Raw genomic sequence first — 115,343 nt, 5'->3', positions numbered from 1 at the left:
AGGTCACACGCAACCGCGAACTGGCTCAACAAGACAGGCTGGTCGTGGACCAATTGCGCGTTGCCCCGGAATGACAGGTAGTTCCTGCCTCGCCGGGAAGGACATAATCGAAGCTCACGAAGCGTCGAACGTTTCCGCCATCAATGGGATCGTCAGCCTTGCCAACATTCTCAAGAAGCGAGGCCTCCTGACCAAGGCAGAGGCGGGGGCCATTTACGAAAGCATGAGCTTGCCGCTCGGCTTACCGAAATATGCCAAAAATCCAGCTGTCCAGGACCTTCAATCGAACCTTGACCGTCTGTTTGCGGTGGTCGTGGCACCAAAGTAACGGGATGCATATCCGGAAGCTCATCCAACATTGCAGGGCGTTTCTAACAGTTGTGATGGCAAGTATAAATTCTGATGTTAGAAGCGCCTGGCGCAGCGGGACTTAAAAGAGCCCCCGCGTCAGTGCTGGCAGTTTGAGCGCGGCGCGCTGCTGGTTGACGATTTCATTGGCCTTCTCCCGGAAGGCGATTGGACTTCCGATTGCCGGCAGGAAGCGTTCGCCACGGGGAATTACCCTCTCATCGGTGATGTCGCGCAGAAATGACGCTGCCTGATCAAGATCTCCGAGAATGCCGCAGGCTACCCCGGCGTAGTAGCCGAACCAGCTGGGCCGCATCCTCTCGGAACCGTTCGCTTCTGCGATCACATGGTCAGCGATCGCCTCGAATGACGCGAATTTGGCATCGATCTCCTTGGCCCGTGAGGCAGCGGTGCTTGCGATGTCGGCGACTGCCGCGCCGAACTGATCTTCGTCCCGGTATTCTGTGTAGGGACCATCCGGATCGTAATAGTTCAAACTCATGAAGCCGCAGCCGCCCCAGAGCCAGTGGGCCGCATTGCCCAGATCGACCGCGATCGACCACTGACTGGGTTTGAACTCGACGACATTGAGCCAGAAGCCGTGATCCTTCAGCCAAAGCCGGGATTGCCCTCGTCGTTTGAAGCCGAGAGGGGCGAGTTCGGCTTTGGCGGCTGCGGCTATGATTTTGCTGTGGGGTCCGCTCATGTGACAGATGACTATCTGTGATGTGCTTCACTTGTCATCAAAATCCTTGATTTCAGATACGCGGGATGGATTCCGTTCGGGAGGTTGGTTCGGCTGGCCGCCCCGTGCTTGCGCACGGCCGCGCTCTACCCTCGCTGACGCTCGGGCCGAGCCGCCTCCCGGCGTCTCGTCGGCATAGCCGTAACGATCGCTGGCGGGGCGGGACGCTATCCGCGTCCCGTCAGCGGTCGCCGCGCCTTTGGCGCGTCGGCGTGTGCCTCGGCTCCAGGGTGACGGGGGGCGTCACGGCCCCTTAGCCCCGCCATGGCGAGCCGCAACCTGGGCGGGGCCCAGGTCCTCCATTTCATTTCGGCCCTTCGGGTGCACCCCGCCATTTCAGGCGAGGCTTTTGGTCCGCTCCTGCCGCCCCCCGCCACCCCGGCGCCGGTCAATGGCGGTTGAGGAAAGGAACAGGAGAAATGGAAAGGACCAATCGCCAGAGCCTCTATGGGGAGGTCACTTCCCGCATCATTGCCGAGCTGGAGGAGGGCCGGCTTCCCTGGGTGCAGCCCTGGGACAGTGCGCGGTGCCCGTGCCTGATGCCGCACAATGCGGTTTCCGGAAGGGTCTATTCCGGGATCAATGTCCTGATCCTGTGGTGCGAGGCGGTGGAGCGTCAGTTCGCATCGCAGCGCTGGCTGACGTACAAGCAGGCCTTGGCCGCAGGCGGGCATGTCCGACGCGGGGAGAAGGGCACGGTCATCTGCTATGCGGATCGCTTCACGCCGAGGAACGAGGCGGAGCAGGCGCGGTGCGAGGATCGCGAGGCGCGGACGGTTGCTTTCCTCAAGCGCTTTGTCGTGTTCAACCTCGATCAGATCGAGGGTTTGCCGGAGCGCTATGCCGAGGAGCCGGCCGTGCCCGATCCGGTCATGGCGATTACCGAGGTGGATCGGATCATCGCGGCTACGGGGGCGGACTTCCGGATCGGCGGCGACGAGGCATTCTATGCCCCCAGGCAGGACTATGTGCAGGTTCCCCCGCAGGCGGCTTTCCATGAGCCGGTGAACTGGTTCCGGACGGCACTGCATGAGCTGGGTCATTGGGTCGGCGGGAAGGGGCGGTTGGACCGCGATCAGACCGGTAAGTACGGCTCGGCATCGTATGCCAAGGAAGAGCTCATCGCCGAGATGACCTCGGCCTTTGCCTGTGCGTCGCTCGGCATCCAGCCCACCGTCCGGCATAGCGATTACATCGGATCATGGCTCGAAGTCCTCCGCGCGGACGAGAAGGCGATCTTCCGGGCGGCCAGTGCAGCCAGCAAGGGCGCCGATTTCCTCCTCGCATTCGGGGAGGACGCGGCATGATCTGGCACATCTATCTGCTGGAGCAGCGCATCCGCGAAGCCTTCCTGCGTGATGCCTTTCCCGAGTACGAACAGCCGGAACTGCGCCGGCTGGCACGGGCGGTACGTTCGCTTCCCTGGCTCCCGCGTGCCGTGTTCCATCTGATCCGGTTCGAGGGGAAGAGCTATGAAGAGATCGCCGAGCAACTTGGCATCAGCGTTCGTCGGGTGGAGATCGAATTCGGGCGAGCCATCGGCTTGATCATGCGGTCGCGGGACCGACAGGAGCGCAAGGGCTGGTAAGGGATCGGGGCGCGCCCGCTACGGCGGGCGCGCCCCGGCCTTGTCTTCCGCCGCGACGATTGCTTAGGCCTGCGGCGGATAATCTTCGACGAGGTACGAGATGGGATTGTCCATCCATTGCGTGATGGCGCTTTCGCGCCACCCGCAGCAGCGTTCGGCTATCCGGACCTGCTTCGGAAACGTTCCGGTCTGGATCTTGCGGTAGAGCGTCGCACGGGACAGGCCCGTGCGTTCGAGCACGGTGTTGAGGCGCAGAAAACGATCGAGAGGCTTCATATCCATGTGGCGTTGTCCTTTCCTATTCATGAGGTGGACTGGCCGGCCATGAGCAAGATTGGGCTAAACCGAGCCCGGCGCAAGGGCATCAAACAGTGCTAAACAGCCAAGAACGCGCGAGATTCCTCTCGGTGCACCGTAACGGACATTGGCGGCACTCTACGGACACCAAAAAAATTGGCCGCCGGGAGCTTGCGACCGGCGGTTCGTTCTCAAGCCATCTCTCCGCAGGCATCGGGCACGCGGCGTCGCCGTCATCGGCGCGCGAATCGCACGATGTGCTTGCGGCCCTGTCGCCGCTCGGCGGGCCCGCAGCACGGTTGCTGCGGGCGCCAGATCAGGATCGCATCGCGCGCTGCCGGGGCCGGGCATGGCCGGTCACATGGCGGACGTGTTCGACCAGCGCGGAAACCAGCGTGCGAACCTCGTCGGGCGTGAAGCCGCCATCGTCGAGCAGATTGCCGTCGCCGGGTCGGTTGCGGTTCCACTTCCAATAGGGCGAGAGTACCTGCAGTAGCCGCGCCGTCTCGGGGCAATCGTAACCGAAGCCGGTGACATTGGCATAGGCAAGCGACTTGTCGACGTGGAGGCTGATGTGGCGCGCGCACCAAGTATCCGGAAAGCCCACATCGAGCAGGTGCGAGGACAGCGCCAGCTGCACGACAATCCCAGACGTGTAGAGGAAATAGTGCCAGTGGAACGGCGCGTCAGGGGCGAGGCCGCCCATGAAGCCTTCCGCCCGTTTGACCCTTTCGCGGCTGAGGCTGCGGCCCTGCTGGGTGCGCAGCAATCGCACCGGCTCGGCGCCGTAGATTTTCCAGAGCGCAGCGAGCGCGGAATTGTCGTTGGGCAAAGAGTTGAGCGCCGCAGTGACAGCGGCGATCTGATCGGGTGAAGCAGCAGGAACTTGAACGTCCATTGGCACCTCCGGGTCCGCATCAAGGCGGGTTGGCGGAAGGCTCAGGACAACTTGCGGACCAGTCCCGAACTCCCGCACGCTAACGCGCGGGAGCCGCCGGAGCTGGTAACATGCAAACACATGCGTCGCCGTCTTTAACCCGAAGGTTTGGACATGCACGACGACACCCCGGAAAACCGTGTTTTCCGAGCTGTTTTGTTTGCAGGATTACCAGTCCCGGCGCTGCCCTTTGCGCAGCGCCTTGGCAGGATAACAGACGGGAATCCTTAGGCCAAGGTCTGACTGGATCGGTAGGTGAGGGGGCAGAGAGAGGTCGGCGCAGCAAAGCGCAAGGGTATTGGCGTATCCGTTATGTAGGCTTGTCCCCGACAGTTGATACTTGCCGGGCTCATCGTTTCCCGCTCAGAGACGAGGTCTTGGGCGCCCAAGACCTCGGCAGCCAATTCTTGACGCGAATTCAATGCGCGGTCATTGGGATCGTGACTGGGCAATGATGTTTCGGGGGTAATGATGAAGCTTGCACTTGCGGCCACCGCGTTGGTCTTCGCGGCTCTTTCTGCATCGCCCGCCATGGCCCAGACCGCGACTTGCTATCGCCTCGGTAACGTGACGAGTTGTGGGCTCCGTGACGGCGTGTCAGGCGACAATCCGGCGCAGCAGCGGTACTCGTCCTTCAACGAAGTCGAGCGTCTTCGCGACAAGAACGAGGAACGCGACGAAGCGCGCAAGGAGCAAGGCCTTCGCGAAGAAGTCGGCGTGCTCGTGGCCGATGGAAAGTGCGAAGAGGCCAAGAAGGCGGCGCTCAGGGCCGGCGATTTCGAGCTGGCTGATCGCGCAGCAGCAGCCTGTCAGCCGGTACGCTGATAACGGAGGCCAGCCGGAGCTAGCCGGCGCCGAATCATTCGGCCTTCGTCTCCGCTGCGAGACTTGGACCCTGACAATTCAGGGGAGCTTGGACGCTCTAGCCGTTGCCACGCCGGTCTCGATCGACACCGCGCAATTTGATTGAGCATTGCTGACACTGACGCTCTACTCGCCGAAATCTCACAACCTCGAGTTCCTGCGAAACAAGTCTGAAGACCTTGCGCGTGACCTAATCGAGGTATGGCCGCGCGATGGCAAGTTCGTGCGGCGCTGCTTCGAGCTTCTCCAGCAGGCCCACGTGAAGGCCCGCTATTCGCCATTTTATACCGTGCGAGAGGTTGAACTCGAGTGGCCGTCCCAGCGCGTTGAACTCTTGCAATCGCTCGTCAAGGAAGTCTGCGAAGCGCACATCAAGAAGCTGAGCGGCAGGCCCTAGGCGACTTCCTTCACCTCGATATCGAGCGTCAGCTGTAGCACGTCATCGTTACCGGCGACGTTTTCCGGCTGCAGCGTTTCCGTGCCGCAGGCGAGCGTGATCCAGTCGAAATGCCAGTCGAGGTCAAGCGCTTCACCAAGCCCCTGACGCACGAATTTGACCATCGCGGCGCCCTCGCTGGCGATGGCAAAACGGCATGCGGTTTGCCCAGGAATCCAGCAGCCGCGCACCAGCGTTCCATCCGAAAACGCCAGCGAAAACCCTTCCGCAATCCCGCGCGCCGGGACGTCGAGAAGCGTCTCGATCTCGCCGGTCAATTGCAGCCGGTTGTCGTCCGTGGCTTCGATCCGCAGGCCCATTCGTTCGCTCCTCTTCGCGACTCAGCTAGGGAAGTGGATATAGAACAAATAGCGAACACAAGGAAGGCCGGAGCGGTTCGCCTGGTCGACATCGGCCCCGTTTTTTGGAGTGAGAGGAGGAGGCGGAGAGGGGCATTGGGAGTGAGGAGGGTAGGGCAAGTTAAAAGGGGCTATCTCGCGGATGCGGACAACCCATTGTCTGCACATCGTTTTTTACGAGACTCTTGGGCTTTCGGGGCGTGGGCGTGCCTCCATGGCCAACAATCATGCCTGAAAAATGGCGGATTTCTGCGGTGTTTGGGCGCACTGCGATGGAGGCCCTTGAAGCCATGCGCGCGCGACCCCTCATTCCTGGCTTTGCCGGCGAGGTTTGCGCGATGGACGATGAATTCCAGGTGTGGCTGGGGCATGTCGGCAAGGAACGACCCATGCGTCAGGACCTGCATCGGGCGATCAACCAGGCGAGCGGCGGCCGGCGTTCTGCGGGGAAGGGGCGCAGCCAGTTCACCGGCAATCGGATCGGCCGCGGCGGCGCCCTTGGGCGGATGCTGGGTGGTTCTGGCTATGGCGATGCGGCGCGGGCTCGCCGGGTCATCGTCAAGGCCCGTTTCGTGAAGCTCGCTGGCAAAGGCATGAAGGCGGCTGTTGCCCACCTCAGCTACCTCCAGCGCGACGGCACCACGCGCGAAGGCGAGCGCGGCGCCCTTTACGGCCGGGACACCGATATCGCCGATGGCAAGGCGTTCCTGGAGCGGGGGGCTGGCGACCGTCACCAGTTCCGCTTCATCGTCGCCCCCGAGGACGGCGCACAATACGAGGACCTGAAGCCGCTCACTCGGCGGCTGATGCAGGATTTGGAAAAGGATCTCGGCACGAGCCTCGAATGGGTGGCGGTCGATCACTTCAACACCGGCCATCCGCATACCCACATCGCCATTCGCGGAATCGACGATCAGGGCAAGGATTTGATCATTGCCCGCGATTACATCAGCCGCGGTATTGCTGCACGGGCCTCAGACATTGTCACGCGCGATCTTGGCCCGCGCAGCGAATTGGAAATCCATGAGGCCCGGCGCGCCGAAATCACCGCCGAGCGTTTCACCAAAATCGACCGCACGCTGCTGCGGGATCTCGACGACAAAGGGCTCGCGCCGGCCTGGCATCGCGACCCCATGGAACAGAGCCTGCGCGCGGCGCGTCTCGGCACACTTTCGCGCATGGGATTGGCAGTGGAGGAAGAGAACGGGCGCTATCGCCTCGATCCCGATCTTGAGCAGAATTTGCGCGCCATGGGCCGGCGCGGCGACATCATCGCCACTATGCATGAAAAGCTGCGGAGCCGACCCGGCATCCTGCCCCAGGACTATGCAATCCATGATCCCGGCAAGGACGGCGCGATCGTGGGCCGCGTCGTGGGGCGCGGTCTTTCCGATGAGCACCGCGATCGGCATTACATGATCGTCGAGGCTACCGATGGCCGTTCGCATTACGTCGACCTCGGCCATGAGCTGGCCGATGGCGCGATGCGCGATCGGCTGGTGAGAGTCACCGAGATTGCCGTTGGAGTGCGCCAGGCGGATAGGACGATCGATGAGATCGCGCGGGTGAGTGACGGCGCCTACAGCAGTGTTCATCACGGTCTCTACGACCAGCGAGCCAGCCGAACCTTCATCGAGGCGCATGTCCGGCGTCTGGAGGCGCTCCGGCGCGGCGGTATCGCGATGGAGCGGCGTGCCGATGGCGCCTGGAAAATTCCCGGCGATTACATCGAGCAGGTTCGGGAATATGAGCAGAAGCAGGCCCGCCTGCATCCTGTGCAGGTACAGGTCCTCGCCGAGCAGCCGCTGGAATGGCTGGCGCGCCACGACGGTCCGACCTGGCTTGATGAGCAATGCCTCTCGCGCGAGCCCGAAAGCCTCAAGGGCCAGATGGGCGGCGAAGTCCGCACTGCTCTTCAACAGCGCCGGCAATGGCTGATCGAGCAGGGGCTTGCCGAGCAGGAGGGTAACACCATTCGCTACCAGGCCAACCTCATGGCGAACCTGCGGCAGCGCGAATTGCGCCGGGTCGCCGGGCAGCTCTCGGAGGAACTGGGACTCAATTACGTGCCGGGCAGGGACGGCCAGATCGAGGGAACCCTGCGTCGTGCCGTTCAGGTGGGCGGCGAGAAGTTCGCAGTGGTCGAGAAGTCGAAGGAGTTCACGTTGGTGCCTTGGCGACCGGTGCTGGAAAAGCAGATCGGCAGGTACATCTCGGGCATTCAGCGCGAGGGTTCGATCAACTGGACCTTCGGCCGCAGTCGCGGGCCGGAGATCGACTTCTGATCATGAGCTGCCGCGAAGGGGTACTGAGATTCCTCAGCGAGTACCTGTTGGCGGATCACATGGGCCGGTATTCTGGCCCGTATGCAAACGCGCAAGACCCGCCATCAGTTCTACCTGCCCGACCATCTGTCGGCGCGTCTCGATGCCTTGGCGGCAGAGCCGGACAATTCCAAGACCGCGATCCTGACCGCAGCGGTTGCCGCCTGGTTCGAACAGCGCGAGGCGGCCAGTGTGGATGCGCAGTTCGGTCGGAAGATCGATCAGCAAGCGCGCGCGGTCGACCGCATGGAGCGCAGGGTCGACTATCTCACCGAACTGGTCGGCCTTTTCGTGAAGTTCCACCTGACCCAGACGGCGCATCATCCGGCATTCGATGCCGAGACGCGGCGGCTTGGGGCTGTTCGGTACCAGGAGTTCATGCGGCTGGTGGGGGTGCAAGCTGCGAGGGGCAAGGCTGGTGGACCCGCCGAACGTTAGTTTCGGCGTCCGGGGCCGACCCTTCCAAGACATTCAGCCGCCGATTTCGCGTTCCCAGGTGCGGACGTTCCGCTTTTCCTGTCGGAGCGCGCACGCTGGGCCAATTTCGGGATGGCGGCTTATCGGCTCGTAATCCCGATTAGCTGCCTGTCCGCCCTGGAGCGGTGACAGATAGGATGGCGTAAAAAGCTTGTAGCGCGACAAACTGGATGATGATTCGCATTGCCTCGCCTGAATTGCTCCCGGCAAACCTGCCGTTGCCTCATCTAAACTGCTCCCGGCCAATGCCGGGAGGGAACGATGCGGAAGGTGAGCATGGCGACGCGAAGGGAATTGATTGAAGCAGTCGGCGAGCGGTATCGCTCGGCCGATCGCGCGAGCAAGAGCAAGGTTCTCGACGAATTCGTCGCGATCACAGGTTTCCACCGGAAGCATGCAATGCGACTATTGGGCTCGGAGCCGTTGGTCAGGGAAACGACGCGACCGGAGCGCAGGCTTTACAACGAGGCGGTGCGCGAAGCGTTGCTCGTGTTGTGGGAAGCTAGCGACCGCCTGTGCGGCAAGCGACTGCGGCCGCTTATTCCGGTTCTGGTCGAGGCGATGGAGGGTCATGGCCACCTTGATCTCGATCCGGCGATCAAGGCGAGGTTGTTGCAGATGAGCCCGGCAACGATCGACCGTGCTCTGCAGACTGCGAAAGGGAACAGTCAGAAGGTCCGGCGGCGCGGTGTCGGCGGATCGGAACTGCGGCGTAGCGTCCCGATCCGGACGTTCAATGACTGGGGCGATCCGGCGCCGGGGCATATGGAAGCAGACTTGGTGTCGCACAGCGGCCCGGTGGCGAAGGGGAGTTGGGCGTGGACGCTGACGCTGACCGACATTGCGACGGGCTGGACTGAATGCGCACCGTTGCTGGTGCGCGAGCAAACGTTGTTGGTGGAGGTCCTCAAGGAGCTGCGCAAGCTGATGCCGTTCCCGTTGCTGGGATTTGATTCCGACAATGACAGCGTGTTCATCAATGAAACCGTGCGCGATTACTGCGCGGCGACGGAAATCGCCTTTACCCGCTGCCGCCCCTATCGCAAGAACGATCAGGCCTGGGTCGAGCAGAAGAACGGTTCGGTTGTGCGCCGTCTGGTGGGCTATCGCCGGTTCGAAGGACTGGAAGCAGCTGGGCTGCTCGCCGAATTGTATGCGGCGGCGCGCCTGTTCGTGAACTTCTTCCAGCCCTCATTCAAGTTGGCGGAAAAGCGCCGCGACGGCGCCAAAGTCCACAAGCGCTATCACGCTCCCGCGACGCCGTTCCAGCGTTTGATGGATGACCCGCGGACCAGCGAGCAAACACGCGAACGGCTACGGGACCTCGCCGCCAGGCTGGATCCCGTTCGACTGCTGCGAGACATCCGCACCGCGCAGCAGAAACTGGTGGTCCTGGCCGACGCCGGCGTCGTGGCAGATTCCACCGAAACGTCCCCCCCACCGCTGGGGGCGTTCCTCTCGAGCCTGAAAGTTTTATGGCACAATGGTGAGGCGCGGCCCACGGCGGTTGATAAAGCGCCGCGCAAGCGAGAACGGCGTCGACCGGATCCACTGATTCAGGTTACCGACCAATTAAAGGCCTGGTTCGAAGACGAGCCTTGGCGTACCGGGCGGGAGTTACTGGAGAAATTGCAAGCCCAGCAGCCGAACATCTACCCGGACGGCCTCCTGCGGACTATCCAGCGCCGTCTGAAAGGCTGGCGCACCGAACACGCGCGAGCGCTGGTGTTCAGCCACTCTTCCGGGCTGGCCAGTGCCGCGCCAGGCGACACGGAAACCATCCTTACGGCCATGTGACGGATTACCGTTCCGCCTCGCCTACGGCTCAGCTGCACGGCAATCCGTCACATGCAATGGCATTGATGCGCGAGGACCTGTAAGGAACAATTACGTGAGGCAACGGTCGCGTCGTTCGGGAAGGTTCCTTCGTGAGGCAACACGTTTCTCATGCAGATCGCCGCGCAACACCGTCCGACCGTTTCAGGCATTAGCAGCGGCATTGGCATAGCGAACTGGCTGGGCTAACAATTCTGCGGGACAATCCTTCATTGAGCAACTGCGTGGGAGGCAGTGTGAGCCGATCCTATTATCGTGTCCGTCTGGGAGAGAAGGCGCGGCTCGCTGCCGAGTGTTTCGACGGTGGCTTCATCGGTGTCCATTGGGGCTTCAAGCAAGACCTGACCGGGCAATTTGGTGATAGCTGGAAGGACTTCAACGCGCGATTCAGGCCAGAATTTTTGGAACGGAACCCCGGAAAAACCATGGTCGCGGCGGGACTGGCCTGCGGGATGCTCTGGAATTTCGGCGCGGGCATGACCATCGGCGATGTGGTCATGTGCCCAGATGCCAACGGCGACATTATGTGGGGTGAGATTACCAGCGACTACTATTGCGTCCCGACTGCCAATCTGCCGCAGCAACGCAAGGTGAAGTGGTTCCCCGGTCGCTCGAAGCGGTCCGAACTGAGCGAGACGTTAAAGGGGTCTACCAATGGGCCGGGAACTATCGTTGAAATCGACCAGTATGCCGACGAAATTGAGCGCCTGATCGGACGCGAGGTCGTCCCAACTGTCGTGGCGACGAGCGAGATCATTGAGGACGCCAGCACGTTCGTGCTGGAAAAACACCTAGAGGACTTCCTTGTCGCCAATTGGGCGCAAACCGAACTCGGCAAAGCCTATGACATTTACAGCGAAGGGGATGAACTGATCGGCCAACAGTATCTCAGCGATACCGGCCCTATCGATATTCTCGCGATATCTAAGGACCGGAAGACACTGCTCGTCGTGGAATTGAAGCGTGGTCGGGCGAGCGACGTAGTTGTCGGCCAGATACAGCGATACATGGGTTATGTGCTGGGTGAACTGGCCACGGAAGAGCAGACTGTGAAGGGCGCAATCATTGCCCTAGAAGACGATTTGAAGTTGCGCCGCGCATTGTCGGTCACGACCAACATCGACTTCTTCCGGTATCAGGTCAGTTTCAAGCTGCTGCCTGGTTGATGGCACGACAGTCGCTAGCTTGATGGCGTTTGAGAATGACGCCACTTGCACCCCATTCTTTATAGGCCGACGCGATGGACTGGCAGGCTGCGTTTGGTTGAGGGCTGACCGACACCCTTTTGACAGCCCGTAGAGCAACTGAAATCTGAGCGGGCCACGGCTTCTGGGAAAGCGAAATCGGCGCTGGAGTGGCGAGAAGGGGGCAATGCCGCCGCTTCCGGCATCGACCCTTCCCGGTCGTTCAGCCGCCGATCTCGCGTTCCTAGGTCCGGACTGTCCGGTAACCGGCAGGTCGCGACCCAACTTAAGTCGTTCCCATCAGCGGGTGGGAACGACTGTTCGGGTCGAAAGCGGACATTGGCAGCCCTAATCGCTCCAGCGGCGGTAGCGCCCAGAAACCGTGGTTCCGCATTGTCGGCTCCTGCCCCAAAAGGCGTCATTTGTTCATCTGCCGAGCGACCGGAGAAAAGTAATCCTCGGAACGGAGCCAGACGTTCAGGGAGCGGCGGGGTGATCTCCCCACAATCCCTTCCATTATGGCCGGTTGCCGAGGTTCGTTGCATTATTCATCAGCACGAGTTTGGCCCGCTAAGTGGAGACCCCTTGGACGAGCGCGACGATTCCTGTAGCTGGATCACCTTCTGCTTGAGAACGTCCGGGGTCATTGACCCGAACACCTTCGGGACCCAGCTGTTGAAGAACGCGTTCGGCTCCGAGCGCGCAAACAGTTCCGTTGCTTGGCCCTCGCGTTTTAGGATGCTGTGCTTCATTCACCAAGCGGGTAGTTGCGGTCCCGGACCGCAGTCAGAGGGGGATCGTTCTTGATCGTCAGGGAGTATGTCAGGTGCACGGAGTGCGGCACTGCGCATGTCCTACGGATCGGATTGGGCGGCGAACCCGTGCAGGCGCACCAGTTCGCGTGCAACAGTTGCGGTCAGGAGATGGGGGTTCGCCTCGAACTCGGGGTCGGCTGGTCCTATGGGCCGAATACCGAGAAATCCGAGGAAGACAACGACGCGCCGATCGTGAACCTCCACCCGTCGTTCGTCTTCTCAAAATCGGAGATCGGCAGCGCGGACGCGTTCCCCAGCCTGGATTTCGGGAAGCGGATGATCGACGGGGTACTGGCGGCTCGGACGCGTGCTGGCCTGCCGGCGACGCTTGAGCTCCTGTCGGCAGAGCAGCCTCGACGGGCGCGCATTACAGAGGAGTGGGATCAACTGAGGGCGGCCTGGTCGCTGTATCGGAACGGTAAGGATGAGCTTGCGGGGAAGCGACTGGAGAAGTTCATCCCGGGCGCAGGATATTCCGATCCCCCCGACACGCTGGCCGACTGGGTATTCCAGTTCGCGGCGAACCTGATCCAGCCACGGTTCGAGGAGCATTTCGAGGGCCTGTTCCAGCAGCTGATGATCGCGAAGGACAAGCCGGACTTCGACCGCTTCGTTCGTCATTTCGGTGACACGATGAGCGTCGCGCATGCGCGGCGCGCCTTCGAGGTCTGTAAGGCCTATCTCGGCGCCTTCTCCGAATTCTCGCAGGTCCACCATTTGGTCGCGTCGGGCGTCGAGGTCGGCGATGATCATACGGCGGCATCGACCAATTTCGACGCGACGCGGATGTTCTACGGAAATGCCTTCGAGGCGTTCGGCGACAATGTCGAGTTCCTCACCTGCCTCAACAACCTGATCGAGGATCGGCCATTCGACCGACTGCGCAATATCGCGCTGGCTGATTACCAGCGCACCGACAAGGCCGGACGGTGCAGGGCGATCTCTGAGAATGCCGCAATGGCTGTGGTATGCGCGGAGTTTGACAACCAGGTGCGCAATGCCTCCCACCATGGTGGGATGGTCTTCGACAGGGCGACCGGCATCATCGAGTACCAATCGGGCAAAGGTGGGCGGGGCGACGTGCAGTCCATGGGATATGCATCATACCTTGCCCGGTGCTCGACCTTGTTCGCCCAGATACTCCTTGTCATGCGGCTCGAAATTTTGGTCGCGAACGAATTCAAGGTCCGGCTTCCGCTCTGACTCAAGTCCGGCGCCGTTCCGCTAGTCGTCGTACATGAGTTTGGTGTTCCCGTCGCAGGCGCTGCAACCACGGATGCCCGACATCTCGAGATCGCCATTGTTCGCTTCTCCGCACCATCCGCATTTGTCGAGCTCATCGGTGAAATCGATACATGCCAGACAGACGTAGCCGCCCTTCCAGGTGATGACGGTGTGGTATCCATCGCAGCTCGCGCAGTTGGCGGGGGTGAGCGCGTCGAAATAGTTGTCCATGGTGGCCACCTCTTCGTCGAGCTGCTGGACAAGCTGATCCACGGTGTACGATGCGTCGCAATAGTGGCAGGTGGCGCCATCATCTCCCTCGTTGGCGAGAGGTTCTCCGCACTGCTCGCAAGGCGTCACCATCCACCGACGGTAGCCGTTGCAGACATGGCATCTGCTCGAGAAGACGTCGTCTGCGTCCTCGTCACGCTCGGCGGCCACGAAGGAACACAACCCGCATTCGACGAGCACGCCGCCCTTGTCGGTTATGGCCTTCAACCGCTCGGCGATGCTCTCGAACTTCGCCTTCGCGTAGAGCCTGTGTTCCGCGAAGCCCTCATCGATCGCCGTTATGTCGAACGCCATGTTGGCGAACGTCGACTGCCACTGGTTCTCCATGAGCGCGACGAGCGCCCGCCAGCCGAGGAGTTGCTCGAGGGCGATGCTCTCCAGGGCGTTCTTGTCCGTCTCCCCGTCATGGTAGAAATGGACCATCTTGTTTCGGTGCTTGCGCAGGCTGTTAAAGATCGCCTTGGCTCCATCGGGGAGAGGGCTGCCGATGACGGACTGAAGGCGCGTGCAGGCCTCGTCGAAGCTGACCGACACGAAGTCGCCCTTGGTAAAGCTGCCTCGATCGGCATTCTTTGAGACGACTAGCGTCCAATGCTCCGCCATCAGGCGAGCTTTCAGAATCAGCTCGATCGCGGTGTAGAATGCGATCACCGAATGCTTGGGGCGTGCGGTCAGGTCCGCCGTGGCAGATTTGAGGAAATCCGTTGCGTTGGCGATCAGGTCCTCGACGGAGGGAAAGTTCGGGGCCTTCTGCTTTCCCTTGCTCACATGTCACCCATGAATCTTCATCGTCCGCACTTAGAGCTTGTTGGTGATGCTTATAAGTAAAGTCCCTGCGAAAACGAAGCCGTATCCGCCTATTCCCCGATGCTGGCCTAGAAGCTATCGGCCTCGAACCGACCAGCCTTGCCCATTCAATTAGCCAAGGCGAGAGCGGAAGGTCTGCTTTTTCTAGTGGCAAAAGCTTCCTCAGAGTTGCAACGCGCTCGATAAGGACGTGCATCCACCTTCCCATGACCATCAGCGGAGAACCTCGCGACCCATGTTTGGATTAATCGACCAGAAGACCGAGAAGGCCATTGATGATCTTACCCGCAAGCATGGCCTTGCGCTCGCGACAGCAGGAGAACTCAAGCAGCTTGGCGGGCTGTTTGACCGGAAATATCTGGCTGACCTTCATGCGCTTCTGAGGCAGGCCATTCCCAGTTCACCCGGCATCAAGCGCGAACTCACCATCCGACTTGCCTGGATCGACAAGATCCCGCTTGCGGATGTGAAAGGCGTGTCCTCCAAGACCGAGCTTGGCGATGCTGCTCTGTTCGCAGTTGAGCGGTTTGTCTCCCCCGCTGGCGCGCTGTATGGCCCCCCTAAGGCTAGAGCGGCTCTGCTGCAGGCCAAGGTTGCTCGATCGGGACAGCAGCAGGCTAATCCTTTCGTGCCGGTCCAGCCGATGCAGGGGAGCACGAAAAGAGAGTTCGATCTACTGTCCAAGTGGCCGACGTTCGACCTTTACAAGTCATCCCGCTCCCAGACGCCACTAGCAGAGAAGATCGACCTCAGGGGAAGCGCTCAGGGCACGCTTCCCTATGGATGGTATATTGCCGCGCCGCGCGTTTCTAGGCGGCCCGGCCCAAAGGCCCTGCCTTCTTGGTCATCATGGTGGATGGCAGCACCCTCGGATCAGCAACAGCGCTGCAACATCAGCTTTGGCACTCTCTTAGGCGCATTTCTTGCCGGACGGTCACCAAATCCTGGAGGGAAACTTGAAGTCGGCGCGCGCTTCGCCTGCACCAGCTATCCGCCCGCCAAGGCAAATGCGAAAGGCTGGGACAGGATATGCGCTGAAATCATCGACCTGGTTGAGAATTCCGATGCCCCCAAAACTATCTTCGGCGCGTCTCCGCCGAGGCGGATGGTGTCGCTACGGCCGATACAGCTAGGCTTTCAGTTAGAGCCACAAAGTGAGGAGCGAGGCGCGGGCTTCCTACGGATCCGTGAAATCGGACGCCACGTTGATGTGCAATCGCCTCGCTGGCGCATCAAGCGCCTTTTCGAGACGCTTTGGCGTCGCAGGCGCATGCCTGTGCTGATCTTCGACCTGCGTATCATCGAGGGTGGGTGATGGCCACAAAAGGAAAGGCTAGCGGTCGTCGATCGCCGCGCGGATGATCGAAAACAAACTGTCTTTCAAAGCAGCAATGCTCTCGTCATTCACTATGCCTAGTCAACAACCACCGAAGCAGGCACGAGCTACGGTCAGCGGCTGGCCCGTTTCTGTTGCCTTCGCCCACGGTCTGGCGAACGCTTAACGTCGGCTCCTGACAAAAGATGCCGTACAACGTGTCGCCTACGAACGTCGGGAATGTCCCACGATGCGGCTTTGGGCGCTCGGCAAAACCGACCCTTTCCGGTCACTCAGCGCCACAATTTCACTCCCCAGGTGCGGACCGGCAGTTATCCCGGCAGCTCGCGACCAGACCCGGTCGTTCGCCGCTCGGGTTTTGAACGACAGCTTCTAACGCAACATTCCATTCGTCCAGCGCGACGCCGCCCTTAGCGCAGGCCAGTGGTTCCACCTCCATGCCTCCCGCGCGAATGGCCGGACGAGCCATGCTCGCGCTCAGCTTTGGACGGCGCATATCAGCTTGAGTTACCGCCAGTTACCATCAGATAAACAGGCTCGATTGAGGGGCATAACCACGTTAGACCACCGTAGGCTGTTGAAACTGGGAGACGGCCGGGCGTGGAACCTGCAACTCCGGGGAGTGAGACTACTTGATAACGTTCGACGAGGCGATCGCGGATAGTGAGCAGTTCAGCAAGCGTCACCTGCTATTGGGCAACGGCTTTAGCATCGCGTGCCGGGCCGACATTTTCCACTATGGGTCACTATACGATCAGGCCGACTTCTCTGCGGCTCCCGAACTCGAGCAGGTTTTCGCGGCCTTGGGGACCAAGGACTTCGAGGCGGTGATCCGCACGCTGGAAAGTTCGGCGACTATCCTGCCAGCCTACGTGGCGGACGGCGGAGCGGCCCCGCAGAAGATGCTAGACCATGCGGCGATGCTGAAAGAAATCCTGGTCCAGACGATTGCCGGCAACCACCCGCATGTTCCGTCCGAGATTCCGGAGGATAAGTTCGACGCTTGCCGCCGATTCCTTTCTCATTTCCTGTCGGGCAACAGGGCAGGCTGCGTTTTCACGCTGAACTACGACCTGCTGCTGTACTGGACGCTGATGCACGAGGATCCGTTCTTCGGAACCACCGCCGATCTCGCGAAGAACGACGGCTTCGGGAACGACGAGGACGAGCCTGATGCTGAATATGTCGTATGGCAGGGGGAGACGAACGCGCACAGCGCCAGCGTTATGTTCCTCCACGGTGCGCTGCACCTGTTCGATTCCGGCAGGGATCTGCTCAAGTACACATGGGTGCGCAAGGGTGTGCCCCTGATCGACCAGGCCCGCACCGCTCTGGCCGGAAACAAGTTCCCGCTGTTCGTGGCCGAGGGCACCAGCGCCCAGAAGAAGGCCAAGATCCGGCATAATGCCTATCTCTATCAGGGCCTGAAGCAGTTCACCGCCAATGTGACCAAGGGACCTCATTGCTGGTTCATCTTTGGTCACTCGCTTGCGGCGAACGACGACCACATACTCACCCGCATTGGACGCGGCAGGTTCAAGAAGCTGTATGTCGGCCTCTACGGCGATCAGTTGGAAGCGTGGAACCAGGACATCATTGTGCGCGCGAACTGGCTGAAGGGCCTGCGCCACGATAAGTGGCCGCTGGAGGTTGAATTCTATGACGCCGTGACTGCTCATGTATGGGGGTGATCAGGGCGCATTTACACCGGAAGCCGGCCATGATCCTCGCCATAAAAGTTTCAGTGCCACCGTGGTCGAGGCAGTCGTGCGATTTCCCCTTCGCGGGAGCGGGAATGGCTCTGGGACATACTTGAGCCTGACACCAGCTATCGAGTGAGCGAAGCCACGAAACGGTGATTTAGGCCAGGTTTACCTGTCGCTGGCCTTTCATCGCCCGTCGGCAAGCCCTATCCGGTTGGACACGCGCGATATGAGGCTGGATCACAGCCCCGACCGTGCGACGATGTCACGAAACAGTTCTTCAATGGAGACTTAGACTGGCCCTCAATCTCGATGATCTTGGTCTGTGGCTCCATCAGCGGGCGGCCGTCGATCAAACTGAACTCTTTTTCGCGCAAATTGCGGATGGGCATTCCGCACTCGTGCATCATCCCACCGGGGCCGGTAAAACGGGGATTATGGCGACACTCGCACGGCGACGTGCCGAGCATAAGCCAGTCCTCATCGTGTGCCCGTCCGCCGCTTTGGTGACACAGCTCGAGCGCCAGTTCGCATCGACGTTCTGGAACAAGATCGAGGCGCCTGCAGAGTGGCAGTTCCCACATACCCTGCGGCTCACGATCTCCAAAATCGACGACGTCGTCGCCCGGGTTGCCGCGGTAGGAACCGAGCCGTTAGCAATCTTTGCGACGATCCAGGCGCTTCAGCAAATTCACGCCAGCGCCGACGATTACCGCAAGCTCGCGGACATCTTTGGCACGGTCTTTTTCGACGAAGGCCACCGTGAACCCGCTCCGCAGTGGGCTAAAGCCGCTCGCGGTCTTGGCGCTCCGACCGTTCTTTTCAGTGCGACGCCGTACCGGAACGACCTCAAGATCTTTGGGGTCGACCAGACCTTCACCAGCTTCCTCTCGTTTACCGATGCGATCGCCAGGGGGCTCATCCGCCCCATCACCGTTAGCGAAGTCGCTCTACCCCTCGATCCCGCCGCATTCGCCGAGCAGGCTATTGCGCTGCGGGACGGCCTGGTCGCGGCGGGGACAATCGCGGACACCGACAAAGTCATCATCCGGGCTGACGAGGAGTCCGAAGTCGAATCCCTGTTCATAGCCTTTACGAACGCGCTCGGCGAACGCCCCGAAGGTGTCCTGGCGGTGCACACCAATTTCCAGGATGAAGGCGAGGAACGCAGCTGGAGATCCGGCGAAGTTCCTGATGAGCTCTCCACCCGATCGGAGAGGTTCCTGATCCATCAGCATATGCTGACAGAAGGCATCGATGATCCAGCCTGCCGGGTCTTGTTCCTTTTTTCGAATTTCACGAACGAGCGCCAGCTCGTGCAACAGGTTGGACGCCTGACCCGACACCCCGGGCCTGCGGGAGTCGTGGCTGATCCAGCCTATGTGTTCGGTCGTTCAGGCGATGGCGTTGATGCGATGTGGAACCGCTTCCTTGCATATGATGCGTACTGCGTAGCGAACGGGGGCCGTCCACCGTTGCGAGACCAGGCCATGGTAGACAGGATTCTCGCTTCGCTGCCCCAGGTCGATTATGTCGATGGCCAGTTCCGGCGCTGCAACGACCTGACCGATATGGCGATCGCAGATGATATTCGAGTCCCGCTCTCGTCTGTAATTTTCACCACATCGGAAAGCTTCAAGCTCGAGGAATTCGCCGAGGCGGTCACCGCCGCGCTCGATGACGACGACCGGATTGAGATGGCCGGTGGATACCTTCCGGGTGCACGGGTCAGTTTTCACCTCTCGATTTCCCTGCGCCAGTCACCTCTGCTTGCCGAAACTCTCTTCCAGACCGCATCGATCGAGGTAACAGCCTACGCCCAGCGGGGAAACCGGCTCTACTTCTACGACACTCGTGGCCTTTGGATGGATGACTTCGACGGCCTGAACTCCCGCCTGGGACCTCGTGCATTGGGATCGCTGCTGCCTCAGAAAGGAAGGGCGATCACCGGTGTTACCTTGCGCAATACCGACCTTGGCCCGTTGACCCTGCGTGGCCGCTCATTCCAGGCTCCGTCCGTCGCACGGTCAGGCGTCTTCCTCGGAGAGCAAACTCACGTGGTGACCCGCGCGACGGGTCGACCGACAGATCGTGTCCGTCGTAGCCTTGGCTTCACCAGCGCACGGATCCGCGAGGGAGAAGGTCCAAACTCAACTTTGGGTGAATTTGCCGATTGGTGCAGCAAGCTTGACGAGGAGCTAAATGCCGCGGCTCCTCCTGCCGACCTGTTCAACCGCTTTGCGACCGCGATCGAGGCGCCGGTCGACACAACGCCCCGTAACATCCTCATCGATATGGATGCTTACGATGGACAATTTCTGAATGGTGCAGGCGAACCCATAAAGGTAGACCTCGAAAGTGCATGCGCGGACATCCGTGTGCAGGCTGGCGGACCCAAACGGTTTGAGCACGCCTTCAACATCCGGATCAACGACAGCGAGATTGTTGTCTGGATCCGGTGGGATGCGTCCAAACAGAAATACTGGCTTTCATGCCGGGAGCTTTCGGCATTTCATGACAGCGCTAACCCGAAGGTTACACTGCTGCACCGCCTCAACCGGCAGCAGCCGTTCCGGATCATCCTGTCCGCATCCGTAATCTACGCCTATCGCCATTTCTACTCCGTCGATCTCCAGTTCGGCCGCCCCGGAGGGGCCGCGAGCCTTGTAACCGGACTTCTGACTCCCGTCCCGGGCCTGCAAGAAATCACCTCCGAGAAAGGGACGCTTAGCGAAAGTGCATCGACCTGGCCTGAAGGGTCTCTGTTCGGATTGATCGACAGAGCGCTGGCAAAGACCGCGGTAAACAGACCATTCGGTGAGCCATTTGCCGCGCTGGTCTGTGATGATATTGGCAACACGGAAGTCGCCGATTTCATTGGGGTCGACGATCGGGGAAATCAGCGGGTCGTCTTCATTCCGGCGAAGTGGAAGACTGGGACGGCGGGTGCAGGCGCATCGGGCCTGTACGACGTCAGCGGTCAGGCGCTGAAGAACCTCGCCTATCTGAAGGCCGACGGCCAGGCCTTGCCGGGTGCAAAGACCCGGTACGACAAACCCTGGAAGCTGTCGGGAGGCGAAGTGCCACGAAAACGCATCGGACCCGGGTCGCAAGCCTTTCGGGCGCTGTTCGAGAAAGTCCGGGGAAATCCGGCTGCAAGCCGTGAGGTATGGCTAGTCGTAAGCGGCGGCATCCTGTCGAAAAAGGCGGTGGATGACGCCTTTGAAAACGCGAATCCTGCGTCTCATGTCCTGCAGCTTTTTCACCTCGTGTTGTCGCTTTATGCTGGATGTCAGTCGATAGGTGTCGAACTAAAGATTTTCTGCAACCCCTGACCACCGCTGCTCAAGCAGCGCCGCCGGATGTTAGCCCCCGACAACTGCCACGCCGCGAACTCAAGGATGAGATCAGCAATGAACGCTTCTGAATACATCGCTTCTCTCGATTTCTCGGACACCCATGAGGAGAGCGGTGAACCCTCCCACGACCTGCTGTCACACACGCCCCGGTTCGTCGCGGAACGGGAAACGGAAAGCCGAATTGGCAGGCTGCACATGGTCTGGGGTCACGCCCAGGCGACCGCTGCCAGCCTCAGCAATCATTACCAGCGGCATTGGAACGGGGCGATAGCCGAATTGGCGGACTACAAGGGCACTTTGTATGTTACGTGGCGTGACGAGATCAGCCGCGTCATGTTCGAGGGTATCATTCTCGGTGCCTGGGAAGCCAACGGCGAGCACATGCACGCGCACAGGCTCGCCTGAACCGACCTCATACCATGCCCTCAGACTGATCATTTGATCGCTCTGAGCGGCCAGTCATTGGGCACCAGCCCCTTGCCGGAAAGGCGAGTCCAGCGCTCTTTTGTCGCGGCGACATAGCGCGGATCGTCAGCAAAGTAGGCATGTTCGATAAGGATCACCTGAAGCCCCGCGAGCCGTTCAGTCTCGGTGAAAAGGAAATCGACGTGGCGTCGCATTGCGGCGATGTCCTCATCTTCCTCTTCCTCGTCTGTCCCCTCGATCATGCGTTCATCCAGGTTCTGTTCTCCCTTGGCAGGAAAATAGGGTCGACTGATCTGATCGAACACTAGGACACCGGGGACGGGTGAATCCGTTTCGCCGAGGAATTGCTGGAGCGCGAAAGCCAGCGCGATATGAATAGCCAGATAGTTCTGGTCCGATCCGACGTCGCTCATTTGCAGGACGATGCTGCTGTCGGCCTCGATAACGGCGACCTCTGGCTCCGCGGAGGAGAAGTCGAGTTCCGAGCCGACACACGGCTCGATGGTGGGGAGTTTAGCAAAGGCCTGCGTGGCATACTGCGAGACCCGGCGCTCGGCAAAGCGCAGCTTCACGAGCCGTGAGGCCTTGTCCACCAGCCCCTCCAGTTCCCTGATCTGGGATTTCAGTACGCTCAGGTCTCGCGTCTGTGGGAGCAGTTCGTCGTTCATGGTTTCAATGAAGAAGGATATGCGCCCCAGCAGGTGAGCCCGCAATTGCGCGAGGCTCGCAAACTTCCGGCTGTCCTCTGACTGGCGTAGCCATGTCCGGATCTGCTCGTCGACCAACTTGAGATCATTACTGATCACGGTCCGTTTGCCTTGGAGCGTTCCATCATAATCAATCAGGCGCGGCTTCACGCGATCAACGGCAGCGCTCTCCCCCGCGACCTTCGACACAGTTGCGCGAAGGGTCGCCACCGCGTTCGCGCCGGCGTCGGAGGGTTGGTCACAAACAGGGCAGATCGGACTGATGCTGTCCAGTTTGAGGTAATCGGCCAGCATCAGCTTCTCGCGCTGGCGCCGGACCGTTCCTTCGAATCCGGCGACCTCGTCAATCACCGTCTGCGCCGCTGCGGCCTGGCGCCGGATTTCACTGAGATCCGCGAGCAGCGCCTTCCTGCGTTTGTGAAGTTCAGCGAGTTGTCCCTCGTTGGGAACGACCTTGGCGCGGACGGGATCCTGCCCGAGACCCTGCAACCTCTCCAGCAAAGCCGCATCCGGCGTGTCCGCCGGCACATGCTCGATCATCTCGAGCCGCTCTGCTTCAGAAAGCAAACCGAAGGCGCGCGCACGAAAGGCGCTAACTGTTGTCGCGCGGGTGCGGGCGCGCCGTTCCTCCAGTTCCAGCGATCGCTGAAGCTGGCGCAAACGGCGTTCGTTCAACGCACTCGCTTCATCGGTGGCGCGCAGGAAGTAGGGCATCGACGCAATGATATCGGGCGCTTTTTCGGACTGCTCGAGACCGTGAAGCAGGACCTGTTCGCTGTAGATGACTTCTTTCGTGACGAACATGTACGACGTCACGTGCCGCACCGTAGCCCGCCCCCTTGTCCGACCCCAGGCGTCGGGTTCACCCGGCAGATCGCCGATGCCGAAGGCACGTTCGAGGAACGATTTCGCAGCGTCGATGGTAGTGGGGCCTTCGAACTGCTCCACGGTTCTGGGAATCGACAGGTTGCGGCCCGAACTCGCGAACATCTGATGGCTGGTCGCCCGGCCAACCTCCGGGATCAGTCGACCGACGATCATTTCGTCATCGCCAGCAACCCATTTGACACCAACGGCTATGCTACGCCGGCGGACATGGGCCGGCAGCTCGCATTTGCTCGACCCCAAACAGTAGTCGATCGCCTTGATCAGCGCCGACTTGCCAGTCCCGGACGCACCAGTGATAATATTCACCCCCGGTCCCAGATCCACCGGTCGATAGCGACCATCAAGACCCAGGAAAAAGATCGAGGCAATGTTCCAGCGCTTCAAAGGGTAAGTCCCATCGTATCGTAGATTGTTTTTGTCGATCCAGCGACGGCGCACCAGTACCCGAGCCGTTCCGCGTGACGGACGGATTGTGAAAGTTCATCTGACAGGCCGTTGGCAAGGCTCTTGCGGATACTTTGTTCGCCGATGTTCAGTCGCGCATCCGCGCCCAATTTCACGACTCTTGAGAAACATCCGAGCCGCAACGCCTCACGGACAAAGCCCATAGTGGCGTTCAGGCGCTCTGCCAGGCCGATCTGAATCTGGGGACTGCGCTCCAGCCATTCCTGAAGTCCGGTCCGCTTGTTCGTACTATCGAAGCTCGCCTTCAGATCACCAGAGATGGCGATGGGAAGCACAAGATAGGCAACCGGCAGCTCAGGCCCGCTTTCGTTCGCCTCCGCAAAGCCGCGGATGAAGGAGACAAGCAGGTAGGCACCGAAAGCCGGGTTTGTCTCGGCATAGATATCATGCGCGATCATGGCTGCTCTTCTACCAGGAGAGTAACGTAGTCAGGGTGCCACCCCACTTCACGGTCAATCGCAAGAACCTGGTAGCTGCCCCGCACATAATATGGTGCAGCAAAGCCGGGTTCGATCGGGCGTATGATGCTCGGGGCCTCGTTATGGACCCAGCGCAGCAAACCAAGCCCGCTACTGCGCCTCTCGGTTTCCTCGAGACCCTCGCAGGCATCCGCCATTTCAACATGCCTGTCCGACCAGTGCTCCTTCAGGACATGATCGTAATCCGCGATCCTTGCCGCCATGGCGGGTCGGTCGTTCACCCATTTCGAACGCTGCTGCCTGGCCTTCCACTCCTCGCGTATGGCCTTCGCAAGGTCATGCCCCTTCCCGTCGACGAGCTTGATCTGGCGCGTCAACATGCCATCAGGCTGATAGTCGGCGGGCTGCGCCAGCATCTCGAAATCCGCCGTCAGCCGATCCTGTTCGATATCCGCGATGAATTCCGTAATCTGCTCCTGGAACTCCATGCGCGAAATGAACTTCGCCCGCTTGCCACAAAGGGCATAAACGACCTGGCGATCCCACCACTCAATCAGACGCCTGGCTACCAAAGCCCGGTCATCGGGCTTGATCAACGTGAGAAGCCCGGCGATCTCCCCTTCGAGCTTGTCGATCGAAGAGCTTGCGTCCTCAACCCGCACCTGTCGCAACAAATTCAGCCGGCCCTGAGGTGTAAGCCCGAGAAAGGCGATGCAACCAGCTGCTCGATCCGCGTGCGGCAGCGGTTTTTTCGCAAGCTGTGCTTCCTTGCGCTCAGCAACGACGCGCTCGGCTTCCTTGACCATCGCTTGTAGAAGCGCGCTTCTGTCGGTCTCCGGGGACCTTAGAACTTCAAGCACGTTCCCGCTCGAAATCGGTGCGACAGTGACGAGATGGAAAACGGTTTCTGACAGGGACAGCCTTGGCAAGACGTCTATCCAGGCTTTCACCGTCCGCCAGAGACCACGGGAGCTGAGCGTGAGGGCACTGGGTGCGGCCTTCATAGTATGCTTGAGCTGGAAGAGCAAAACCTGCCCGTTGTCCTGCAGCTCGACGTCATCAGCAGTCTCGATGGCGACCGCCCCTTCATCTCCAGCAAGGGCCACAAGGGCCTTCAATGCGAAGAACGATTGGAAGTAAAAGCCAAGGGCAGAAGCTGAAGCCTCATGACTGGTATCTTTTGTCATTGAACACCAAGCGTAATTTATTTCTCACCATACACAGGCGATTGCGCAAGCCAACAGATAACACCTTCGCAGTTCACGCGCCTCCGGAACGAACCGGAGCCACCCATGGCCGACGGGCACGCACGGCGCTTCATTCAACATTGCTGACACCGCACCGCGTCTCGAATGGGGCGGAGGCCGACCGGCAGCTTCTTCTCGCGCCCGGTGGCCTCGTCCAACCTGAACGAATGTCCGCTCCCGGGCGATCAAACCGCACCGTTTGATGGCGACTATCGGCGCATCGCCGGCGTTCGGCAGGAGGATTCTGCAGTTCCGTGAACGACCGCTTTGCTGGGTCGGTTTCTCGGAAGCCGACCGTCGCAAAAGTCCCAAAGAGGGCCGCTTTGTACGACCTCCATGGGGCTTGGGGCGGAAGTTCTGCGGGAGGATCACGTCTTGACCTCGGGTGGAAGTGTCTCGCCGAGATCGAAGGCTTGAACGCGTACATGGTCCCAGCATTCTGAGCGCTTGGCGAATTCGGGGATCTGTTTGCCGGCGGCCTTTTCCGTCATGGCGCGGAAAACGATGTGAGACCAGTCGGCCAGCAACTTCTTGAACTCGTCCGAGAGCCCCTGACGATTCCAGATCCTTGCCAGATCCAGTCGATCACCCAGCCTTTCAGCAACCACGGCCACCAAGTAGGCGGCGACGTTCGCCTGGCCTTGAGGAAACATCCGCCTCACCATCGCGTGCACCGTCCTGAAGATGACGGCCTTGGCGATCATCTCCTTGTACCAACTCACTTCCAGCGGATTGGGGACAATATCGGGTGAGGTGTCGAGATCATCCATCAGAGCCTTGAAGTTCTTCTCGCTGCCCAGGCTGACGACGTGAGGAAGCAGGCGCCATGCCTGAACATATTTCGCCACGTCATTCTTCGACAGCTTTCGTGACGGCGGTATGGCTTCCTTCAGCTTGCGGAGCCGTGCTGGAGTCGTCCCCTTCAGCGAAAGCAGAACGTTGTAGCCGCCAGCTGCACGTTCGTAGAACCAGAGGCCTACTCCGTCCGGAAGATACGTGCTGTTCGCAAGCTTCTCTAGCTGGACATGGAAGGGTCGGTTTGCGGAAAGGTCCGAATTCTTCACCGCATTCTGGCTGTTGGCATAGCGGGAGATGTTCGAGATCAGCTTCTCGCGATCGACGTCGTCATGAAGCACCACGATTTTTGCCGGGACGCGAACATGCGACAGGTCGATTTCCGGATTCTTCCGCTTTGCGAAATAGATCGACGCAGTTGTCTGGCCGCCGTTCACGATCTGGAAGCCCTTCATCCATGCTATGCCGACCTCGCCATGCTCGTTCCGTTCGAAACGGGCTTCATCGGCAACGATCACGAGGCCATTGTTGAAGGCCATGAAATGCTCCGGTTCCTCCCGAAGCGTGGTGGCAATTCCCTTGTTGTGCTTGCCGGTCACACCGAGGAAGGAACGTACATTGGCTTCGAGAAGCTGCTGGCTGTATCGTTCGTACAATGCGCGCAAGACTTCGCCGGGCAAGGCGGTCAGCGCGAAATCATAATCGGCGGTCTGGTCCGGGACATACACGCAATGGAGGGGCATGCCGATGGTGCTGGTGAAGTCGAGCGCAATTTCGTCGCGTGGCTTGCCCGCGGCGATATGTCGATGAAGGCGGCCGATGTCCATCACCTCGATCGCGACCAGCTTTCCTTCGATCTCCGCTCCACTGAAACGGGACTTGTCGCATTGACCGTCCGTGATGACGAAGATCCGGACCTGATCCAGATCCTGCCAGGCCTCCTCCACCTGAGCAACGAATGGCTGAGCTTCATGGCTGGATTCCATGACCTTGCCAAGACGTCCCTTGGCGGCATTCATCAGGAACTGCATGCCCTGCTTCGCTATGGTCTGGATCGCGCTGCCCGCAACCTTCTGGAGCTCGTCGGAATCCAGATAGAGGCTGACGAAGAGGTCCAGTTGGGTGGCTTCGTCGTCCAGCGCGTAGCCGTTCATCCGGACGTTGGCGTTGCCGACCTTGGCGTCGTAGTTCAACACCTTGGCCTCTTCGCAAAGGCCGGAATCGGCAAGGTGTTCCATCACGATCTCGGCGAAGATCCGTTCGGTTCCCGCGTTGATGATGTCGCCGGATTCGATGCGCTCATTGACCCCGTCCTTGATGCGCGCCCGCATGCCGTGAAAAAAGTCGACCAGCTCCATCGTCATTCCAATCCAATGCCTTGAAACAGTTCGGCCTCTTCAACCAGGCCGGCATCACTGCCCTCGATGTCGAGCTCATAGCTCGCACGCCGGATGGTTGGAGCGACATTGCCTTTGAAAAGGCGAGGAAATTCGGAGTCGATTTTGTGAACGCGGGTCCGCGCCACCGAGAGGCACCGATCATAGCTTTCCGCATGATCATCATGGTAGCCGACTGCCAGCAACTTTCGATTGAACATGGTTTGGCCGCCGCTGGGTTCCAAGCGTTCGCGCAGTACTGCGACGAGTTCTGGCAGTGTGGATCCCCCGGTCGCCAGTTCGAGGCGAAGGGCCAGCAGGAACAGCGGGTTTGCCTCCCCGCCATCGAGTTGTTCCAGTGACTGGATCTTTGCGACGAAGCCCTCGGTGGCGGTGGAACTCTTCACCTCAACTCCGCCTCCGTTGATGCGGAAATCCTGTGCACCATGCATGGGGCCATCCCAGGCATCCACTGCAGACGGACCTGGCATGTCGCGGTCAAGCAGCTGACCAAGGAACCAGAGTTCCCCGAAGAGCCCGGTCTGCGCCTCCATGCTCAAGGGCCCGTTGCGGGGAGGCTGCATGAAAAGCTGCCATGCCACGACCCGCTCGAGAAACCTGTTCACGAGGAGGCCGGCCGACAGGTCGCGGCTTCGATCAAGAAGTGCCAGAATGTCCGTGGCCATGACCTTGAACATTTCCAGCGCTCCCGCGGGGTGCCGCACCAGCGCAATCGCCGAAACGTTGGGGGCGCCGTCCGTCTTGTCCGGGCGGACAACCTCGAACCCGCCGCCCTCCGGTAGCTTTCTGGTTTCTGAGAGCCTGCTACCCGGAAACTCGATCACCAGAGCCTCCAGGTCGCCGGGAAATTTCCGGGCGGCATGAGCCATGAAGAGGCCCGGCTGCATGATCGGAATCATCGCCCATTGGACATCGGAAGGTTGGCTGGCCAATGCCTTCCAGGCGATGTCGAGGTTGAAGTCAGTCAGCCCAGCCATTGATCTGCGTCCATAGTACGTTGTTCACTTCGTAAGGCACCTTGGTGCCGGAATTGCTGCCGGGGAAGCTGATCGCCCACGCCAGGACGGGATCCGCTCCCGCGATCTCGGGGACCTTGCTGCTGTCGGGATCGATCAGATAGAGCAGGAGCAGGCCCTTTTTGGGCTCGGCAAACGGACCGAAGCCTCGTACCTCGCGCAGCAGAGGGCCCGATGGTTCGTCCGGCAATTCCTTTGCTTGGCCCCGGCCCGAGTCTCCCTGCCAGCGATCGCGTGTCTTCTCGAGTGCTTCAGACCATTGTTCGGGGGTCACGTCGACCTGTTCGTCCCTGGGTGAGATCAGCGTCTTGATCGAGTAGCGATCGTCATGCTCGCGAATTCTGGTGCGCTTGAGCAACTCGACAGGAAGGTCGGCGAAGGTCCTTGGTTTGGGTTCCTCGCTTCCACTTCCGTCCTTTCCGACTAGGGCGACAGTCCAATCCGTCAGTTCTCCGTCCTGTGCCATGGCATCGATGAATTGTGCGATGACCGACGACACCACGCGCATGGAGGCCGCGTGTGTCTGATATTCGCGGAGAAATGCGGTAACGGCGGTGTGGGGCACGTCACGCCAGAGATGGCCATGCCACGACTGGCCGTTCACCTTGCGGCGCTGCTGCGAGAGAGGGGCAGGAGTTCCCATGGCCCTTGCCAGTCGTTCGCCTGCCTCGAAGTTCCGTGTGATCTCGGCGGGGTCGTTGGGGAACACGATCGTCTGCAGAAGGTCGCCGCTGAAGGAGAGCATGAGCTTCTTTGAGGCTCGCATCTTGGCGCGGGACGTGACGGTCATCACCGAGTGAGACTGCACCTTCAGGCCGTAATCCCTCGGAGTAGCGCCCACCGCGACCATCTGGTCGAATTCGCTGCGCATTTCCTCGGAAGCACTGGCGATATGCCCGAACCACTCGACGAGTTCACCGGTGGTGTAGAGCCGGCACACGTCAAGGTAGCCATCGCGGTAACCAAACCATCGGCCCATCTGCATCAGCGTGTCGTACATCTTGGCCGTACGCAGGAAATAGCTGGTGCAAAGCCCTTCCAGCGTGAGTCCGCGCGCCAGCTTGTCGCCGCCGATCGCGATAACCTTGAGGCCGGTGTTCTCGTTTTCGGCATAGTCGAGAGCATCCTTCGCGGTCCCGTTGATCTGGCGAACGCTGATGTCGGCCAGCACTTCGGGCAAGACCTCGCGCAGGTCTTCCCAGGAATGATTCACGGCAGGGGCCGAGTCCGGGAATGCCTCGCTGATCCTCCGGCTTGCCGGTCCGAAGTCGTCATTCCACTGGCGTTTGAACGTACCCTCGAGTTCAATGAGGTCCGTTCCACGCTGGAAACGCTGACGCATTTGCCGGACGTATGCCTCGACCTGCTCCGTCACCTCCTTCTGGACATTGGTGAAGCGGGTGACGTGCACCAGCATCGAGGCGTGCTTTCGGTATTGGCCACGCAGCTTGCGAACGGCGCAGGCAAGAACGAAAGCCCGGACCGCTTCCTCGAGCGAAGGCGGCAATCGCCTTTCTCCCTCGTGGGTCGGCACGTAACCGTTCTTGTGGCCAGGTTTCATCCAGGTGTCATACTCGCTCTCGCGCAGCTCCCGGATCAGGGGCAGGTCCTCGGGGCGCTCGTTTCCATACCCAAAGACCTTGGCCGGCCCGACATAGTTTGAGGGCGCGGCAAGATTGACTATGAAGGCCGAAGGGAAAAGGTCCGGCCCATGTTCCGGCGTCTCGTTCTGCTCATGGATGAAGATGTTGGCAAACGGGGTCGCCGTGTACCCGACATATGCGCTCCTCGTGAAGGAATGCAGGATCGAGCGGATCAGGCGATTGATGGTCTTGGGTTCGTATTCCGGGTCCGGTTGCCCTTCTTCGTTGTAGACCTGTTCGCCCGTGTCGACGGAACCATGATCGGCCTCGTCGTCGATCACCAGAAGAGGCAGCTTGGTCACGAGCTTGCGGCCCGTCCCCTCTTCCTGTGCGTCCCAGGCATGATTGTTGATCCAGTAGAGCAGCCGTTCGAGGATGGTTTTGTTCTTCTTGACCACGAACAGCCATGGCCGTTCTTCCGGCGTGACGCCGAGGGTCTTCGAGGCCTTGGTGTCGAAGTCGCCCTTTTCCGAACGATTCGTGGCGAAGTTCGGCTTGATCGAGTGGTCGCGATCGATTTCGCCCACGCCGATGACAGGCTTTTCGTCCATCTTCGGAATGGTGGCGAAGCCGAGGAAACCTTCATCCAGCCGGACTTGCGTCTGGGATCTCAGGTTGTTGTGCAGGCCGGCAAGCACGATGATGATCTTGTAGCCTGCATCGGCGGCCTTGCAGATGAGGCCAGTGTAGTTCCCGGTCTTGCCTGATTGGACATGGCCAACGACAAGGCCTCGCCGATCCCATGCGTCCGCCCGCTTGGGATCTTCCAACTGCCTGAGAATGTCGTCGGTGGCATCGTCGATGCCATCGACGGCCTTGATCGGCATCTTCCCTTCAAGCCAGGTCGCATATCTGCGCCAATAGCGCCAATCGACCTTTCGACCTGCATTCAACCAGTCGATGTGGCCTTGTTGCGAGGCGAGCGTGCTGCTCTTTCCCACGGTTGTTGCTTCTCTACGGATCAACTCCGACAGGACCTGGTCGCGATCGATTTCCACCTCGAGGTTGGGCATCATGATGGGCACCAGCGTCGTGAGTGCCCTGTCAAAGTTGCTTGCGATGATCTCCGGAGTCCTGACCTGACCTGCAGGCACCTGATCCATCAGCATCTGAACCAGCTTGATGATATCGAAGTGCGCCTTCTCTTGGGCGTCCAGCATCATTCTTTCTCCTGGGATTTGAGAGGAAGCTTCGCCACCAGTTCCGGAAAACGGTCAAATGGGGCGGTCAGCAAAAGCTTCGCTCGTGCCTCGTCCGGTGACAGCCGCCGCTGCTCGACGAGGTTGTTGAAGGCGATGTTCATCAGCTCGAGGACTTCCGCCCCTGGTGCATCGGCAAGGCCGTTGCGAGGGGTTTCTCGGTCTTCCGCGGTATCGAGCCAGATGCGCTGGATCGGCACGGTTTCTTCGATGATGCGAAGCACGGCGAGGATGTCCCTCTTGAGGGGGCCGGCACGTTCGAGAAGGGAGTGGATGACGGCGTGCTGACGGGAGATGCGATAGCGTGTCGCTCCGCCCGATCTTTCGGAAACCCACGCTTCGTCGACGGGCTTGGAGGTCGACGAAGGGCTCCATTGTCCTCGATGGGCGAAGACCTTGCGGGCCTTGTCACGTGTCTCTTGCGCCAAGCTCAGCAATTGCCGACGTAGCCGCACGGGGGAGCGGGCCGACGACTTGCGGATATCGATTTTCCAATCCGCGTCGGCCCAGTTGGGAATGTCCAGTCGAATCCGCGCAAGGCGATGTGGCTCGTCTCGCGTCAGTGCGCGGCCATTCTGCTCGAGCCCCATCCAGCCTCCAGCGACCAGCAGGCGCTTATTGCGATAGATGTAGAAGCCCTGTTGCATGGTCCAACCTGCTGGGCCGCTCGCGAGATCGACCTCTTTTGGTTTCAGCATTTCCTTGTGCGGCAGCACATGGCACTGCACGCGAACCTCGCCGCGGTCGCCCAAGCGGATCTCTCCCGAGTCCCATGCCTTGGCCGGATGGCCGGTCATGAAGGGGTCCCAGCCTGCGATCGCGAGCTCATTCAGGCAGATTTCCAGGCCATCATCGATCAGTCGGTGAAACGTCATGGCCAAATGGCGTTCGACCTCGTCCTGCAGATCAAGGAAATCCTGGACCGCAAAGCCGCGCCCGGTGATGCGATCCAGATTCTCCCAGAGCACAAGCGTGCCGTGTTCTTTACCGGACAAGGGCGAGAGCCGTTCCGCCGATGCTGGATCAGGCCCTTCGTAGAGATGCCATCCTTCGTCGCCGGGTCGGGACAGGAGATCGAGATCCCATCGCAGACATGCCTGTTCGCAACCCACTGCTCTGGAGGAAACGGTGAGGCGGCGACCTTGCGAGAAGGATGCCGTCTTGAGGCCCAGCCCGAACCGTCCAAGGTCATGGGCACTGCGTTCCTCGAGCGGATTCTTGGCGCCGAGTTGCATCGCGTCTTCGAGTTCGGCGTCACTCATGCCGCGGCCATTGTCCAGCACATGGATGTAAGGCGCGCCATCGTTCCACTCGAAACGGATGTCGATGCGGCTCGCGCCTGCCGAAATGCTGTTGTCGATGATGTCAGCAAGTGCGGTCGGAGTGCTGTAACCTAGCCCGCGAAGCGATTCCGCCATTGCACTTGCGCGCGGCGGCGCACTTCGCCGTTTCCCCGAATTTCCTTTCACATTCAACTCCTTGCCCGACATCTCGACTATTGGCATTTCACTCCTTTTCAATCAAAAAAATCATCCTCGAAGGACCACTCCGCTTCATTTTCCGAAAGAATGCGGGCCGACCTAACCTCCAGCGCGGAATAGTCGGTGAGAGTCTGGCCCGCATGTGGTCGGGACGGTGCCGAGGCGCCTTCTGCGGTAGCCCAGTCGAGAGCGCCGATTTCCGCCTCGATGGCCATTCCGACGAAATCTATCGTCCCGTCCCCGGAAGCCGTTGACGAAGACGCGAGCATGGTCGCCAGCAGTCGCATGTCCAACCAGCCTGACCATCTCCCGATCGTTTCGCCCGCCTCGGAGAGGAGCCGCGTGCCGAGTGGACTGTTCCAGTCCAGCGACCCGTGATCGTGCAGTTCGCCTGCGAGCAGTGCTGTGAGATCTTCGAGCTTGGATCCGGGCGAGTGTGGCAATTGCCAATGTCCACCCATCTCGATGCTCAGGGCGCCCAAGCTGCACATCAATGCCAGGAGCCCGGCGGACATGTGTGAATAGACCGGACGTTTCAGAATCCGATTGCCGATCATCCAGTTGAATTGCCCGCTCGCCCGCGCTTCGAGGCATGCCGCCAGAAGTCTGTCTATCCCCGGAAGAGCGTAGCCGACCTGGCTGCGAGGTTCGAAATGAAGAAGAAAATTGGCGGGGTGTTTTGTCGCGAATTCCTTCCACGCGTCTCTCGTCGAAGCATCCACAGGCCAGGCGTCAAACGTGGCCACCGACAGGAGGGACTGCAGGACGGATGGATCGGCATGATCAGGCGCCCAACTGCACATTGCCACCTCTGCGGCAGGCGACCAGAGCGGGAAGGCGCCCCAAGGCTCGCCAGCCCGCCGGCCCAATGCATAGAGGCGCACCTGCTCGTCGTTCAGAAGGTATGTCGGATTCTGCTGAAGGAGATCCGTGGCCGAAGGAACGCAATCTCGCAGGCCATACACTCCCGGGAGAACGCGAACGAAGCTTTCCGCATTCATGATCAGCGTTGGCCCGATGCTGGCAGGAGATCTTTCCGGCGGAAGCCTTTCCGTTGCGATTTCCACCAGGCGTGACAGTTTCGTGGGGCCGACCTCCTTCAGGATAGCCCTTAGCAAGTTCGTCATGGTGAAGCCGTCGTCATTCGACTCTTCATTCACCTCGATGGCGGTGGCGGGCGCAAGCTCCGCATCTGTCGCCACGACGTCATGTCCACCTATCCCGAACCACTGTCCGTCATCCGCTTCGAGGAACAGGTGAGGATACCGTTCCATCATCGCGGTGACATATCGACCCGAGACAGTGCCTCCGCCACGGGCTGAGCCGAGCTGCCTTGCCAGCTCTGCAGCGTCGCATGGGTTGGTGCGGTTACCGATCAGCCTGTGAAGTTCGATGATCCTGATCTGGGACCGTGCCGGGTTTTCCTGGCACAGCACGTAATCGGAGTGGACTCTCAATCCGAGACCCAGCACAGCAGCGATGCGGTGAATTTCGAAGGGCTCCGAGGCGTGGAGTGGAGGAAGCGGGCGAGGTAGCTCCTTGCCTTTCAGCAACAGACCCAGTTCTGCTCTGGCCTGATCGAGCTCGCCGATATCCATGTCCGAACGACACCACCCACCCCGCCATCGAGTGGCGACCTGATCCAGCAATTCGGATGTCGAGATTGCCTGAATGTCCATGAGCAGTCGGACATGCGGGCATATCGACAAGCCGTTGGAAATGTCCGAAAGTCCGAGGAAGTCACGGTCCTCGGCGATGGTCGCCCATATTGCCGTTCCATGGCCGATCAAGCTCTCCTGCAGGGGGAGCCGAGTCTTCATCAGCCGCATTTTCCCGAGGGCCTTGCTCTCCAGTTGCCTGATCCGTTCTCTCGTCAGATCATAGCTGGTGGCAATCTGCTCCAGGGTTTCCGGAACGGTACCTAGCAATCCGTATCGTCGAGTCACGATGTCGCACGCGCGTTCGTCGAGTTCCTGAAACAGGATTGCGGTCAGTGCTTGAGGCGGCTGGATATCGTTCGACCGCAACATGCTGAAGTGGAACTCGGGGAGGGCGACAAGCCTGCGGCAAAGGTGGTTGAACTCGTTGCCTTCCGCAGCTGCGCTCTCGAAGAGCAGGGATCGCAACGCTGCAACGGACTGATGATCCAGCCCGTTCATGCCGAAGTGGGTCTCGATCAGACCGATGCACGCTTCCTTCAATTCCAGGAGGCTCGTTCTTCCGAAGTTCTTGATTCCGAGCAGGGTGGCGCTGGTTTGCCCCCATTCCACAAGCAGCTCCCCCAACGACACGTCGCGGAGTGGAGATATCCCGACGCAATGTGCAAGGCGGACGGAAACGCCGATCGCCTCGATTGTGTCGTGCAGGGAAATCGCTGAAAACAGCCGGGTGACCTGCGTCATTAGGAGCTGCTTTAGGTCGCTCCTCTCCTGCCCGGTTGACGATCGGGCCTGCTGATCAATCTCGCCGGATAGGGGCAATTCGCTTCTTGTCGCAAAGCGAGAGAGAAGTTCGTGCAATTCGCGAACGGATTTTTGTCCCATTGCCGGTACGCTCAGGCACATCGTGTCGAGGGCTGGGCCCATCTGGAAAGCCTGGGATACCGTCAGTTCTCGAAGTGCGGATCGGCGGACACAGTTTGTCAGCCGGACCGATGCTCCCTCGCCAACAACGAGTGCGCCGAGCATGGGGTCTGGACCTAACTCATTCGGCATCAGCCCAACAAGGCTCGGTGGCATTGCATCCGATTCCGCATCCCGCTGTTCATGTGTCCCCATGAAGGCAACAATTCGACAATATTGGTAGAAAAATAATGAAATAATTTTGGAGGGTTGTGGAAAAAGAGATGCCGCTGAGGTGCATTCAAGTCATCTTTGAAGCACCGGAGGCATTTCCTTGATGCATCCGTGAACTTGGATACGAACTGCTCCAACGGGCGCGTGGGCTGGCAATCTAGTCTGGACGGTGATTGCTTCCCATGCCTTGACGGTGGTGGAGTGGAGGTTGTGCTCGCGGGCCGCGAGGAGAGGAAGTGTCTGCCGAGTTCACGTCGTAGCGCTGGTGCCGCCGATCAATGCCGCGACCACTTCGGCGATCTGCCTGGCAAGGAGTGGCGGCACGGCGTTGCCGACCTGCACATACTGCTGTGTCCTGTTGCCTTCGAAGAAATAGTTGTCCGGAAAGGTCTGGAGGCGTGCGGCTTCGCGAACGGTGAGGCTGCGGCATTGCCGCGGATCGGGATGGATGAAGTAGTGTCCATCCTTCGAGATGTGGCTGGTAACGGTCGTGGCGGGCGCTTTCCAGGTCTGGACTCGGAACCTGTCCGCGAACTTGCCGCTCTCCCAGTTGCCGTGATTGGGTGCCAGAGCCGCCGGGAATTCGCTCGCCTTCGGTGATCGGCCGAATTCCTCGGCGAAGGTTGCGGCAAATCCGTACCGTGCAAGGTCGCCTTCCATGTGACCTCGGGTCTGATGATTGGGCAGCGCGTGAAGATTTTCGTCGCCGAGCCACTCTGCCAGGCGTTCGTCGCTGATTTGCGCAGGCGTCGTGCTTTGGCGCGGGAGTACCTCATCTCCTTGCTCGATCGATCTTGCGTGATCAGCGAGTCGGGTGGCCACACCGCTCAGCCATGTGCCGTCGGAATGACATGCTGTGGCGGCATTTCTTAACGCGCGTGCGGCGGCGAGGCGCCACGCGGAAGGTGAGTCCTCGGCCTTGCTCAATCCGCTCCTGAGTCGGGCCATGCCTTGTAGCACGCCCTTGACCCGCGCGGGTTCCTCCGAGCGACGAAGCATCGGCATCGGTCTGCCGGTCGCCTTCCATGCGTCGGCGATGTCGCGTCTGAGACCAAGCAGGATCACGCGATGTCGGCACTGGGGGATGCCGTAATCCTCGCTGCGGATGAGATGTCCCGGGAGCTTGCCGCGATCATCCTCGACGATGGGGATCAATGTGTAGCTGTCCTCGTCGCCTCCCGCCGACTTGAGATCGGAGAGAACGCGCTCGATGATGTTCTCGCCTCCGACCTTGGATGACAGCATGCCCTTCACGTTTTCCATGATGAACGCCGCCGGACGCAGGCGCTCGAGAATACGGATGTACTCGCGGTAGAGGAAATGGCGGTTGTCCTCGGATGCGACATAGCCCTTGATGCCCTGGTTCCGGGCCCGGCCCACCAGCGAGTAGGCTTGGCACGGAGGTCCACCGATCAGCACGGTATCTTGGCCTGCCTCTTCGATGACCTTCTCCAGCCGGTCGTCGATCTCCATCCGGGCTTCCTCTGTCCCGAGTTCGAGCATGGCCGTCTCGCTGACCGCTCGGGCCCATTCGGCGGGGTAGGCCGAGACGAGGGCATCCTTCGAGATGGCTCCGCTGATGTAGTCGTAGTATTCAATCGGTGGAATGGCGAACTGACGGAAGAACGACCTCAGGCGCAGGGTCGAGAACGCGGAGGGCTCCTTTTCGACGGATAGTACGATGTCGAAGATCCTCTGGCCCTTCTCGTCACGGAGCGACGAGAAGCCCTCGGCAAGACCGCCCGGGCCGGCGAAGAGGTCAACTGTCTTGAAGTCAGGCATCGGACGTTCGATCTTTAGCAGTCATGAGGCTCCCTTACCAGGAACCTTGCATCATGCCAGGGGGCTCGCGTGGTCGATGTAGTGGATACCGGGACGCGGTCGCGGATGATGGCCGCAATCAAGGGAAAGGACACGAAACCAGAGCTTGCGCTCCGACGTGCTCTCCACGCCTGCGGGCTGCGCTATCGCCTGCATTCGGCAAAGCTTCCCGGTCGCCCCGACATCGTCCTTCCGAGGCATCGCGTAGTCGTGTTCGTGCATGGATGTTTCTGGCACCGACATGAAGGTTGCCGCTTCGCCTCTGATCCCGCGACGCGGCAGGATTTCTGGCAGGCAAAGTTCGCAGCCAATGTCGCCCGCGACCAGCGGAACCGGGCAGAACTGGAGGCCGCATCCTGGAGGGTCGCCACGGTCTGGGAATGTTCGATAAGGCGACTTGGTGCTCCATCGGTCGCCGGTCTTCTCGTGGACTGGCTCGAGCGGGATGATCTGCTGACCGAGATCTAACAGTGTTGTGGCTGCCTCGGCAGACATGCGCGATTTGAGGTGCGGATCGGAGGCTGATTGTGATCCGGAGGAAAAGCGAGCCTTGCGGCGGAGCATGCTTTTTCGTGGTGCTCTGTCGGCACCGTCGCGCGCACCGCTTTGTGGCATTTGATGGGATTTGGTGAGCTAAAATAAAACATCTAGACAGCACCGAAAAGATGCTTAAAGCACGCTATAGCGCCGGATGAATTATGGTATTTTGGTGCGAGTGGTTAGATGTGTGGGGGTGTATCCCGCGCGGGGTAATACAATAGATTTTTATCAATACGTTATTGTATGAAGTAAAAATCCCACCCTCTCCGCCAAGGGACCATCCCACCACATCACGATTCAGTCTCATAAACCCAAGGATTTCCTTGGTTTATGCCTTGAACTGTATTGCCGTTGAGCAGGTTGCTCATCACCGCGCGCGTCATGCACGGCTTAGTGGCTATTTGTATTCGATCAGCACTTTCTTGTGTGCGCTAAGAATGCTCCACCAAAAGCCGAGTTGCCCGGCACAGTGGGGCACTTTGCCCAATACGATATGCGTCGCGTAGATCGCGTCGAAGCGGCGATAGACCCGCCACCACAGCACGGGCCAAAGGAGCCAGAACGGCGGCAATCCCCATAGAAGATTGCTTAGTACGTGCTTGATGAGCGTCGGGTCCTCCCTGCCGCGGCGGTGCCATGCCTCTGCCCCGGCGTGGCCACTCCGCCGGTTTCTCTGCCACCATTGCCACCATGAGGTCATGGCCACATCGTGCAGGGTCATCTCATCGGCCAGGCGGGTGATCTGCCATTGGCGGCGCCGGATCCGGTGGCACAGGTCGTGATCCTCGGAGGCGATCAGCCCCGCGTCATAACCGCCGATCGCCTGCATGGCCTCGACCCGTATCAGCGCATCTCCGCCACATTGTTCGGCGGGCCCCGCGACACCGTCCCATTCGATATCGCATACGTAGTGGAAGAGTGTCTTGTCAGGATACCGTTCGCGCCGCCTGCCGAAAACGATGGCCGTGCGCGGGGCACCTGTAATTTCCGCCAATGCGGCCTCTATCCATCGGGGGGCGAGTTCGCAGTCGCCATCGATGAACTGGACGAACTGCGTATCGGGCCAAAGCGCCATTATGCGCTCAAACCCCGCATTGCGGCCACGTGCGGCTGTGAAGGGCAAGGTGGAATCGAGTTCGATCACTTCGATGCCGAAACTGCGTGCCAGATCGGCGCTGCCGTCTTTCGAGCCGGAATCGACGTAGACGACGCGGTGGCTGTCCCGTGATGCCGACTGCAGCGAAGGCCGCAATCTTTCGCCTTCATTGCGCCCGATCACGACAATGCCGACAGCCGCGTCCAGTGGGAGATCCCGATCGATGGCCGCAGTCTGAATGTTCGACATCGGGCAATCATCCAATTCTTTGGCATCCGGCTTATTGGCATCCCGTTCCTTGGCGCATGCACTTGTGCTCCCACGCCCGGAAAAGAAGAGGGTGCTTCAAACCGGAGCCGGCGGAATCAGCCGCAGCAAGGCCGGCAATCGCTGATACCACAGCGCGCTTGCACGCTGCCGTGGCGACAGGCCTTGCGCCAAACCAGCGATCTCGCGCCGCTTCAAACCCGATCGCTCGCAGAAATAGGGGTGCCGCGTTTGGTTGGCGAAATAGCCGTAGAACAACGCCGCACGGTCTTTGTCGTAAGCCGGTGCACCGCGATGAAAAAACCGGGCGGTATCGGCGAATACCACTGTGCCGGTAGGGCCCGTGCAGCTTACGATGTCACGCGAATACTCGGCGCCAAGACGTTTTTGCAGCACGTCATCGGTACCGAATTCGAAGCAATAGAGGTCATCCACGCCCTGCGATTTGTCTACCCGGCTGATCAGTTCGAACGGCCCGCCTTGGTCGGTCACGTCGTTGCAGTAGACGGCGATCTTGATCATCTTGCGATCTTCACGGTCGCGATGCCACTTGCGCGTGCCGAGTTCGTTTCCGTCCGCCACCGTGTAGAGCAGCGCCATGCCGTCATAGGCAGCCGGTAGGCCGATATAAGCCTCTGCAATGTCGAGCAGGCGCTCGTTCAGGCCCCAGTGGAATATCTCCGGATTGTCCACCGTTGCGGAGGCTGGCGCGCTGATGAATTCACGGCCCGCGCTCGCGTCGCGCCGGGCGCTTTCGGTGCATTCCTGCGCGACCTTTTGGGCCGCGCGCAGCATCTGCGCAGAGCCGGGCAGCCCCAACGCCTCCAGCGAGGTGACATAGACCCCGTCGCGTTCGAGGCCTGCGACGATTTCGCGGTCCAGGCCGTCGAGCAGCGGCAGCGAGGGCCGATGCCGGTCGAGAGCTTTGATGTAACGCCGCCCCATTCGACGACGGATCAGCGGAGTATTCGATAAATTAAATGCAAATTGTGCCGGTTTGTCACCCAAGCGGTTCAAGATTTTCTCAGACAGAGTCTTCGACATGCCGAATCCTTCTACAAGGCGGCCCTTGACGTGCACCCAATGACGATTTGATCCGATCTGGCGCTGCAATCAACTCGCAGATTTCTGTCCAGAATTCTTCCAGTTACAGTGGAAGATCAATAGGCTGTCCTTTTTTGCCTCTCTTTGATGCCCCGCTTCTGTCTGCGCAGGACTATGTCGCCGGGCAGAGCATCGCCGCTCTCGGCTGGCGGCCTTCCGGCGCCCGCCGCGCACTTGTCGAGCGCGGCATCACGCCGGGGAGTGGATGCGATTTTGTAGCGCGGCATCCGATCCCGAATGAGGGCGTTGGGCCTGCGGGGCAGGTCGATCTATCCGACAGCCCCGCAGCCGTTTTCGTCAGGCCGTCGCAGTTTCCTGCAGCGCCGCCACCTCTTCGGGGTCGCCCAGGATCAGGCCGATGCGCTGGTGCAGGCCGACCGGCTGCACGTCCATCACGCGGCTGTGGCCGTCGATCGAGACACCGCCAGCCTGTTCGATCAGGAAGCTCATCGGATTGGCTTCGTAGAGCAGGCGCAGGCGTGCCTTGCCTGTCGTGCGGCTGTCTGCCGGGTAGAGGAACACGCCGCCGCGCTTCAGGATGCGGTGGACGTCCGCCACCATCGATGCGGTCCAGCGCATGTTGTAGGGGCGGCCGCAGGGCCCTTCGCTGGCGGTCAGGCGCTCGTCGATATAGCGGGTGACGGCGGGGGACCACTGCGGGCGGCGCGCCATGTTGATTGCGATTTCGCACGTGCCCGTGGGGATCTGCATCGGCCCGTCGGTCATCACCCAGGCGCCCAGTTCACGGTCCAGCGTGAATTCGTAGACGCCCGAGCCGATCGTCAGCACCAGCAGCGTCTGCGGGCCATAGATCGCATAGCCGGCCGCGGCCTGCGCGGTGCCGGACTGAAGGAAGTCTTCCTCCCGTACTTCGCGGCCCGAGCTGTTCGCGGGCGCGCGCAGCACGGAGAAGATCGTGCCCACCGAAAGGTTCACGTCCACATTGCTGGATCCGTCGATCGGATCGTAGACCAGCAGGTATTCGCCCTTGGGATAGCGGTTGGGGATCGGATGGATCGTGTCCATTTCTTCCGACGCCATGCCGGCAAGGTGGCCGCCCCATTCATTGGCGTCCACCAGCAGTTCGTTGGCCAGCACGTCCAGCTTCTTCTGGACTTCGCCCTGGATGTTTTCCGTGTCGAGGCTGCCCAGCACATCGCCCAGCGCGCCCTTGCCGATGGCGTGGTTGATCGCCTTGCACGCGCGCGCCACCGTTTCGATCAGCAGGCGCAGTTCGGCGGGGCAGGTGGAGTTCGGTTCGCGTTGCTTTTCAAGGAGGAAGCGCGTGAGCGTGGTTCTTGTCATGACAGGGTCCTTACCGAAGAGCGGGCAACTATGGTGAAGCTGGATGGAGTTTCTGGGTCAGCCGGCTCAAACGGCATCGCGCAGGCGCGCAGCGACGTTGGGGCCGTGGGCAAAGGTGGCGGCATCCATGATGGCATCGGCGTCCGGGCGAATGCCGGTATAGAGCACGAATTGCTCCACCGCCTGAAGCACGATCACTTCCGCACCGGAGATGACGGTCTTGCCGGCGGCCAGCGCGGCCTTGATGAAGGGCGTTTCGGCGGGCTGGGCCACCACATCGAAGGCGATCTGGCAGGCGGCGATCTGATCGGCGGGGAAGGCCAGTTCGTCCGCCTGCGGGCCTTCCATGCCCAGCGGAGTCACGTTGATCAGCATCGGCGCGCCCTGTTCGGGCAGTTCGGCCAGCCAGCGGAAGCCGTATTGTTCGGCCAACGCGGGGCCGGCCGCGGCATTGCGGGCGACCACGGTCCCGTCGCGGAAGCCAAGGTCGCGCAGCGCGGCGATCACCGCCTTGGCCATGCCGCCGCTGCCGCGCAGCACGAAGGGCGTGGCGGGATTGATCGCGCGGCGGGCGACGAGATCGTGCACGGCGGTGTAATCGGTGTTGTAGCCGGTCAGCACGCCGTCGTCGTTGACGATGGTGTTCACGCTGTCGATCGCGCGGGCCGAACCCTCAAGACCGTCGAGCAGGGGGATTACCGCTTCCTTGAACGGCATGGAGATCGCGCAGCCGCGAATGCCCAGTGCGCGGATGCCGCCGATCGCGGCGGGCAGGTCGGTGGTGGCGAAGGACTTGTAGACATAGTCCAGCCCCAGCCGCCCATAGAGCGTGTTGTGCAGGCGCGATCCGGCATTGCCGGGCCGGCCGGAGAGCGACATGCACAGCTGGGTGTCCCGACCGATGGATTGCTTGCCGGCCAAGTTGCCAGTGGGGGCGGAAACGGGGGCGGTCATGGCGTCGGGCTCCGGTGTGTCGGCGAATACTGTCGGGTGGCGCTGTGGCGGAGGAACTGTGCATCGGCAAGCCGTGTCTCGGCAACCCGTGCGCCATTTCGCTTCCGCTTGACCATGGCCGGCGAAAATGATGGAACGGATGCGTGAGCGACAATACCCCCCGCCCGGAATCACCTTCTCAACCCAAACTCGGGGCCAAATCCGGGGCCAAAGCCGAGGCAAAGGCCGAAGCGCGCGCGGCGGAGGCGGCGGCGATCCGGCGCCGCTGGATCACGCTGGGCGAAGTCTTGGCGGTGGTCGCGGTGGTGATTTCCGCACTGACCCTGTGGAACAACTGGTCCGAACGCAGTGACAGCGATGCGGTGAAGCAGGCCGACGCGCGCCGGGCCTCCGCCCGCGCGGCAACGCTGGTGCTGGTGGCAAACAGTTCCGGGGACCGTACGCTGGTGCTGAAGCCGGCCTCTCCGGAACAATCCGTGCAGAGCCAGACGATCCTGTTTCCCTCTGCGCTGGGTGTTGAACCCACCGAAACCACCGGCGAACCCCGGATCGAGGCGCAGTGGTTCGAACGCGAGCTGGAAAAGGCGCGCCGCGAGGCAAAGCTGCCGGACGACAGCCGGGGTGACGAGCGGCTGCCCGTGGTCATCAAGACCCGCTTCGTGGTCGATGGCGAAGCGCACGAGGACGTCGCGCTCTACGATATCGGGTACAGCATTTCAGGTCGTTGGCTGGCAGGGCACAGCGTCACCTTGCGCGGCGTCTCGCTGGTGTCGCGCGTGAAGAGTACGGCGGCGCAGGCCGGGGTCGATGCGCGCTGGGCGAAAGCCCTTCCGAAGGGCGACGCGAAAGGCGCGTGAGATCGCGCCGCAATCGTTTGATCCATCGCAATTCCGCCAAAATACCCGGCCCGGGCGACTGGAAAGGCCTGATTTTATCCTAAGATAGCTCCCGTGGGGGAAATCATGATCGGCCCGAGCGGCCGCCCGCGAAGGAGATGAAGTTGACCATCAAGACCATCGAGGAACGGCTCGCGTTCCTTGAGTTCAGTGCTGCGCAGCGCCGTGTGCTCGCGTCTGCCCAGCCGCTCCTGCGCAAGTGCATCGGCCCCGCTCTCGACCGTTTTTATGCCCGTGTCCGCGCGACGCCCGAAATGGCGCGGATGTTCCGGGGTGACAGCCATATCGATTCCGCCAAGTCCGCGCAGGTGGGCCACTGGATGCGGATCGCCACCGGCAAGTTCGATCAGGATTACTACGACGCCGTCTCGCGCATCGGCAAAGTCCACGCGACCATCGGGCTGGAACCGCGCTGGTACATCGGCGGCTATGCGATGATCCTGGAAGAGATCATGGCCGCCGTGGAGCGCACCGCCAGCCCCTGGCGCCGCCTGTTCCGGCCCGGCGCCGATGTCGGCAAGATCAGCCGCGCGCTGGTGAAGGCGGCGATGCTGGACATGGACCTGTCGATCTCGATCTATTTCCGCGAGGCCGAGGCAGAGCGTACGCAGGCCATCGGGGCGCTGGACCGGGCGATGTCGCGGCTGGCGGCTGGCGATCTGGTGCATGACATCGACGATCTGCCGCACACCTACATTTCGCTCACCCAGTCCTACAACAAGAGCCTTGCCAACTTGCGCGGCACGATCGGTTCGGTGGTGCAGACTTCCAGCGCCATCCAGGGCGGTGCGGGCGAGATCGCACGCGCTTCCGAGGATCTGGCCCGCCGTACCGAGAGCAATGCTGCCAGTCTGGAGCAAGCGGCGGCGACGCTGCAGCAGGTGGAGGACCGCGTGAAGGTAACCGCCGGCGGCGCGCAGGAAACGCTGGAAATTGCCGGCGGCGCGTTGGAGGCGGTGACCGATGGGCGCAATGTCGCGGTGGATGCCGTGCAGGCCATGCGCACCGTGCTGGAAAGCGCGCGCGGGATCGACGGCGTGATCGAGGGGCTGGACAAGATCGCCTTCCAGACCCGGGTTCTGGCCATGAACGCCGCAGTGGAAGCCGGACGCGCGGGTGAGGCGGGGCGCGGTTTCGCGGTCGTGGCCGATCTCGTCAGTTCGCTGGCCATGCGGTCCGAGGAAGAGGCACGCCGCGCGCGAGACGGGCTTTCGGCCACCCGCAACGAGATCGAGGAAGCGGCTTCGGCCGTCATGCGCGTCGATCAGGAACTGGAACGGATCGCCGGAGAGGTGGACCGCGTGCACAAGCTGGTCGGCTCCATGGCGCGCGACAATGATGCGCAGGCCATCGCCATCAGCGAGATCAACACCACGGTCGGCATGATGGACCGTTCGACCCAGCAGAACGCGGCCATGGTGGAGCAGACTTCGGCAGCGACGCGCTCGCTCTCGTCCGATGCCACCGCGCTGGCGGCACAGGCGGGGCTGTTCCAGATCGAGGAAGGGCGCAAGCCGGGCCTTCGCGCGGCCTGAGGATTGTTTCAAGGTATGACTGCCGGCCAGTGATCCGGCACGGCGATTGCCTATCAATCAAACAATTCGTCGCCCCCGCGAAGGCGGGGGCCCCGCTTCCTTCCCGCCACGCCGCAGGAAAAGCGGGGTTCCCGCCTTCGCGGGAACGACGAGGTATTTGGGGGCAAGGGCGGTTGATAGCCGATCAAGGCCCAACCCTCACACGTTCCCCGTATCCTTCACCGTTTCCATCGCCACGTAAGTCGATGTGCTGGCAACGTGGGGCAGGTTGGACAGCTTTTCCCCCAGCACCTCGCGATAGCGGCGGATGTCGCGGGTGCGCACTTTCAGCAGATAGTCGAAGTGGCTGGCCAGCATGTGGCACTCCTCCACTTCGGGAATGCGGCGTACCGCCGCGTTGAATTCCTTCAGCGCCTGTTCGCGCGTATCGGATAGCTTCACTTCGGTGAAAGCCACGTGGTCCAGCCCCAGCGCGGCCGGATCGACCGCCGCGTGGAAGCCCCGGATCACCCCCGAATCGATCAGCCGCCGCAGCCGCACCTGGCAGGGCGTCTTGGACAGGCCGACCACGCGCGCCAGTTCGGTGACGCTCATTCGCCCGTCATTTCTGAGGGCTGCGATGATCTTGCGATCGTGTTCATCCAGATCGACTGATTTGATCGGTTTGGCCATGCGAATAGACTAAGTATGGCTTAAACATAAGTCCATATGGCCTGTTTCGATCACATGATAAGGCGGATCGCCAAGCGGGCCCGCGATATTGTGCGCGCATGACCCAGACCCCGCTATTTGCCGCCCCATTTGCCGCTTTCGCCCCCGCCGTCAGCGCGCCGACCGTGCTCCGCAGCGCCATCACCGACGCCTTCCGCCGCGACGAGGCCGAATGCATGGCCCCGCTGCTGGCCGCAGCGACGCTGCCCGATGCGACCCGCGCCGCCGTCCGCGCCACCGCCAGCAACCTCGTCACCACGCTGCGCGCCAACCACAAGGGCACCGGCGTCGAGGGTCTGGTGCAGGAATACTCGCTGTCGAGCGAGGAGGGCGTCGCGCTCATGTGTCTGGCCGAGGCGCTGTTGCGCATCCCTGACGATGCCACCCGCGATGCGCTGATCCGCGACAAGATCGCCGGCGGCGACTGGGGTGCGCACCTCGGCAACGGCAAGTCGCTGTTCGTCAATGCCGCCACCTGGGGCCTCGTGGTCACTGGCAAGCTGGTCGGCAGCGTCGATGACAAGGGCCTCGGCGCCGCGCTGACGCGCCTTGTCGCGCGCGCCGGTGAGCCGGTGATCCGCCGAGGCGTCGACATGGCGATGCGCCTGATGGGCGAACAGTTCGTCACCGGCGAAACCATCGACGAAGCGGTGAAGCGCGCCCGCGAACTGGAAGCGCAGGGCTTCCAGTACAGCTACGACATGCTGGGCGAGGCGGCCACCACCGCCGCCGACGCGGATCGCTACAACACCGATTACGTCAATGCCATCCACGCCATCGGCAAGGCCAGCGCCGGGCGCGGCGTCTATGGTGGGCCCGGCATCTCGATCAAGCTTTCCGCCCTCCACCCGCGCTATGTCCGCGCGCAGGCAAGCCGCGTGATGGGCGAACTGCTGCCGCGCGTGAAGGCGCTGGCGGTGATCGCCAAGGGCTACGACATCGGCCTGAACATCGATGCCGAGGAAGCGGATCGCCTCGAACTCTCGCTCGACCTGCTGGAGAGCCTGGCGCTCGATCCCGATCTGGCGGGCTGGGACGGCCTTGGCTTCGTCGTGCAGGCTTACGGCAAGCGCTGCCCCTATGTGCTGGACTGGATCATCGATCTGGCCCGCCGTGCCGGCCGCCGCATGATGGTGCGTCTGGTCAAGGGCGCCTACTGGGATGCCGAGATAAAGCGCGCGCAAGTCGATGGACTGGCCGATTTCCCGGTGTTCACGCGCAAGGTTCATACCGACGTGTCCTACGTCGCCTGCGCGCAGAAGCTGCTGGCCGCGCCGGACGCGGTGTTCCCGCAGTTCGCCACCCACAACGCGCAGACGCTGGCGACGATCTACCAGCTTGCCGGCCCGGACTTCGCCATCGGCAAGTATGAGTTCCAGTGCTTGCACGGCATGGGTGAGCCGCTCTATTCGCAGGTCGTCGGTGCCGACAAGCTGGACCGTCCCTGCCGCATCTACGCGCCGGTCGGCACGCATGAGACGCTGCTGGCCTACCTCGTGCGCCGCCTGCTGGAGAACGGCGCGAACTCCTCGTTCGTGAACCGCATTGCCGATCCGGCGGTGCCGGTGGACGAGATGGTTGCCGATCCCGTCGATATCGTCCGCGCCATGCCGCACCCTGGCGCGCGCCATAGCGAGATTGCCGCACCTGCCGGCCTCTACACCGGCCGCCGCAACTCCGCCGGTATCGATCTGGCCGACGAGACCGCGCTGACCGCGCTCACCGCCGCGCTGCAGGCCTCCGTGACGCGCGAATGGTTCGCCATGCCCGCCAATGCGCAGGGCAAGGTGCGCGACGTGTTGAACCCCGCCGACCACCGCGACGTGGTGGGCAAGGTGATGGAAGTGGCGCCCGAAGCCGCCGCCGTCATGGTCGCGCGCGCCGCGATCAGCCGCTGGGGCGGTACGCCGGTTGCCGACCGCGCCGCCATGCTTGATGCCGCCGCCGACATGATGCAGGCGCGGATCGGTGAGCTGATGGGTCTCGTCATCCGCGAAGCCGGCAAGTCCGCCGCCAACGCCATCGCCGAAGTGCGCGAGGCGATCGATTTCCTGCGCTATTACGCGCAGCAGGCCCGCGCGACGTTCGGTGCGGAGCAAGTCGCCCTCGGCCCGGTGGTCTGCATCAGCCCGTGGAATTTCCCGTTGGCGATCTTCGCCGGGCAAATCGCCGCCGCGCTCGTCGCCGGCAACACCGTGCTCGCCAAGCCCGCCGAAGAGACCCCGCTGATCGCCGCCGAAGCCGTGCGCATCCTGCACGAGGCTGGCATTCCGGCCGACGCGCTGCAACTGGTTCCGGGCGACGGCAAGGTCGGTGCCGCGCTTGTTGCCGCGCCGCAAGTGGCCGCCGTGATGTTCACCGGCTCCACCGAAGTCGCCCGCCTGATCCAGAAGCAGCTCGCCGGTCGCACTTCGGCGGATGGCCGCGCCATTCCGCTGATTGCCGAGACCGGCGGCCAGAACGCGATGATCGTCGACTCCTCCGCGCTCGCAGAGCAGGTGGTGGCGGACGTCATTGCCTCTGCCTTCGACTCCGCCGGCCAGCGCTGCTCGGCGCTGCGCGTGCTGTGCCTTCAGGAAGACGTAGCCGATCGCACGCTGAAGATGCTGAAGGGCGCGCTGGCCGAACTCAGCGTCGGTAACACCCAGACGCTGGCGACCGACATCGGCCCCGTCATCACCGCAGAGGCGCAGACCAACATCGCCGCGCATATCGAGACGATGAAGGCACGCGGCTGCAAGGTGGAGCAAGTGGCAATCCCCGCCGACTGCGCCAAGGGCACGTTCGTTGCCCCCACCATCGTCGAGATCGACAGCATCGCCCAGCTTGGCCGGGAGGTCTTCGGCCCCGTGCTCCATGTCGTCCGCTTCCGCCGCGACGATCTGCCGGGCCTGATCGATGCGATCAACGGCACCGGCTATGGCCTGACTTTCGGCCTGCACACCCGCCTCGACGCCACGGTGGAGCGCGTCACCTCGGCGGTGAAGGCGGGCAACCTCTACGTCAACCGCAACACCATCGGCGCCGTCGTCGGCGTGCAGCCGTTCGGCGGGCGCGGGCTTTCGGGCACCGGCCCCAAGGCGGGCGGGCCGCTCTACCTCGGCCGTCTGGTCACCAAGGCACCCGAAGTGCTGGGCCCGGCCGGGCACGGCGCGCCGCTGGTGGAAGCCTTCGCCGCATGGCTGGAGAGCGTGGGCGAGGCGAGCGCCGCAGCAGAAGCGCGCAAGATCGGCGCAGCATCCGCGCTCGGCACCGAAATGGAACTGACCGGCCCGGTGGGCGAGCGTAACCTCTACGCGCTGCATCCGCGCGGCCGCGTGCTGCTGCGCCCGGCGACCCGCGCCGGCCTCTTCGCGCAGATGGCGGCCGTGCTGGCCACCGGCAATACCGCGACTGTCGAGGGCATGGCAGTCCCCGGCGGCCTGCCTGCCGAGATCGAGGCGCGCTTCCACCCGCACGCGGGGGAGGCTTTCGCGGCCTGCCTCGTCGAGGGTGACGCCGCCGCCGTGCGTGCGGCTTGCGAGGCGGTGGCGGCAATGTCCGGCCCGATCGTGCCCGTGCATGTCAGCGCCGGGCCCAATGGCGCCTGGCTGCTGGAAGAGGTTTCCACCTCGATCAACACCACTGCGGCGGGCGGCAACGCCAGCCTGATGATGATCGGCTGACGCAGGCTTCATCATCGCGGCCGTCATCGCTGCGACTCGGGCGGGCCGTCCCCCTCGTGGGGGCGGCCCGCTGCCGTTTGCGCACAAGGTGACAGGTCGGTTGACACAGTTGACACGGTCCAGTGAAAAACGCGCGAGTGTCACCTTGTGGCGCCTCGTGAGGCCAAGTCGCTGATCCTGCCTGCATTTCGAGTCGCGCCCCCATTCATGGCGCAAGAGTCTCAAATCGCACGCTTGTAGGAAAACGAAACAGGCCGGAAACAGTCGCCGCGTCCCGGCAGAAGCCCGACTCGTCCGCTTTCGGGAAACTCCCTCATCGCGGTGTTCTTCACATCTTTGCGACCGAGCGGCACAGGTGTAAGTTGTCAGGTGGAGAAACACCCATGGGCAGGATGATCGTAGAGGCTGCCACGAGCATCGACGGATATTGGACCGATGCCGATGGCGTGACCGTTTTCCCGGTCGATGATGCGCGGCGCGCCAAGATGGTCGCGCGGCTGGCCGATACCTGCGGTGCCGTGGTGATGAGTGCCAAGGCCTTCGCGGCAGGCGGCGATCCGGACTGGTATGCCGACAATTACGAGCTTCAGGTGCCGATCTTCGTCGTCACCGATCATGCGCCCGTTCCCGCCCCGCGGGAGAATGCGCGGCTGCACTTCCACTTCCACGCCGATTTTGCCTCTGCCTTTTCCGCTGCCCAGAAAGTGGCGGGCGACAAGGCAGTGCTGGTGATTGGCGGGGCCCGGACGGTCAGCGCCGCGCTCAGCACCGGCAAGGCGGACGAGATCTGGCTGCGCGTCATGTCGCGCGCGCTGGGCAAGGGCGCGCCGCTGTTCGATGACGACATGCCCTTCGAGGACTATTTCGTCTCCGAGATGGAGAACACCCCCAGCGCCGTCCACATGCGGCTGGAGCGGCGGGACCAGAACTAGGCCGGTCGCGGGCCGTTTCTTCCCTATCGAAAAACCACTTCGTCGCCCCCGCGAAGGCGGGGGTCCCGCTTTTTGGGTTCACGCAGAGACGCGGAGACGCAGAGGGGGCGTGCCGAAGCTGCCCCCTCTGCGTCTCCGCGTGCTTAAAAAGGAAGCGGGATCCCCGCCTACGCGGGGATGACGGGGAATTTTGGGGGAAGGTAGTGTACCGAGCGCCTCAGGCGCAGGCCGGCACCGCTTCCAGTTCCACGCCGCGCTTGTGGTGCGCCAGGGTCAGCAGGAACACCGCCAGACCACCCAGCGAAAGCCCCGCGCCGATCCAGCCGGTGGAGGTCAGCCCCCAGCCGGCCGAGATGGCCAGACCGCCCAGCCACGGGCCCAGCGCATTGGCGAAGTTGAAGGCGCTGTGGTGCGCGGCAGCGGCCAGTGCCTGCGCCTCGCCCGCAACGTCCATCAGGCGGGTCTGCAGGATGGTGCCGAGGCCGCCCGAGAAGCCCACCATCAGGATCACCGGAACCAGCGTCCAGATATTGCCCGCAGCGAAGGGGAACAGCGCAAGCGAGAAGGCGCTGAACAGGAGTGCGCCGATCGCCGCGCGGCTCTGCGCGCGGTCGGCGGCCCAGGCCCAGAACAGGTTGCCCACCGTCATGCCCACGCCGAATACCGCCAGCACCACCGGCACCAGGCCTTCGGACACCTTGGTGACTTCGATCATCGTCGATGCGACGTAAGTATAGACCGCGAAGAGGCCGCCGAAGCCGATGGCGCCGGTCAGCAGCGTCAGCAGCACTTGCGGGCGGCGCAGGGCGCTCAGTTCCCGCGCGGCGCTGGCGCCTTCCGACGGCGGCTGGTGCGGCGCGAACAGCGCGACGGAGGCCATGGTCATCAGCGCCAGCACCGAAACCACCGCAAAGCCCGCACGCCAGCCCAGCGCCTGTCCCAGCCAGTTGGCGGCGGGTACGCCGATGATCGTGGCGACGGTCAGCCCCGACATCACCATGGCCACGGCCTGCGCGCGCCGGTTTTCCGGCACCATCGATGCCGCAACCAGCGCCGCCACGCCGAAATAGGCGCCATGCGGCAGGCCGGAAAGGAAGCGGAACAGGATCAGCAGCGGATAGCTGGGCGCCATGGCCGAAAGCCCGTTGCCCAGTGCGAACATTGCCATCAGCCCGATCAGCAGCGCTCGCCGCCCCACTTTCGCCGCCAGCACCGCGATCACCGGCGCGCCGACGAAGACGCCCAATGCATAGGCGCTGATGGCGTGGCCCGCCTGCGGCTCCGTCAGATGAAGGTCGCGCGCGAAATAGGGCACGAGGCTCATCGCCGCGAATTCGGTGGTGCCGATCGCGAAAGCGCCCATGGCCAGCGCAAGCGTGACGAGGGCAGGGTGGGTGTGTTTCTGGTTCGGGTTCATGTTGCACTGCAATATTGGGGGCATTTGGCACTTAGTACCCCACGGCGCAAAGCCAAGGCCTATGATGAGTGTGTTTTTTGCATGTGAAAATTCATGTCGCGCAACTTGCAGACATCGATGTCGGCCTAACTGACTGCCTTTTAACTTCGAATAAGCAGATTTCGGCTATTCACTCGCGCGGGGACGACAGTTGCGTCGTGAAGGGAATCGGCCTTGCGCCATGAAGCACCGATGGTGGAACGCGCCGCCGGGCCTGCTGGGCCCGCGTCGAACCGGCGCGCGCGCAGTCGGCAGCCGTCCGGAGACATAGCCGAAAGCGAGTGGCGCGATCTGGAATCGCAGGCGCGATTGCCGTCGCAGATGCTGGCGTTCCACGGTGCGCTGGCTGCAACGATGCTGGCCGGCCGGGTGCAGCGGCTGGTGGCGGTGCGGGAGATGGGGCGGGTCATCGCGCTGCTGCCGCTCTGTCGCCGCAAGGGCTGGCTGGGGCGCTGGCATGCCGCCGGGGAACGGCAGGTCTACGAACCGGTTGACGCCCTCTGCCGCGACGATGCGGCTGCCGCTGCGCTCGCGGGTGATCTGGCGCGGCTGAAGCGCCCCTTGCGGCTGGAGCGGATCCCGGCGGATTCGCCGCTGGTGCGCGGGCTGCGCAGGGCTATGCGGCGGCGGGGGCTGCTGGTCGTTCGGCCGGCTACGGGTTGCCCGACCATCGCCATCGACCCCGGCGCCACCGATCCCGAGGCACGCTTCAATTCCGGCCGCCGCTCGGACTTCCGCCGCGCCCGCCGCCGGGCCGAGGCCGAAGGCGCGGTGACGTTCGAGATGCACGCCCCGTGTCGGGAGGAATTCGACACCCTGTTCGACGAAGCGGTGGAGATCGAACGGCGCGGCTGGAAGGGAGAGACCGGCTCCGCACTCGGCTGCGATCCGGTAAAGGCCGCGTTCTTCCGCGATTTCCTCGGCCGCGCGAGCGGGGAGGGGGCCTGCCGCATCGCTTTCATGCGGATCGGCGGCAAGGCGGTGGCGATGCAACTGGCGGTGGAATTCCAGCGCCGCTACTGGCTGTTCAAGATCGGGTTCGACACGGCCTTTTCGCGGGTGTCTCCGGGCAATCTGCTGATGCTTCATGCGCTGGCCGATGCCACCGGGCGGGGGCTGCTGGGCATCGAATTGCTGGGCGAAGTGGAGCCGTGGATCATGGATGTCTGGACGCGCGAGGCGATGGCTTGCGTGCGGCTGCAGACCTATCCGTTCAACCTCCATGGCCTTGCCGCACTGGCGGTGGAGGCGGCCAACTGGCTGTGGCAGCGGCGACCGGGATGGATGGCGCAAGGGCGGGCGGCGCAGGCATGAGCGCAGGCGTCGGCACGAAGCTGCGCGTGGCCCTTTCGCGCACGGTCGAGGCTGTGGCCCCGGCGCCCGATGCGGCGGCGGCAGCACGGGCGGCGCGTTCTCTGCACGAACGGGGCATGGCGGCGACGCTTAGCTATTTTCCGGCATGGGATGGCGTGCCGGATGGCATCGTGGCTGCCTGCGAGGCCCTGTCTCGGGCCTTGAACGGCGCGGTTCCGGGCACTTGTCTGGCGATCAAGGCCTCCCCGCTGCACTTCGACAAGGACCTGCTGCGCGCCGTGGCCGGCCCGGCGCGCGGGGCGGGCATGACCGTGGTGTTCGACGCGCTGACCCACGCACAGGCAGGTCTGACGCTCGATCTGGTCGAGTGGCTGGCCGGCGAATACGGCACAAGCGGCACCGCGCTCCCCGCCCGTTGGCGGCGGAGCGTTGCCGACGCCGAACGCCTGCGCGACTCACCCGTGCGCATCCGTCTGGTCAAGGGTGAGTGGGCCGATCCGGATAGCGACGCGGGCGACCTTTCGGCGGCGTTTCTCGAACTGGTGCACCTGCTCGCCGGACGATCCGCGCCGGTGGGCGTGGCCACGCACGATCCGGCACTTGCCCGCGCGGCGCTGGAGATCCTGAAAACCTCGGGCACTCCCTGCGAACTGGAGCAGTTGCGCGGCCTTCCCATGAAGCGCAGCAGCCGGGTGGCCGGCGAACTCGGCGTGCCGGTGCGGCTCTACTGGCCCTTCGGTCCGGGTTGGTGGCCCTACGCCGCCGAGAAACTGGTGGAGCGGCCTTATCTGCCGAAGTGGTGGGTGGTGGATCGTTTCCGATAATATCGGATTCCGAAGCGGTGGGCGCGGCGTCGTTAGCGAAGGAGAAGTGTCATTAACCGATATCTTGCGCTGGTCTTATTGACTGCGATTTGTAATTTCACTGTCGAAGTCAACGCGCGAGATTCTGTATCTAATTTTCAAGCGCGGCGATCGAAAGTCGTGCGATTGCTGTTTGCCATCCAGCAGGGCAACAAATCGGCAATTGGACTGTGTCCCGGGGCGTGGTGTAGCTGAAGCCGAGGCGCCGCGCATTTCGGCATCCGTCTGGGCCGTTCATGCTCCTGGGACTGCTGAGAGCATGGTGATTGGATTGTCGCTGACCGGCGCCATGGTTTCAAGGGTCATATAGCGGGCACGCTGGACGGCCCATTCGTCTGACTGTTCCATGAGGATAGCGCCGATGAGTCGGGTGATGGCAGCCTCATTGGGGAAGATGCCGACGACATCCGTGCGGCGTTTGATTTCGCCGTTGAGGCGCTCGATGGGGTTTGTGCTGTGTAATTTGGCGCGATGCTCGCGCGGGAAGGTCATGTAGGCCAGCACATCGGGTTCGGCTTCATCCATCAGGTTTGCCAGTTTGGGCAGTTTGGGTCGCACCTGATCGGCCACGGCACGCCATTGCTGGCTGGCGGCCTCGGGTGTTTCCTGAGCGAAGGCGGTGGCGATGAAGGCGGAGACAACCCTGCGGCCGCTTTTACCGGCATGAGCCAGCGCATTGCGCATGAAGTGAACCCGGCAGCGCTGCCACGTGGCACAGAGCAGTTTGGAGACGGCTGCCTTGATGCCTTCGTGCGCGTCGGAGATGACCAGCTTGACGCCGCGCAGTCCTCGGCGCGTCAACTTGCGCAGGAAGGCGGTCCAGAAAGGCTCGGCTTCCGAGGCGCCGATGTCCATGCCCAGCACTTCGCGGCGACCGTCGCTGTTCACGCCTACCGCGACGATCACCGCCACCGAGACGATCCGCCCATTCTGCCGAACCTTCACGTAGGTTGCGTCGATCCAAAGGTACGGCCAATCCCCTTCGATCGGGCGGTCCAGGAAGGTATGCACGCGCTCGTCGAGCTCCTCACATAGGCGGCTCACTTGGCTCTTGGAGATGCCGTCCATGCCAAGCGCTTTGACCAGATCGTCCACTGAGCGGGTGGAAATGCCCTGGATGTAGGCCTCCTGGATCACCGCAGTCAGCGCCCGCTCCGCCATCCGACGTGGTTCGAGGAAAACGGGAAAGTAGCTGCCTTTGCGCAACTTTGGGATCCGCAGCTCGACAGTGCCGGCCCGCGTCTGCCAGTCGCGCTCGCGGTGCCCGTTGCGCTGAACAAGCCGGTCGGGAGACTTCTCGCCGTAGCCAGCGCCAGTCAGGTTGCCGACTTCCATCTCCATCAGCCGCTCGGCGGCAAACGAGATCATCTCGCGTAGAATATCCGCGTCCGGGGTCTTCTCTACCAGCGAACGCAGGTGCATCATCGGATCGGTCATCGTGATTCCTTCCGTCAGGTTCGAGTTTCGCAACCCAAACCTATCCGAAAATCACGGTGACCACCTCAACCCTCAGCTACACCACCTCCCGGGACACGATCGGCAATTGCCAAGGAAGGCGTGATCGGCGTTCCTTATTATCTGGGTTATGACCAGCCCAAGCCGCAAACTCCGGTGCCGTTTGCCGTTGAATCGTTGGCGGCCTTCGCGTCATGCACGGCTTTGGATGCAGAACCGTCAGCGACAAACTGGCTGAGTGTTCAGTGGGATTGCCCTGCTGGCGTGAAGCAGCCTTGGCGCAGCACGGAAACCGCATTCAAGTTCGACGGGATGAAAATCACGGAAATTCGAACCACGCCCGGTGCCACGATTTTGTTTTCTCGCGATGCCGGAGCCTCTTAATCGCCGGATATGGCGCACGATTTGTGGCTAGCTGAGGGCGGTTTAGTCTTTGACGATCCCGTCCACCGTGATCCGGTAGCCGGCCAACTGGTATTCGGAGATCGTCACCGTGAAGGAAGGCGCTTTACGATCGAAGCGTGAGGAAGTCCGCCCGAAGGCGAACTTCCGCGCAACCTTACAGATCCAGGCCGAACTCCGGCGCGTTCTGGTCGGTGTGGTCGGAGGTGGGATGGGCTACGTGGATGCCGCATTCGGTCTTGTCCCACCCGCGCCAGCGGCCGGAGCGGGGGTCTTCGCCTGCCGCCACCTTGCTGGTGCAGGGCATGCAGCCGATCGACGGATAGCCCTGCGCCACCAGTGGGTGCGGGGGCAGGTCGTGCTCGGCGATATAAGCGGCGATGCGGTCGGGGTTCCAGTCGATCAGCGGGTTGATCTTCAGGCGCCCTTGCGCGTCGGTCGTGTCGATCTCGAAGCGCGGCAGCGTGGCGCGGGTCGAGTTCTGGAACGCCTTGCGGCCGGTGAAGGAGGCGTCGTAGTTCAGCAGCGCCTTTTCCAGCGGCTTCACCTTGCGGATCTCGCAGCAGCCGTCCGGGTCGTAGGACCAGCGCAGCCCGCTTTCGTCCTTCTTCGCCAGTTCTTCCGCATCGGGCAGCAGGTTGATGAGGTTGGTCAGGCCCAGTCGATCGGCCAGCTGGTCGCGATAGGCCAGCGTTTCGGGGAAGTGCTTGCCCGTTTCCAGGAACAGCACCGCCACCGAAGGATCGACCGAGGCGACAAGATGCAGCAGCACCGCCGATTCCGCACCGAAGCTGGACACGATCGCGATATCGCCGGCCATGCCTTCCTTGAGCACCGTTTCGAGCATTTCGTTCGTGTCGGTGCCGCGGAACAGGCGGTTCAGGCGCACGGCATCGGCCTCGTCGAAACGAGGGCCGGTGTCGATCAGGTCGCGAATGCGAGTCACTTCGGTACGGGTCATCGGGTGGTCCCTTATGACGGCGATTTTCCGGTTATCGAGGCGGAAATCAGCCGTGGCGCTTGGCCCAGATCGCAGGGCGACCGTCGACGACGGTGGCCTGATAGACGTTTTCCCAACGGTCGAACGCGGTCTGCGCGTCCTGTTCGTTGAGGGCCTTGTCCGGCGCGAAGGCATCGAAACCGCAGCGCCGCAGGTGGTGGAGCATGTCGATCACCAGATCGCCCACCGCGCGCATCTCTCCGTCGTAGCCCGCTTCGCGCAGGATACGGGCGGAGGAGTAGCCACGCCCATCGGTCCAGGCCGGGAAGCTCACTTCCACCAGCGAGAGACGGTCGAGGTGCGGCAGCAGATCGCGGGCGTCGTCGCCCGGTTCGATGCGGACGGCGCTGGCATTGGTCTGCTCGCCGAAGGAATCGACGGTCACTGCCGGATCGTTGACCGCTTCGTCTTCACGAAAGCGGAATTGGACTTCAACCATAGATCGCTTCCTTGAACGGGGCCATGCCGATACGGCGATAGGTGTCGAGGAAGCGTTCCTCGCCCTGCTTGTTGGCGAGATAGACTTCGGTGGCCTTTTCGATGGCATCGACCACGCCGTCCTCGGTGAAACCGGGGCCGGTGATCTGGCCGAGCGAGGTATCCGCGCCCTCGCTGCCGCCCAGCAGAAGCTGGTAGTTTTCCAGCCCCTTCTTGTCGACGCCAAGGATGCCGATGTGGCCCGCGTGGTGGTGGCCGCAGGCATTGATGCAGCCAGAGATTTTCAGCTTCAGCTCACCGATCTCGGCCTGACGTTCGGCACTGCCGAAACGTTCGGAGATCTTCTGCGCCACCGGGATCGAGCGGGCATTGGCCAGCGCGCAATAGTCGAGGCCCGGGCAGGCGATGATGTCGCCCACGGTGTCGAGATTGGCGGTGGCAAGGCCCGCTTCGTCCAGCGCCTGCCACACGGTGTAGAGGTCTGCCTTCTTCACGTGCGGGAAGACGATGTTCTGGGCGTGGGTGACGCGCAGTTCGTCGAAGCTGTAGTCCTTCGCCAGCTGCGCCATCAGGCGGATCTGGTCTGCGGTGGCGTCACCGGGGATGCCGCCCACGGGCTTCAGAGAAACCGTGGCGATCACATAGCCCGCCTGCTTGTGGGCATGCGTGTTGCGCTCCACCCAGAGGCGGAAGTCGGGATCGCTCAGGTCTAGATCATCCGGGGCGCCGGCTTCGAAGCCGGGATCGACGAAGTGCGTCTTGATCCGTTCCAGCTCGGCCAGCGGCGGTTCGATCGGCTGAGTCAGCAGGTGCGCGAACTCTTCCTCCACCTGGCGGACGTATTCGTCGCGGCCCAGTTCGTGGACGAGGATCTTGATGCGCGCCTTGTACTTGTTGTCGCGGCGGCCATAGCGGTTGTAGACGCGCAGGCAGGCCTCGGCGTAGGTGATCAGCTGGTCCAGCGGCACGAAGTCGCGGATCAGCGGGGCAATCATCGGGGTGCGGCCCATGCCGCCACCGGCGTAGAACTGGGCGCCGATCTCGCCAGCGTCGTTGCGCACCATCTTGATGCCGATGTCGTGCAGGCGCATCGCCGCGCGGTCGGTTTCCGACGCGATGACGGCGATCTTGAACTTGCGCGGCAGCACCAGGAATTCCGGGTGGAAGCTGGACCACTGGCGCAGCAGTTCCGCATAGGGGCGCGGATCGACGATTTCTTCCGCAGCCGCGCCCGCATACTGGTCGGACGAGATGTTGCGGATGCAGTTGCCGCTGGTCTGGATGGCATGCATCTCCACCTTGGCCAGTTCGGCCAGGATGTCGGGCGTGTCTTCCAGCTTGATCCAGTTGTACTGGATGTTCTGGCGCGTGGTGAAGTGGCCGTAGCCGCGGTCGTACTTGTCCGCGATATCGCCCAGCAGCGTCATCTGCGCGGAATTCAGCGTGCCATAGGGCACCGCGACGCGCAGCATGTAGGCGTGGAGCTGGAGGTAGAGGCCGTTCTGCAGGCGCAGCGGCTTGAACTGATCCTCGGTAAGGTCGCCGGCAAGGCGGCGGCGCACCTGATCGCGGAATTCCGCGACGCGGGTATCGACCATCTGCTGGTCGTATTCGTCATACTTGTACATCAGATCACCCAGTCTACGGCTGCGGGGTCGGACGGCTTCAGCGTCAGGTCGAGGCGGACGGTCGGCCCAAGGGCGCGGATACGCTCCTTGATGTGGGCCGGGCGCACGCCTTCTTCGGTCTTCGCGCCATCGACGATATAGGCGCCGACGACATTGCGGGCGCCTTCCTCGCGCGCGGCAAGGGCGGCGCCATGGTCGCCGACGTCGGCGGAATCGTTGACATCCAGCGACCAGCTTACGCCGGTCCACCAGATGACCGCCCCGGTCTTGAGATCGTTGCCCGTCAGGATCTTCACTGTTGTACTGCCTCCAGCGCTGTTGCGCTTACGATGGTATCGGGCTGCGCGGTAACAGCGCCGATGACGATGAGCGCGGGGCTGGCCACCCGTTCCCGCTCAACAAGCTCTGCAAGTCCCGCAAGCGACGCGCGCAGCACGCGCATGTCGCTTCGCGTGGCCTTTTCGATCACCGCGACGGGAACGTCGGGCGTCAGGCCGTCCGCAATCAGCTTTTCGGTGATCTGGGCGGCGGTCGCAAGGCCCATGAAGATCACCAGGGTGCGGCCCTTGCCGGCAAGGCCGGACCAGTCTTGGTCGGTCAGGCCCTTGCACTGGCCGGCCACGAACGTGACGATCGAGGCATGGTCGCGGTGCGTCAGCGGGATTTGCGCGGCGGCGGCGGCGCCCAGCGCGGACGAGATGCCGGGCACCACTTCCACCGGAACCCCGGCGGCGCGGCAGGCTTCGGCTTCCTCGCCGCCGCGGCCGAACACGAAAGGATCGCCGCCCTTCAGGCGCACGACATCGTTGCCGGCCAGTGCCTCACGCACGAGCAGGGCGTTGATCTCCTCCTGCTTCATGGTGTGGCGCGAACGGGCCTTGGCCACCGAGATCAGACGCGCGGAGGGGCGCGCCATCGACAGGATCGCCGGATCGACTAGCCCGTCATGCACGATCAGCGCGGCATTCATCACCAGCCGCGCGGCGCGCAGGGTCAGCAGGTCCGGATCGCCGGGGCCGGCGCCGACCAGAAAGACTCGGCCAATGGAGGCGGAATTCGGTTGCATGGTGGCGCACATGATACCGCAGGACCGGGGATACCAGCCAGAATGGCTTTGCAGGGGGCAAGGGCGACTTTAGGGGGCGGAGGGCCGGTGCCGCAAAATTCGCATTTCGCGAATTTTCAAACGGTCTCTCAGGCCGATCCGCACGAAAATGTCCTGATTGGGGCATTCCCCATGCAAACGCTCAGGTCGTCGCAAATTCGACAAGAAATGCGCGCGCGCATGCCGAATGTCCCATAAAGGAAAAAGAGGTCGTTGCTGTTTAGGTGGCGTCCTGACGCGATTTAAGAGCGATGGCTTGCGCCATGGTTTTGAAATCGATGGATATTTTGGATGCGCGACGGGTTAACTCGTTGATATAGCGATGCAATTTCGAGTGATGGTAGATATATATTAGTAATAAAACAGGATGAGTGTCGCAAAGTAATCGTCAATTGATGTCAATTAATCTGGCGCAAGTGCCGTGCAAGTGGTCGCAAGACGCTGTTCCTGCTTATCTGTTCTGTCTATAAGTGAATTGTGGGTGTTAAAGCTGCGATCGCAGGTAGACGGGTGGGGTAAGTGGTTGCCGCAGTTGGGTGACGACTAACCGGTGCGCTAACCAAATCTTAACCCAAGGAGGTGACTTTTGATCCTCTTGGAGATCGCGCAATGCCCATCGAGGCACATTTCGAAGTAAACCCCGAAGCTGTCAGCTATGGCAGCGACCGTGTACGCGCACCGCGCCGCAAACTGATGTTCGAGACGCAGGGATCGAACGCTGGCGGGGTGGATCTGCCTGTACTGGTTCACAATTTTTCCGAATCCGGGCTGCTTCTGGAAAGCACGGCGCTGCTGACTATCGACGAAACGATCGAACTGGATCTACCGGAGGCCGGCCTGACGCCCGCGCGCGTGGTCTGGTCCAGCGGCAACCTTTACGGCTGCGCGTTCGACCGGATGTTGCCCAAGGCGGCGCTAAGTGCAGCGCAGCTGCGCGGTGTTTCGCAGCCGGGGATCGATCTGCCGTCAGCCAGCCGGAGTGCTTCGGATGCGCCTGCGGGTGGTAATGCGCCTGCCGCGATCGGCGGCGAAAGCCTGGGTGAACGCCTGCACCGGCTGCGCAAGGAGCGCGGGCTGACGCAGGGCGAACTGGCATCGCGTCTGGGTGTCAGCAAGCCGACCGTTTGGGCCTGGGAGCAGGGGCGTGCGCGGCCGATCGAGGACCGGCTTGAGGCGATTGCCCGCGAACTGGGTGTCGCCACGACGGAGCTTCGTCCGGGCCGCACGGTTGCCGGCCTGCCCGAACTGATCGCCCGCTGCCGGGAACAGATCGCATCGGCTGTCGAAACCACGCCGGACAAGATCAAGATCATGATCGAATTGTGATCCCTTTCGGGATCGCGAATTGCAAGATCGGCCGTTTTCGAGAATCGTCTTTGCGACTCGGTAATCAAATGGTAAATGCAGGAATAACAATTACTTAATACAAAGCAGGTTAGGTAACAGGGCTAACTTTCTTTGCGTTTGAATAATTGTTTGGGTCGCTTTGAGTGCGTTTGGTTGGTGGCTGCGTTTACTCATTTGCGTGGGTGCGCGTCTGCTAACCGGCAAGTTCGAGTGACCGCTTGTTCCTTGGGATCGTCTCGCGATCCATCGGCACCGGGGCACTATGAGCATGGGAATGGAATTCACATTCCGCGAATCCTGCACGTTGTACGGTCTTCTTGCGGAGACCACGTCGGACATCATCCTCAAGACGGATCTTGAGGGTGTGATCGTGCATGCCTCGCCCGCGATAGAGCGGCTGGGCGTGCGGATCGCGGCGGCGCCGCGCCTGCTCGATCTCGTGTCCGAAAGCGCCCGCGCCGCTGTGGCGGGCGAACTGGACGCAGCGCTTTCGGGCCGGGACGCGGAGGGGCAAACAGGACGCTGGGTGGAATTCCCCGCCGTCTCGACCGACGAGCGCGATACCTGGTTCGAACTGCAGGCGCGCGCGCTGCGCGATGAGCAGGGCAGGGTTTACGGCGCGCTGGCGGTGATGCGCAGCATCGATGAAAAGCGCGTGCTGAAAGACCAGCTTTTCGCCGCGACCTACACTGATCCGCTGACCCGCCTGACCAATCGCGCCGCTTTCATCTCCATGCTGGAACACATGGTCGATGCGCAGATGGACGGGTGCCTGGCGATGTTCTCGATCGACTTCTTCCGCACCATCAACATGAAATACGGCCAGAACACCGGCGACGATGTGCTGCGCGTTTTTGCCGACCTGCTGCGCGAAATGCTGCGGAGCGACGACCTGATCTCCCGCATCGGCTCCGAACGGTTCGCGGTGTTGCTGCCGCGTACCAGCCCGTCGCAGGCTCAGGCGATCTGCAGCCGGGTGGTGGCGACTTTGGCCGATTTGCGCCAGACCGTAGGCGAAAGCCGCATGGCGATCACCGCCAGCGGCAGCGTCGCCCAGATTGCCGACAGTCTGGACAGCACGATCGAGCGCGCGGAACTGGCGTTGTTCTTCGCCAAGGCCAAGGGCCGCAACCGTCTGGAAATGGAAAAGCCACGCCGCGTGGCGGCGTAGGTTTGTCGAAAATGCCTGAAGGGCATTTTCGGCGCGGCACCAGCCCTCTCCCCCACCCGACCACCCGATAGGGTACACTCGTGGATGGTCGGGTGGGGGAGAGGGCCGGTGCCGCGCAAAATCCGCTTGCTGCGGATATTCAGGCGGCTCTTACGCTGTCGTCATCGCCTCCAGCGCCTGTTCGATGTCCGCGATAAGGTCGCCCGCGTCTTCCAGGCCGATCGAGAAGCGCACGCCGTAGATATCGGCTGGGTTCTCGGCTTCCGGCGGCCAGGGCATGATCGAGCGATAGCCGGCCGGCGCGATCGGGATGCACAGGCTTTCGAAGCCGCCCCACGAATAGCCGATCCCGAACAGCTTCAGCGCATCGACGAAGCGATTGCGCTGGACCATCGTCACATCCTTGAACACCACGCTCATCAGCCCGCTGCCGCCGGTGAAATCGCGCTGCCACAAGTCATGGCCCGGCGCTTCCGGCAGCATCGGGCAGAGCACTTGCGCAACTTCCGGCCGATCGGAGAGGAAGCGGGCGATCTTCAGCGCCGTTTCGGTGCCCTGCTTCAAACGGACGCCCAGTGTACGCAGGCCGCGCAGCGCCAGCGCCGCGTCGTCGGGAGAGACGATATTGCCCAGCTGCTGCGCGCGGTTACGCAGCTTGGCGTAGAGGTCCGCCCCGGCACTGGCAGAGCCCATCATCAGGTCCGAATGGCCGCCGACATGCTTGGTCAGCGCCATCACCACCACGTCCGCGCCCTTGGTCAGCCCGTGGAAGCCGAGCGGGCTGGCCCAGGTATTGTCCAGAACCGAGATCGCGCCCTTTTCGCGGGCGATCCGGGTCAGCGCCGGCACATCGCAGACTTCCATCGAGAGGCTGCCCGGCACTTCCAGCATCACCGCGCGGGTGCGTTCGGTGAACAGCGCCTCATAGGCGGGAAGGTTGAGCGGGTCGAAGAACTTCGTGGTCACGCCGAAGTCGGTCAGCAGCCCAAGGCCCATCGATCGCGTGGGGTCGTAAGCGTTGTCGGTGATCAGCAGCTCGTCGCCGGGGCGCAGCAGTGTCAGCATGACGCCGACGATGGCGGCCACGCCGGACGGATAGATCACCGTGCCCGCCGCACCGGGTTCCAGCTGGGTGAGGGCATCGCAGAGCGCCCACTGCGTCGGCGCGCCACGGCGACCGTAGAAGAAGCGGCCGTCCTCGTTATGGCGCGGCCCTTCGGCCAGCGCGGCGGTGTTTTCGTAGAGATGCGTGCTGGCGCGCCAGACCGGCGGGTTGACGACCGCGCCGGTCCAGTCCTTGCGCCGCCCCCCGGCGACCAGCTTGGTGGCGGGGGAAAGGTCGTCGATATTTTCGAAATCGCTCAAGGGAATCTCCAGTTGTCCGTTTGGAAATCCGGCCGGAGGCCGAATTTCAGCGGCACCGGCCCGCTCCCCCACCCGACCTCCCAGAGTATATCCCGTTGGGAAGTCGGGTGGGGGAGCGGGCCGGTGCCGCTCGGTCTTGCGACGAACCCTAGTCGTGCGGCGATTGCCGGTCGAGAGGCAGTGTTACTCCGCAGCCTGCGGAACGTGCGGGCCGTTGTAGGAGCGGGCTCCGTCGATCTCGCGCGACTGGATCGGCGCATGATCGCGCGGGCCGGTGTCGATGCGGACCGGGGCAAGCCCGGCACCGTCGCCCGGCAGGCCGAGCGAGAACACGCGCCGCTCGATCGAGCCGTCTGGCAGCGCCAGGAACAGGCGCAGCAGCGGCACGAACAGCATGGCATTGCCCTGCCGCACCGGGCGGATGGCATTGAGCGGAAGCTGGATTTCGCCCTTCACCTCGCGCGTCTCCCCCGGCGCCATCGTTTCGAAACGGTGGCGCGGCGGCACCGAGGTCGGGTCGGGCGCAAGCTGTTCGGCCTGCGAGAGCGAGGCGTGGGCGGAGATCATGTCGGCCGCGATCACCGCGCCTTCGGGCAGGCCTTCGGCGGGCGCCGTCAGCGTCATGCGGTAGACCAGCGTGGCATAGACCAGCGACTGGCGCATCAGCATGGGTTCGAAAGTGACTTCCGCGCGCTCGACTGCGACCGGGGCAGAGCGCGGGCTGACGATCGGGGATACCAGCGGCTTCGGCGCGGGTGGACTGGGGGGCGGGGTGACGGGCGTGCGTGCGACTGCGGGGGCAGCGGAAGGCGTTGGCACGGCGGCAACGACCGGGCGCGGGGGCGCGACGGGCTGTGCCGCTTCGGGCACGTCGTCCTCGTCCTCGGGCTCCGGTTCCAGACCGGCTTCTTCCCATGCCGTGGCGGGCGCGGCGCGGCGGCGGAGCAGGGCGAACACGCCCAGCGCGGCCAGCAGCAGTGCAACCGGAATCGCCAGCCACCATTCGGGCCAATGGCTGGCCGTGGTTGCGGGAGCGGCCGGTGCAGGCGCGACAGGCGCCGCGCTCGATGCCTCAGGCGCGGGTACAACGGCGGTGGGAGCCTGCGAGGCCGCAGGCTGCGGCGCCGGGCTGGCGGCAGCGGGTGAAGGGGCGGCCGGTATCGGCGTAGCCGCCGCGCGCGGCGCAGCTTGTGCGGGCGTCGCCGTGGGGCGGGCCGCAGGGGCGGTAGCCTCGGGCGCCTTTTCGGCCGGGGCCTTGACCACTGGGGCCTTCACCGTGGGAGGCGGGGCGGCGGGCAGCGTAACTTGCGGGCTGGGCGCATCGTCTGGCGCATTGCTTGGGTGTGAGACGACAGGATTCTGCGCGTCCACCGGGCCGGAGGGGCGCTGCGCCTGCGTGCTGTCGGCGCCCGGCGGGAGGCTCCAGGTCTCCTGTGCCATCGCCGGCACTGCCGCGCCCGTACCGATAAGGGCGCCCGCCAGCGCCGTGGTTGCAAAAAGAAGTCGTGTTCTGGTCATATCGCCCCGCATCATCCCTCAGCGCGGAAAGCGGGCACGCGCTGAACCTTGTCTTAATATAGGCTTTCGCCACGACGAATTGAAACCGATGATAGCCGAAACGTCTCTCGCCTTGAAGCCGTGGAAACCGGGAAGAGCCGGGAAAGCTTGAAGGAAGGGGGTTGGGCACTTATCAAGGCGGGCATGACCGATACTTCCCATTCCCCCCTGCATCTGGGGCAGAACGTGCCGTTGCCGACTTCGCCCGAAGCGGCCGTGCTGGACTACGTTCCCAACCCGCGTCAGGGCAGCCTCTATCTGGTGCGCTTTGCCGCGCCCGAATTCACCTCGCTCTGCCCGGTGACCGGCCAGCCCGATTTCGCGCATCTGGTGATCGACTATGCGCCGGAAGCGACCATCGTCGAATCGAAAAGCCTGAAGCTGTTCCTTGGCTCGTTCCGCAACCACAACGGTTTTCACGAGGACGTCACCGTCGGCATCGGCCAGCGGCTGTTCGACGAGATGAAGCCCCGTTGGCTGCGCATTGGCGGTTATTGGTACCCGCGCGGCGGCATTCCCATCGACGTGTTCTGGCAGTCCGGCGCGGCGCCGGAAGGCCTGTGGGTGCCCGATCAGGGCGTGCCCGGCTACCGCGGCCGCGGTTGAGGCCAAAGAAATCCTCCCCTGGAAGGGGAGGTGGCAGCACGAAGTGCTGACGGAGGGGTATCCCGCTGTCAGCGAGGCGCTTGATCGAGAGGCTGACACCCCTTCACCACCCTTCCTTCGACGAGCTCAGGATGAGCGGGGGTGGTCCCCCTCCCCTTGCAGGGGAGGATTTGGCCCTGAAAATGAAACAGGAGCGCCGGGTCCGTCCCGGCGCTCCCGTATCCCCGAACTTTCCCTCCAGACGACCTTGTCGGCCGTTTCCCCGGAAGTCCGCGTCGGGTGACGTTTGCCTTGGATCCTCTCTCTCAAGTTCCAGTCAGCGTATTGCTGCGATTTTCGTGAGATTGACCGGGCGATTGCCCATCGCCGCCAGCTGGCGCGTGGTCAGGCACTGGGCCTGCACCGTGGGCGCATCGGCGCCCAGCGCAGCCTGCGAACCCAGCGCATCTTCAAGCCGCGCGGCACAGGCCTCGCGGCTCTGATAAGTCTGCACGGGGGTGGAAAGGCGCTGGCACGCAGTGCCGTCGTCGCTGCAGCCGAACAGGGCAAGGGCGATGAGGGTGACGCTCAAGTCTCTCTCCTTTCAGCCGATACAACGGGCGAACTGCCGGAAATATCCCGCCAAGTGGCGAAAAAAGAGTCCGTTTCGGGGCTGGAACCTCCCGCCGTCCCAAGCGTAAAGCAACGCTTATGGACAAGATCAAAGCCAAGCTCATCATCCGTCCCGCCACCGTTGCCGATGCGCCCGCGATCGCCCGGCTTTCCACCAAGGTCTACGGCAAGGCGGACGGCTTTACCCGCGCCGAAATCCGGGGGCAGGTGATCAACTTCCCCGAAGGCCAGTTCGTGGCGGAATACGAAGGCAAAGTGGTGGGCCACTGCGCGACGATGATCGTCACCGCCGATCAGGCCTTCCGCCCGCATACCTGGGAAGAGATCAGCAACGGCGGTTACGGCCGGCCGCCGGCGGATGATGGCGACGTGCTCTATGGCTTCGAGGTCTGCGTCGATCCCGACTATCGCCGCCTGCGCATCGGCCAGCGCCTCTATCGCAAGCGCAAGGAAGTCTGCCAGTATTTCGAACTGAAGGGCATTGCCTTCGCCGGCCGCATGCCCGGTTATTCGCGGCGCAAGCGGCAGTATCCGAACCCGGCCGACTATCTGGAGGCGGTGAAGAACAAGAAGGTTCGCGATACCGTCATCCAGTTCCAGATGAACGAGGGGTACGAGCCGCGCGGGATCCTGCCGGACTATATCCCGAACGACAAGGAAAGCGGCGGCAACGCCGTGATCATGTACTGGACCAACCCGCTGGCCCCGCGTGACACCGGCAAGGCCATTCCGGGCTTCAAGGAACGGGTGCCCTCCAGCGTGCGGGTCGCCACCGTGCAGTTCATGATGCGCAAGATCGAGACCATCGACCAGTTTGAGGAACAGGTGGAATACTGGATCGACGTCGCCTCTGACTATGAGAGCGACTTCGTGGTGTTCCCCGAACTGTTCACGCTGGAACTGCTGTCGATCGAAGAGACGAAGCTGGAACCGGCGCAGGCGATCGAGAAGATCGCCGACTATACAGAGCGCTTCGTGGAATTCATGCAGCGCATGGCGGTCAGCTACAACATCAACGTGATCGGCGGTTCGCACCCCACGCGCGTGAAACTGGGCGGCGGCAAGAGCGAAATCCGCAACATCGCCTATACCTTCCTGCGCGATGGCGCGGTGCATGAGACGCAGAAGCTGCATCCCACCCCGTCCGAACGGAAGTGGTGGAACATCAAGGGCGGCTACGGCGCCAATGTGATCCCCACCGACTGCGGGCCGATCGGCGTGATGATCTGTTACGACAGCGAGTTTCCGGAACTCTCCCGCCACCTCGTCAATCAGGGCGCGCTGATGCTGTTCGTGCCTTTCTGCACCGATGAGCGGCGCGGGTTCCTGCGCGTGCGCTATTGCTGCCAGGCCCGCGCGGTGGAGAACCAGTGCTACGTCGTCACCTCCGGCGTCGTCGGGAACCTGCCGAACGTGGAGAACATGGACGTGCACTATGCCGAAAGCGCGATCCTGACGCCTTCGGACTTTCCGTTCGCTCGTGACGGCGTGGCGGCGGACACCGCGCCCAATACCGAGACGATCGCGATTGCCGATCTCAGCCTGGATGCACTGCTGACCGCGCGCCAGTCCGGCGCGGTGCAGAACCTGAAGGACCGCCGCTTCGACCTCTACAGAGTGGAGTGGACCCAGCAGGCGGGGTGAGGCAGCGGAGTAAGCGGGCAAGGTGAGGCGGGCGCACCGAAGCCGGTAGTACCCCCGCACCGCAAATTCTCCCGTCATCCCCGCGAAGGCGGGGATCCCGCTTGTTCTTGCGGCGTGCCACGAAAGAAGCGGGGCCCCCGCCTTCGCGGGGATGACGGAGTGTTTCGGGCTTCTGAGTTCGGGATAGGGAGCGGGGGAGGGACGGTGCAACTCCCCGCCGGTCTAGATCATCCGCGAAATCTGCGCGGCGATCCGTTCGCGCAGGCTGCTTGCAGGCGGCAGGGCATAGCTTTCCAGCCGCGCCACGCCGAGAATCGCATCCTCCCCGAAGCAGTGCGCGAGGGGGATCGTGTGGCCGCCGATGTGGCGCTCGGTCTCGGTGGAATAGAAGGCGTGCACGGTCGGCAATTCGGGCTCTTCCGGATCCTGATCGACCACCATGGCGATCCGGCCGGAGCGCAGCAGCACGAAGGAGCCGATCGGATAGACGCCCATGGCCTCCACGAAGCGGCCGACGATTTCCGCATCATAGCGGTCCGGCTGGTCGATCAACTGGGTGAGCACGCTGGAGGGGTCTTGCACATGCCCGGTCAGCGCGCCGCAGCAGGCCAGATCGTAGAAGTCGCAAATCGCCGCCATACGGGAGAACAGGTCGATGTCCTGTCCTTTCAGTCCCAACGGCCGACCGGAACCGTCCAGCGCTTCGTGATGGCGGGACACGGCGCGCAGCACCTCTTCGGGCATATCGCCCGCCGCTTCCAGCAGATCGCGGCCGATGAAGGTGTGGCGGTCCCACAGTTTGGGATCGAGCCGGCCGACGCCGCCGGCCTCTTCCGCGATCTCCACGTCCAGATGGCTGACGCCGACGTCCAGCAGTAGCCCGGCCATGCCCGCAACCCGCGATTCCGCCGGAGGCAGGCGCATCTGCCGGGCAAGCGAGACCATCAGCGCGCTGGTCGCCAGCATGTGGCGATAGACCGGCTCGCTGTCCGACTTGCAGCGCATCAGGCCCGAAAAAGCGTAAGGGTTGCGCTCGATGGAGGCGTGGATGTCGTCCACCACCGGGGCCACTTCCACCACGCGCGGGGCCTTGCCCAGTCGCGCTTCCAGAAAGACCTTGGACACCGCCTTGCGCGCCTTGCCCGCTACCAGCCGGGCATTGCCGAATTCGCGGCTGATCGGGATCGGGCCGGAGCGTAGCGAAGCGCCATTGGCGATGATCGGCCTGCGGAAAGGGGGCGGGTGCGGTAGGGCGTGCTGTTGGATCGGAGGGTGTTGAACCGATCGTTGCGTTGCTGTTCGCAACTGGGTGACAGGGGGTGCAACTTGCGCCGCATCGGCCCCGCCGTTCGGCAGGTCGCCACCGCGTTCGGTATCGATCACCACCGCTTCCAGATCGCTGTTGCGCACGGCGACCAGCCGCTCCCGATCCTCGATCAGGAACTGCGCGCGCCAGAACGGATGGCGCAGCCAGTTGCCATGAAAGGACTGGATGAACATCCCCATTTCCACCTGCGATGGAGATATGCGCTTGAGAACCATGCCGAACCCGCGATCTGGAGAAGCCCCCTCTCGCGATAACGTGAACATGGCTGTGCTGGCGTTCGCGGGGGGATCCGTATGTTACCGTATTATAGAGGGTAGCGGCCGGTAACCGGAGGACAGCGCAGGTTAAATCCGTCAGGGTTGTTGGGCGGAGGGGCTGGCCGGATAGACCTGCACTGAGACGAGCGGCAAGGTTGCCTCAGCCGCCGGGGTGGGGCTGGCGGAGGGTTCAGGCGCTTGAGCAGGCGGCTGGTATTGCGCCGAAATTCCGGCGTCGGTGAACTGGCGGGCCACTGCCGCCAGCGCCTGTGGGTCTTCGCCCGAGAGCGTGACTCTCGCCATGCCCCAGCGTTGCAGCGCCCACAGCGCAAGGTCCGGCGCAATCGCATCGGCGGGGCGGCCCGTGCCGTCCGTGCCGGTCCAGACCGCCAGCACCGGTTGCGCGGGCGGCACCAGTCGCACGGTCCAGCCTTGCGTCGATCCGCTCACGCGTGCCTCTGTGGCGCGATAGTCGGCCAGCGACCATCCGGGCAGGGTCACGGGCTCCAGATAGACCTGCCGCTGCGCGCGATCGGCCCAGAGGCTGCGCGTCGGCAGGCCGATGGCCGTGCGGATCGCGTTGTAGGGCGGCGCATCGGCGGCGATGCCGGCAGCGGTGCGCTCCATCGCCGCATCGACCATGGCGCGCGTCTGCGCTTGCACATCGGCGGCGAGCACTTGTTGAAGGGTGATGCCCACATGCTCGCCCAGCGCCTGTTGCAGCCGGGTTTCGGCATTGGCCTGGGCATTGGCGGCGTAGCTGGGCGTCACCACTACGGCCTTCACCGATGGCTCCCCGAACAGGGCCGACTGCACATCGAGCTGGGCGATAGTGGACCCGTCGCCGGCAGCGGCCAGAACCGCCGATCGCGCGGCAAGGCGCACGCGGCCTTCCTGCGAAAGCCGCGTCAGCGTCATCGACAGCGGCGTGGCCAGCACCAGGAAGGCCACTACCAATGCCGCCACGTAGCGCGGCGTCCACTCCACTTTCCCCAGCGGCCGCGCCGCGCGGGATAGCCGCGTGACCAGCGCGACGCTGAAGGTGATGGCGGCAAGGTTGGTGAAGAACAGCAGCAGCGCGCCCAGCGCGAACATCGGCTGCAACACGGCGATGCCATAGCCGACGACGGTCAGCGGCGGCATCAGGGCAGTGGCGATGGCAACGCCGATGGCGGTTCCGCCCTTGCCGGTGACGGTGGCATAGCCGCCCGCCACCCCGGAAAACAGCGCCACGGCAAGGTCCAGCAGGGTCGGCTCGGTACGCGCCAGGATTTCGGGCGTGGCATTGCGGATCGGGGAAAGCAGTGTCAGCAGCAGCCCGGTGATGATGCCGATGGCCGCGCCCACCGCCACCACGCGCGCCGCCTCGCGAATGCGCTGGCCGTCCAGAGAGGCGAAGCCGATGCCCAGTGCAGCGATCGGGCTCATCAGCGGAGAGACCAGCATCGCCCCGATCACCACCGCAGTGGAGGATTGCAGTAGGCCCAGAATGGCGATCCCCGCCGCCAGCGTGCACATCAGGACATAGCCGTTGGTCAGCTCGCCCTCCTTGCGCACGGTCTGGCGCAAGTCGAAGGCCTGATCGGGCGTTAGTTCGGGCAGCAGCACGGCATGAACGAAGCGCGTGCGCAGGCGGTGTAGCCGTGCACGCAGGCGCCGCAGCCATGGCGGCGCGGTGCGGCGGACGGAGGCGGCCGGCTCTGCGGATGGAGGTATCTCGCCGGTCATGCGGGCGAAACTCCGGACGGGAAACGGGCCGGGGCGGACGGGGGGAACGTGCGCATGCCCATCAGCCTAGCGCGGCGACGGCGACATTCAAGCGTGACGGATCAACGGGTTTGTTGGGATCAGGGCGCCGGGGATGATTGTGTGGAAGTCGGGGAAACGGGCAGCCAGCTTCAAAGTGGCGGCTTACCCAACAGGCGCCAACTAATCACTATTGGACGCACGCCCTAAACTTTCGGGGAGCACGGGCGCCGCCGGGGGCTGCATGGACAGCCGCTCATAGAGGTCGTTGACCACATACAGCGTTTGATCCTGTCTAATCTTATTCCAACACGGCCGCACCACCGCCAGCGTTTCGCGTATCCACTGGGCAGCAGCTTGGCGGCCCTTATTGCTCGTCAGGTCGAACAAATCGTGCGTATCTTGAATCGCAAAACGACCGACCTGCACTTGCCGCGACTTATGGCGCGAACGTACATGATGCGGCTTTGCAGACCAAAGTTCATCGATCTTTGCCCGATAGGCAGGGCAATTATTCGCGCTCACGACGTCTCCAAAACCATCGCTTGACGGATAATTTGCCCAGAGGTCCGAGATACCAGACCCCGGCGGTTCGCAAGCGCCCCCTCCAAGCCTAATTGCTATTCGCCGTGCCCCATGACCAACTGTAATTGTCCCGTGGAATAGAGCAATCGCGATACAAATATTCTCCGGTGTCTCCACAGCTTGTGTGATCGATGCTGGCTCCAACACAGTCTGCGCCTTAGCTGAAGGATTCGCGAACACCCAAAGTGCGACAACTGTTGTCAGCGCTTTTCCAAAATATCCGCCCAATCCAGTCATTTTGGCCTCGTAGTCGCCGAAACTCGCACCGTAACTAGGAGGTTCTAACTATCGCCTTAAGCTCAGGATATGTCTGCTGTGAGCGCTGCGAGAGCGAGGATTAGACGTCCGCTACGTTGGCGTCAGCGGACAGTCTGCTTGCAGCTTGGAAATCCGATCGAATTCGCTCGTTAGCGCCGAACTGCCTGATGTCCCCTAAACCCCCAGCCACAGCGCGCCATAGCCGGGCAAACGCTCATGATCGGCGTCGTTCACGGATAGGATCACCATGCCCTCGGCGGGCTCATCAAGGTCGATGGGCTCGGGAGAGAGGTTGAACAGGCAGCGCACGCGCGCGGTGCCGGCGTCGCGTTCGAAAGTGAGGAACGCGCCCTCCGCCTTGCAATCGATGAGGCTGCCGTGGTGCAGCGCGGGGATCGCTTTACGCAGTGAAAGGACGTGGCGGGTGAAGTGCAGCAGCGAAGTGCTGTCCGCCTCCTGCGCGCCCGCCGCGCGCGACAGGTTCTCGTGCGACATCGGCAGCCACGGGGCGCCGGTGGTGAAACCGCCCAGCGGCACGGCGTCCCACGGGAAGGGCGTGCGCACGCCGTCGCGAGAGAGGGTGAGCGGCCAGTTGGCAATTGCCTCCGGATCCTGAAGCTGCTCGTAGGGGATGTCGTCCTGCACCAGCCCCAGTTCCTCGCCCTGATAGACGATCACATTGCCGCGCAGCGCCGTGAGCAGGGCCATCTTCACGCGGGCGAAGGCGGCACGGTCTTCGGGGGCGGACCAGCGGGAGACGGCGCGGGGGGCGTCGTGGTTCTCGAAGGCCCAGCTTGGCCAACCTCCCGTCTCTCCGGGCTGGAGTTCCCAGCGCTGCAGCACGTCCGCGACGAACCCGGCGGTCAGGGCCGGGGCATAGAGAAAGTCGAAGCCATAGGCGCTGTTCAGCCGGTGGTCGCCCGCCGTATAGGCGCGGCGGTCGGCCTGCGGGTGGTCGCCGCCGATCTCGGCCACGGTGTGGATGGCGGGAAACGCGTCGCAGACCGCGCGCAGCTTTTCGACCACGGCGACCATGCCGGGGTGGGACTGGCTGTACTTCTTGATCTGATAGTCGAACGGCCGGCTGCGCGTGCGGCCGTCTTCCGGCGCGGGCGGATTGTCGCGCAGTTCGGGATCGTGCATCGCGTGGTTCAGCGCGTCTAGCCGGAAGCCGTCCACGCCGCGTTCCAGCCAGAAACGGGCGACGCCCATGATCGCGTCCTGCACTTCCAGATTGTGCATGTTGAGCTGCGGCTGTTCCTTCAGGAACGTGTGCATGTAGTATTGCCGCCGCCGCGCGTCCCAGGTCCAGGCGGGGCCGCCGAACACCGATTGCCAGTTGTTGGGCGGGGTGCCGTCTTCGTTGGGATCGTGCCAGACGTACCAGTCAGCCTTCGGATTATCGCGATTCTGGCGGCTTTCCGCGAACCATGCGTGGCGGTCGGAGGTGTGTGCGTAGACCTGATCGATCAGCACTTTCAGGCCCAGTTCGTGCGCGCGGGCGACCAGCGCGTCGAAGTCCGCCATGGTGCCGAACACCGGATCAATCCCGCAGTAATCGGCCACGTCATAGCCGAAATCGCGCATCGGGGATGTGAAGAAGGGCGATATCCAGATCGCATCGACGCCCAGCGCTGCCACATAGTCCAGCCGGCGCGTGATCCCGGCCAGATCGCCCACGCCGTCTCCATCGCTGTCCTGAAAGCTGCGGGGATAGATCTGGTAGATCGCCGCGCCTTGCCACCATGGGCGGGCCGGCGAGTCCAGCGATGTTTCGGCAGGCTCGCCCAGAGGGGTATCCGCAGGGGTATGGTCCAGGGTCATGCGCACCTTTCGCGAAGGTTGGCGGAGCATGCCGGTATAGCATCGGCGGGACGGGCTGGCGAATTTTTTGCGGCAGCGCACAATGGCTCTTGCCGCTCTGCAACGCTGTGCTAGCCATGGGGGGAGGAAGTCGGGAAGGGATAGGGATGCTTCCGCCGCGAAGTATCCCGATGATGACGTAAACTGCTGCCGTTGGACGATTTTTTGTCCGGCGGTCGGCCCGTTCAGGAGTGTGCCCGTGGCTACCGATCCTGTGTCAGACACTTCCGGTTCCGTCTCCGATACGGGGCCGCTGGCGTCCGTGCAAACCCCGTCCGAAATGGATCAGCACATCGTTCGCGTGCTGCGCAACCGCGTCGGCAAGGATGAGCGCGCCGCCAAGCAGTACGACTGGTACACCGCCTCGATCTACGCGCTGCGCGACAAGATCATCGACAGCTGGTTCGAATCCACGCGCCGCACGTACGATACCGGCGGCAAGCGGGTCTATTACCTTTCGATGGAGTTCCTGATCGGTCGCCTGCTGCGCGATGCGCTTTCGAACATGGGCATGACGCGCGAGTTCGAGAAGGCGCTGGCCGCGCACGGTCTGGACCTTGCCGCACTGGAGGAGCTTGAGCCCGATGCGGCGCTGGGCAACGGCGGGCTCGGCCGTCTGGCCGCGTGTTTCATGGAGAGCCTCGCCACGCTGGATATCCCGGCTTACGGCTATGGCATCCGCTACAAGAACGGCATGTTCCGCCAGCGCGTCGACGATGGCTGGCAGGTCGAACTGCCCGAGACATGGCTGGCCCACGGCAACCCGTGGGAGTTCGAGCGGGTGGAAAGCACCTACCGCATCGGCTTTGGCGGCGAAGTGGTGGCAGAGGGTGAGGGCGTGTTCTGGCACCCGGCCGAGCAGGTCGAGGCGACGGCCATCGACACTCCGATCGTCGGCTGGCGCGGCAAGCGCGTGAACACGCTGCGGCTGTGGACGGCCAGCCCGCTCGACCCGATCAAGCTGGATGCCTTCAACGCCGGCGACCACTTCGGCGCGCTGGCGGAGCAGGTGCGGGCGGATAGCCTCGTGCGCGTGCTCTACCCCGCCGATTCCAGCCCCGCAGGGCAGGAACTGCGGCTGCGGCAGGAGTATTTCTTCACCGCCGCCTCGATCCAAGACATCGTGCGCCGCCACGTCCAGTACGAAGGCGATATCCGCACTTTGCCCGAAAAGGTGGCGATCCAGCTGAACGACACGCACCCCTCGGTCGCGGTGGCCGAACTGATGCGGCTGCTGGTCGATACGCTGGGGCTTGAGTTCAACGAGGCGTGGGATATCTGCCGCCAGACGGTGTCCTACACCAACCACACCCTGTTGCCTGAGGCGCTGGAATCCTGGCCGCTGCCGCTGTTCGAGCGGATGCTGCCGCGCCACATGCAGATCATCTACGCGATCAACAGCCGCGTGCTGCGCGAGGCGCGCAAGGCGGGCTGCGACGATGCGCAGATCGCGGCAATCTCGCTGATCGACGAGGGCGGTGAGCGGCGCGTGCGCATGGCCAACCTCGCTTTCGTGGGGTCGCATTCGGTGAACGGCGTGGCCGCGCTGCACACGGAACTGATGAAGGAGACGGTCTTCGCCGATCTCCACCGCCTCTATCCCACGCGGATCAACAACAAGACCAACGGCGTCACCCCGCGCCGCTGGTTGCAACAGTGCAATCCGGGCCTGACCCGCGTGATCCGCGATGCCATTGGTGACGGCTTCCTTGATGACGCGGAAAAGCTGTCCGACCTCAATGCCCATGCTGACGACAAGCAACTGGGCGAGCGCGTGGCCGAAGTGAAGCGCGCCAACAAGGTGGCGCTGGCGGACTACATCAAGAAGACGATGGGCGTGCGGCTCGATCCCGATGCGCTGTTCGACGTGCAGATCAAGCGCATCCACGAATACAAGCGCCAGTTGCTCAACCTGATCGAGACGGTGGCGCTCTACGACCAGATCCGCAGCCATCCGGAGCGGGACTGGGTGCCGCGCGTGAAGATCTTCGCGGGCAAGGCGGCGCCGAGCTATCACAACGCCAAGCTGATCATCAAACTGGCGAACGACATCGCCCGGCGCGTCAATGCCGATCCTTCGGTGGGCGGGCTGCTGAAGGTGGTGTTCGTGCCCAACTACAACGTCAGCCTGGGTGAACGCATCTTCCCGGCGGCGGACTTGTCCGAACAGATCTCCACCGCGGGCATGGAAGCATCGGGCACCGGCAACATGAAGTTCGCGATGAACGGCGCACTCACCATCGGCACGCTCGATGGCGCCAATGTCGAGATCCGCGATCATGTCGGCAGCGACAATATCGTGATCTTCGGCCTGACGGCGGAGGAAGTCGCCCACAAGCGCGCCAATGGCTACAATCCTCGCGAAGTGATCGAATGCTCGCGCGAATTGAGTCAGGCGCTGACGGCAATTTCCTCCGGCGTATTCTCGCCCGACGATCCGAACCGTTACAAGGATCTGATCGGCGGCATCTATGACCACGACTGGTTCATGTGCGCGGCCGACTTCGACGGTTATGCCGCCGCGCAGCGTTCGGTTGACGCCTGGTGGGAAGATACTTCACGCTGGCGTGCGGCGACGATACGCAATATTGCGAATGTCGGGTGGTTTTCGTCCGACCGGACGATCGCCGAATATGCGAGAGAGATCTGGAAGGTTCTGTGACGCCAAGGGACAGTCTGAAACCACCGGAAAGTGCGATAGAGGCTCTCCTTCAAGGCGTTCATGCCGATCCGTTCTCGCTTCTGGGCGTATTGCCCGGACCCGACGGCACGTTCGTGCGCGCCATCCTGCCGGGCGCGGAGGAGGTCGAGGCGTTCAGCCTGGATGGGCGGCGGCTGGGCGTGCTGGGCAAAGTGGACGATCGCGGCCTGTTCGAGGGGCGGCTGATCGCCAAACCGCAGCCGATCCGCTACCGCTGTTCGGACGGGCATCATCAATGGCTGGTGACCGACCCCTATACCTTCGGGCCGGTGCTGGGGCCGCTGGACGATCTGCTGATCGCGCAGGGCACGCATTTCCGCCTGTTCGACAAGCTGGGCGCCCACATCATCACGCATGAGGGCGCGGGCGGTGTCCACTTCGCGGTATGGGCGCCGAATGCCCGGCTGGTCAGCGTCGTCGGCGATTTCAACGATTGGGACCCGCGCCGCCATGTCATGCGCGATCGCAAGGATATCGGCGTGTGGGAGATCTTCATCCCAGATATCGCCGACTATCGCGCCTACAAGTACCACATCATCGGCGCGGACGGTGCGGAGCAGCCGCTGAAGGCCGATCCTTTCGCCTTCATGTCGGAAATCCGCCCGGCCACCGCCTCGATGACCGCGCATCCGGCCAAGCTGGACTGGGGGGACGAGGCGCACCGCGCGCACTGGGCTTCCATCGATCCGCGCAAGGTGCCGGTCTCGATCTACGAAGTGCACGCCGGATCATGGCAGCGCGACCGGTGGAACTGGTTCCTGAACTGGGACGATCTGGCGGACCGGCTGATCCCCTATGTGGTGGAGATGGGCTTCACCCATATCGAGTTTCTGCCGATCAGCGAGCATCCCTACGATCCGTCATGGGGATATCAGACCACCGGGCTCTATGCGCCCAGCGCGCGTTTCGGCGAACCGGCAGGTTTCGCGCGCTTCGTCGATGGCGCGCATCGGGCGGGGATCGGCGTCATTCTCGATTGGGTGCCGGCGCACTTCCCCACCGACCAGCACGGCCTCGTGCGCTTCGACGGTACGGCGCTTTACGAACATGCCGATCCGCGCATGGGATTCCAGCCGGACTGGAACACGCTGATCTACAACTTCGGCCGGCGCGAGGTGGTGAGCTTCCTGGTCAACAACGCACTGTTTTGGGCGGACCGTTATCACGTCGACGGGCTGCGCGTGGATGCCGTCGCCTCGATGCTCTACCGCGACTATTCGCGCAAGGAGGGCGAGTGGATCCCCAATGCGCAGGGCGGGCGAGAGAACTGGGAGGCGGTGGACTTCCTGCGCGCCGTCAATCGCGCGCTCTACGGCCAGCATCCGGGCGTCATCACCATTGCCGAGGAATCGACGGCGTGGCCCGGCGTTACCCAGCCCGCCTATGAAGTCGATGACGGGAAGCGCGCAAGTTCGCTGGGCTTCGGCTTCAAGTGGAACATGGGCTTCATGCACGATACGCTGCGCTACATGGGCCGCGATCCGGTGCATCGCCGCTATCACCACAACGACATCACGTTCGGCCTGACTTACGCCTTCAGCGAGAACTACGTGCTGCCGCTCAGCCATGACGAAGTGGTTCACGGCAAGGGCTCGCTGCTGGGCAAGATGAGCGGCGACGATTGGCAGCAGTTCGCCAACTTGCGTGCCTATTACGGGATGATGTGGGGCTATCCCGGCAAGAAGCTGCTGTTCATGGGCCAGGAATTCGCCCAGCGCCGCGAATGGAGCGAGGAACGCGCGCTCGATTGGGAACTGCGCGAAGCCCCGGCGCACGAAGGCGTGCGTAATCTGGTGAAGGACCTGAACGCGCTCTACCGCGCCCGGCCTGCGCTCCACGCGGGCGATTGCGACGGCAACGCGTTCGAATGGCTGGTCGTCGACGATGCTGAGAACTCAGTCTTCGCGTGGCTGCGTAAAGCGCCCGATGCGAAGCCCATCGCGGTGATCTCCAACATGACCCCGGCTCTGCTGACTGGCTATCGCCTGCCGCTGCCGCTGGCGGGCACATGGAACGAAGTGCTGAACACCGATGCGCTGGCCTACGGCGGCAGCGGCAAGGGCAACCTTGGACAGGTCATGGCGGTTGATGGCCATGCCACGGTCACGCTGCCGCCATTGGCCACGATCATGCTGGAATTCGAAGACTGACCGCGCGGGCTCCTGTTCGGGCCCGCGATCTGCAAGGGAGAGAGATTTAGATGCGTACCTCCGGATCGCCGCTTGCACGCGACGCTATGGCCTATGTGCTCGCGGGGGGAAGGGGCAGTCGCCTTGCCGAACTGACCGACAATCGGGCCAAGCCGGCGGTCTATTTCGGGGGCATGAGCCGCATCATCGATTTCGCGCTGTCCAACGCGATCAATTCGGGCATCCGCCGCATCGGCGTGGCCACGCAGTACAAGGCGCATAGCCTGATCCGCCACATGAACCGTGCGTGGAACTTCATGCGGCCGGAACGCAACGAAAGCTTCGACATCCTGCCCGCCAGCCAGCGCATTTCCGAAATGCTGTGGTACGAAGGCACGGCGGACGCGGTGTTCCAGAACATCGACATCATCGCCTCCTACAGCCCGAAATACATGGTGATCCTGGCGGGCGACCACATCTACAAGATGGATTACGAGTTGATGCTGCAGCAGCACGTCAATTCCGGCGCGGATGTGACGGTGGGCTGTCTCGTCGTCCCCAAGAAGGAGGCGACCGCGTTCGGCGTGATGCATGTCGACAAGGACGACGTGATCACCTCGTTCCTGGAAAAGCCGAAGGATCCGCCGACGATCCCCGGCGATCCGGACAATTGCCTGGCCTCCATGGGCATCTACGTCTTCGATACGGAGTTCCTGTTCGAACAACTCCGCCGCGATGCCGCCGAACCCGATTCCAAGCGCGATTTCGGGGGCGACATCATCCCCTACATCGTCAAGCACGGGAAGGCGCAGGCCCACCGCTTCACCAATTCCTGCATCCGCGCGGCGGAAGAGATTGAGGAATACTGGCGCGACGTCGGCACCGTGGATGCCTATTTCGACGCCAATCTCGACCTCACCGACACGGTGCCCAAGCTCAACATGTACGATCGCGACTGGCCGATCTGGACCGACACCGTCGTCGCCGCGCCCGCAAAGTTCGTGCATGACGAGGAAGGGCGGCGGGGCGAGGCGATCTCCTCGCTGATCAGTCAGGACTGCATCGTCTCCGGATCGCTGGCGCGGCGCTCACTGCTGTTCACGGGGGTGAAGATGGGCAGTTACTCGTCCGTCAACGAAGCGGTGATCCTGCCTTACTGCAACATTGGCCGCCACGCGCGGCTGAGCCGGGTGATCATCGATTCCGGCGTGCGCATTCCCGAAGGGCTGGTGGTGGGAGAAGACCCCGTTCTGGACGGGCAGCGTTTTCGCCGCACCGACAATGGCGTATGCCTGATCACCAAGCGCATGATCGAGCGGCTGGAACTGTGAGAGTCTGTTTGGAAAATGCGTAACACGCATTTTCAGCGCGGCACCGGCCCTCTCCCCCACCCGACCACCCGACGACAGTACCCTATGGGTGGACGGGTGGGGGAGAGGGCCGGTGCCACCAAAATCCGCCTGCGGCGGATTTTCAAACATCGAAAAAGGGTAATAAATTGAAGGTTCTGTCGGTCGCATCCGAAGCGGTTCCCCTGATCAAGACTGGCGGATTGGCCGACGTTGCCGGGGCTCTCCCTGCCGCGCTCGCGCCCAGCGGAGTGGAAGTGACCACGCTGCTGCCGGGCTATCCCTCGGTGCTGAAGGCGATCGGCCGGGCCAAGGCGGTCCATGCGTGGGAATCGCTACTCGGCGTGCCAGCGCGGCTGCTCTCGGCAAAGATCGACGGCTATCCTCTGCTGGTGCTCGATGCGCCGACACTCTTCACCCGCGACGGCGCGCCCTATACCGATGGAGCCGGGCGCGACTGGGGCGACAATTGGCGGCGCTTCTCCGCCTTCGGCCGTGCCGCTGCCGATATCGCGGGCGGGGTGGTCGCCAGCCGTGGCAAGCCGGTTCGCTATGACGTGCTCCATGCGCATGACTGGCAGGCGGCGATGGCCTGCGCCTATCTGCGCTTCGCTCCGCTGGGCGGCGAGGATGGTCGGGTGCCCTCGGTGGTCACGGTGCACAACATGGCGTTTCAGGGCTGGTTCGGCGCCGAGATCTTCCCCAGCGTCGGCCTGCCGACAGCGGCGTGGACGATGGACGGTGTGGAGTACCACGGCGGTCTCGGTATGTTGAAGGCGGGGCTTGCCTGCGCCGATGCCGTCACCACCGTCAGCCCCACTTATGCGCGCGAAATCCGCTCCTCGAACTTCGGCATGGGCTTGGAAGGGCTGGTGATCGCGCGGGGAAATGCCGTTAGCGGCATTCTCAATGGCATCGACACCGAACTGTGGAACCCCGCGACGGACCCGGCACTCGCCGCCCGTTACACTGCCCGCACGCTGGACAAGCGCAAGGCCAACAAGCGCGCGCTGGAGGCGGAGTTCGGGCTGGACGAGGACGAGGGCCCGCTGTTCATCGCCGTCAGCCGCCTCACCTGGCAGAAGGGCATGGACGTGCTGCCCGAAGTGCTGGACCACCTTGCCGGCATCGGCGGCAGGCTGGCACTGCTGGGCGCCGGAGACCGCGCCATCGAGCGCCAGCTACGCGAAGGCGCCGCCCGCCATCCGGGGCGGATCGGCCTGCGCTTTGGCTATGACGAGGACCTGTCGCACAGGATGCAGGGCGGCGGCGACGCGATCCTGATCCCCTCCCGCTTCGAACCCTGCGGGCTGACGCAGCTTTACGGCCTTGCCTATGGCTGCATCCCCGTGGTGGCGCGCACTGGCGGACTGGCCGATACGGTGATCGACGCCAACCCGGCCGCGCTGGCGGCGGGCGTCGCCACCGGCGTGCAGTTCGACGGCGTGCATTACGACGCGATGGCCGCCGCGCTGACCCGCACGCTGGAGCTATGGCAGGATCAGGCCACGTGGAGCACGCTGCAACGCAATGCCATGAAGGCCGACTTTTCATGGACAGCCAGCGGCGCGGCTTACGCGCGGCTTTACCACAAGATAGCCGGATGAGCGCTCCGGGCATTGCGATGGGGCCGGACGGCACGCGCTTCACGGTGCGGTCGCCGCTGGCCGACATGGTCTGGCTCTGCTGCTTCGACGACGGCGGTGAAACGCGCCATTCCATGGCCCGCAATGGCCCCGAATGGACCGTGGAACTGCCGGGCGACCGGACCGGGATGCGCTATGGCTACCGTGCTGCCGGGCAATGGGATCCGGCGCGCGGGCTGTGGTTCGATCCGGCCAAGCTGCTGGTCGATCCGCGCGCGATCGAACTGGACCGCCGCTTCGTGCAGGATCCCCGACTGGCTGAGTTCGGACAGGATACTGCCGACATCGTGCCCCGCGCCGTGGTGCCCGCGCCGCAGGAGCCGGTGCTGCCGGAACCCGCGCATTTCGCGCCGGGCGGACTGGTCTACGAAATCAACGTCCGCGCCTTCACGAAGCTGCATCCCGATGTGCCCGACGAGATGCGCGGCACCGTTGCCGCGCTCGCCCACCCGGCGGTCCTCGCGCACCTGAAGAAGCTGCATGTCTCCGCTGTCGAACTGATGCCCATCGTGGCGTGGATCGATGAACGGCACTTGCCGCCGCTCGGCCTAGTCAACGCGTGGGGCTACAACCCGGTGGCGATGATGGCGCTCGACCCCGGCCTGTGCCCTGGCGGCGTGGCGGAATTGCGCGCGACGGTGGCGGCGCTCCATGCCGAAGGGATCGGCGTGCTGCTCGATCTGGTGTTCAACCATACGGGCGAAAGCGACGTGCAGGGCGGCGTGGTTTCGTTGCGCGGGTTGGACAATGCCGCCTACGCTCACGCGCCCGACGGCACGCTGATCAACGACACCGGCTGCGGCAATACGCTCGATTTCGCCAATCTGGCGGTGCGCGATCTGGCGCTGGATGCGATGCGGCACTTCGTGACGGCGTGCGGAGTAGACGGCTTCCGCTTCGATCTTGCCCCGGTTCTCGCACGAGGCCCCGGCTTCGACCCTGCTGCCCCGATCTTTGCGCAGATTACCGCCGATCCGGTGCTTTCCACCCGCGTCATGATTGCCGAGCCGTGGGATATCGGCCCCGGTGGCTATCAACTCGGCAATTTCCCGGCGAACTGGCTGGAATGGAACGACCGCTTCCGCGACGACGTGCGCCGCTTCTGGCGCGGGGATGAGGGCATCGGCAGGTTGGCAACCCGTCTGGCGGGATCGTCCGACGTGTTCGGCCCGGTGCAGCCCGGCGCCGCGTGTCGCTCGGTCAACTTCCTTGCCGCGCATGACGGTTTCACTCTGGCGGATACGGTGTCCTACGAAAACCGTCACAACTGGGCCAATGGCGAGAACAATCGGGACGGCCACGGCGAAAACTTCAGCTGGAACCACGGCGTGGAGGGCGCGACGGACGACCCGCAAATCCTCGCCGCGCGCAAGGCCGATCTGAAGGCCATGCTGGGCACGCTCTTCGCCTCCACCGGCACGATCATGCTGACCGCGGGTGATGAATTCGGCCGCACTCAGCACGGTAACAACAACGCCTATTGTCAGGACAATGCGATCGGCTGGGTGGACTGGGACCACCGCGATCGCGAGTTGGAAGGCCATGTGGCGATGCTTTCCGGATTGCGGGAAAAGAACCTGATCCGGTTCCAGCGTTTCGACGATCTTGGCACGTGGCGCGCTCGCGATGGTCAGAGCATGACCGTGGCCGCCTGGGAACGTCTGGGCGAGGACTGGCTGGGCTGGTCCGATTCAGATCCTGCCGCGCCGTTGGAGGTGCAGATCGATCGCGAGCGTCGGCAAGTCATCGTAACGGTACGATCGCCAACCGCCTGAACGTCAGCAGGGTTTGCGAGCATCCATGGTTGCCTTGCTCTTTTGGCGTGGTTGCTCGCTTTCCCGCGCCAACGTGGCCAGTCGCAACTTGCGGGCAAGGTGGACGGCGGTGAGCAAGGCGCGGGAGTGCGTTCCGTCATCTTCAAACATTGTCATCGTGGCTTACGCTCTTCGAAATCCGTTCAATAACAGCCGCGTGAACCCAGCACGGCGGGAACGGTACGGAGGCAGATCGCCAGATCGTAGTAAAGCGACTTGCGCTGAGCATACCTTGCGTCAAGGCGAACGCGGGCCTCGTAAGACACTTCGTTGCGGCCGCTGACCTGCCACAGGCCCGTCAATCCGGGGCGCACGGAGCAATAGGCATCGAAGCGCCGGCCATAGCGATCGATCTCCGCCGCCACGATCGGGCGCGGGCCGACAATGCTCATATGGCCCAACAGCACGTTGAACAGTTGCGGCAGCTCGTCGAGGCTACTCTTGCGTAGGAACCGGCCGACGGCCGTGATGCGCGGGTCGCGCCGCAGCTTCTGGTCGCGTGCCCATTCGTCACGCGCATCCTGTGATTCCGCCAGTAGCCTTTCCAGTACTTCCTGTGCGTTGCAGACCATGCTGCGGAACTTGAAACAGGGAAAAAGGCGGCCGCCGTGCCCGACGCGTTGCTGCACGAACAGCACCGGCCCCCGGCTGGACAGCCGCACCAGAAGCGCGACGAGCAGAATCATCGGCAGAAGCGCCAACAGTGCCAGCGCCGAGCCCATGATGTCGAAACTACGGCAAATCGGGGAGGGACGCTCATGAGACGGTGTTTCGTCGAAAGCGGGGGCCTGCGACAGCTGGATCAACGCGCGTTCGGCCGCGGAGGGTGCCAGCGGCGGTGCCGGGATATGCCCTCTGGGCGCGTCGGTGACGTCCGGCGGGTGGCCAAAGCGGCCTGATCGCGCGCGGTCCGGCGGCGCGACGAGCGGGGTTCCGGTAGCGACCGTGTCGGTTGGAGCCCTGCGTGGTGGCGCGGGGGCTGGCCGGCTTGAAAGTGCATTGATCCACACCGCTTCGTCTGGCGCGGATTCCTTCGGCAACAGGGGAATTGCGCCGCGGGTGCTGCGTGTTTCGGAAAGGGGCAAGTCTGTTCGGGAAGATATGGCGTCCATCGATCCATCCAACTGAAGAAGAAACAGTTTTGGGAAGCGACCGACTTGTTTTGATGGTGTCATCGTAAATGAAGTTGTATGGTCATCAATACTTCCATGTTGCGATGCGTCATGGATAAATGATCCATATTGTATGTAAAATGTGTATTGATCATTTGCTTTTTTCGTCGATGCGGCTTGATTCCTGCTTTTTTAGAAAATTCGTTTTTTCCATTTCGGAGCGTTCGAAATGGAACTTCTCGGAATCGGTGGAGTATTGCGAATTTTGGACCAAGTTGACGCAATATCGGATCATTCTTGAGTGGTTCATCGCAGGCTGGCGACCCAGAAGCCACTCAGAACTTGCCTCAAAACCGATCGAGAGCACTGGGCCATTAAAACCGGAACCAGGCGAATTTGCCGGATGGTGTTCCGTATCGGACTGATATTTTCACGGGATTGCTCGTTTTTCTTTGAATATACCAAAAACAACATCCGATGCAGACGTAAATCTCAACAAAATGAATGAAATCGGAATAATACATAACTTGATCATCTGGCCGTTACTTGTTGCAATGCGAATATTGGGATGAAGCGCCGGGGTGACGGGAAACGCATTTCCGTCGGCACCACTGCGTTGGATCCCTGATCACCCGATGAATTGTTGAGGGATTTTTGATGGCAAGCATCGCGTCCGGTGACGGTATGGGTTTCAATCGTGCCCCGATTGAAACCAGGCGCGCGCGCCTGCTGCCCGATCCCCCGCACGTGTGGATGGTGTTCCGACGTCGGCAATGGCTGTTTGCCGCCGTCGCCTGCCTTGCCTTTTCGGCCGTCGCCGTTGCCGTGCTGCTGGCGCGACCGGTCTACATCGCCACGGCCAGCGTGCTGATCGAACCGCGCAAGGCAGACACGATCGATCTGCAATCGGTGGTGCAGGGACTTCCCGCCGATACCAACGTGGTCGATACGCAGACGCAGATCATGGCCTCGCCCGCCACGGCGCTGGCGGTGGTACGCCAGCTTCACCTCGATCGGGAACCTGGCTTCAACGGCGACGCGGGGCTGCGTGGCGGGTCAAAAGGTCCGCCCGCAGAGGGGGCGGTTTCGAACCGGAGCGCGGACCAAACAATGACTGCTGCCGAACGGCGCGCATCCGCCATCCTGCAAAAGATCGTTACGGTGCGGCGACAAGGCTTGACCTACGTGATCGATATCGCCGCCCGATCGGGCGATCCGCGACGGGCGACGAACATCGCCAATGCCTATGCGTCGCAATATATCGCGATGCAGGCCGCACACCGCGCCGGCATGACCGAACAAGCATCGCAATTCGTCACTCGCCGGGCGGAGGACCTTCGCCAGCAGGCGGTGACCGACGATGCTGCGGTGCAGAACTACATGATCGCGCATAACCTGATGAGCGCCGAAGGCGCCACCATGGCCGAGCAGGAAGCATCGCAGCTAAACCAGCAGATCACGCAGGCTCAGGCCACTTTGGCGCAAGAGCGCGGCAAGCTGGCCGCCGCCCGCGCGCAACTCAGCCGGGGCGGCGGTTCGGATATCGGGGCCGTACTTGCGTCGGAAACGATCCGGGCCCTGCGTTCGCAAGAGGCTGTCGCCAGCGCGGAAGTGGCCTCTCTGGCGTCCCATTATGGCGAAAGTCATCCGGAGATGAAACGTGGCCGCCAGAACCTGGCGGACATTCGCGGCCAGATCGATGCTGAGCAGCAACGCATCATCTCCACCCTGCAGGCCAATGTACAGGTTGCCCAGAGCGGGCTCGAATCGCTGCTGGCCAGCCGATCGCGGGCACGCGGGGCGCTGGCGACGAATGGCACCGCGCAAGTCGGCCTGCTGGAACTGCAGCGCAAGGCGGAAGCCAGCCGTGCGATCTATTCCGCTTTTCTGCAACGGGCGAAAGAAACCTCGGCGGCGGCCAACCTGCCGCAGGCGGATGCCAGCATCTCGTCGCTGGCGCGGCTGCCCGACTATCCCGCCTGGCCGAACTACCGGCTTGGGCTGGCCTTGGGTGCGGCGGCGGCGATCGCGCTTGGCCTGCTGGCGGTGGGGCTTGCCGAATATCTCGACGGCAGCATCGTGACGCGTGAGGATGTGGAGGGCCAACTGGGGGCGACGTATGCCGGTGCCCTGCCGGATCTCAAGACCTCGGTCGGACGCGAATACCGCCAGACTGCGCCGCATCTTTACATTCTGGAGCGGCCGTTCTCGATCTTTGCAGAAGCGGTGCGTGCGGCCGGTGCCGCGGTCGTTAGGCCGACCGGGCGGGGCGGCCAGGTGATCGCGGTGACGTCCGCTCTCCCGCGTGAGGGCAAGACCACCTTTTCCATCTGCCTGGCCCGGATTCTGGCGGCGGGTGGGCGCAGGGTGGTGTTGGTGGATGGAGACTTGCGGCGCCATTCGGTCACCGCCGCGCTGCTGCCCGAACTGGGTGAGGACGAACGATTGCTTTCGGTGCTCGAAGGCAAGTTGCCGCTGGACGAAGCGCTGGTCCGCGATCCGCTGGTGCCGTTGATGATCCTGCCGACGTCCGGCCCCACAGGGACCGAGGACTACCTGACCGACGAGCGTGTCCAGGCGCTATACGCCGCGCTGCGCGAACGCTTCGAAGTGGTGATTGTCGATACCGCACCAGCGCTCGGCGTCGTCGATACGCGCCGGTTGGCGACCCATGCCGATGCCACGATAATGCTATGCCGCTGGCGAAAGACCGCGATCCGGGCCGCCCAGGCCGCCATCGACATTCTCGATCAGGCCGGCGTGCGAACGCTGGCTGTCAGCCTTTCCCAGGTGAACATCCGCCAATACGCCAGTGCCGGGCACAACGATGTCTATGGCTATCAGCAGAAATTCGCCGGCTACTACGTGAGCTGATGCCGCAGAGCGTAGGGAGAAATCACATGATCGCCTTTCCCGACACGCCCGAAGCCCGGCCGATCCGGCACGCGATTGCGCAATGCCGGGGACACTTCATAAATGCCGGTCTGTTCAGCGCTTTCCTCAACGTGCTTTACCTCGCGCCGTCGATCTACATGCTTCAGGTCTACGACCGGGTCGTGCCCACGCGCGGCGTGTTGACCTTGGCGGGGCTGACGCTGATCTTCATCGTGGCGATCCTGTCGGTGGGATTGCTTGACCTGGTGCGCAGCCGGCTGCTGCTGCGGGCGAGTACCCGGCTGGATCGGCAGCTGGCAGGCCCGATTATGGCGGCGCTGCTGGAAGTTTCCGCCGAGAGAGGGGGGCAGGTCAACGCGGCGACCCTGCGGGAGTTCGACGTACTGCGGCAGACGATCACCGGTGTCGGCGTGTTGGCGCTGTTCGATGCACCCTGGGCGCCGATCTATATCCTCGTCTGCTTTCTGATCCATCCGGCCATCGGGCTTCTCTGCATCGGTGGCGCACTGGCCCTGTCGCTTTTGAGCTGGCTGAGCGAACGCAGCAGCAGCGCACCGATGAAGGAGGCGGTTCGGCGCGAACAGTCGGCCTATTCCAGTCTCGAACTCTCGTTGGGCGCGTCGGGCATGATCGGCGCGCTGGGAATGCGCGATGCCATGGTGCAGCGGCATCTGCGCGAACGGCTGGAAGCCAATGGTATGGTCAACCGCGCCGGGCTGGCAGCGACGCGCTACAGCGCGACTATCAAGGCGGCGCGCTTGCTGTTGCAATCGCTGGCGCTGGGTATGGGGGCCTTGCTGGCCATCGAACAGCAGATTTCGGGCGGCGCGATCTTCGCGTCCTCGCTCTTGATCGCGCGGGCCTTGCAGCCGATCGAACTGGTGAATGGGGCTTGGAAGAACCTGCTCCAGGCGCGGGCTGCCTATGCCCACATCGTCGAGCTGTTCGGCCAGCGCGGCGATAACCACACGGTGACCACGCTGCCCTCGCCGAGCGGCGCGATCTCAGTCGAAAATCTCGGCATCGCCGCGCCCAGCCGGGATCGGTTGCTGATCGGCGGCGTCAGTTTCGTGCTAGATCCGGGTGAGTTGCTTGGCGTGATCGGTCCAAGCGGCGCGGGAAAATCCACGCTGGCACGAGCGTTGGTAGGTATCCTCCCGCCCGCGCAAGGCGCGATACGGCTGGATGGGTCGGCCCTGCGCAACTGGCCGGAGGGGCAACTGGGGCAAGCGATCGGCTACGTTCCGCAGGAACCGGTGCTGTTTCGCGGCACGATCAAGGAAAACATCGCGCGTTTCGCCACCGAAGGCGTCGCTGCCGGCGCGCTGGACGAACGGGTGATTCAGGCCGCGCAGCTTTGCGGGGCGCATGACTTCATCGGCCGTCTGCCTCAAGGCTACGATACCGAATTGGGCTGGGCCGGCGGGGGGCTTTCCGTGGGCCAGGCCCAGCGCATCGCCTTGGCGCGTGCCCTGTTCGGCGATCCGGTGCTGGTCGTGCTGGATGAGCCCAACGCCGCACTCGATGCCGAGGGGGAGATGCGCCTGGGGCAGGCGCTGGACAGCCTCAGGCAAAAGGGCGTGACGTTGGTGGTGATCGCCCATCGCGCGGGCATCCTGCAGAGCGCGGACAAACTGCTGGTGCTGCGCGGCGGGCGCGTCGAGATATTCGGAGAGCGCAACGAAGTGGTGGCCCATCTGAACGCGCCGAAAGCGCGCGCTGCAGGGGAGGAGTCGGCGGAGGCCAATGCGCGCCCGTTCGTCGCACCGCCGGCGCATCAGGGCAATCAACCGGAAAGCGATGAGCAAAAGGACGGCAGGGGCCACGCAGCATCGCGCCCGGTCGAAACGGAGGGGATGGAGCATGGCTAGCCATGTTGCGACGATCGATGGTGGCTTGGTGCCATGGAATGCGGCTTCAGCCGCACCGCTGGAGGACGGCGAGGCGCGTGACAGCCGGCTGGGTTGGATCGTGGTAGTGCTTTTCTTCGGCGTTTTCATGGGCTTTGCCATGGTCGTCAGGCTGGATGCGGCGGCCTATGCCGATGCGACGGTCAGCGTCGCGGGCAGTCGGCAGGCGGTGCAGCACCGCGATGGCGGCGTGGTGGCGGCGCTTCATGTGCATGAGGGGCAGCATGTGAAGGCGGGTGATGTGCTGATCGAGCTGGCCGGTGCGGAAGTGGCCGCCAACGAACGGGCGGCGGCCTCGCAGGCGATCAACCTTCAGGCGGAGCGTGCTCGGCTGCTGGCGCAGCGTGCCGGCGCGCAGGCCGTGGCCGAGCCTGTGGAATTTCGCTCACTGGCGGGGGAGGACAGATTGCTGGCGGACGAGGCGATGCGCCTTCAGACCGGGTTGCTGGGCAGTCAACGGCGTTCGGTGGTGGCGCAGAAGGACGTGCTGGGCCAGCAGGCGGCACAACTGCGCGAGCGAATTTCTGGCATCGGCAACCAGTTGGTCGAAAACCGCAAGCAGAGCGCGCTGTTCGACGATCAGCTGGAAGGCATGAATCTGCTGGTCGAGAAAGGATACGCCAGCATCAACCGCGTGCGCGAGCTGGAGCGCGCCCGCGCCAATGTCGCCAGCGACCGGGCCAACCTGGCCTCATCCGGCGCTGCCGCACGCGAACAGATCGGTGAGTTGCGGATGCAGGCGCTGACGATAGACGCCAGGACGCTTCAGGACGTGTCGCAGGCTTTGCGCGAGAACGAGCAGCAGCTGGGCGAAGCATTGCCCAAGTGGCAGGCCCTGCGCCGCCAACGCGATCAGACGCTGATCCGCGCGCCGGCCACCGGGCAAGTGGTCGGGCTGAAAGTCTTCACCGTGGGCGGCGTAGTGCCCGCGGGGCAGAGCCTGATGGAGATCGTGCCCGATGCTGCGCCGCTGGTGATAGAGGCGCGCTTCAGTCCTAACGATGCCGACGATGTCCATGTCGGACAGACTGCGGAAATCCGCTTCACTACTATGCACGAGCGCGACATTCCCGTGTTCGAGGGGACGGTGACCCGCTTTTCGGCGGATAGCTTTACCGATGAGCACACCGGCGCGCGCTACTACACCGGCGAAGTTACGGTGCCGGTGGAGGCCTTGCGCGTCCTGCGGGATATCAAGGGCAGCGCGGACGGCATCAAGCCCGGCCTGCCCGCGCTGGTGCTGGTGCCGCTGAAGAAGCGCACGCTGATGCAGTATCTTGTCGAGCCGCTCAACCAGGTGCTGTGGCGCAGCGGCCGGGAGCACTGAGCGCGCCGCCGATGCACGCGGCGGCATCGCCGCTTTTCCCGACCTTGTCTGCCGTCCTCTCGCCAATCGTCCCAGGAGTGACAAGACGCGATGTTATTCGGATCGCTCGTTTTCATCTTCGCGTTCCTGCCGGTCGCGCTGCTGGGTTATCACGCCTTGCGCCTATCCGGCCGGCAGGGCGGAGCCAAGGCCTGGATGGTGGCCTGCTCGCTGGTATTCTACGGTTGGTGGGATTGGCGCTATCTGTTGCTGGTCGGCATTTCCATCATCGCCAACTTCCAGTGGAGCCGGGTCATGGAACGGCATCCGCACGGTCGCTGGATGCTGGGCGCGGGGGTTGCGGGCAACCTGTTGCTGCTGGGCTATTACAAATATGCGAACTTTTTCGTTCAGGCGGTCGATCGGCTGACCGGGCTGGAATGGCAGGTGGGGCGGATCGTGTTGCCCCTGGCGATCAGCTTCTACACTTTCCAGCAGATCGCCTATCTCGTGGAAAGCAGACGGGATGGAAAGGCGGCCGACAGCTTCGTCGATTACGCGCTTTTCGTCCTGTTCTTTCCGCACCTGATTGCGGGACCGATCACTCATCACAAGGAAATGCTGCCGCAATTCGCGGTGGCTGGCCGCGGGCGTCTGCCGGCGTCTTATGTGCGGATCGGAACCACGATCTTCGTTCTCGGCCTCGCCAAGAAAGTGCTGCTGGCGGACGGTTTCGCGCTGTTGGCGGATCCGGCGTTCAACGCGGTTCGCGACGGCGCGTTGCTCGGAACGGCGGACGCCTGGCTGGGGGCCCTGGGCTATACCTTGCAGCTCTACTTCGACTTTTCGGGATATTCGGACATGGCGATCGGCCTGGGGCTGATGTTCGGCATCCTGCTCCCGGTCAATTTCGCATCGCCGTACAAGTCCACCAGCGTGGTGGAGTTCTGGCGGCGCTGGCACATCTCGCTCTCGCGCTTTCTTCGCAATTATCTCTACATCCCGCTGGGCGGAAATCGGCACGGGACGGTGCGCCGCTATGGCAACCTCCTGGCGACGATGGCACTTGGCGGGTTGTGGCATGGGGCGAGTTGGACATTCGTGCTGTGGGGCACGCTGCATGGCCTCTATCTGATCGTCAATCACGCCTGGAACGCGGTGACGCCCCGACGATCGGGAACCGTAACGTCGCGCGCGTTGGGCTGGTGCTTGACGATGTTGGCGGTAGTGGTTGCCTGGGTGCTGTTCCGTGCGGAATCGTTCGCCGGTGCGGCATCGGTGCTGCTGAGCATGGGCGGGTGGCACGGGACGGGCACAGTGGACGGGTTCCTGTTCGCGCGGCCACTGGGTTGGGCGGCGGTGATTGCGGGATGGATCGTCGTCACCCGATTGCCAAGTGTGCTGGAACTGGCGCGCTATCCGCAATCCACGCCGGGCCTGCCGATCGAGCATGACGGCATCGTCCCCGTGCGACGTCAGACGCGGCCCTGGGCGGCGGCCGCTGCTTTGGGCGCGGTGGCGGCGCTGGCCTTCGCCCGCCTGCCCGATCCGGGCGTGTTCCTCTATTTCAACTTCTAGAGCGTCATCGCGTTGAGCGACGATGCTCTGGTCCCTTTGATTTTCGCATTTTCCGAGGCGTTGTCCGCGATCGGTCAACTTGAAAATGCTCTAGCGCGCGGAGCCTGACAGAGATGACCGGACCCGACCAGACCGGCCCCAGAACCATCCCGCTTTTCGCGATCGGGCTGGCGACATTCGTCGCCACGCTGGCGCTGATGGTGGCGCTGCCGCACAGCGACTACATTCGCTGGCAATCGGTGCAGACCGAAGCCTATGCCCGGCTGGGCTGGTCTTACGAGCGCATTCACGACGATCCTGCGCCGCTCGACATTGCGCTGATCGGCACCTCTCACACCATGAACGGGATCGATGGACTGGCAGTTGCGCAGACCATGGCGGCCAGCGGCTTGCGCGATGCCGGCGGGCGGTGTCTGACGGTAACGAACCTTGCGATCCCCAATTACGGGCGCAATCTCCACTATCTGCTGGCACGCGAGTTGCTCTCCACTCGCAAGCCGCGCGCCATCGTGCTGGAAGTGCTGGAGAACGAGACGCGCAAGGCCCATCCGCTCTATTCGCACATCGCCGGAACGGCGGACCTGATCAATGCGCCGCGCATCGGCAATGTGAACTACCTGTCGGACCTTGCGCGGCTGCCATATCGCCAGGTGGTGCTGGGGATAGAGAGCCTTGTTCCGGCCGAGTTCGGACTCAGGCCCCGTTTCGATCCCGCGAACTACGACGGATCCACCGTGGACAACACGCGCGTGGTCAATGTCAACGGTCGCGCGCTTACACCGCCGCTCGATACAGCGATCGATTCCGCCAAGCTGCAAGCGGATGCCGCCGCATTGCGAGCAGACAAGCGCCTCAATTACCTGCCGAAAGTGCTGGAAGATTACGAATACGCGATGCCCAGGCGCTATGTCGCCGCCATTCTGGACCTTGCCGATCGGCGCGGTGTGCCCGTCTATCTGCTGTACCTGCCGGGCTACGGCAAGCCGGATCGCCCCTATGACATGAGCTACTACGGCAGGCGGCCGATGTTGGCGCTGAACGATCTGCTGGCCCACCGCGACTATTGGCACGATGTCCATCACCTCAATGCCCGGGGCGCGGCCGCGGTATCCCGGCGGCTGGGGGAGGTGCTTTCGCGCCGGATGGCCGGCGCGCCGGGGCTGGGCAGGGCAGGGCAGCCGGCTTCCGCCGCCGATTGCAATTTCGGCATTGCTCAAAGGCCGATCATCGAGCCGTTGGCCGGCCGCAGGACCATCGCGTCCGCCCTGGCAGATTGAGCGTGCCGGGACGGGGCGGAAAGTTTCGTCCGAAATGGGGGGATGACGGGACCGGCCGATAATCCGTGTTAGCTTGCCAACAGAAAAGTGCCGTTGCCGGGGGGCTCGGCCGATTCAGCGCAAACCCTGCGATCGAACGCGCCGCCCATCGGTGGAAAGGATCGAATGATGACGACCTGTTGCCCGGTGAGAACCCATTGCCGATTGCCGACCTTCGCGATGGCCCCGGTAATTCTGATGGCAATCCTGATGGCAAGCGCTGTGCCGAACGGCGCGTGGGCGCAATCGGCGCCGTCGCTCGCGGCCACTTTGCCACTGGCGTCCGCACCACTGAACAGTACTGCCCCCGGCGCGGCTGCAACGGCAATCGCCCGGCGTGACGATCGGTACAAGTTGGGCGCTGGCGACAAGGTGCGGATCACAGTGTTCGGCGAAGCGGCGATGACGGGCGATTATGCCGTGGCACCGAATGGGGAGATATCGTTCCCACTGATCGGAACAGTGGACGCACGCGGCCATACGTTGGACGAAGTGGGGCAGGACATTCGCAAGCGCCTGCTGGATGGCTATCTGAACGACCCCCGCGTTGCGATAGACCTGCTGGAGTATCGCACTTTCTTCATTCTGGGCGAAGTGAACCGCCCCGGCGCCTATCCGTTCACTGCCGGCCTCACGCTGGGGCAGGCGGTGGCGACGGCGGGCGGCTACACCTATCGCGCGCGCAAGTCGAAAGTGCATGTCCGCCATGACGGTGCGCCGCAGGATCAACTCGTCTCCGTAGAGGACATCGGTGGCCTCTCGATCGAACCGGGCGACACCATCACCATTCCTGAGCGGTTCTTCTGAGCCATGGGGATCGCGCCGGCGTCGATCGACGTCATCATCGCCTGCCACGATGCCGCCGCCACGATAGTGCGGGCCATCGATTCCGCGCTGATCTGCCCGCAAGTGCGATCCGTGATCGTGGCGGACGATGCTTCGAATGACGGTACAGCCGATCTCGTGGAGCGCCACTATCGGTGCGACGCTGCGGTGATCGTGCTGCGGGCGGAATGCAATGCGGGGCCTGCCCGGGCGCGCAACCGGGCGATCGATCGGGTGGAAGCACCGTGGTTCGCGATCCTGGACAGTGACGATTTCTTTCTGCCGGAACGCTTTGAAGCCATGCCGGCGTCATGTGATTTCGATCTTTGGGCCGACAATATCCTGTTCACCGATCGGCCCGATCGGCTGACAGGCGCCGGTGCCACGGCGAAGGCTCATGCCGAAGGCGAAGTCATCGATCTTGAACGCTTTCTGCTGGGCAATCTCGGCAACTTTCTGCAGCGGCGGCATCAGCTCGGCTTTTGCAAACCGGTGTTCGGCACGGACTTTTTCCGCGCTTGCGGCGCGCGGTACGACGAGGAACTGCGGCTGGGCGAGGATTTCGTGCTGGTGCTGGGCCTCCTGATGGCCGGCGCCCGGTTCCGATTCACCCGCCGCTGCGGCTACGTGGCGATAGAGCGATCGAATTCACTCAGCGCGGTCCACAGCCTTGCCGATGTCGAGCGCCTGCTCGCCGCAGAAGAGCGCTTGTCGCGCGACTGTCCACGAGGCGATGGCGCGGAACGGGCATTCGCACGGCGGTTGCGGGAAACGCGCTGCAAGGCCAACCATATGAGGACGCTGGCGCTTCGGCAGCAGCAGGGTGTGCTTTCCGGTGTAGCGGGCGCGCTGTCGCTGCCGGGGCGGCAGGGCTGGGATGTTGCCGGGGCGATCGCCGGAGACAAGCTGCGGGCCGCGCTATTGCGGTTCGGGGTGCCGTCCGGAACTTTCGCGTATTACTTGCAGTCTCCTGGCGGCTTTGACGCATGAGCGAAAAGCGGTTGCTGGGCGGGGCGGCGGCGATGTCGATCGCTGGAATCGTCCGCGTGGGACTGCAGACGCTGGTCTTACCGATCCTTGCCCGCATACTCGGGCCACACGAATATGGATTGGTGGCCCTGGCCATGCCGATCGTCATCCTTTCCATGGTCCTGTGCGATGGCGGTCTGCCCGCGCCTTTGATGCGGCGGTCGGAAGATGATGAGAGGGTCTGGGCCACTGCGCATTGGACGATATGCGCCAGCGGATTGGGGCTGGCATTGCTGGTGGTGATGTCTGCGGTTCCCCTGGCATGGCTGTGCGGCCAGCCGGACCTGGCGCCAGTAGTGATGGCGCTGGCTTCCACGCTGGTGCTGCAAGGGCTGGGCGCCGTACCTGCCGCGCGCCTGCAAAAGGCGCAGGATTTTCGAAGTCTCAGCTTGGTGGAAATTTGCGCAACTCTGGCGAGCGTGGCGACCACTTTCGCCTTTGCACTGCACGGCGCGGGGGCATGGTCGCTGGTGGCTCAGCAACTGGCCTACTGGCTGCTGCGGATCGGCAGCGTGACGATTCTGGCGCGCTGGCGGCCCCAGCGGTATTACGATTTCAGCCTCATTGCGCAGGATCTGGCGTTCGGCTGGTCGGTGTTGAAAGTGAACCTTGTCAATTTCGCCGCACGCTCGCTCGACGTCGTGCTGCTGGGCATGGTTCGGGACAGTGTTCAGGTTGGGCTCTATGCGATGGCGCTGCAGGTCGCGCGGCTGCCGGCCAACGTCATCCTCGGGCCGTTTCAAGGCGTATTCCTGTCGCATCTCGTGCGGATCAAGGACAGCCCGGAGCAGGTGGTGGCGATGCTGGTCAAAGTTTCCACCGTGATGGCGGCGCTGGTCGGGCCGACCACCGCCTGTGCGGCCCTGATCGCGCCGGATATCTTTGCCGTGATGCTGTCTGAAAGATGGCGCGGGGCGGGGATCGTCTATGCCGCGCTCGTACCCGGCGCGGCGATTCAGGCAGTCGTCTTCCTGGTCATGCCATGCCTCGTCGCGCTTGGGCGGCCCGACCGGCAGTTACGGCAGACCATGCAACTTACTCTGCTCTGGGTGATCTTCGCGGCAGTGGGTGCGTTGGGGGGGGCGGTGGGCATCGCCGCTGGCACTGGATGCGCATACCTTATCGGCGGCCCCCTGATGGTCCTTTCGCTACGGGATGTGCTTCCCTTGCCGCAACGCACCTATCTGGGCATGGTCGTGCTGACGCTGGTTGCGGCGGCCTTTTCGATGGCCGCTCTGGCCGCATTTCGCGAGGTGTCCGGAGCGACCGGCATTCCGCTGGTTGCCGTGGGCGCTTTCTGCGCGAGCGGCGGCGCGATGCTGGCGCTTGTCCTGAACCGGTCAATCCTTGCGGCACAGCGGGACCTGGCGATGATAGCCTGATCGCCCGTGGGGGCATGGCTTGACGCGGCGGCGCTGGGAAATTTCAAGCTTTGGATAGGGATGGGGGCAGGCGCTTCCCGCTGATACGCGGCAGCGCGATGCGTTTCACAATCGGGCGCGAATCCCACTCCGCCGTCTGGCGGCCATGCGTGTACTTCGCGTTTTGTCCGAGTGGGCCGGGGCCTTTCAGGGAATTTGCCGAGCACTATTTCCCGAGCAGGTGGTAAGTATTATTGCCGATCGACTGTTGCTGCCAATTCGGATGTTATTTCTGTCCGACGATTGGTTAAGACGTGGCGATTCTGCACGCGTCATGGTGAGAGGCGGAGTTTCCATCCTGCGGCATTTTTCCTGCGTGTTGCCCTTGCTATTATCTCGCGGAGCCATGAGATCGGCGATAATGCACGGGAAACATGCGCAAAACCGGCTCGAGAGCGGGATGGAAGGGTGGTTTGCACCTGTCTGCCATTTTGTTCGAACCATGCCGAGGCGTGCTGGAACAAAGCTTTTGGCGACTGGCCCGGCGTTGGCCCCGGCAAGAATTACTGCGACCGTAAATGGATCAAAATATAACGACTTATATACTTCGGCCGACCTAATCGTCGCGTGACTGGAGAATTACGATGCTCAATGCGACGATCAAGGTCTGTCACGATACCGATGAAGATGATCGGCGCAGCCAGAATGATACGCGGATTCCCGTCGATCACGACGGAACGCTGCGCAAACCCGACGGTGAAGCGGTAGATATCCGGATAGAGAACTTCTCTTCACGGGGATTTCGCTTCGCATCGCGCCGCTGTGATCTTGAAGTTGGCACGGTGGTCAGCGTTGGCTTGGATGGTGCGGGATTGCAAAAGGCGGCCGTCGTCTGGCGGTCGGGCGCGATCTACGGATGTGAGTTTCTGACCCCGTTGCCGCGTGATCGCATGGCCAGTGCCTTCAGTCATGCCCGGGGCACGCGCGGGAAGGTGCCCGCTGGTACAAGCCAGGCGCCGGAACCGCAGGTGACGAGATGGCCGGGTTCGGTACGCCTTGCCCTTTTGCTTTCCGGCGCACTCGGCTCGTGGGCCTTGTTCTACGCCGCCGCCAGATTTTTGCTCTTCTGAGCAGGCGGACGTGGAAGGGTAGAGCCCGCGACGTGCGGGCCCTACCGAGATCCGTTCAGACGCTGACCGGCACTGACGAATAGAAATGAAAATCGTCCGTGGTCAGTAGGCTACCATTGGTTGACGTAACGTAGATGGTTTCCGAGTAGCCCGTTGCCGCATCATGCAAGGTGTACTTGTAGATCGTGCCCCGTCCATCCGGCAGGACCTGCCCACGCGGGTCGGCCGTGAATGTCGATCCCTCACCCATGCCGTAGAACACCAGATCATCGCCGCCGGCCGCGCCGGCCCCCGCGAAATCATAGACCATGTCGACAGTCGCATTATCGGCACTGAGATCCGACGCATGCCATAGGAAAGTGTCGTTGCCGCCCCCGCCCCACAGGAAGTCATTACCCTTGCCGCCCGTCAGCACGTCATGGCCGGAACTGCCGTTCAGATTGTCCTTGCCCGCTCCGCCGTCGAGTTGGCTACCTCCTGCCAGCGCCACGAGAACATCGTTGCCGGTGGTGCCGACGACGTAAAACTTGCTACCGGTGGCGTAGATATTGTCTGCCATTGTATAGCTCCATTCTGAAGTTGATCGTTCAGACCCCCTGTTCAGGTCGCTCACGATTTTGGATGGTTAACATTTTAAGATTGTTTGCTAACTGATTGAATTTGTATTCGTGTGATCATTGGCCAGCGTATTATTACGTGGCTGTAGAATTGCGCTCACAGAAGCAGTGTGTTCGATAACCTCGAATGTCTGCGTTCAGCGTCGCGTTTTGTTATGGGGAGACCCGATCATTACATCGTTTATGGCGCCCCAGGATGGAGCGCCGGCGTGGCGAGTTCACGCTGCGGGATTATGAAATTCAAGAAAATCGTGCGTGTTGGCCGAGATCATCGAGCGGATCCGATTATATCGCATCCGCAAATCCTCGAAGCTTTGCAGCGGGACCCAATAGCGCGGATCGCCCAGCTGGCCTTCGGCGCAATCGCACTGCTCCAACCGCGCCGACAAAGCATCGATCAGCAGGGCCAGTTTGCGGAACTGATGGGCAGGTATCGATACGCAGGCATCGTTCGCCGCGTGGGCAACGGCGTTTTCCATGCACCGCGCTTCGTGGCGCGCCAGCGCCACGAAATCGTCGGGTTGCGTATCCGTATTCAGATTTCCCATCTCTCCAGCGCCTTGCAGTGAAGGGTGCCGCATTAGGTAAAGCATGCGGTTAACGCGTCGGTCGAGCCTTGCGCATAAGCTGCCGACGGTTTCGCGGAAAGAATAACCCGATCCGAATTCGATCAGTCCGGCTTCCTTCAGAGGTGATGTGAAGAATTGGCCGGCGATTTTCCAAGTAGAAGCGGGTAAACGCGTATATAATCGATGTCGATAGTGCCGCTGGGTGGATGTGCCGGGTCGGGGTCGTGTGCCCAAGGTCCGCCTACGGCAAGGTTTACCAGCAGGTACATCGGCTTGTGCATGTCGGCGGGCGTGGGCGTGCGGGCTATTTCGCGACCGTCCACATAAAAGGCAATCATCTGCGGGGTCCATAGCAGGCCGTAATTATGGAATGTGCGGGCTGCCGTGGGTACGGTGGCAACGGCATGCGTATAGGCGCGCGGCTTCTCCCCGGACGCGGACGTGTGGGAGACGGTGCTCATGGTAATCTTCGTGGGATCCCGGCCCAATTGTTCGAATATGTCTATTTCCGGTGGCCACGACCCGTCTGCGGGAAGCAGCCAGAACGCGGGCCATAGGGATGCGCTATCGGTCAATCGCGCGCGGATTTCGAAGTAGCCGTAGCGCTGGGCGAAACTGTGCCGGGTGGTCAGCAGGCCCGAAGCATAGCGATAGCCCCACATTCTGCCCGCTTGTGTGTCGGAGACGGGGGCCGCGGTGATCGTCAGCATCCCGCGCGCGATCCGGAAGGGATTCAGGCCCAGCGGTTGCGATGCTGTCCCGCGGAAATCGCGATCGACGTAGAGTTGCTTTTCACCATTCGTGGGAAGCGTGAAGGCAGCGACGCCGGCGTAGTCGAAGCTGGTGCGCCAAGGCCCGCCCTGGTCTTGCAGACGTAGCTGGTCGAACTCTTCCGCGAAGGATGGGTGGTCGCGATCTATCGGCAGGGCGCCGGACGGGGGGGCAACGTCGATTGGCCCGGTTGCAGGGGGCGGCACAAGATCGGGCACCAGCACCAGCAACAATGCCAGCACCGACAAGCAGACCAGCAACCCGCTGGCCAATTGCAGTGTTCGGGGATGGCGGCCGGCAGCCGCCACTGCCTTGCTTCGCCAAGAGGGCCCGTGCACCGGAACCGGTCTCGCGGTCATGGTCCTGGCGACAATGCCTGGGCAGCGATGGCCATCCGGGAGAGGGCCGCCGACGCCGGGGAAACGTCCGCCTTTGGGGCTCCTGTCGCCGCGCCCGCCTGAACGCCCGCATGAACGATGGCATATCCGCCATCGTCGGCGGACGCAGGTGGAGCGATGAACGTGGCGGTGAGTGCAGGTAGCCCATCGGTCAATGTGGCCCGCGCGACATCGTCCGCAGGTGCGGGGCGCGTAACGATTTGCGTGCCGGTGGCGGCCAGCCGCGCGACTTGTGCATGAAGTGCCGAATTCGGCTCAATCGTGCCGATTACCAGGGCGACCGGCTCTGATCCGACATGCGGATCGCGCCGCGATCGCAGCCTGCGACCAGCGCCCTCCCGGGCCGAGGTCGCAAGCAGCCACCATGCGCGCCAGTCGCCACCCAATGCGCGAAGAGCAGGGCCCGGGCGCCGCGCCTTGATGTGGCCGATCGCGCGGGTGTGGCGGAGCGAGGTCCGGATGCCGGCTGTCCTTCGCCGGACGGCAGAGCGGACCGCCGCCGCGCTGCCATGGTCGAGAATGGCGTCGGCCGCGGCCAGCATTGCCGAAAGGTCGGCCTCGCTCTGGCGATGGGACGTGGACGCCTCATGCCGGCGGTAGAAATAAGTCGGCCGCGGAAGATAGGCGTATCGTGCGCCGCGCGCCATCATTCGGGCGACAAGATCGTAATCCTCGGCAATACGCAGGCGGGAATCGTAAGTCAGGTTGTGAAGGCGCAGGAATTCCAGATCCAGCAGAGGTTTGAGATAGCCCGCGCAGACCGGATCGCCGAACGCGCTGTTTGCGCGCACATATTCGGCCAGCCCGATCTGCCGCGCCGTCCGCCATGCCGGGGTGTCGGCGAAAAGCGTGGTTCGGGCGATACCCTGCGCGATGGAAAAGCCGATCATGTTGGTGGCGACGATCTCGGCGCCGCTTTCCTGGCCATGCGCCACCAGTCTTTCGATATGACGGAAATGGAGCAGGTCGTCGCTGTCCAGAATCGCCGCCCAACGTCCGCGCGCGGCGGCAAGGCTGGTGTTGCGCACAGCGGAAAGTCCTGCGCGGGGGCCGTCGATCACGCGAATGCGCGGGTCGCTGGCCGCATGGGAAAGGGCGATGGCGCGGGTCTCGTCGGTCGATCCGTCATCGACGACGATGACTTCGATATCGGCGAAACTCTGCGCGCAGGCCGAACGCAAGGCTGCGCCGATGAATGGGGCGGTGTTGCGCGCCACCATCAGCAAGGAGACCTGGGGTGTCGAAGGCGATTCCGGTGAAGATTCCGAAGACATGGGGCTGAGACCAAAGCAAGTGTCGGCAAATGAAGCGGGGCCCCCTTGCGGGAGCCCCGAGCATTCGTCCCGGACGTTCTTGGATCAGCCGAAGAAGCTGAAGTCATCCGAAGAAAGCGCCGATCCGGACATGGAAGTCACATGCAGCGTTTCGTAGTGCTGGGTGGTGGTGTCGAAGAGCTTGTAGACGAACACGCTGTGCCCGGCCCCGTCGAGATAGGCCCCGTTCTTGTAGGTGCTGGTGTCCAGCGTCAGCGTGGAACCGGCGCCGAAGCCTTCGAAGCGCAGTACGTCGCCGCCAGCCTTGCCGGCGCCTTCGAAGTCGTAGATGCGATCCACGGTCTTGTTGTCCGCGCCGATGTCGCCTGCCGCGAACTTGAACATGTCGTTACCGGCATCGCCGAGCAGGAAATCGTTGCCCTTGCCGCCGACGATCGTGTCGTCCCCGGCGCCGGCATTGATGTTGTCATTGCCGTCGAGGCCGAAAAGTACGTTGTTGGCGGCATTGCCGGTGATCATGTTGGCCAGTTCGTTGCCGGTGCCGTTGATGGCTGCGGTTCCTGCCAGGGACAGGTTCTCGACATTGGCAGTCAAGGTGTAGGAAATGCTGGCGCAGGCGGTGTCGGTGCCTTGATTGAGCTGTTCGACCACCGCATCGCCGGCGCTGTCCACGCGGTAGAAGTCGTTGCCCAGTCCGCCCACCATCTTGAACTCGCCGCCCAATCCGCTGAGCGAGTCGGCGCCATCGGTACCGGTCTTCACGGCCGTGGAGGCGACGGTGCGGTCGACGAAGGTGTAATCGCCGGTGTTGAGCGGAGCGCCCGACATCGAGGTAAGGTGAACCGTTTCGAAGCGCTGGCTGGCTGCGTCGTAAAGCTTGTAGACGAACACGCTGTGCCCGGCGCCATCGAGATAGGTGCCGTTCTTGTAGGTGCTGGTGTCCAGCGTCAGCGTGGAGCCAGCGCCGAAGCCTTCGAAGCGCAGCATGTCGCCACCGGCCGCGCCGGCGCCTTCGAAGTCGTAGATGCGGTCCAGCGTCTTGTTGTCTGCGCCGATGTCGCTGGCATCGAACACGAAGGTGTCATTGCCGGCGGCGCCGAGCAGGAAATCGTTGCCTTTGCCGCCGACGATCGTGTCGTCCCCGGCGCCGGCATTGATGTTGTCGTTGCCGTCGAGGCCGGAAAGCACGTTGTTGGCGGCATTGCCGGTGATCACGTTGGCCAGTTCGTTGCCGGTGCCGTTGATGGCTGCGGTTCCTGCCAGGGACAGGTTCTCGACATTGGCGGTCAGGGCATAGGAGATGCTGGCGCAGGCGGTGTCGGTGCCTTGATTGAGCTGTTCGACCACGACATCGCCGGCGCTGTCCACGCGGTAGAAGTCGTTGCCCAGTCCGCCCACCATCTTGAACTCGCCGCCCAATCCGCTGAGCGAGTCGGCGCCATCGGTGCCCAGCTTCAACGTGGCGGTCGGCGTGGGGGCCGCGGTGTCAGGGGTTGTTCCGGTGGCCGTCCCCGTTCCAGTCCCAGTACCTGCCGTCGCGCCGCCGGTGGAGCCGGTCGACCCGCCAGCGCTGATCGCGGTGGCAGCCTGATCCAGCGAATAGGCGTGGACATAGTCGATCGAATAGGTGCCGGTCATGCCGGCGGACGGCGCGCCCGCCCAGCTGCCGCCGACCGCAAGGTTGAGCAGCATGTACATCGGCTTGTTCATGTCGGCCGGGGTTGCCACCTGACCAACTTCCACACCGTCGATGTAGAACGTCAGATGATCCTTGTCCCACAACACGCCGTACTTGTGGAATTCGGTGGTGGCAGTGGGCACGTCGATGATGTTGTGCGTGTAGGTCGCAGGGCCGGTCGCCTTGGAAACCGTGCTCATCCACAGCGCCGTGGGATCACGGCCCAGCTGTTCGAACACGTCGAGTTCGGGCGGCCACGAACCGTCTTCCGGCAGCAGCCAGAAGGCAGGCCACAGGCCCTGGCCAGCCGGTAGCTTGGCGTTTACTTCAAAATAACCATAAAGCTGCGAGAAAGTACCCTTGGTGGTCAGCAGGCCCGAAGCGTAGTTGTAACCCCACATCGAATTGGCCTGATCGCTGCTTACCGGTGCGGCGGTGATATCCAGCACGCCGTCGTGGATCTTGAAGGGGTTCAGGCCCAGCGAGGTGCTGCTCGATCCCTTGAAATCGGCATCGACGTAAAGCTGCCGTTCCTGATTGGAGGTCAGCGTGTACTTGGCAAGGCCCGCATAGCCGAAATTGGTGTTCCAAAGGCCGCCGGCCGATTTCAGCGAGAGGCTGTTGAATTCGTCATCGAACGTCAGCTTCATCTTGGCGGTGTCGATCTGCAGCTGGAAATCGTTGGCGGTGAAATCGCCGACCGAGTGGTTGCGGAACAGCAGGGCTTCACCGCTGGCCAGCGTCAGCTTCACGTCGCTGCCGACCTGGGTGAGCAGCGAGCGAACCTGATCGAACGACGTAAGGCCGAAGCCGTCGAGGCGCGCAGTGTCCACTCCGTTCTGGAAATCGACGACGACATCGGTGCCGCCGCCCCTGGACATGACGAAGATGTCGTCACCGTCGCCACCCACCAGCACGTCGTTGCCGGCCATGCCGTTCAGCGTCTGGTGGCCGGTCTGGCCGATCAGCACGTTGTCGAGCGAATTGCCGAAGGCGGAGGTGTTGGTGAGCGAAAGCGAGAGAATTTCAACATTGTCGGGCAGGACATAGCTGACAGTGGAGCGGATCATGTCGGTGCCGCCACCGGCCAGTTCGGTGATCACGCTATCCTTGCTGTAGACCTGATAGGTATCGTCGCCCAGGCCGCCGGCCATCTTGTCGGCACCATCGTTGCCGAAAAACCAGTCATTCTTGGCAGAACCGGTCAGTACATCGGCGGCAGTGGTGCCGTAGATCGAAGAATTGCTTGCGGCCTGATTGCCGATGCTCAGTCCAAAAGCGTTCAAATAGGAAGTCTGAATACCCATGGCATTTATTCCTGATCAAAGAGCCAGCGGCTCGGTGTGATCATGGAAATAGCCGGTCGAATTAATCGAACCTGCAACGCCTTTGGTTTCCGGCGTGGTAACAATTTTAACCTGTTAGAAATGATAATAGTATGTCTCTTTAGGTTTAAGTATGTCTTCGTATTACGATTTATAAGTGTCTATTATTTCGGGTTTATTCTGAGGTTCTTGTCACCGGCGCTTGGGAATGGCGCGGTTGGTTGCGTATTTTTATTACGTGAAGTGGCGTCGGAGGGCGGCTTTATTGCAATGGATTGCCGTCTTGGCCGGACGGATCGCGTGATCCTTTCCGTGGTGCCTCCAAAAAAAATGCGCGCCTGCATGCGTCGCGGGCGCAGCTGCCGGGAATGGCGGAAGATGAACCACTATGGAGGTGGTAGTGGCGGTCATTTGCGGCCGCTCCATTTGCCGCAATCCATTTTTTTCATAGGCTTGGGCGGACTTTAGCAGCGATTCGCGCGCGCGTTCGAGAGGTTCAGAATGGGGCTCCACTCCCGCCAGACCGAATTGGTAGACTTGGTCCTTCGCCCCGGCGCGGATGCCTATGCTTTTGTTTCCATGAATGATTTTTCGATTTCGGGGGCGGCATCCGGGGGCCCCTCGCGAATCGAAGCCCCGCACGATCGGGCCTGGCGCGAATCAATGGTGCCCTATGCCGTGGATTGGCGGCGGCGGCGGATGCTTTTCACGCTGCACCCATCGAACGACTTCGCGGCAGACTATGCCTTCCTCTATCAGGCGCAACGTGAGCAGGCGCAGCAGGGAGTGCTGATTTCCTTCGATGCGTTGGACGCTTTGTTTCCGGCCTCGGCCGCGCCTGCGCAGGCCACGTTTCTGTTTTCGGTGGGGCGGTGCGGTTCCACGCTGGCGGCGGATCTTCTGGGTGCCGTGGACATTTCCGGCGTATCCGAACCCGGCGTCTACGAACAGTTGGTGGAAGGGCATCGCCGCTCGTGGCTGAACCGTCGCGACCGGGCGCGGGTGATCCGCGCGACCACGCAGGCCCTCTGCGCCTTCTTCGGTGCGCCACTGGCGGTGAAACTGCGCGCGCAGTGCACCATAGTGGCGCCGGAGATCGCGGCGGTCACCCAGGGGCGCTGCGCCATGATTCTGCGCGCGCTGGAGCCTTGGGCCATGTCTACCTATCGGGCCTTCGGGCAATGGCCGGACAATCGGCCTGACGAGTTGGCATGGCGCTATGCCAACGCCATCAAGATTTTCGACGCGCTCACCCGCGCCGGCCGGCGACCACATCTGATATGGTATGAAGACATGCTGCGTGATCCCGCCACCCTCCTGCGGGCCGTGGGCGCGGATTTGGACATTTCGGAACCTCAGAAACATGCGTTGGCCGCGACCTACAAGCGCGATTCGCAAGAAGGGCTCAGCATCGGTCGTTCGGGATCGAGCATCAGGATGCAGGCGGATATCCTGCAGGAATTCAGGCGCCGCTGGGCGCGCATGGCGCCCAATCGGCTGCTTGCCCGCTATGGCATTGCCGACCGCTTGTAAAAGGCAGCCGCGGCTTCGAATCCGCTCAGGTCAGGTCGGAAGGTAGGGATCGGAACGCCACCGATCGGGGTTTCCAGGTAGCGACCCGATCTGCAAGCTTTCGCAGACCGGCGGCGAAGGTGCTGCGGACAGGCGGACTTGCCCAGCGCTGCAGCATCAATGCAAATCCGATCATTGTTAAGCCCGCCAGCACCATGCACGCCGCGTCAGGCAGGTCCGTCGCGGCCTTGATCCGGGCGATCAGGCTGATCCCCGGCACTTGGTGTACCAGGTAGAGTTCATAGGAAATGCTGCCGATGAAGCCCAGCGGCGGCAGCCTTAGCCTGGGGTTGAAATGCGCCAGCGCGAACACTGCGGCCGTTCCCAGCGCCAGCAGGCCGTGAGTGAGGACGGAGGTTTTGCCATCATAGGCGATGGTCCCGAAATTCATGATCCAGGCGAAAATGCCGCTGACGCCAAGCACCAGAGCCGGAACGCGTTCGCGCGCGTTCATCGCGTACCAGGCGGACATGCCGATCAGGAAGAAGCCGATGTAGGGTGAGATCATCAGCTTGTCGCCCAGGCCCGGCGCCGCTGGATATACCACCGGCCCCAGCACGCCCAGCGCTGCCAGCGCGATCCAGAACCGTTCGCGGGCGATCAGATAGCCGACCGCGACATAGAAATAGAACTTGGCTTCCACGCTGAGCGTCCAGAACGCCCCGTCTGTATAGCGTGCACCGAATTCGGTCGGTACCAGCAGCAGCGTCAGCAGCAGATCGCGCGGAGACGAGTGCAATTGCCATGGCCCGAACACCAGCGGCACGATGAACGCGCCCACGGCGGCGATCAGGAACGCAGGGTAGATGCGGAGGAACCGGCTAATGGCAAATCGCGTTGCCGATCCGGCGCGCAGTACGCTCAAGGTGATGACATAGCCCGAGATCACGAAGAACATGTGCACGCCGAAGCTGCCGATCGCCCAGTCGCGCGACCAGAGCGTGTCGTAGTGCAGAATGTCGTAAGGAAAATCGGGCGGCGCCCAGCGGATCGTGTAGTGGAATGCCATCACACCTAACACCAGAATGGCGCGCAGCAGGTCTATGCCATGATTCCGGCTGCCGTGTTTGGCACCATTACGGTCCATTCCGATCCCCTGACTGTTCGGCGATGCTGTACGAATTCGGCAAGGCGGCGCATTTCGCGACGCGCTCCCTCGATCCGGATGACGATGCGCGGAACAGATAACCCAGACTGCGGCCAGTCCGTCCCTGCAACCGAGGTTAGTCTTGAAGAAGGCGTCGCGGCCAAGGCCATATCCTCCATTCTGGCGGCACTGATCCTCTTCACCCATATGGGCAGCGCGTTGGGGCCCGCGGTTCCGGTGATTTCGCTCTGTGCGTCGCTGGCGATATTGCTGTTGCTGAGAAATCGCATCGATCGGCGGCTGCTGCCGTTCGGCTGGCTTTTGCTTCTGCCCTGCTTGACGCTGGCGTCGACGGCGTGGTCGCGCATGCCCATGGTGACGCTCTATTATTCCACGCAACTGGCGGTCACGGTGCTGGGTGCCGTTGCCGTCTGGCTGTCGACCGATTTGCGCGGTTTCATCCGACAACTGTTCACGGCGTCGCTGGCGATTTGCCTGGTATCGCTGGCCGCGGGGCAGACCGGTCCTTCGATGGCGGGGCCGGTGTTGGTGGGCATTACCGGAAGCAAGAATGCCATGGCCGCGGCAGGCCAATGCCTGGTGTTCTGTGGTCTTGCCGTGGCGATGGACCGGCGGCAGCCGGCCTTATGGCGCATGGCCGGCGCGTTGGGCCTGCCGCTGGGCGGTTGGATCGTGGCGATCACGCAGGCTGCCACGATCAAGATTCTGACTTTGGCGATGCCCTTGCTGTGCATCGGCGTGGTGGCGCTGCATTCGTGTCCGGTAAAGATCCGCCCCTTTCTGGCAGCGGTACTGCTGCTCGGCACCGTGGCGGGTGGTACCGTCGCGGGAAGGGTGGCGGAGCGGGCCGAGGAGGTAACGCTCAAGACTTTCAACAAGGACAAGGGGCTTACCGGCCGCGCCTATCTTTGGACGGTGGCCTGGCAGAAGATCGCTGAACGGCCGTTGCAGGGGTATGGCTACAAGGCATTCTGGATGAGTGGATCTGCGGATTCCATCGGCCTCTTACGATCGCAGGGGATCGCCGATCCGCGCACGTTCAGCCTTCACCAGACTTATCTGGAAGCCTGGCTGGATCTGGGATTGGGCGGACTGGTGATCGTGGCGGCAACGCTGGCGACGGGATTGATTGCCGCCCTCAATCGCGCTGTCCGCTTGTGCGAGGTGCCGGACATCTTTCTGGCAGTATCGGTGGCCAGCCTTGTCATCCGCTCGTTCGGAGAGACGTTTTTTCAGCCGTTCTATGCCTATGGCACGATCGCGGTCGTGCTGATCGCCTTTGCCGTATTCGGCGCCGGGGCATCCGGGCATTCGATTTCCGCGTCCGATTCCCGTTGGCGCCGCACCAACCGCCATGGGATGCCGTTCAGAGCGTGACCAGCGCGGCTATAGTGACGCGGTTTTCGCGATAGACGTGTTCTGCCCCGGAAGAGGTTCTGTCGCTGAACCGATAACCCACCCGAAGAGAGAGGCGGCGGCTCACCAGCAGGCGTGCGCCCGCTTCGGCGCGAATCTCGTGGCTGGAAGGGGAGGGGCCGAGGGGCGCGATAGTCAGGTGACGGGCTCCGGCGGAAAGGATCAGATTGCGGCGATATTCGTGGTTAGCGCCCAGGCTGAATTCGGTGACGCGGTTGCCGGCAATCGTGGTTGAAGCGGCTTCGTCCACCCGCCTGTCGGCGCTGAAGCGCAGCGACGTCAGGCTGGTGAGGTTCCATAGCAGGTCCGCACCGAAGGAAAGGCCCGAAGTGTCGCGCAACTGGGGGGATTTGTAGTCGCGCCGCAGATAGCCGATGCGCGCTTCTCCGGTAAGCAGGCTGGTCAGTTCGAAGCGCAACCCGCCTTCCACGCGAAGGCCGCGGGAATCCCGGTTGAGATGGGTAGGCTGGCGCGGATCGCCGGCCGCCAGCGTGTAGTCGATCCGCCCCAATGCCGCGCGCGCGATGGCACGTATGCCGGGCCGGAATTCGTACCCGATCAGAAGGTTACCGGCGTAGTCGTTGCTGTCGCGATAGCGTTGCGACAGGCTTTGTCCGTCCGGATAAGCCACCGAGGAGAAGCGCAGGGCCGTGATCGATCCACCCACGCCCAGTGTAAGGCGACCGGCGGTTCGCTGCGCATTCAGCGTTACGCCTTCGCGCGTGAAGTGGGACGGCTCCGATGCGCCCGTCGGGCTGTTGAAGCTGGCACGCGGTTCTGCTTCTCGATCCGCGGTGCCGGATCCGGCGATCCAACTGTCGGCGGCAATGTCGTACCGCCCCTCCAGCCGCGCGCCATAGCGGGAGACGTCTTCCGATGTCTGCCGCAGGTGGAGAGACTGGTCGTAATGCGCCGAAAGGCCCAGCGCGTGCCGGGTAAAGCCGGACCGCAGGGAGACTTTCGAGGTCAGCAATGCGGCAAGATCGGATCGCCGATCCTCACCGGTGGCAAGTACGTTGTCGGTGGCTTCGGTGGCCAAACCGAATTCGGGGTAGACGAAGAATGAGCCGATCCGCCCACCAATCGGTGCATATTCGGGGCGAGGGCGATCGGCCACGCTGGTGCCTTCCGGCAAGATTGCGGCCTGGCCTGACGTGGATTGACCGAACGCGGATTGACCGAATGCGGAGGTGGCCGGAACCACAAACGCAAATATGCTGAACCAGCCCCGTCGCCGCATAAGTTCCAGACCCCCGTTCCGGGCCGCGCATCGCCCCTTGCAGGCGGCGATGTGCGGCTTCCCGATGTGCTGCATAGGGGCGGGCGCCAAGGGCGGTTACCGTTGAAGGATCGGAAACGCACCTTTCCGTATCTCTGCATGGATCGGCTTTGCTGCGGGTTGGCTCGCGCTGCCGGAATGGTGGCCCGGCGCCAGTCGTCCGGCACGGAAAAGCACGCCCCGTGCATTCAGGCGCCGGCTCAGGCCGGGCACGGGCAATTGATCCGAAACGGCCTAAGAATGCCCTGATTCGAACGAGTCATACGGTTGTCGCAAGGGGCGGACCTGCCGATACAGGCGGGGGCTGCCCGGGAAGCGTTCCCGACGGTCCAGGCGGCTCATCGCCATGGAAACGGAGGCTGCAATGGCGGATCGCACGGGAAAAATGTCGTCGCACGGGCGTCTGTCCGATGCGGAGGCCGTATGATCCGGGCCCTTGGCCTGCCGCTTGGAGTCATTGGCCTGTTGCTGGGCAACGGCGCCGGGGCGCAGGCGCTTGCAGTACCGGCTGTGGCGGCGGATGCCCCCTCGGGTTCGCATGATTCAGCTTCGATCGGATTCCTGACGGCAGATCAACTGGCCCGCCAATGCCGCGAGGGGACGGCCTTCTCGATCACCTATTGTCTGGCCTTTCTGGCCGGTGTGCATGATTCCATTCGTGCTTATGAGCAATGGCTGGGTCAGCGCGAGTTCTGCGCGCCGCAGGCCGTCAAGCAGCGCGATCTTGGTAACGCCTTCCTGGCATTCGTGGCGGCGCATCCGGAATATCGCGATGGTCTGGCCTCCTCGGTCGCGGTGGTGGCGATGAAGGAGGCCTGGCCTTGTACCATGTCGGATCGCTGAATGTCGCTGATGCTGCCGCGCCGCCAGTGGGGCGCGCAGCCCGCAAGGCCCGACTGGCGTTGACGCAGGCGATGGCGTTGCTGCTGGCGCTAGGTCTGTTAGGGGCGATGCTTACGGTTTCGGGCGGGTTCTGGCCGGGGGATGCGCCGGTAAAGGGCAAGCCGGCCGTGCGCGCTCTGCAAGCAGTGCGACCGCTCGATCCCGAAGGCCTGATCGTGGCCGATCCCGCCCAGATCGAGGCATTGACCCGGTCGCAGGCGCTTGGGCTGAACGCCGCGCGACCGGTTTCCACACTGCCCAATCCGCCCGCGCGGGCATTCATTCTGGCCGGCGATGCGCCCGGTTATGCTCGCGCACTCGCTTGCCTGACTGCTGCGGTCTATTACGAGGCCGCCTACGAGCCGGTCGACGGGCAGCGCGCGGTGGCACAAGTCGTGCTCAATCGCGTGCGCCATCCACTCTATCCGCATACGGTCTGCGGCGTCGTGTTTCAGGGGGCGGAGCGCGCCACCGGGTGCCAGTTCACGTTCACTTGCGACGGTTCGTTGGCGAGGGCACCGGTTCCCGCCGTCTGGGCGCGCGCGCGCGCCGTGGCGCAACGGGCGCTTGCCGGATGGGTCGTGCCCGAAGCCGGACTGTCGACACATTACCATGCCGACTATGTCGTCCCTTATTGGTCCGCGATGCTGGTCAAGACTGCGGTGATCGGCCAGCATGCATTTTACCGGATGCCTGAGGGCTATGGGCGTCCTGCCGCCTTCGTGTCGCGCTATGCGCAAGCGGAGCCGCATGAGGCCTTCGGAATGGCCGCCGCGCTGGCGGGTATGGATGATGCGGCGATCCTGCCTGCCCCGCCTGCCGATGCAGGTAGTGGTGCACGCCCCGTTCTGGACCGGGCCGGCGGGATCGTCGGGCAAAGTGCACGGCCGGGCGACGCATCGCGGGAAGCACGCGGTGGCGGAAATTCCGCCTGGATGGCGCCGTCCGGAAAGAACGTAGGGCGCTGGATCGTGGGAATCGATGGCAGCCGCGCGCCGTCCGTTCCAAGTATAGTCTATGAATCGACAAATTGATTGATCGATTTTGAAGCTAACATTTCTTGCCGTTAGTTGGTCGATGCTTGATGGCTTCGTGTGATCGCGGGCTATTGGCGTGCCCGTTTCAACGTGTTCCCCGAAATCGAGCCGGCGACCGGATCTACACGTGAAAGCTCTTTTCCGTGTGTCCTCACGTTCTCGGGCCGTGACGGGGCGCAAGACTTTCTGGGGGGAAGGGCGTGACGATCAGGGCGATCAGGCCGATCCTGCGGGTTTGCACGACGGGGGTGGCCACGTGTCTGTCGACGGCATCGCCATGCGCACCGCACGGACCTCCAGCCGAGGCATCTACGGAAGCATCGGCCAGTTCTCCCAACCCGATCCGTTCCGGGGCGACATCCGGGACGGCGCGAACGGTGCGCCCCGATGCCATAGTTGAGGCGATGAAAGCATCGGGGGAAGCATCGGGCGCGCAATCCGCCGATCCCCCGATGCCGATGGGCGCCACTGGCGCCGCCGCCACTGCCATCGCCGTTCCGGCGCCGCAATCGTCTGGCCGCTATCCCGCCCCACTTTACCGGCCCGATGGGGGCGCGGCGCGGTCAGAGATTCCCGCGCAAGTCACCACGCTGCGTGCGGCGGTGGCGCTGGCCTATGCAACCAACCCTCAGCTTCTTGCCGCACGGGCGGAAGCGCGATCGGCGGATTATGGCTTTGCGCAGGCGCGTTCCGCCTTCGGGCCGGTGTTGTCCGCCTCCGCCAACTATGCCTTCACCCGGTTGCGTGAAGAGACGGCGTCCGGGCCCTTCATGGGTGCGCAAGGATGGGCGAGCGGCGCGAATCTGGTGCTGTCGCAACCGATCTGGAGCTCGGGCCGTCTTGCCGCCGGGCAGGAGGCGGCGCTGGCAACATCGCAGTACCGGCGCGAGGCCCTGCGGCTTACGGAAGCGCAAGTGCTGGGAAATGTCGTTTCCGCCTACGTGGCGGTACGGCGCGATACCCAGTCGGTGACGATCGCGCATGAGAATTTGCAGCTGCTGGAACAGCAACTGGAAGAAAATCGGGCCCGCTTTGGCGTCCGCGATCTGACGTTGACCGAACTGGATCAGACGCGCACCCGGCTTGAGCTGGGGCGTGCCCAGCTGCTGCAGGCGCAGGGGCAACTTGGCCTCTCGCAAAAGCAGTTCCTGCAATATGTGGGGGCGCCGCCGGGCGAACTGGCTGCACCCGATGCGCTGGAGATCGGCTTCGCTTCGCTTGAAGACGCCTATGCCTATGCAGAGGTCAACAGCGGCGTAATCGGCGCGGCGCGCGCGAAGGAGCGGATTTCGCGGGCACAGGCCACGGCGGAAAAGGCGGAATATGGCCCAAGCGTCGGGCTGCAGGGCACGTTCGCTTATGCCTCGCAGTCGCCGTACAACGATGAATTGCGGTACAGCGAGTTCGTTGGGCAGGTGGTGGTGCGCCAGACGCTGTTCGACAGCGGCCTGCGTCATGCACGGACCCGTGCCGCGCAGGAGGCCAATCAGGCGGACTGGCGCCTGCTCGATTCCGCCTATCGCGACACGCGAGAGGCCGTGGGTTCTTCCTGGGATCAGCTGGCATCGTTGCGTGCGGCACTTGTCAGGTATGGTCTGGCGATCACGGCGGCGGAAGAAGCCTATCAGGGGGCGTTGATCCAGCAGAAGACCGGTGATCTCAACACTCTCGACGTACTGGACCTGGCGCGCGATCTGCTGACATTGCGGAACAGCTACAACGTCACCCAGGCTGATGAGCTGATCACGCGCGCCAACCTGCTGGCGGCGGCGGGATTGCTGGAAGGCCCACGGCTGGTCATGGACATTGCGCCCTACGATGCGGATGCCCATTTCGAGCGCGTGCGCGATCAGGGGGATATTCCGCTGATAACGCCGATCCTTGCCGGACTGGATTCTTTCCCCAATGGCAATTTGCGGGGGGAGCGCGCCGTGCGGGATGCCGCGGCGGAGACGGCGCTGGGGCCCGCCATGCCCCTACCCCCCCAGCCCGGGCCGTAAATCCGATGGCGCGTTCATGAGCTGACGGGGCGCGTCTGGGCCAATGCCTCGATCGCGCGCGGAGGTTGACCGGGGCGAGGGCCGATCAGCCGTTGGCGGAGAAAGCCGATCGACCAGGCAAGGTGCATCACCATGGCTGCCAACCCGGCCCCGGCCGAACAGAAACACCGCTGCAAGAGGCCCAGCGTCAGCCCGTAGCCCAGGCAGAGCGCGGCCCAGATCACCATGGGGACCGCCAGTATCGCGGCCAGCGGCAAGATCGGGGCAAGGCACAGGCCGACAAGGCCGAGCAGCACGATCGGAGCAATACCGATCGGGATGGCCTGTCGCGGTTTGATGGACACGGCGTGGCGTGTCAGCGTCATCGCCCGTCCCCGGCCATAGCCGCGATATTGCCGGAACAGCGCGACAGGCGTTCCGCGCGGCCAGTACCCCAGCGCCAGCGAGGGCTCCAGCCAGATCCGTCCGCCTGTCGCGGCAAGGCGCAAATCGAATTCGGCATCCTCATTGTGTGAAAAGCTCTCGTCGTAACCGCCGATCTGCCGGAACAGTGCAAGGTCGATGAGGGCGTGATGGCCATGATCGACGAAATGGCCCGCCCCGATCCTGCGATGCGCCGAACCGCCGTTGCCCAGCACCGAATTCTGCGCCGCCGCCGCCGCCTTCTGGAAGCATCCGCTACCCTGCGTGACCATCGGTACGACAACCGATGCGGCGCCCTGCCGCAGCGCGGTATCGATCAGGCCGGCAACGTAGCCGGAGGGGTAAATACAATGCGCATCGATCCGCACCAGCCATCGGTGCCCGGCGGAATGGCGCGCGGCCGCCAGATTCATTCCGGCACTTTGCACACGTCCAGGATTGTCCAGCAGGATAAGGTTCGTGTGGGAGGCAGCATGGCGGGCCACGATCGCACGGCTGGCATCGGTGCTGCCGCCATCGGCGACGATCACCGTGGCGCCCGGGTTCTCGCGCAGAAGAGTGTCCAGTAGCGCAGGCAGATGATCTTCTTCGTTGAGGCACGGGATGACGATCAGAACGCCCATCATGCCACCCCCAGGACGGTTTTGCCGATGGCGCGGG

89 protein-coding genes (2 of these 89 only partly in view) are annotated in these 115,343 nt (G+C 62.9%); 46 read left to right on the top strand and 43 right to left on the bottom strand.

The annotated features are described in order from the left end of the window. A protein-coding gene (locus ACZ1JC_RS25525) for a hypothetical protein (RefSeq protein ID WP_465137499.1) crosses the window boundary here: on the top strand, nt 1-74 show its end. Its footprint begins 139 nt before the window's first position; the window shows 74 of its 213 coding nt (coding positions 140-213); the start codon falls outside the window, past its left edge; it ends in the stop codon at nt 72-74. After that, nucleotides 71-328: a hypothetical protein gene (locus tag ACZ1JC_RS25520; RefSeq protein ID WP_465137500.1), complete on the top strand. Its 258-nt coding sequence runs from the start codon at nt 71-73 to the stop codon at nt 326-328. Before ACZ1JC_RS25525 ends, ACZ1JC_RS25520 begins: the two co-directional genes overlap by 4 nt. A 102-nt stretch (nt 329-430) precedes the next feature. Here ACZ1JC_RS25520 and ACZ1JC_RS25515 read toward each other — a convergent pair whose 3' ends face one another. Next, on the bottom strand, nt 431-1,054 hold the full coding sequence (locus tag ACZ1JC_RS25515) for a hypothetical protein (RefSeq protein WP_465137501.1): 624 nt from the start codon (nt 1,052-1,054) through the stop codon (nt 431-433). 458 nt (nt 1,055-1,512) lie between these two features. Between ACZ1JC_RS25515 and ACZ1JC_RS25510 the strand changes: the two genes are divergently transcribed. Both ACZ1JC_RS25510 and ACZ1JC_RS25505 read left to right on the top strand, forming a co-directional pair. Further along, a complete protein-coding gene (locus ACZ1JC_RS25510) occupies nt 1,513-2,400 on the top strand; it encodes an ArdC family protein (protein WP_465137502.1) in 888 nt (295 codons plus the stop codon). Continuing rightward, nucleotides 2,397-2,681 (top strand): sigma factor-like helix-turn-helix DNA-binding protein, encoded by a 285-nt coding sequence (locus ACZ1JC_RS25505; protein ID WP_465137503.1) that lies wholly within the window; start codon nt 2,397-2,399, stop codon nt 2,679-2,681. Before ACZ1JC_RS25510 ends, ACZ1JC_RS25505 begins: the two co-directional genes overlap by 4 nt. Before the next feature lie 63 nt (nt 2,682-2,744). Here ACZ1JC_RS25505 and ACZ1JC_RS25500 read toward each other — a convergent pair whose 3' ends face one another. Both ACZ1JC_RS25500 and ACZ1JC_RS25495 read right to left on the bottom strand, forming a co-directional pair. Further along, the gene (locus ACZ1JC_RS25500) at nt 2,745-2,963 is read right to left on the bottom strand and encodes a helix-turn-helix transcriptional regulator (protein WP_395393732.1); all 219 of its coding nucleotides are present in this window, start codon (nt 2,961-2,963) and stop codon (nt 2,745-2,747) included. A gap of 331 nt (nt 2,964-3,294) precedes the next feature. After that, nucleotides 3,295-3,876: a hypothetical protein gene (locus ACZ1JC_RS25495; RefSeq protein WP_465137504.1), complete on the bottom strand. Its 582-nt coding sequence runs from the start codon at nt 3,874-3,876 to the stop codon at nt 3,295-3,297. 507 nt (nt 3,877-4,383) lie between these two features. Here ACZ1JC_RS25495 and ACZ1JC_RS25490 point away from each other — a divergent pair. Next, nucleotides 4,384-4,740 (top strand): hypothetical protein, encoded by a 357-nt coding sequence (locus ACZ1JC_RS25490; RefSeq protein ID WP_465137505.1) that lies wholly within the window; start codon nt 4,384-4,386, stop codon nt 4,738-4,740. Nucleotides 4,741-4,888: 148 nt separating this feature from the next. Continuing rightward, nucleotides 4,889-5,176, top strand: a complete 288-nt coding sequence (locus tag ACZ1JC_RS25485; protein ID WP_465137506.1) for a HEPN domain-containing protein — start codon at nt 4,889-4,891, stop codon at nt 5,174-5,176. On the opposite strand, the gene ACZ1JC_RS25480 is transcribed toward ACZ1JC_RS25485, so the two are convergent. Beyond that, entirely contained in the window at nt 5,173-5,535 is a 363-nt protein-coding gene (locus tag ACZ1JC_RS25480; protein WP_465137507.1) for a hypothetical protein, read from the bottom strand. The two genes, ACZ1JC_RS25485 and ACZ1JC_RS25480, sit on opposite strands and share 4 nt — an antisense overlap. A gap of 311 nt (nt 5,536-5,846) precedes the next feature. Between ACZ1JC_RS25480 and rlxS the strand changes: the two genes are divergently transcribed. From rlxS to ACZ1JC_RS25455, 5 genes are all read left to right on the top strand, one after another. Continuing rightward, nucleotides 5,847-7,859, top strand: coding sequence for a relaxase/mobilization nuclease RlxS (gene rlxS, locus ACZ1JC_RS25475; RefSeq protein WP_465137508.1), 2,013 nt, complete (start codon nt 5,847-5,849; stop codon nt 7,857-7,859). Between the two features lie 81 nt (nt 7,860-7,940). Further along, entirely contained in the window at nt 7,941-8,336 is a 396-nt protein-coding gene (locus tag ACZ1JC_RS25470) for a CopG family transcriptional regulator (RefSeq protein WP_465137509.1), read from the top strand. Nucleotides 8,337-8,636: 300 nt separating this feature from the next. Continuing rightward, nucleotides 8,637-10,172, top strand: coding sequence for an integrase catalytic domain-containing protein (locus ACZ1JC_RS25465; protein ID WP_465148427.1), 1,536 nt, complete (start codon nt 8,637-8,639; stop codon nt 10,170-10,172). Nucleotides 10,173-10,447: 275 nt separating this feature from the next. Next, nucleotides 10,448-11,377, top strand: a complete 930-nt coding sequence (locus ACZ1JC_RS25460) for an endonuclease NucS domain-containing protein (protein ID WP_465137511.1) — start codon at nt 10,448-10,450, stop codon at nt 11,375-11,377. Between the two features lie 884 nt (nt 11,378-12,261). Next, nucleotides 12,262-13,413, top strand: coding sequence for a hypothetical protein (locus ACZ1JC_RS25455; protein ID WP_465169081.1), 1,152 nt, complete (start codon nt 12,262-12,264; stop codon nt 13,411-13,413). Between the two features lie 21 nt (nt 13,414-13,434). Here ACZ1JC_RS25455 and ACZ1JC_RS25450 read toward each other — a convergent pair whose 3' ends face one another. Continuing rightward, a complete protein-coding gene (locus ACZ1JC_RS25450) occupies nt 13,435-14,493 on the bottom strand; it encodes a hypothetical protein (RefSeq protein WP_465137513.1) in 1,059 nt (352 codons plus the stop codon). A gap of 274 nt (nt 14,494-14,767) precedes the next feature. Between ACZ1JC_RS25450 and ACZ1JC_RS25445 the strand changes: the two genes are divergently transcribed. From ACZ1JC_RS25445 to ACZ1JC_RS25430, 4 genes are all read left to right on the top strand, one after another. Beyond that, on the top strand, nt 14,768-15,847 hold the full coding sequence (locus tag ACZ1JC_RS25445) for a hypothetical protein (RefSeq protein WP_465137514.1): 1,080 nt from the start codon (nt 14,768-14,770) through the stop codon (nt 15,845-15,847). A 653-nt stretch (nt 15,848-16,500) separates the two neighbouring features. Beyond that, nucleotides 16,501-17,559 carry a DUF4917 family protein gene (locus tag ACZ1JC_RS25440; RefSeq protein ID WP_465137515.1) on the top strand — a complete coding sequence of 353 codons (1,059 nt, stop codon included), beginning with the start codon at nt 16,501-16,503 and terminating at the stop codon, nt 17,557-17,559. A gap of 266 nt (nt 17,560-17,825) precedes the next feature. Beyond that, the gene (locus ACZ1JC_RS25435; RefSeq protein WP_465137516.1) at nt 17,826-20,906 is read left to right on the top strand and encodes a DEAD/DEAH box helicase; all 3,081 of its coding nucleotides are present in this window, start codon (nt 17,826-17,828) and stop codon (nt 20,904-20,906) included. A 78-nt stretch (nt 20,907-20,984) separates the two neighbouring features. Then, nucleotides 20,985-21,335, top strand: a complete 351-nt coding sequence (locus tag ACZ1JC_RS25430; protein ID WP_465137517.1) for a hypothetical protein — start codon at nt 20,985-20,987, stop codon at nt 21,333-21,335. Nucleotides 21,336-21,364: 29 nt separating this feature from the next. On the opposite strand, the gene ACZ1JC_RS25425 is transcribed toward ACZ1JC_RS25430, so the two are convergent. The 9 genes from ACZ1JC_RS25425 to ACZ1JC_RS25385 form a co-directional block, all read right to left on the bottom strand. Continuing rightward, the gene (locus ACZ1JC_RS25425) at nt 21,365-23,335 is read right to left on the bottom strand and encodes a DUF3732 domain-containing protein (protein ID WP_465137518.1); all 1,971 of its coding nucleotides are present in this window, start codon (nt 23,333-23,335) and stop codon (nt 21,365-21,367) included. Then, nucleotides 23,332-23,814: a three component ABC system middle component gene (locus tag ACZ1JC_RS25420; protein ID WP_465137519.1), complete on the bottom strand. Its 483-nt coding sequence runs from the start codon at nt 23,812-23,814 to the stop codon at nt 23,332-23,334. The genes ACZ1JC_RS25425 and ACZ1JC_RS25420 overlap by 4 nt, the downstream gene beginning before the upstream one ends. Further along, a complete protein-coding gene (locus ACZ1JC_RS25415; protein ID WP_465137520.1) occupies nt 23,811-25,022 on the bottom strand; it encodes an ABC-three component system protein in 1,212 nt (403 codons plus the stop codon). The genes ACZ1JC_RS25420 and ACZ1JC_RS25415 overlap by 4 nt, the downstream gene beginning before the upstream one ends. A gap of 428 nt (nt 25,023-25,450) precedes the next feature. Continuing rightward, a complete protein-coding gene (locus tag ACZ1JC_RS25410; RefSeq protein WP_465137521.1) occupies nt 25,451-27,235 on the bottom strand; it encodes an AIPR family protein in 1,785 nt (594 codons plus the stop codon). A gap of 2 nt (nt 27,236-27,237) precedes the next feature. Next, complete coding sequence (locus ACZ1JC_RS25405; protein ID WP_465137522.1) at nt 27,238-28,251, bottom strand: PD-(D/E)XK motif protein; 1,014 nt, start codon at nt 28,249-28,251, stop codon at nt 27,238-27,240. Next, the gene (locus ACZ1JC_RS25400) at nt 28,235-31,096 is read right to left on the bottom strand and encodes a Z1 domain-containing protein (protein ID WP_465137523.1); all 2,862 of its coding nucleotides are present in this window, start codon (nt 31,094-31,096) and stop codon (nt 28,235-28,237) included. The genes ACZ1JC_RS25405 and ACZ1JC_RS25400 overlap by 17 nt, the downstream gene beginning before the upstream one ends. Continuing rightward, the gene (locus ACZ1JC_RS25395) at nt 31,093-32,637 is read right to left on the bottom strand and encodes an ATP-binding protein (RefSeq protein ID WP_465137524.1); all 1,545 of its coding nucleotides are present in this window, start codon (nt 32,635-32,637) and stop codon (nt 31,093-31,095) included. Before ACZ1JC_RS25395 ends, ACZ1JC_RS25400 begins: the two co-directional genes overlap by 4 nt. 11 nt (nt 32,638-32,648) lie before the next feature. After that, the gene (locus ACZ1JC_RS25390) at nt 32,649-35,015 is read right to left on the bottom strand and encodes a sigma factor-like helix-turn-helix DNA-binding protein (RefSeq protein ID WP_465137525.1); all 2,367 of its coding nucleotides are present in this window, start codon (nt 35,013-35,015) and stop codon (nt 32,649-32,651) included. A 642-nt stretch (nt 35,016-35,657) separates the two neighbouring features. Further along, complete coding sequence (locus ACZ1JC_RS25385; RefSeq protein WP_465137526.1) at nt 35,658-37,190, bottom strand: DNA cytosine methyltransferase; 1,533 nt, start codon at nt 37,188-37,190, stop codon at nt 35,658-35,660. Nucleotides 37,191-37,295: 105 nt separating this feature from the next. Between ACZ1JC_RS25385 and ACZ1JC_RS25380 the strand changes: the two genes are divergently transcribed. Next, nucleotides 37,296-37,697, top strand: a complete 402-nt coding sequence (locus ACZ1JC_RS25380; RefSeq protein ID WP_465169091.1) for a very short patch repair endonuclease — start codon at nt 37,296-37,298, stop codon at nt 37,695-37,697. A gap of 469 nt (nt 37,698-38,166) precedes the next feature. Here ACZ1JC_RS25380 and ACZ1JC_RS25375 read toward each other — a convergent pair whose 3' ends face one another. The 4 genes from ACZ1JC_RS25375 to ACZ1JC_RS25360 all read right to left on the bottom strand — a co-directional run bounded on the left by ACZ1JC_RS25375 (nt 38,167) and on the right by ACZ1JC_RS25360 (nt 42,495). Beyond that, nucleotides 38,167-39,129, bottom strand: coding sequence for a glycosyltransferase family 2 protein (locus ACZ1JC_RS25375; protein ID WP_465137527.1), 963 nt, complete (start codon nt 39,127-39,129; stop codon nt 38,167-38,169). 81 nt (nt 39,130-39,210) lie between these two features. Beyond that, nucleotides 39,211-40,176, bottom strand: a complete 966-nt coding sequence (locus ACZ1JC_RS25370) for a hypothetical protein (protein ID WP_465137528.1) — start codon at nt 40,174-40,176, stop codon at nt 39,211-39,213. Nucleotides 40,177-40,533: 357 nt separating this feature from the next. Further along, nucleotides 40,534-41,541 (bottom strand): class 1 fructose-bisphosphatase, encoded by a 1,008-nt coding sequence (locus ACZ1JC_RS25365; RefSeq protein WP_465137529.1) that lies wholly within the window; start codon nt 41,539-41,541, stop codon nt 40,534-40,536. A 66-nt stretch (nt 41,542-41,607) separates the two neighbouring features. After that, nucleotides 41,608-42,495, bottom strand: a complete 888-nt coding sequence (locus ACZ1JC_RS25360; protein WP_465137530.1) for a shikimate 5-dehydrogenase — start codon at nt 42,493-42,495, stop codon at nt 41,608-41,610. Between the two features lie 143 nt (nt 42,496-42,638). Here ACZ1JC_RS25360 and ACZ1JC_RS25355 point away from each other — a divergent pair, with 143 nt between their 5' ends. Together ACZ1JC_RS25355 and ACZ1JC_RS25350 are read left to right on the top strand one after the other, a co-directional pair. Then, a complete protein-coding gene (locus tag ACZ1JC_RS25355; protein WP_465137531.1) occupies nt 42,639-43,352 on the top strand; it encodes a hypothetical protein in 714 nt (237 codons plus the stop codon). A gap of 143 nt (nt 43,353-43,495) precedes the next feature. Next, a complete protein-coding gene (locus ACZ1JC_RS25350; RefSeq protein WP_465137532.1) occupies nt 43,496-44,926 on the top strand; it encodes a protoglobin domain-containing protein in 1,431 nt (476 codons plus the stop codon). A gap of 198 nt (nt 44,927-45,124) precedes the next feature. Here the strand turns inward: ACZ1JC_RS25350 and ACZ1JC_RS25345 are convergent, their stop codons facing one another. Further along, nucleotides 45,125-45,598: an Lrp/AsnC family transcriptional regulator gene (locus ACZ1JC_RS25345; RefSeq protein ID WP_465137533.1), complete on the bottom strand. Its 474-nt coding sequence runs from the start codon at nt 45,596-45,598 to the stop codon at nt 45,125-45,127. A 98-nt stretch (nt 45,599-45,696) separates the two neighbouring features. Between ACZ1JC_RS25345 and putA the strand changes: the two genes are divergently transcribed. Beyond that, a complete protein-coding gene (gene putA, locus ACZ1JC_RS25340; protein WP_465137534.1) occupies nt 45,697-49,302 on the top strand; it encodes a trifunctional transcriptional regulator/proline dehydrogenase/L-glutamate gamma-semialdehyde dehydrogenase in 3,606 nt (1,201 codons plus the stop codon). Nucleotides 49,303-49,685: 383 nt separating this feature from the next. Next, nucleotides 49,686-50,234 (top strand): dihydrofolate reductase family protein, encoded by a 549-nt coding sequence (locus ACZ1JC_RS25335; protein ID WP_465137535.1) that lies wholly within the window; start codon nt 49,686-49,688, stop codon nt 50,232-50,234. Nucleotides 50,235-50,451: 217 nt separating this feature from the next. Here ACZ1JC_RS25335 and ACZ1JC_RS25330 read toward each other — a convergent pair whose 3' ends face one another. Next, on the bottom strand, nt 50,452-51,651 hold the full coding sequence (locus tag ACZ1JC_RS25330) for an MFS transporter (protein ID WP_465137536.1): 1,200 nt from the start codon (nt 51,649-51,651) through the stop codon (nt 50,452-50,454). A gap of 213 nt (nt 51,652-51,864) precedes the next feature. Here ACZ1JC_RS25330 and ACZ1JC_RS25325 point away from each other — a divergent pair, with 213 nt between their 5' ends. Then, nucleotides 51,865-53,004 (top strand): GNAT family N-acetyltransferase, encoded by a 1,140-nt coding sequence (locus ACZ1JC_RS25325; RefSeq protein ID WP_465137537.1) that lies wholly within the window; start codon nt 51,865-51,867, stop codon nt 53,002-53,004. Then, entirely contained in the window at nt 53,001-53,828 is an 828-nt protein-coding gene (locus ACZ1JC_RS25320; protein WP_465137538.1) for a proline dehydrogenase, read from the top strand. Before ACZ1JC_RS25325 ends, ACZ1JC_RS25320 begins: the two co-directional genes overlap by 4 nt. Before the next feature lie 273 nt (nt 53,829-54,101). Here ACZ1JC_RS25320 and ACZ1JC_RS25315 read toward each other — a convergent pair whose 3' ends face one another. Then, nucleotides 54,102-55,304, bottom strand: a complete 1,203-nt coding sequence (locus tag ACZ1JC_RS25315) for an IS256 family transposase (protein ID WP_465135341.1) — start codon at nt 55,302-55,304, stop codon at nt 54,102-54,104. Nucleotides 55,305-55,424: 120 nt separating this feature from the next. On the opposite strand from ACZ1JC_RS25315, the gene ACZ1JC_RS25310 reads away from it, so the two are divergent. Further along, the gene (locus ACZ1JC_RS25310; RefSeq protein ID WP_465137539.1) at nt 55,425-55,706 is read left to right on the top strand and encodes a hypothetical protein; all 282 of its coding nucleotides are present in this window, start codon (nt 55,425-55,427) and stop codon (nt 55,704-55,706) included. A gap of 175 nt (nt 55,707-55,881) precedes the next feature. Here the strand turns inward: ACZ1JC_RS25310 and ACZ1JC_RS25305 are convergent, their stop codons facing one another. From ACZ1JC_RS25305 to cobA, 5 genes are read right to left on the bottom strand one after another with little or no spacing between them, the layout of a single operon-like run. Next, nucleotides 55,882-56,685: a phosphoadenylyl-sulfate reductase gene (locus ACZ1JC_RS25305; RefSeq protein WP_465137540.1), complete on the bottom strand. Its 804-nt coding sequence runs from the start codon at nt 56,683-56,685 to the stop codon at nt 55,882-55,884. 46 nt (nt 56,686-56,731) lie between these two features. After that, on the bottom strand, nt 56,732-57,163 hold the full coding sequence (locus ACZ1JC_RS25300; RefSeq protein WP_465137541.1) for a DUF934 domain-containing protein: 432 nt from the start codon (nt 57,161-57,163) through the stop codon (nt 56,732-56,734). Beyond that, entirely contained in the window at nt 57,156-58,790 is a 1,635-nt protein-coding gene (locus ACZ1JC_RS25295) for a nitrite/sulfite reductase (protein WP_465137542.1), read from the bottom strand. The genes ACZ1JC_RS25300 and ACZ1JC_RS25295 overlap by 8 nt, the downstream gene beginning before the upstream one ends. Beyond that, nucleotides 58,790-59,086 carry a DUF2849 domain-containing protein gene (locus ACZ1JC_RS25290; RefSeq protein ID WP_465137543.1) on the bottom strand — a complete coding sequence of 99 codons (297 nt, stop codon included), beginning with the start codon at nt 59,084-59,086 and terminating at the stop codon, nt 58,790-58,792. Before ACZ1JC_RS25290 ends, ACZ1JC_RS25295 begins: the two co-directional genes overlap by 1 nt. Continuing rightward, nucleotides 59,083-59,856 (bottom strand): uroporphyrinogen-III C-methyltransferase, encoded by a 774-nt coding sequence (gene cobA / locus ACZ1JC_RS25285; protein ID WP_465137544.1) that lies wholly within the window; start codon nt 59,854-59,856, stop codon nt 59,083-59,085. Before cobA ends, ACZ1JC_RS25290 begins: the two co-directional genes overlap by 4 nt. 648 nt (nt 59,857-60,504) lie before the next feature. On the opposite strand from cobA, the gene ACZ1JC_RS25280 reads away from it, so the two are divergent. Beyond that, nucleotides 60,505-61,221 (top strand): helix-turn-helix domain-containing protein, encoded by a 717-nt coding sequence (locus ACZ1JC_RS25280; RefSeq protein WP_465137545.1) that lies wholly within the window; start codon nt 60,505-60,507, stop codon nt 61,219-61,221. Between the two features lie 295 nt (nt 61,222-61,516). Next, nucleotides 61,517-62,413, top strand: a complete 897-nt coding sequence (locus ACZ1JC_RS25275; RefSeq protein WP_465137546.1) for a GGDEF domain-containing protein — start codon at nt 61,517-61,519, stop codon at nt 62,411-62,413. A gap of 150 nt (nt 62,414-62,563) precedes the next feature. Here ACZ1JC_RS25275 and metC read toward each other — a convergent pair whose 3' ends face one another. Next, the gene (gene metC / locus ACZ1JC_RS25270; protein WP_465137547.1) at nt 62,564-63,778 is read right to left on the bottom strand and encodes a cystathionine beta-lyase; all 1,215 of its coding nucleotides are present in this window, start codon (nt 63,776-63,778) and stop codon (nt 62,564-62,566) included. 183 nt (nt 63,779-63,961) lie between these two features. Further along, nucleotides 63,962-65,218 (bottom strand): hypothetical protein, encoded by a 1,257-nt coding sequence (locus tag ACZ1JC_RS25265; protein WP_465137548.1) that lies wholly within the window; start codon nt 65,216-65,218, stop codon nt 63,962-63,964. A 261-nt stretch (nt 65,219-65,479) separates the two neighbouring features. On the opposite strand from ACZ1JC_RS25265, the gene queF reads away from it, so the two are divergent. Beyond that, the gene (gene queF / locus ACZ1JC_RS25260; protein WP_465137549.1) at nt 65,480-65,941 is read left to right on the top strand and encodes a preQ(1) synthase; all 462 of its coding nucleotides are present in this window, start codon (nt 65,480-65,482) and stop codon (nt 65,939-65,941) included. 316 nt (nt 65,942-66,257) lie between these two features. Here the strand turns inward: queF and ACZ1JC_RS25255 are convergent, their stop codons facing one another. After that, on the bottom strand, nt 66,258-66,512 hold the full coding sequence (locus ACZ1JC_RS25255) for a hypothetical protein (protein ID WP_465137550.1): 255 nt from the start codon (nt 66,510-66,512) through the stop codon (nt 66,258-66,260). A 119-nt stretch (nt 66,513-66,631) separates the two neighbouring features. On the opposite strand from ACZ1JC_RS25255, the gene ACZ1JC_RS25250 reads away from it, so the two are divergent. Next, nucleotides 66,632-68,197, top strand: a complete 1,566-nt coding sequence (locus ACZ1JC_RS25250) for a GNAT family N-acetyltransferase (RefSeq protein ID WP_465137551.1) — start codon at nt 66,632-66,634, stop codon at nt 68,195-68,197. A 222-nt stretch (nt 68,198-68,419) separates the two neighbouring features. Here the strand turns inward: ACZ1JC_RS25250 and ACZ1JC_RS25245 are convergent, their stop codons facing one another. The 4 genes from ACZ1JC_RS25245 to ACZ1JC_RS25230 all read right to left on the bottom strand — a co-directional run bounded on the left by ACZ1JC_RS25245 (nt 68,420) and on the right by ACZ1JC_RS25230 (nt 74,194). Further along, nucleotides 68,420-69,739 carry an HD-GYP domain-containing protein gene (locus tag ACZ1JC_RS25245; protein WP_465169080.1) on the bottom strand — a complete coding sequence of 440 codons (1,320 nt, stop codon included), beginning with the start codon at nt 69,737-69,739 and terminating at the stop codon, nt 68,420-68,422. A gap of 138 nt (nt 69,740-69,877) precedes the next feature. Then, nucleotides 69,878-71,509: a DUF389 domain-containing protein gene (locus ACZ1JC_RS25240; protein WP_465137553.1), complete on the bottom strand. Its 1,632-nt coding sequence runs from the start codon at nt 71,507-71,509 to the stop codon at nt 69,878-69,880. A 201-nt stretch (nt 71,510-71,710) separates the two neighbouring features. Continuing rightward, nucleotides 71,711-72,349 (bottom strand): hypothetical protein, encoded by a 639-nt coding sequence (locus tag ACZ1JC_RS25235; RefSeq protein WP_465137554.1) that lies wholly within the window; start codon nt 72,347-72,349, stop codon nt 71,711-71,713. 195 nt (nt 72,350-72,544) lie between these two features. After that, nucleotides 72,545-74,194 carry an alpha-amylase family glycosyl hydrolase gene (locus ACZ1JC_RS25230; RefSeq protein ID WP_465137555.1) on the bottom strand — a complete coding sequence of 550 codons (1,650 nt, stop codon included), beginning with the start codon at nt 74,192-74,194 and terminating at the stop codon, nt 72,545-72,547. A 319-nt stretch (nt 74,195-74,513) separates the two neighbouring features. Here ACZ1JC_RS25230 and ACZ1JC_RS25225 point away from each other — a divergent pair, with 319 nt between their 5' ends. The 5 genes from ACZ1JC_RS25225 to glgX all read left to right on the top strand — a co-directional run bounded on the left by ACZ1JC_RS25225 (nt 74,514) and on the right by glgX (nt 83,833). Next, complete coding sequence (locus ACZ1JC_RS25225) at nt 74,514-76,895, top strand: glycogen/starch/alpha-glucan phosphorylase (RefSeq protein ID WP_465138491.1); 2,382 nt, start codon at nt 74,514-74,516, stop codon at nt 76,893-76,895. Between the two features lie 14 nt (nt 76,896-76,909). Continuing rightward, nucleotides 76,910-79,084: a 1,4-alpha-glucan branching protein GlgB gene (gene glgB / locus ACZ1JC_RS25220; RefSeq protein ID WP_465138492.1), complete on the top strand. Its 2,175-nt coding sequence runs from the start codon at nt 76,910-76,912 to the stop codon at nt 79,082-79,084. A gap of 50 nt (nt 79,085-79,134) precedes the next feature. Beyond that, nucleotides 79,135-80,394: a glucose-1-phosphate adenylyltransferase gene (glgC, locus tag ACZ1JC_RS25215; protein WP_465137556.1), complete on the top strand. Its 1,260-nt coding sequence runs from the start codon at nt 79,135-79,137 to the stop codon at nt 80,392-80,394. 167 nt (nt 80,395-80,561) lie between these two features. Next, complete coding sequence (glgA, locus tag ACZ1JC_RS25210; RefSeq protein ID WP_465137557.1) at nt 80,562-82,019, top strand: glycogen synthase GlgA; 1,458 nt, start codon at nt 80,562-80,564, stop codon at nt 82,017-82,019. Then, the gene (gene glgX / locus ACZ1JC_RS25205) at nt 82,016-83,833 is read left to right on the top strand and encodes a glycogen debranching protein GlgX (RefSeq protein WP_465137558.1); all 1,818 of its coding nucleotides are present in this window, start codon (nt 82,016-82,018) and stop codon (nt 83,831-83,833) included. Before glgA ends, glgX begins: the two co-directional genes overlap by 4 nt. A 182-nt stretch (nt 83,834-84,015) precedes the next feature. Here the strand turns inward: glgX and ACZ1JC_RS25200 are convergent, their stop codons facing one another. Further along, nucleotides 84,016-84,678 (bottom strand): sugar transferase, encoded by a 663-nt coding sequence (locus ACZ1JC_RS25200; RefSeq protein ID WP_465148429.1) that lies wholly within the window; start codon nt 84,676-84,678, stop codon nt 84,016-84,018. A gap of 963 nt (nt 84,679-85,641) precedes the next feature. Here ACZ1JC_RS25200 and ACZ1JC_RS25195 point away from each other — a divergent pair. The 9 genes from ACZ1JC_RS25195 (at nt 85,642) to ACZ1JC_RS25155 (ending at nt 98,334) form a co-directional block, all read left to right on the top strand. Continuing rightward, entirely contained in the window at nt 85,642-87,858 is a 2,217-nt protein-coding gene (locus ACZ1JC_RS25195; protein WP_465137560.1) for a GumC family protein, read from the top strand. Nucleotides 87,859-87,884: 26 nt separating this feature from the next. After that, entirely contained in the window at nt 87,885-89,750 is a 1,866-nt protein-coding gene (locus tag ACZ1JC_RS25190; protein ID WP_465148430.1) for a type I secretion system permease/ATPase, read from the top strand. Beyond that, the gene (locus ACZ1JC_RS25185) at nt 89,743-91,116 is read left to right on the top strand and encodes an HlyD family type I secretion periplasmic adaptor subunit (RefSeq protein ID WP_465137562.1); all 1,374 of its coding nucleotides are present in this window, start codon (nt 89,743-89,745) and stop codon (nt 91,114-91,116) included. The genes ACZ1JC_RS25190 and ACZ1JC_RS25185 overlap by 8 nt, the downstream gene beginning before the upstream one ends. 90 nt (nt 91,117-91,206) lie before the next feature. Beyond that, a complete protein-coding gene (locus ACZ1JC_RS25180; protein WP_465137563.1) occupies nt 91,207-92,673 on the top strand; it encodes an MBOAT family O-acyltransferase in 1,467 nt (488 codons plus the stop codon). Between the two features lie 113 nt (nt 92,674-92,786). Further along, nucleotides 92,787-93,950, top strand: a complete 1,164-nt coding sequence (locus ACZ1JC_RS25175; RefSeq protein WP_465137564.1) for a hypothetical protein — start codon at nt 92,787-92,789, stop codon at nt 93,948-93,950. A gap of 249 nt (nt 93,951-94,199) precedes the next feature. Further along, complete coding sequence (locus ACZ1JC_RS25170) at nt 94,200-94,796, top strand: polysaccharide biosynthesis/export family protein (RefSeq protein ID WP_465137565.1); 597 nt, start codon at nt 94,200-94,202, stop codon at nt 94,794-94,796. Nucleotides 94,797-94,799: 3 nt separating this feature from the next. Then, a complete protein-coding gene (locus ACZ1JC_RS25165; protein ID WP_465137566.1) occupies nt 94,800-95,804 on the top strand; it encodes a glycosyltransferase family 2 protein in 1,005 nt (334 codons plus the stop codon). After that, a complete protein-coding gene (locus ACZ1JC_RS25160; RefSeq protein ID WP_465137567.1) occupies nt 95,801-97,225 on the top strand; it encodes a lipopolysaccharide biosynthesis protein in 1,425 nt (474 codons plus the stop codon). The genes ACZ1JC_RS25165 and ACZ1JC_RS25160 overlap by 4 nt, the downstream gene beginning before the upstream one ends. Before the next feature lie 623 nt (nt 97,226-97,848). Further along, entirely contained in the window at nt 97,849-98,334 is a 486-nt protein-coding gene (locus tag ACZ1JC_RS25155) for a PilZ domain-containing protein (protein WP_465137568.1), read from the top strand. A 55-nt stretch (nt 98,335-98,389) separates the two neighbouring features. Here the strand turns inward: ACZ1JC_RS25155 and ACZ1JC_RS25150 are convergent, their stop codons facing one another. The 5 genes from ACZ1JC_RS25150 to ACZ1JC_RS25130 form a co-directional block, all read right to left on the bottom strand. Beyond that, a complete protein-coding gene (locus ACZ1JC_RS25150; RefSeq protein WP_465137569.1) occupies nt 98,390-98,893 on the bottom strand; it encodes a hypothetical protein in 504 nt (167 codons plus the stop codon). 276 nt (nt 98,894-99,169) lie between these two features. Beyond that, a complete protein-coding gene (locus ACZ1JC_RS25145) occupies nt 99,170-99,460 on the bottom strand; it encodes a hypothetical protein (protein WP_465137570.1) in 291 nt (96 codons plus the stop codon). Nucleotides 99,461-99,636: 176 nt separating this feature from the next. Then, entirely contained in the window at nt 99,637-100,599 is a 963-nt protein-coding gene (locus ACZ1JC_RS25140) for a glycoside hydrolase family 16 protein (protein ID WP_465137571.1), read from the bottom strand. Nucleotides 100,600-100,646: 47 nt separating this feature from the next. Further along, nucleotides 100,647-101,963: a glycosyltransferase family 2 protein gene (locus ACZ1JC_RS25135; RefSeq protein WP_465148431.1), complete on the bottom strand. Its 1,317-nt coding sequence runs from the start codon at nt 101,961-101,963 to the stop codon at nt 100,647-100,649. 84 nt (nt 101,964-102,047) lie between these two features. Next, nucleotides 102,048-104,948, bottom strand: coding sequence for a family 16 glycosylhydrolase (locus ACZ1JC_RS25130; RefSeq protein ID WP_465137573.1), 2,901 nt, complete (start codon nt 104,946-104,948; stop codon nt 102,048-102,050). Nucleotides 104,949-105,629: 681 nt separating this feature from the next. Here ACZ1JC_RS25130 and ACZ1JC_RS25125 point away from each other — a divergent pair. Then, on the top strand, nt 105,630-106,499 hold the full coding sequence (locus ACZ1JC_RS25125) for a hypothetical protein (protein ID WP_465137574.1): 870 nt from the start codon (nt 105,630-105,632) through the stop codon (nt 106,497-106,499). 25 nt (nt 106,500-106,524) lie between these two features. Here the strand turns inward: ACZ1JC_RS25125 and ACZ1JC_RS25120 are convergent, their stop codons facing one another. Next, the gene (locus ACZ1JC_RS25120) at nt 106,525-107,625 is read right to left on the bottom strand and encodes an acyltransferase family protein (RefSeq protein ID WP_465137575.1); all 1,101 of its coding nucleotides are present in this window, start codon (nt 107,623-107,625) and stop codon (nt 106,525-106,527) included. 78 nt (nt 107,626-107,703) lie between these two features. On the opposite strand from ACZ1JC_RS25120, the gene ACZ1JC_RS25115 reads away from it, so the two are divergent. Further along, nucleotides 107,704-109,023, top strand: coding sequence for an O-antigen ligase family protein (locus ACZ1JC_RS25115; RefSeq protein ID WP_465148433.1), 1,320 nt, complete (start codon nt 107,704-107,706; stop codon nt 109,021-109,023). Here ACZ1JC_RS25115 and ACZ1JC_RS25110 read toward each other — a convergent pair. After that, entirely contained in the window at nt 109,013-110,179 is a 1,167-nt protein-coding gene (locus ACZ1JC_RS25110) for an outer membrane beta-barrel protein (RefSeq protein ID WP_465137578.1), read from the bottom strand. The genes ACZ1JC_RS25115 and ACZ1JC_RS25110 overlap by 11 nt on opposite strands. Nucleotides 110,180-110,764: 585 nt before the next feature. Here ACZ1JC_RS25110 and ACZ1JC_RS25105 point away from each other — a divergent pair. From ACZ1JC_RS25105 to ACZ1JC_RS25095, 3 genes are all read left to right on the top strand, one after another. Further along, complete coding sequence (locus ACZ1JC_RS25105) at nt 110,765-111,184, top strand: Rap1a/Tai family immunity protein (RefSeq protein WP_465137579.1); 420 nt, start codon at nt 110,765-110,767, stop codon at nt 111,182-111,184. After that, nucleotides 111,163-112,257 carry a cell wall hydrolase gene (locus ACZ1JC_RS25100; protein ID WP_465137580.1) on the top strand — a complete coding sequence of 365 codons (1,095 nt, stop codon included), beginning with the start codon at nt 111,163-111,165 and terminating at the stop codon, nt 112,255-112,257. The genes ACZ1JC_RS25105 and ACZ1JC_RS25100 overlap by 22 nt, the downstream gene beginning before the upstream one ends. Before the next feature lie 407 nt (nt 112,258-112,664). Further along, nucleotides 112,665-114,260 (top strand): TolC family protein, encoded by a 1,596-nt coding sequence (locus ACZ1JC_RS25095; RefSeq protein WP_465137581.1) that lies wholly within the window; start codon nt 112,665-112,667, stop codon nt 114,258-114,260. Between the two features lie 14 nt (nt 114,261-114,274). Here ACZ1JC_RS25095 and ACZ1JC_RS25090 read toward each other — a convergent pair whose 3' ends face one another. Both ACZ1JC_RS25090 and ACZ1JC_RS25085 read right to left on the bottom strand, forming a co-directional pair. Continuing rightward, the gene (locus tag ACZ1JC_RS25090; RefSeq protein WP_465137582.1) at nt 114,275-115,309 is read right to left on the bottom strand and encodes a glycosyltransferase family 2 protein; all 1,035 of its coding nucleotides are present in this window, start codon (nt 115,307-115,309) and stop codon (nt 114,275-114,277) included. Then, nucleotides 115,306-115,343, bottom strand: partial view of a glycosyltransferase family protein gene (locus tag ACZ1JC_RS25085; RefSeq protein WP_465137583.1) — the 3' portion only. It continues 1,171 nt past the right edge of the window; only the last 38 of its 1,209 coding nucleotides appear in the window; its start codon lies beyond the right edge, outside the window — the gene reads right to left on this strand; it ends in the stop codon at nt 115,306-115,308. The genes ACZ1JC_RS25090 and ACZ1JC_RS25085 overlap by 4 nt, the downstream gene beginning before the upstream one ends.

The organism is Sphingomonas sp. BL-S-28, assembly GCF_055521515.1.
Note: the sequence above shows the minus strand (reverse complement) of the source record. Positions and strands in the feature narration are given on the sequence as shown.

Bases quoted from the DNA above. Each gene is read 5' to 3' on its own strand.
- ACZ1JC_RS25520 (WP_465137500.1), top strand. From the start codon at position 71: ATGACAGGTAGTTCCTGCCTCGCCGGGAAGGACATAATCGAAGCTCAC.
- ACZ1JC_RS25515 (WP_465137501.1), bottom strand. From the start codon at position 1,054: ATGAGCGGACCCCACAGCAAAATCATAGCCGCAGCCGCCAAAGCCGAA.
- ACZ1JC_RS25510 (WP_465137502.1), top strand. From the start codon at position 1,513: ATGGAAAGGACCAATCGCCAGAGCCTCTATGGGGAGGTCACTTCCCGC.
- ACZ1JC_RS25505 (WP_465137503.1), top strand. From the start codon at position 2,397: ATGATCTGGCACATCTATCTGCTGGAGCAGCGCATCCGCGAAGCCTTC.
- ACZ1JC_RS25500 (WP_395393732.1), bottom strand. From the start codon at position 2,963: ATGGATATGAAGCCTCTCGATCGTTTTCTGCGCCTCAACACCGTGCTC.
- ACZ1JC_RS25495 (WP_465137504.1), bottom strand. From the start codon at position 3,876: ATGGACGTTCAAGTTCCTGCTGCTTCACCCGATCAGATCGCCGCTGTC.
- ACZ1JC_RS25490 (WP_465137505.1), top strand. From the start codon at position 4,384: ATGATGAAGCTTGCACTTGCGGCCACCGCGTTGGTCTTCGCGGCTCTT.
- ACZ1JC_RS25480 (WP_465137507.1), bottom strand. From the start codon at position 5,535: ATGGGCCTGCGGATCGAAGCCACGGACGACAACCGGCTGCAATTGACC.
- rlxS (WP_465137508.1), top strand. From the start codon at position 5,847: ATGGAGGCCCTTGAAGCCATGCGCGCGCGACCCCTCATTCCTGGCTTT.
- ACZ1JC_RS25470 (WP_465137509.1), top strand. From the start codon at position 7,941: ATGCAAACGCGCAAGACCCGCCATCAGTTCTACCTGCCCGACCATCTG.
- ACZ1JC_RS25465 (WP_465148427.1), top strand. From the start codon at position 8,637: ATGCGGAAGGTGAGCATGGCGACGCGAAGGGAATTGATTGAAGCAGTC.
- ACZ1JC_RS25445 (WP_465137514.1), top strand. From the start codon at position 14,768: ATGTTTGGATTAATCGACCAGAAGACCGAGAAGGCCATTGATGATCTT.
- ACZ1JC_RS25430 (WP_465137517.1), top strand. From the start codon at position 20,985: ATGAACGCTTCTGAATACATCGCTTCTCTCGATTTCTCGGACACCCAT.
- ACZ1JC_RS25420 (WP_465137519.1), bottom strand. From the start codon at position 23,814: ATGATCGCGCATGATATCTATGCCGAGACAAACCCGGCTTTCGGTGCC.
- ACZ1JC_RS25415 (WP_465137520.1), bottom strand. From the start codon at position 25,022: ATGACAAAAGATACCAGTCATGAGGCTTCAGCTTCTGCCCTTGGCTTT.
- ACZ1JC_RS25410 (WP_465137521.1), bottom strand. From the start codon at position 27,235: ATGGAGCTGGTCGACTTTTTTCACGGCATGCGGGCGCGCATCAAGGAC.
- ACZ1JC_RS25405 (WP_465137522.1), bottom strand. From the start codon at position 28,251: ATGGCTGGGCTGACTGACTTCAACCTCGACATCGCCTGGAAGGCATTG.
- ACZ1JC_RS25400 (WP_465137523.1), bottom strand. From the start codon at position 31,096: ATGATGCTGGACGCCCAAGAGAAGGCGCACTTCGATATCATCAAGCTG.
- ACZ1JC_RS25395 (WP_465137524.1), bottom strand. From the start codon at position 32,637: ATGCCAATAGTCGAGATGTCGGGCAAGGAGTTGAATGTGAAAGGAAAT.
- ACZ1JC_RS25390 (WP_465137525.1), bottom strand. From the start codon at position 35,015: ATGACGCAGGTCACCCGGCTGTTTTCAGCGATTTCCCTGCACGACACA.
- ACZ1JC_RS25385 (WP_465137526.1), bottom strand. From the start codon at position 37,190: ATGCCTGACTTCAAGACAGTTGACCTCTTCGCCGGCCCGGGCGGTCTT.
- ACZ1JC_RS25380 (WP_465169091.1), top strand. From the start codon at position 37,296: ATGATGGCCGCAATCAAGGGAAAGGACACGAAACCAGAGCTTGCGCTC.
- ACZ1JC_RS25370 (WP_465137528.1), bottom strand. From the start codon at position 40,176: ATGTCGAAGACTCTGTCTGAGAAAATCTTGAACCGCTTGGGTGACAAA.
- ACZ1JC_RS25365 (WP_465137529.1), bottom strand. From the start codon at position 41,541: ATGACAAGAACCACGCTCACGCGCTTCCTCCTTGAAAAGCAACGCGAA.
- ACZ1JC_RS25360 (WP_465137530.1), bottom strand. From the start codon at position 42,495: ATGACCGCCCCCGTTTCCGCCCCCACTGGCAACTTGGCCGGCAAGCAA.
- ACZ1JC_RS25345 (WP_465137533.1), bottom strand. From the start codon at position 45,598: ATGGCCAAACCGATCAAATCAGTCGATCTGGATGAACACGATCGCAAG.
- putA (WP_465137534.1), top strand. From the start codon at position 45,697: ATGACCCAGACCCCGCTATTTGCCGCCCCATTTGCCGCTTTCGCCCCC.
- ACZ1JC_RS25335 (WP_465137535.1), top strand. From the start codon at position 49,686: ATGGGCAGGATGATCGTAGAGGCTGCCACGAGCATCGACGGATATTGG.
- ACZ1JC_RS25330 (WP_465137536.1), bottom strand. From the start codon at position 51,651: ATGAACCCGAACCAGAAACACACCCACCCTGCCCTCGTCACGCTTGCG.
- ACZ1JC_RS25320 (WP_465137538.1), top strand. From the start codon at position 53,001: ATGAGCGCAGGCGTCGGCACGAAGCTGCGCGTGGCCCTTTCGCGCACG.
- ACZ1JC_RS25315 (WP_465135341.1), bottom strand. From the start codon at position 55,304: ATGACCGATCCGATGATGCACCTGCGTTCGCTGGTAGAGAAGACCCCG.
- ACZ1JC_RS25305 (WP_465137540.1), bottom strand. From the start codon at position 56,685: ATGACCCGTACCGAAGTGACTCGCATTCGCGACCTGATCGACACCGGC.
- ACZ1JC_RS25300 (WP_465137541.1), bottom strand. From the start codon at position 57,163: ATGGTTGAAGTCCAATTCCGCTTTCGTGAAGACGAAGCGGTCAACGAT.
- ACZ1JC_RS25295 (WP_465137542.1), bottom strand. From the start codon at position 58,790: ATGTACAAGTATGACGAATACGACCAGCAGATGGTCGATACCCGCGTC.
- cobA (WP_465137544.1), bottom strand. From the start codon at position 59,856: ATGCAACCGAATTCCGCCTCCATTGGCCGAGTCTTTCTGGTCGGCGCC.
- ACZ1JC_RS25280 (WP_465137545.1), top strand. From the start codon at position 60,505: ATGCCCATCGAGGCACATTTCGAAGTAAACCCCGAAGCTGTCAGCTAT.
- ACZ1JC_RS25275 (WP_465137546.1), top strand. From the start codon at position 61,517: ATGGAATTCACATTCCGCGAATCCTGCACGTTGTACGGTCTTCTTGCG.
- ACZ1JC_RS25265 (WP_465137548.1), bottom strand. From the start codon at position 65,218: ATGGCACAGGAGACCTGGAGCCTCCCGCCGGGCGCCGACAGCACGCAG.
- queF (WP_465137549.1), top strand. From the start codon at position 65,480: ATGACCGATACTTCCCATTCCCCCCTGCATCTGGGGCAGAACGTGCCG.
- ACZ1JC_RS25250 (WP_465137551.1), top strand. From the start codon at position 66,632: ATGGACAAGATCAAAGCCAAGCTCATCATCCGTCCCGCCACCGTTGCC.
- ACZ1JC_RS25245 (WP_465169080.1), bottom strand. From the start codon at position 69,739: ATGGTTCTCAAGCGCATATCTCCATCGCAGGTGGAAATGGGGATGTTC.
- ACZ1JC_RS25240 (WP_465137553.1), bottom strand. From the start codon at position 71,509: ATGACCGGCGAGATACCTCCATCCGCAGAGCCGGCCGCCTCCGTCCGC.
- ACZ1JC_RS25235 (WP_465137554.1), bottom strand. From the start codon at position 72,349: ATGACTGGATTGGGCGGATATTTTGGAAAAGCGCTGACAACAGTTGTC.
- ACZ1JC_RS25230 (WP_465137555.1), bottom strand. From the start codon at position 74,194: ATGACCCTGGACCATACCCCTGCGGATACCCCTCTGGGCGAGCCTGCC.
- ACZ1JC_RS25225 (WP_465138491.1), top strand. From the start codon at position 74,514: ATGGATCAGCACATCGTTCGCGTGCTGCGCAACCGCGTCGGCAAGGAT.
- glgC (WP_465137556.1), top strand. From the start codon at position 79,135: ATGCGTACCTCCGGATCGCCGCTTGCACGCGACGCTATGGCCTATGTG.
- glgX (WP_465137558.1), top strand. From the start codon at position 82,016: ATGAGCGCTCCGGGCATTGCGATGGGGCCGGACGGCACGCGCTTCACG.
- ACZ1JC_RS25195 (WP_465137560.1), top strand. From the start codon at position 85,642: ATGGCAAGCATCGCGTCCGGTGACGGTATGGGTTTCAATCGTGCCCCG.
- ACZ1JC_RS25190 (WP_465148430.1), top strand. From the start codon at position 87,885: ATGATCGCCTTTCCCGACACGCCCGAAGCCCGGCCGATCCGGCACGCG.
- ACZ1JC_RS25185 (WP_465137562.1), top strand. From the start codon at position 89,743: ATGGCTAGCCATGTTGCGACGATCGATGGTGGCTTGGTGCCATGGAAT.
- ACZ1JC_RS25180 (WP_465137563.1), top strand. From the start codon at position 91,207: ATGTTATTCGGATCGCTCGTTTTCATCTTCGCGTTCCTGCCGGTCGCG.
- ACZ1JC_RS25175 (WP_465137564.1), top strand. From the start codon at position 92,787: ATGACCGGACCCGACCAGACCGGCCCCAGAACCATCCCGCTTTTCGCG.
- ACZ1JC_RS25170 (WP_465137565.1), top strand. From the start codon at position 94,200: ATGGCAAGCGCTGTGCCGAACGGCGCGTGGGCGCAATCGGCGCCGTCG.
- ACZ1JC_RS25165 (WP_465137566.1), top strand. From the start codon at position 94,800: ATGGGGATCGCGCCGGCGTCGATCGACGTCATCATCGCCTGCCACGAT.
- ACZ1JC_RS25160 (WP_465137567.1), top strand. From the start codon at position 95,801: ATGAGCGAAAAGCGGTTGCTGGGCGGGGCGGCGGCGATGTCGATCGCT.
- ACZ1JC_RS25155 (WP_465137568.1), top strand. From the start codon at position 97,849: ATGCTCAATGCGACGATCAAGGTCTGTCACGATACCGATGAAGATGAT.
- ACZ1JC_RS25150 (WP_465137569.1), bottom strand. From the start codon at position 98,893: ATGGCAGACAATATCTACGCCACCGGTAGCAAGTTTTACGTCGTCGGC.
- ACZ1JC_RS25135 (WP_465148431.1), bottom strand. From the start codon at position 101,963: ATGTCTTCGGAATCTTCACCGGAATCGCCTTCGACACCCCAGGTCTCC.
- ACZ1JC_RS25130 (WP_465137573.1), bottom strand. From the start codon at position 104,948: ATGGGTATTCAGACTTCCTATTTGAACGCTTTTGGACTGAGCATCGGC.
- ACZ1JC_RS25125 (WP_465137574.1), top strand. From the start codon at position 105,630: ATGGTGCCCTATGCCGTGGATTGGCGGCGGCGGCGGATGCTTTTCACG.
- ACZ1JC_RS25120 (WP_465137575.1), bottom strand. From the start codon at position 107,625: ATGGACCGTAATGGTGCCAAACACGGCAGCCGGAATCATGGCATAGAC.
- ACZ1JC_RS25115 (WP_465148433.1), top strand. From the start codon at position 107,704: ATGACGATGCGCGGAACAGATAACCCAGACTGCGGCCAGTCCGTCCCT.
- ACZ1JC_RS25105 (WP_465137579.1), top strand. From the start codon at position 110,765: ATGATCCGGGCCCTTGGCCTGCCGCTTGGAGTCATTGGCCTGTTGCTG.
- ACZ1JC_RS25095 (WP_465137581.1), top strand. From the start codon at position 112,665: ATGAAAGCATCGGGGGAAGCATCGGGCGCGCAATCCGCCGATCCCCCG.
- ACZ1JC_RS25090 (WP_465137582.1), bottom strand. From the start codon at position 115,309: ATGATGGGCGTTCTGATCGTCATCCCGTGCCTCAACGAAGAAGATCAT.